Origin of the sequence: Erythrobacter longus (genome assembly GCF_000715015.1) — a bacterium.
Lineage (GTDB): Bacteria > Pseudomonadota > Alphaproteobacteria > Sphingomonadales > Sphingomonadaceae > Erythrobacter > Erythrobacter longus.
On sequence record NZ_JMIW01000009.1, the window covers coordinates 56,838 to 166,395 of the forward strand.

Annotated in this window: 112 protein-coding genes and 2 pseudogenes; 58 read left to right on the plus strand and 56 right to left on the minus strand. The window is 56.8% G+C overall.

What is annotated here, in order from left to right; translation table 11 throughout:
• Positions 1-162: 162 nt before the first annotated feature.
• The 4 genes from trpS (at position 163) to EH31_RS15550 (ending at position 4,389) form a co-directional block, all read left to right on the plus strand.
• Entirely contained in the window at positions 163-1,197 is a 1,035-nt protein-coding gene (gene trpS, locus EH31_RS15535; RefSeq protein ID WP_034962087.1) for a tryptophan--tRNA ligase, read from the plus strand.
• Positions 1,198-1,731: 534 nt separating this feature from the next.
• Positions 1,732-2,355, plus strand: coding sequence for a DUF4136 domain-containing protein (locus tag EH31_RS15540; protein ID WP_152553615.1), 624 nt, complete (start codon positions 1,732-1,734; stop codon positions 2,353-2,355).
• A 100-nt stretch (positions 2,356-2,455) separates the two neighbouring features.
• On the plus strand, positions 2,456-3,460 hold the full coding sequence (locus EH31_RS15545) for a TonB family protein (RefSeq protein WP_034962089.1): 1,005 nt from the start codon (positions 2,456-2,458) through the stop codon (positions 3,458-3,460).
• A gap of 50 nt (positions 3,461-3,510) precedes the next feature.
• On the plus strand, positions 3,511-4,389 hold the full coding sequence (locus tag EH31_RS15550; protein ID WP_206742046.1) for an energy transducer TonB: 879 nt from the start codon (positions 3,511-3,513) through the stop codon (positions 4,387-4,389).
• A gap of 28 nt (positions 4,390-4,417) precedes the next feature.
• Here EH31_RS15550 and dut read toward each other — a convergent pair whose 3' ends face one another.
• Together dut and EH31_RS15560 are read right to left on the minus strand one after the other, a co-directional pair.
• Positions 4,418-4,873 carry a dUTP diphosphatase gene (dut, locus tag EH31_RS15555; RefSeq protein WP_034962093.1) on the minus strand — a complete coding sequence of 152 codons (456 nt, stop codon included), beginning with the start codon at positions 4,871-4,873 and terminating at the stop codon, positions 4,418-4,420.
• Positions 4,873-6,624, minus strand: a complete 1,752-nt coding sequence (locus EH31_RS15560) for a bifunctional phosphopantothenoylcysteine decarboxylase/phosphopantothenate synthase (protein ID WP_034962094.1) — start codon at positions 6,622-6,624, stop codon at positions 4,873-4,875. The genes dut and EH31_RS15560 overlap by 1 nt, the downstream gene beginning before the upstream one ends.
• Before the next feature lie 183 nt (positions 6,625-6,807).
• On the opposite strand from EH31_RS15560, the gene EH31_RS15565 reads away from it, so the two are divergent.
• Positions 6,808-7,197 (plus strand): hypothetical protein, encoded by a 390-nt coding sequence (locus EH31_RS15565; protein ID WP_034962096.1) that lies wholly within the window; start codon positions 6,808-6,810, stop codon positions 7,195-7,197.
• Here EH31_RS15565 and ubiB read toward each other — a convergent pair.
• Both ubiB and EH31_RS15575 read right to left on the minus strand, forming a co-directional pair.
• Complete coding sequence (ubiB, locus tag EH31_RS15570) at positions 7,194-8,768, minus strand: 2-polyprenylphenol 6-hydroxylase (protein WP_034962097.1); 1,575 nt, start codon at positions 8,766-8,768, stop codon at positions 7,194-7,196. The two genes, EH31_RS15565 and ubiB, sit on opposite strands and share 4 nt — an antisense overlap.
• A 140-nt stretch (positions 8,769-8,908) precedes the next feature.
• The gene (locus EH31_RS15575) at positions 8,909-9,676 is read right to left on the minus strand and encodes a class I SAM-dependent methyltransferase (RefSeq protein WP_034962099.1); all 768 of its coding nucleotides are present in this window, start codon (positions 9,674-9,676) and stop codon (positions 8,909-8,911) included.
• A gap of 55 nt (positions 9,677-9,731) precedes the next feature.
• Between EH31_RS15575 and mutM the strand changes: the two genes are divergently transcribed.
• The 5 genes from mutM (at position 9,732) to yaaA (ending at position 15,261) form a co-directional block, all read left to right on the plus strand.
• Positions 9,732-10,547: a bifunctional DNA-formamidopyrimidine glycosylase/DNA-(apurinic or apyrimidinic site) lyase gene (gene mutM / locus EH31_RS15580; RefSeq protein WP_034962101.1), complete on the plus strand. Its 816-nt coding sequence runs from the start codon at positions 9,732-9,734 to the stop codon at positions 10,545-10,547.
• A 174-nt stretch (positions 10,548-10,721) separates the two neighbouring features.
• Positions 10,722-10,982 (plus strand): 30S ribosomal protein S20, encoded by a 261-nt coding sequence (rpsT, locus tag EH31_RS15585; protein ID WP_034962102.1) that lies wholly within the window; start codon positions 10,722-10,724, stop codon positions 10,980-10,982.
• Between the two features lie 454 nt (positions 10,983-11,436).
• On the plus strand, positions 11,437-12,897 hold the full coding sequence (gene dnaA / locus EH31_RS15590; RefSeq protein ID WP_034962104.1) for a chromosomal replication initiator protein DnaA: 1,461 nt from the start codon (positions 11,437-11,439) through the stop codon (positions 12,895-12,897).
• A 446-nt stretch (positions 12,898-13,343) separates the two neighbouring features.
• The gene (locus EH31_RS15595; protein ID WP_034962106.1) at positions 13,344-14,129 is read left to right on the plus strand and encodes a HesA/MoeB/ThiF family protein; all 786 of its coding nucleotides are present in this window, start codon (positions 13,344-13,346) and stop codon (positions 14,127-14,129) included.
• 331 nt (positions 14,130-14,460) lie between these two features.
• Positions 14,461-15,261 (plus strand): peroxide stress protein YaaA, encoded by an 801-nt coding sequence (gene yaaA / locus EH31_RS15600; RefSeq protein ID WP_034962108.1) that lies wholly within the window; start codon positions 14,461-14,463, stop codon positions 15,259-15,261.
• Between the two features lie 6 nt (positions 15,262-15,267).
• Here yaaA and EH31_RS15605 read toward each other — a convergent pair whose 3' ends face one another.
• Positions 15,268-15,969 carry an NAD-dependent deacylase gene (locus tag EH31_RS15605; protein ID WP_034962110.1) on the minus strand — a complete coding sequence of 234 codons (702 nt, stop codon included), beginning with the start codon at positions 15,967-15,969 and terminating at the stop codon, positions 15,268-15,270.
• 35 nt (positions 15,970-16,004) lie between these two features.
• On the opposite strand from EH31_RS15605, the gene dapB reads away from it, so the two are divergent.
• The 4 genes from dapB to EH31_RS15625 all read left to right on the plus strand — a co-directional run bounded on the left by dapB (position 16,005) and on the right by EH31_RS15625 (position 18,774).
• Entirely contained in the window at positions 16,005-16,733 is a 729-nt protein-coding gene (dapB, locus tag EH31_RS15610) for a 4-hydroxy-tetrahydrodipicolinate reductase (protein WP_034962112.1), read from the plus strand.
• A 34-nt stretch (positions 16,734-16,767) separates the two neighbouring features.
• Complete coding sequence (locus EH31_RS15615) at positions 16,768-17,631, plus strand: ion transporter (RefSeq protein ID WP_051699354.1); 864 nt, start codon at positions 16,768-16,770, stop codon at positions 17,629-17,631.
• A 13-nt stretch (positions 17,632-17,644) separates the two neighbouring features.
• A complete protein-coding gene (gene nth, locus EH31_RS15620) occupies positions 17,645-18,295 on the plus strand; it encodes an endonuclease III (protein ID WP_034962113.1) in 651 nt (216 codons plus the stop codon).
• Positions 18,296-18,357: 62 nt separating this feature from the next.
• Positions 18,358-18,774, plus strand: coding sequence for a hypothetical protein (locus EH31_RS15625; RefSeq protein WP_034962115.1), 417 nt, complete (start codon positions 18,358-18,360; stop codon positions 18,772-18,774).
• Here EH31_RS15625 and EH31_RS15630 read toward each other — a convergent pair.
• From EH31_RS15630 to dapE, 3 genes are read right to left on the minus strand one after another with little or no spacing between them, the layout of a single operon-like run.
• Positions 18,763-19,191, minus strand: coding sequence for a GNAT family N-acetyltransferase (locus EH31_RS15630; protein WP_034962117.1), 429 nt, complete (start codon positions 19,189-19,191; stop codon positions 18,763-18,765). The genes EH31_RS15625 and EH31_RS15630 overlap by 12 nt on opposite strands.
• Positions 19,191-20,447 carry a dicarboxylate/amino acid:cation symporter gene (locus EH31_RS15635; protein WP_034962119.1) on the minus strand — a complete coding sequence of 419 codons (1,257 nt, stop codon included), beginning with the start codon at positions 20,445-20,447 and terminating at the stop codon, positions 19,191-19,193. Before EH31_RS15635 ends, EH31_RS15630 begins: the two co-directional genes overlap by 1 nt.
• Before the next feature lie 6 nt (positions 20,448-20,453).
• On the minus strand, positions 20,454-21,611 hold the full coding sequence (dapE, locus tag EH31_RS15640; RefSeq protein ID WP_034962121.1) for a succinyl-diaminopimelate desuccinylase: 1,158 nt from the start codon (positions 21,609-21,611) through the stop codon (positions 20,454-20,456).
• Positions 21,612-21,640: 29 nt separating this feature from the next.
• Here dapE and EH31_RS15645 point away from each other — a divergent pair, with 29 nt between their 5' ends.
• Positions 21,641-22,108 carry a cupin domain-containing protein gene (locus tag EH31_RS15645; RefSeq protein ID WP_034962123.1) on the plus strand — a complete coding sequence of 156 codons (468 nt, stop codon included), beginning with the start codon at positions 21,641-21,643 and terminating at the stop codon, positions 22,106-22,108.
• Between the two features lie 5 nt (positions 22,109-22,113).
• Here EH31_RS15645 and EH31_RS15650 read toward each other — a convergent pair whose 3' ends face one another.
• Positions 22,114-22,770, minus strand: coding sequence for a glutathione S-transferase family protein (locus EH31_RS15650; protein WP_034962125.1), 657 nt, complete (start codon positions 22,768-22,770; stop codon positions 22,114-22,116).
• Positions 22,771-22,925: 155 nt separating this feature from the next.
• Between EH31_RS15650 and EH31_RS15655 the strand changes: the two genes are divergently transcribed.
• Both EH31_RS15655 and EH31_RS17595 read left to right on the plus strand, forming a co-directional pair.
• Positions 22,926-23,324, plus strand: a complete 399-nt coding sequence (locus tag EH31_RS15655) for a VOC family protein (protein WP_241765958.1) — start codon at positions 22,926-22,928, stop codon at positions 23,322-23,324.
• Between the two features lie 59 nt (positions 23,325-23,383).
• On the plus strand, positions 23,384-23,725 hold the full coding sequence (locus EH31_RS17595) for a hypothetical protein (protein WP_152553603.1): 342 nt from the start codon (positions 23,384-23,386) through the stop codon (positions 23,723-23,725).
• A 218-nt stretch (positions 23,726-23,943) separates the two neighbouring features.
• Here the strand turns inward: EH31_RS17595 and EH31_RS15660 are convergent, their stop codons facing one another.
• The 7 genes from EH31_RS15660 to EH31_RS15680 all read right to left on the minus strand — a co-directional run bounded on the left by EH31_RS15660 (position 23,944) and on the right by EH31_RS15680 (position 29,908).
• Entirely contained in the window at positions 23,944-24,930 is a 987-nt protein-coding gene (locus EH31_RS15660; protein WP_034962129.1) for a hypothetical protein, read from the minus strand.
• A gap of 259 nt (positions 24,931-25,189) precedes the next feature.
• The gene (yihA, locus tag EH31_RS15665) at positions 25,190-25,864 is read right to left on the minus strand and encodes a ribosome biogenesis GTP-binding protein YihA/YsxC (protein ID WP_034962266.1); all 675 of its coding nucleotides are present in this window, start codon (positions 25,862-25,864) and stop codon (positions 25,190-25,192) included.
• Between the two features lie 55 nt (positions 25,865-25,919).
• On the minus strand, positions 25,920-27,716 hold the full coding sequence (yidC, locus tag EH31_RS15670; protein ID WP_034962130.1) for a membrane protein insertase YidC: 1,797 nt from the start codon (positions 27,714-27,716) through the stop codon (positions 25,920-25,922).
• A 94-nt stretch (positions 27,717-27,810) separates the two neighbouring features.
• The gene (gene yidD, locus EH31_RS17435) at positions 27,811-28,020 is read right to left on the minus strand and encodes a membrane protein insertion efficiency factor YidD (protein ID WP_081853455.1); all 210 of its coding nucleotides are present in this window, start codon (positions 28,018-28,020) and stop codon (positions 27,811-27,813) included.
• Positions 28,017-28,433 (minus strand): ribonuclease P protein component, encoded by a 417-nt coding sequence (gene rnpA / locus EH31_RS15675; protein WP_051699370.1) that lies wholly within the window; start codon positions 28,431-28,433, stop codon positions 28,017-28,019. Before rnpA ends, yidD begins: the two co-directional genes overlap by 4 nt.
• A 143-nt stretch (positions 28,434-28,576) precedes the next feature.
• Positions 28,577-28,711: a 50S ribosomal protein L34 gene (gene rpmH, locus EH31_RS17440; protein WP_081853456.1), complete on the minus strand. Its 135-nt coding sequence runs from the start codon at positions 28,709-28,711 to the stop codon at positions 28,577-28,579.
• Between the two features lie 144 nt (positions 28,712-28,855).
• The gene (locus EH31_RS15680; RefSeq protein WP_152553604.1) at positions 28,856-29,908 is read right to left on the minus strand and encodes an alpha/beta hydrolase; all 1,053 of its coding nucleotides are present in this window, start codon (positions 29,906-29,908) and stop codon (positions 28,856-28,858) included.
• A gap of 163 nt (positions 29,909-30,071) precedes the next feature.
• Between EH31_RS15680 and EH31_RS15685 the strand changes: the two are divergent.
• Positions 30,072-30,986: pseudogene (locus EH31_RS15685) on the plus strand (YifB family Mg chelatase-like AAA ATPase); the annotation flags it as partial.
• Positions 30,987-31,056: 70 nt separating this feature from the next.
• The gene (locus EH31_RS17065) at positions 31,057-31,488 is read left to right on the plus strand and encodes a hypothetical protein (RefSeq protein ID WP_051699356.1); all 432 of its coding nucleotides are present in this window, start codon (positions 31,057-31,059) and stop codon (positions 31,486-31,488) included.
• A gap of 1 nt (position 31,489) precedes the next feature.
• On the opposite strand, the gene EH31_RS15695 is transcribed toward EH31_RS17065, so the two are convergent.
• The 3 genes from EH31_RS15695 to EH31_RS15705 form a co-directional block, all read right to left on the minus strand.
• Complete coding sequence (locus tag EH31_RS15695) at positions 31,490-31,735, minus strand: hypothetical protein (RefSeq protein ID WP_034962132.1); 246 nt, start codon at positions 31,733-31,735, stop codon at positions 31,490-31,492.
• Entirely contained in the window at positions 31,722-31,976 is a 255-nt protein-coding gene (locus EH31_RS15700; protein ID WP_034962134.1) for a hypothetical protein, read from the minus strand. The genes EH31_RS15695 and EH31_RS15700 overlap by 14 nt, the downstream gene beginning before the upstream one ends.
• A 133-nt stretch (positions 31,977-32,109) precedes the next feature.
• A complete protein-coding gene (locus tag EH31_RS15705; RefSeq protein ID WP_034962135.1) occupies positions 32,110-33,069 on the minus strand; it encodes an IS1595 family transposase in 960 nt (319 codons plus the stop codon).
• Between EH31_RS15705 and EH31_RS17825 the strand changes: the two genes are divergently transcribed.
• From EH31_RS17825 to EH31_RS15730, 4 genes and pseudogenes are all read left to right on the plus strand, one after another.
• Positions 33,063-33,479 carry a DUF6471 domain-containing protein gene (locus EH31_RS17825; protein WP_199797050.1) on the plus strand — a complete coding sequence of 139 codons (417 nt, stop codon included), beginning with the start codon at positions 33,063-33,065 and terminating at the stop codon, positions 33,477-33,479. The genes EH31_RS15705 and EH31_RS17825 overlap by 7 nt on opposite strands.
• Before the next feature lie 35 nt (positions 33,480-33,514).
• On the plus strand, positions 33,515-34,342 hold the full coding sequence (locus EH31_RS15720) for a hypothetical protein (protein ID WP_206742047.1): 828 nt from the start codon (positions 33,515-33,517) through the stop codon (positions 34,340-34,342).
• 72 nt (positions 34,343-34,414) lie between these two features.
• Positions 34,415-35,008 (plus strand): annotated as a pseudogene (locus tag EH31_RS15725) (ATP-binding protein); the annotation flags it as partial.
• A 34-nt stretch (positions 35,009-35,042) separates the two neighbouring features.
• Entirely contained in the window at positions 35,043-35,759 is a 717-nt protein-coding gene (locus EH31_RS15730; RefSeq protein ID WP_034962142.1) for a cyclic nucleotide-binding domain-containing protein, read from the plus strand.
• 16 nt (positions 35,760-35,775) lie between these two features.
• On the opposite strand, the gene recQ is transcribed toward EH31_RS15730, so the two are convergent.
• Both recQ and EH31_RS15740 read right to left on the minus strand, forming a co-directional pair.
• Positions 35,776-37,578, minus strand: a complete 1,803-nt coding sequence (recQ, locus tag EH31_RS15735; protein WP_051699371.1) for a DNA helicase RecQ — start codon at positions 37,576-37,578, stop codon at positions 35,776-35,778.
• Between the two features lie 166 nt (positions 37,579-37,744).
• A complete protein-coding gene (locus tag EH31_RS15740) occupies positions 37,745-38,296 on the minus strand; it encodes a winged helix-turn-helix transcriptional regulator (RefSeq protein ID WP_034962145.1) in 552 nt (183 codons plus the stop codon).
• A 226-nt stretch (positions 38,297-38,522) separates the two neighbouring features.
• Between EH31_RS15740 and EH31_RS15745 the strand changes: the two genes are divergently transcribed.
• Positions 38,523-38,864: a CC_3452 family protein gene (locus EH31_RS15745; RefSeq protein ID WP_034962147.1), complete on the plus strand. Its 342-nt coding sequence runs from the start codon at positions 38,523-38,525 to the stop codon at positions 38,862-38,864.
• 206 nt (positions 38,865-39,070) lie between these two features.
• Here the strand turns inward: EH31_RS15745 and EH31_RS15750 are convergent, their stop codons facing one another.
• From EH31_RS15750 to galE, 3 genes are all read right to left on the minus strand, one after another.
• Entirely contained in the window at positions 39,071-39,673 is a 603-nt protein-coding gene (locus tag EH31_RS15750) for an HAD family hydrolase (RefSeq protein ID WP_034962149.1), read from the minus strand.
• A gap of 127 nt (positions 39,674-39,800) precedes the next feature.
• Entirely contained in the window at positions 39,801-39,926 is a 126-nt protein-coding gene (gene ykgO / locus EH31_RS15755; RefSeq protein WP_007165381.1) for a type B 50S ribosomal protein L36, read from the minus strand.
• A gap of 119 nt (positions 39,927-40,045) precedes the next feature.
• Positions 40,046-41,089 (minus strand): UDP-glucose 4-epimerase GalE, encoded by a 1,044-nt coding sequence (galE, locus tag EH31_RS15760; protein WP_051699357.1) that lies wholly within the window; start codon positions 41,087-41,089, stop codon positions 40,046-40,048.
• A gap of 142 nt (positions 41,090-41,231) precedes the next feature.
• On the opposite strand from galE, the gene EH31_RS15765 reads away from it, so the two are divergent.
• The 3 genes from EH31_RS15765 to EH31_RS15775 all read left to right on the plus strand — a co-directional run bounded on the left by EH31_RS15765 (position 41,232) and on the right by EH31_RS15775 (position 43,745).
• Positions 41,232-41,798: a hypothetical protein gene (locus EH31_RS15765; protein WP_241765959.1), complete on the plus strand. Its 567-nt coding sequence runs from the start codon at positions 41,232-41,234 to the stop codon at positions 41,796-41,798.
• Positions 41,795-42,928, plus strand: a complete 1,134-nt coding sequence (locus EH31_RS15770) for a M14 family metallopeptidase (RefSeq protein ID WP_034962151.1) — start codon at positions 41,795-41,797, stop codon at positions 42,926-42,928. Before EH31_RS15765 ends, EH31_RS15770 begins: the two co-directional genes overlap by 4 nt.
• A gap of 103 nt (positions 42,929-43,031) precedes the next feature.
• Positions 43,032-43,745, plus strand: a complete 714-nt coding sequence (locus EH31_RS15775; protein ID WP_034962152.1) for a DUF4197 domain-containing protein — start codon at positions 43,032-43,034, stop codon at positions 43,743-43,745.
• A 64-nt stretch (positions 43,746-43,809) separates the two neighbouring features.
• Here the strand turns inward: EH31_RS15775 and EH31_RS15780 are convergent, their stop codons facing one another.
• From EH31_RS15780 to EH31_RS15790, 3 genes are read right to left on the minus strand one after another with little or no spacing between them, the layout of a single operon-like run.
• Positions 43,810-44,232, minus strand: a complete 423-nt coding sequence (locus EH31_RS15780) for a cytidine deaminase (RefSeq protein ID WP_034962280.1) — start codon at positions 44,230-44,232, stop codon at positions 43,810-43,812.
• Between the two features lie 8 nt (positions 44,233-44,240).
• Positions 44,241-44,954 (minus strand): glycoside hydrolase family 25 protein, encoded by a 714-nt coding sequence (locus EH31_RS15785; RefSeq protein WP_034962154.1) that lies wholly within the window; start codon positions 44,952-44,954, stop codon positions 44,241-44,243.
• A gap of 4 nt (positions 44,955-44,958) precedes the next feature.
• Positions 44,959-45,489 (minus strand): UPF0262 family protein, encoded by a 531-nt coding sequence (locus EH31_RS15790; RefSeq protein ID WP_199797051.1) that lies wholly within the window; start codon positions 45,487-45,489, stop codon positions 44,959-44,961.
• 138 nt (positions 45,490-45,627) lie between these two features.
• Between EH31_RS15790 and EH31_RS15795 the strand changes: the two genes are divergently transcribed.
• The 3 genes from EH31_RS15795 (at position 45,628) to EH31_RS15805 (ending at position 48,904) form a co-directional block, all read left to right on the plus strand.
• Positions 45,628-47,145, plus strand: a complete 1,518-nt coding sequence (locus tag EH31_RS15795; RefSeq protein ID WP_034962284.1) for a replicative DNA helicase — start codon at positions 45,628-45,630, stop codon at positions 47,143-47,145.
• Positions 47,146-47,242: 97 nt separating this feature from the next.
• Positions 47,243-47,587, plus strand: coding sequence for a DNA-directed RNA polymerase subunit omega (gene rpoZ, locus EH31_RS15800; protein ID WP_034962155.1), 345 nt, complete (start codon positions 47,243-47,245; stop codon positions 47,585-47,587).
• A gap of 171 nt (positions 47,588-47,758) precedes the next feature.
• A complete protein-coding gene (locus EH31_RS15805) occupies positions 47,759-48,904 on the plus strand; it encodes a DUF3667 domain-containing protein (RefSeq protein WP_034962157.1) in 1,146 nt (381 codons plus the stop codon).
• Positions 48,905-48,969: 65 nt separating this feature from the next.
• Here EH31_RS15805 and ftsH read toward each other — a convergent pair whose 3' ends face one another.
• Positions 48,970-50,931, minus strand: coding sequence for an ATP-dependent zinc metalloprotease FtsH (gene ftsH / locus EH31_RS15810; RefSeq protein WP_034962159.1), 1,962 nt, complete (start codon positions 50,929-50,931; stop codon positions 48,970-48,972).
• Between the two features lie 113 nt (positions 50,932-51,044).
• Positions 51,045-51,683 (minus strand): TetR/AcrR family transcriptional regulator, encoded by a 639-nt coding sequence (locus EH31_RS15815; protein ID WP_051699372.1) that lies wholly within the window; start codon positions 51,681-51,683, stop codon positions 51,045-51,047.
• Positions 51,684-51,828: 145 nt separating this feature from the next.
• Here EH31_RS15815 and EH31_RS15820 point away from each other — a divergent pair, with 145 nt between their 5' ends.
• From EH31_RS15820 to EH31_RS15835, 4 genes are all read left to right on the plus strand, one after another.
• Positions 51,829-52,965 carry an ABC transporter permease gene (locus EH31_RS15820; protein WP_034962161.1) on the plus strand — a complete coding sequence of 379 codons (1,137 nt, stop codon included), beginning with the start codon at positions 51,829-51,831 and terminating at the stop codon, positions 52,963-52,965.
• A gap of 12 nt (positions 52,966-52,977) precedes the next feature.
• Positions 52,978-53,733: an ABC transporter ATP-binding protein gene (locus tag EH31_RS15825; RefSeq protein ID WP_081853460.1), complete on the plus strand. Its 756-nt coding sequence runs from the start codon at positions 52,978-52,980 to the stop codon at positions 53,731-53,733.
• Positions 53,734-53,798: 65 nt separating this feature from the next.
• On the plus strand, positions 53,799-54,788 hold the full coding sequence (locus EH31_RS15830; RefSeq protein WP_034962166.1) for an efflux RND transporter periplasmic adaptor subunit: 990 nt from the start codon (positions 53,799-53,801) through the stop codon (positions 54,786-54,788).
• A 4-nt stretch (positions 54,789-54,792) separates the two neighbouring features.
• A complete protein-coding gene (locus tag EH31_RS15835) occupies positions 54,793-56,226 on the plus strand; it encodes an efflux transporter outer membrane subunit (RefSeq protein WP_051699359.1) in 1,434 nt (477 codons plus the stop codon).
• On the opposite strand, the gene EH31_RS15840 is transcribed toward EH31_RS15835, so the two are convergent.
• Both EH31_RS15840 and EH31_RS15845 read right to left on the minus strand, forming a co-directional pair.
• Positions 56,223-56,675 (minus strand): MaoC family dehydratase, encoded by a 453-nt coding sequence (locus EH31_RS15840; RefSeq protein ID WP_034962168.1) that lies wholly within the window; start codon positions 56,673-56,675, stop codon positions 56,223-56,225. The genes EH31_RS15835 and EH31_RS15840 overlap by 4 nt on opposite strands.
• Positions 56,676-56,678: 3 nt before the next feature.
• The gene (locus EH31_RS15845; RefSeq protein ID WP_034962170.1) at positions 56,679-57,758 is read right to left on the minus strand and encodes a CaiB/BaiF CoA transferase family protein; all 1,080 of its coding nucleotides are present in this window, start codon (positions 57,756-57,758) and stop codon (positions 56,679-56,681) included.
• 355 nt (positions 57,759-58,113) lie between these two features.
• Here EH31_RS15845 and EH31_RS15850 point away from each other — a divergent pair, with 355 nt between their 5' ends.
• Together EH31_RS15850 and EH31_RS15855 are read left to right on the plus strand one after the other, a co-directional pair.
• The gene (locus tag EH31_RS15850) at positions 58,114-58,572 is read left to right on the plus strand and encodes a glucuronosyltransferase (protein WP_034962290.1); all 459 of its coding nucleotides are present in this window, start codon (positions 58,114-58,116) and stop codon (positions 58,570-58,572) included.
• The gene (locus EH31_RS15855) at positions 58,569-59,051 is read left to right on the plus strand and encodes a glycosyltransferase (protein ID WP_034962173.1); all 483 of its coding nucleotides are present in this window, start codon (positions 58,569-58,571) and stop codon (positions 59,049-59,051) included. The genes EH31_RS15850 and EH31_RS15855 overlap by 4 nt, the downstream gene beginning before the upstream one ends.
• Positions 59,052-59,064: 13 nt before the next feature.
• Here the strand turns inward: EH31_RS15855 and EH31_RS15860 are convergent, their stop codons facing one another.
• On the minus strand, positions 59,065-59,487 hold the full coding sequence (locus EH31_RS15860; RefSeq protein WP_034962174.1) for a hypothetical protein: 423 nt from the start codon (positions 59,485-59,487) through the stop codon (positions 59,065-59,067).
• Positions 59,488-59,897: 410 nt separating this feature from the next.
• Between EH31_RS15860 and EH31_RS15865 the strand changes: the two genes are divergently transcribed.
• From EH31_RS15865 to EH31_RS15875, 3 genes are all read left to right on the plus strand, one after another.
• Complete coding sequence (locus tag EH31_RS15865; protein WP_241765960.1) at positions 59,898-60,620, plus strand: polysaccharide biosynthesis/export family protein; 723 nt, start codon at positions 59,898-59,900, stop codon at positions 60,618-60,620.
• A 6-nt stretch (positions 60,621-60,626) separates the two neighbouring features.
• Positions 60,627-62,828 carry a GumC family protein gene (locus EH31_RS15870; protein WP_034962176.1) on the plus strand — a complete coding sequence of 734 codons (2,202 nt, stop codon included), beginning with the start codon at positions 60,627-60,629 and terminating at the stop codon, positions 62,826-62,828.
• A 79-nt stretch (positions 62,829-62,907) separates the two neighbouring features.
• Positions 62,908-64,080: a glycosyltransferase gene (locus EH31_RS15875; protein ID WP_034962178.1), complete on the plus strand. Its 1,173-nt coding sequence runs from the start codon at positions 62,908-62,910 to the stop codon at positions 64,078-64,080.
• A 13-nt stretch (positions 64,081-64,093) separates the two neighbouring features.
• Here EH31_RS15875 and EH31_RS15880 read toward each other — a convergent pair whose 3' ends face one another.
• Positions 64,094-65,038, minus strand: a complete 945-nt coding sequence (locus tag EH31_RS15880; RefSeq protein WP_034962180.1) for a glycosyltransferase family 2 protein — start codon at positions 65,036-65,038, stop codon at positions 64,094-64,096.
• A gap of 192 nt (positions 65,039-65,230) precedes the next feature.
• Between EH31_RS15880 and EH31_RS15885 the strand changes: the two genes are divergently transcribed.
• Positions 65,231-65,497 carry a spike base protein, RCAP_Rcc01079 family gene (locus EH31_RS15885; protein ID WP_034962182.1) on the plus strand — a complete coding sequence of 89 codons (267 nt, stop codon included), beginning with the start codon at positions 65,231-65,233 and terminating at the stop codon, positions 65,495-65,497.
• The gene (locus EH31_RS17070) at positions 65,497-68,460 is read left to right on the plus strand and encodes a hypothetical protein (RefSeq protein ID WP_051699360.1); all 2,964 of its coding nucleotides are present in this window, start codon (positions 65,497-65,499) and stop codon (positions 68,458-68,460) included. Before EH31_RS15885 ends, EH31_RS17070 begins: the two co-directional genes overlap by 1 nt.
• Before the next feature lie 17 nt (positions 68,461-68,477).
• Here the strand turns inward: EH31_RS17070 and EH31_RS15895 are convergent, their stop codons facing one another.
• The 8 genes from EH31_RS15895 to rfbA form a co-directional block, all read right to left on the minus strand.
• Positions 68,478-69,938, minus strand: coding sequence for an oligosaccharide flippase family protein (locus tag EH31_RS15895; RefSeq protein ID WP_034962183.1), 1,461 nt, complete (start codon positions 69,936-69,938; stop codon positions 68,478-68,480).
• Positions 69,939-69,961: 23 nt separating this feature from the next.
• Positions 69,962-70,735, minus strand: a complete 774-nt coding sequence (locus EH31_RS17675; protein ID WP_161782164.1) for an O-antigen ligase family protein — start codon at positions 70,733-70,735, stop codon at positions 69,962-69,964.
• A 669-nt stretch (positions 70,736-71,404) separates the two neighbouring features.
• Positions 71,405-72,733 (minus strand): polysaccharide pyruvyl transferase family protein, encoded by a 1,329-nt coding sequence (locus EH31_RS15905; protein WP_034962187.1) that lies wholly within the window; start codon positions 72,731-72,733, stop codon positions 71,405-71,407.
• A gap of 56 nt (positions 72,734-72,789) precedes the next feature.
• Entirely contained in the window at positions 72,790-73,941 is a 1,152-nt protein-coding gene (locus EH31_RS17075; protein WP_161782165.1) for a glycosyltransferase, read from the minus strand.
• 10 nt (positions 73,942-73,951) lie between these two features.
• Complete coding sequence (gene rfbB / locus EH31_RS15915) at positions 73,952-75,001, minus strand: dTDP-glucose 4,6-dehydratase (protein WP_034962188.1); 1,050 nt, start codon at positions 74,999-75,001, stop codon at positions 73,952-73,954.
• Positions 74,994-75,851, minus strand: a complete 858-nt coding sequence (gene rfbD, locus EH31_RS15920; RefSeq protein WP_034962189.1) for a dTDP-4-dehydrorhamnose reductase — start codon at positions 75,849-75,851, stop codon at positions 74,994-74,996. The genes rfbB and rfbD overlap by 8 nt, the downstream gene beginning before the upstream one ends.
• A complete protein-coding gene (gene rfbC, locus EH31_RS15925) occupies positions 75,848-76,393 on the minus strand; it encodes a dTDP-4-dehydrorhamnose 3,5-epimerase (RefSeq protein ID WP_034962190.1) in 546 nt (181 codons plus the stop codon). Before rfbC ends, rfbD begins: the two co-directional genes overlap by 4 nt.
• On the minus strand, positions 76,390-77,280 hold the full coding sequence (gene rfbA, locus EH31_RS15930; RefSeq protein WP_422110934.1) for a glucose-1-phosphate thymidylyltransferase RfbA: 891 nt from the start codon (positions 77,278-77,280) through the stop codon (positions 76,390-76,392). Before rfbA ends, rfbC begins: the two co-directional genes overlap by 4 nt.
• Positions 77,281-77,475: 195 nt before the next feature.
• Between rfbA and EH31_RS15935 the strand changes: the two genes are divergently transcribed.
• Both EH31_RS15935 and EH31_RS15940 read left to right on the plus strand, forming a co-directional pair.
• Complete coding sequence (locus EH31_RS15935) at positions 77,476-78,633, plus strand: nucleotidyltransferase family protein (protein ID WP_152553607.1); 1,158 nt, start codon at positions 77,476-77,478, stop codon at positions 78,631-78,633.
• Positions 78,630-80,285 (plus strand): ABC transporter ATP-binding protein, encoded by a 1,656-nt coding sequence (locus tag EH31_RS15940; protein ID WP_241765961.1) that lies wholly within the window; start codon positions 78,630-78,632, stop codon positions 80,283-80,285. The genes EH31_RS15935 and EH31_RS15940 overlap by 4 nt, the downstream gene beginning before the upstream one ends.
• 22 nt (positions 80,286-80,307) lie before the next feature.
• Here the strand turns inward: EH31_RS15940 and EH31_RS15945 are convergent, their stop codons facing one another.
• The 4 genes from EH31_RS15945 to EH31_RS15960 form a co-directional block, all read right to left on the minus strand.
• Positions 80,308-80,589 (minus strand): PqqD family protein, encoded by a 282-nt coding sequence (locus EH31_RS15945; RefSeq protein WP_034962192.1) that lies wholly within the window; start codon positions 80,587-80,589, stop codon positions 80,308-80,310.
• A 30-nt stretch (positions 80,590-80,619) separates the two neighbouring features.
• On the minus strand, positions 80,620-81,483 hold the full coding sequence (locus EH31_RS15950; RefSeq protein WP_206742048.1) for a hypothetical protein: 864 nt from the start codon (positions 81,481-81,483) through the stop codon (positions 80,620-80,622).
• Between the two features lie 545 nt (positions 81,484-82,028).
• Complete coding sequence (locus EH31_RS17600) at positions 82,029-82,157, minus strand: lasso RiPP family leader peptide-containing protein (protein WP_152553608.1); 129 nt, start codon at positions 82,155-82,157, stop codon at positions 82,029-82,031.
• 41 nt (positions 82,158-82,198) lie between these two features.
• Positions 82,199-84,070 carry an asparagine synthetase B family protein gene (locus tag EH31_RS15960; protein WP_034962195.1) on the minus strand — a complete coding sequence of 624 codons (1,872 nt, stop codon included), beginning with the start codon at positions 84,068-84,070 and terminating at the stop codon, positions 82,199-82,201.
• A gap of 17 nt (positions 84,071-84,087) precedes the next feature.
• On the opposite strand from EH31_RS15960, the gene EH31_RS15965 reads away from it, so the two are divergent.
• From EH31_RS15965 to EH31_RS15985, 5 genes are all read left to right on the plus strand, one after another.
• Positions 84,088-84,630, plus strand: coding sequence for a lasso peptide biosynthesis B2 protein (locus EH31_RS15965; protein WP_206742049.1), 543 nt, complete (start codon positions 84,088-84,090; stop codon positions 84,628-84,630).
• Positions 84,631-84,804: 174 nt separating this feature from the next.
• Positions 84,805-85,092, plus strand: coding sequence for a hypothetical protein (locus EH31_RS15970; protein WP_034962199.1), 288 nt, complete (start codon positions 84,805-84,807; stop codon positions 85,090-85,092).
• 245 nt (positions 85,093-85,337) lie between these two features.
• Entirely contained in the window at positions 85,338-86,582 is a 1,245-nt protein-coding gene (locus EH31_RS15975) for an O-antigen ligase family protein (protein ID WP_161782167.1), read from the plus strand.
• The gene (locus EH31_RS15980; RefSeq protein WP_051699362.1) at positions 86,579-87,298 is read left to right on the plus strand and encodes a hypothetical protein; all 720 of its coding nucleotides are present in this window, start codon (positions 86,579-86,581) and stop codon (positions 87,296-87,298) included. Before EH31_RS15975 ends, EH31_RS15980 begins: the two co-directional genes overlap by 4 nt.
• Positions 87,299-87,765: 467 nt before the next feature.
• Positions 87,766-88,053: a hypothetical protein gene (locus EH31_RS15985; RefSeq protein WP_034962203.1), complete on the plus strand. Its 288-nt coding sequence runs from the start codon at positions 87,766-87,768 to the stop codon at positions 88,051-88,053.
• 256 nt (positions 88,054-88,309) lie between these two features.
• Here the strand turns inward: EH31_RS15985 and EH31_RS15990 are convergent, their stop codons facing one another.
• The 6 genes from EH31_RS15990 to EH31_RS16020 all read right to left on the minus strand — a co-directional run bounded on the left by EH31_RS15990 (position 88,310) and on the right by EH31_RS16020 (position 98,158).
• Positions 88,310-91,258 (minus strand): DUF6493 family protein, encoded by a 2,949-nt coding sequence (locus tag EH31_RS15990; protein WP_034962205.1) that lies wholly within the window; start codon positions 91,256-91,258, stop codon positions 88,310-88,312.
• Positions 91,255-92,619 (minus strand): SWIM zinc finger family protein, encoded by a 1,365-nt coding sequence (locus EH31_RS15995; protein WP_051699363.1) that lies wholly within the window; start codon positions 92,617-92,619, stop codon positions 91,255-91,257. The genes EH31_RS15990 and EH31_RS15995 overlap by 4 nt, the downstream gene beginning before the upstream one ends.
• Before the next feature lie 446 nt (positions 92,620-93,065).
• On the minus strand, positions 93,066-95,981 hold the full coding sequence (locus tag EH31_RS16005) for a CHAT domain-containing tetratricopeptide repeat protein (protein ID WP_034962209.1): 2,916 nt from the start codon (positions 95,979-95,981) through the stop codon (positions 93,066-93,068).
• Positions 95,982-95,988: 7 nt separating this feature from the next.
• Entirely contained in the window at positions 95,989-96,468 is a 480-nt protein-coding gene (locus EH31_RS16010; RefSeq protein WP_152553609.1) for a hypothetical protein, read from the minus strand.
• 134 nt (positions 96,469-96,602) lie between these two features.
• Positions 96,603-96,944 (minus strand): sensor histidine kinase, encoded by a 342-nt coding sequence (locus EH31_RS18020; protein ID WP_241765962.1) that lies wholly within the window; start codon positions 96,942-96,944, stop codon positions 96,603-96,605.
• Positions 96,945-97,474: 530 nt separating this feature from the next.
• Positions 97,475-98,158: a response regulator transcription factor gene (locus EH31_RS16020; protein WP_034962212.1), complete on the minus strand. Its 684-nt coding sequence runs from the start codon at positions 98,156-98,158 to the stop codon at positions 97,475-97,477.
• A gap of 304 nt (positions 98,159-98,462) precedes the next feature.
• On the opposite strand from EH31_RS16020, the gene EH31_RS16025 reads away from it, so the two are divergent.
• From EH31_RS16025 to EH31_RS18180, 9 genes are all read left to right on the plus strand, one after another.
• Entirely contained in the window at positions 98,463-98,822 is a 360-nt protein-coding gene (locus EH31_RS16025; protein WP_241765963.1) for a hypothetical protein, read from the plus strand.
• The gene (locus EH31_RS16030; protein ID WP_241765964.1) at positions 98,819-99,724 is read left to right on the plus strand and encodes a hypothetical protein; all 906 of its coding nucleotides are present in this window, start codon (positions 98,819-98,821) and stop codon (positions 99,722-99,724) included. The genes EH31_RS16025 and EH31_RS16030 overlap by 4 nt, the downstream gene beginning before the upstream one ends.
• On the plus strand, positions 99,724-100,896 hold the full coding sequence (locus EH31_RS16035) for a sel1 repeat family protein (RefSeq protein WP_241765965.1): 1,173 nt from the start codon (positions 99,724-99,726) through the stop codon (positions 100,894-100,896). Before EH31_RS16030 ends, EH31_RS16035 begins: the two co-directional genes overlap by 1 nt.
• 14 nt (positions 100,897-100,910) lie before the next feature.
• A complete protein-coding gene (locus EH31_RS16040) occupies positions 100,911-101,834 on the plus strand; it encodes a tetratricopeptide repeat protein (protein ID WP_241765966.1) in 924 nt (307 codons plus the stop codon).
• Positions 101,831-102,295, plus strand: coding sequence for a hypothetical protein (locus tag EH31_RS16045; RefSeq protein ID WP_152553610.1), 465 nt, complete (start codon positions 101,831-101,833; stop codon positions 102,293-102,295). The genes EH31_RS16040 and EH31_RS16045 overlap by 4 nt, the downstream gene beginning before the upstream one ends.
• A gap of 65 nt (positions 102,296-102,360) precedes the next feature.
• On the plus strand, positions 102,361-103,164 hold the full coding sequence (locus EH31_RS16050) for a hypothetical protein (protein WP_206742050.1): 804 nt from the start codon (positions 102,361-102,363) through the stop codon (positions 103,162-103,164).
• Positions 103,164-104,264 (plus strand): hypothetical protein, encoded by a 1,101-nt coding sequence (locus EH31_RS16055; RefSeq protein ID WP_034962214.1) that lies wholly within the window; start codon positions 103,164-103,166, stop codon positions 104,262-104,264. Before EH31_RS16050 ends, EH31_RS16055 begins: the two co-directional genes overlap by 1 nt.
• A gap of 17 nt (positions 104,265-104,281) precedes the next feature.
• On the plus strand, positions 104,282-105,454 hold the full coding sequence (locus EH31_RS16060) for a tetratricopeptide repeat protein (RefSeq protein WP_034962215.1): 1,173 nt from the start codon (positions 104,282-104,284) through the stop codon (positions 105,452-105,454).
• 209 nt (positions 105,455-105,663) lie between these two features.
• Positions 105,664-105,801 carry a metallophosphoesterase gene (locus tag EH31_RS18180; RefSeq protein ID WP_422110936.1) on the plus strand — a complete coding sequence of 46 codons (138 nt, stop codon included), beginning with the start codon at positions 105,664-105,666 and terminating at the stop codon, positions 105,799-105,801.
• Positions 105,802-106,142: 341 nt separating this feature from the next.
• On the opposite strand, the gene EH31_RS16070 is transcribed toward EH31_RS18180, so the two are convergent.
• The 5 genes from EH31_RS16070 to EH31_RS18025 all read right to left on the minus strand — a co-directional run bounded on the left by EH31_RS16070 (position 106,143) and on the right by EH31_RS18025 (position 109,185).
• Positions 106,143-107,381: a S41 family peptidase gene (locus EH31_RS16070; RefSeq protein WP_034962219.1), complete on the minus strand. Its 1,239-nt coding sequence runs from the start codon at positions 107,379-107,381 to the stop codon at positions 106,143-106,145.
• A gap of 74 nt (positions 107,382-107,455) precedes the next feature.
• Positions 107,456-108,082: an ATP-binding cassette domain-containing protein gene (locus EH31_RS16075; protein WP_051699366.1), complete on the minus strand. Its 627-nt coding sequence runs from the start codon at positions 108,080-108,082 to the stop codon at positions 107,456-107,458.
• A gap of 126 nt (positions 108,083-108,208) precedes the next feature.
• Positions 108,209-108,406, minus strand: a complete 198-nt coding sequence (locus EH31_RS16080) for an anthrone oxygenase family protein (protein ID WP_034962220.1) — start codon at positions 108,404-108,406, stop codon at positions 108,209-108,211.
• Positions 108,384-108,767 carry a hypothetical protein gene (locus tag EH31_RS16085; RefSeq protein WP_034962222.1) on the minus strand — a complete coding sequence of 128 codons (384 nt, stop codon included), beginning with the start codon at positions 108,765-108,767 and terminating at the stop codon, positions 108,384-108,386. The genes EH31_RS16080 and EH31_RS16085 overlap by 23 nt, the downstream gene beginning before the upstream one ends.
• 241 nt (positions 108,768-109,008) lie before the next feature.
• Positions 109,009-109,185: a helix-turn-helix transcriptional regulator gene (locus tag EH31_RS18025; RefSeq protein WP_241765967.1), complete on the minus strand. Its 177-nt coding sequence runs from the start codon at positions 109,183-109,185 to the stop codon at positions 109,009-109,011.
• Here EH31_RS18025 and EH31_RS18030 point away from each other — a divergent pair.
• Positions 109,185-109,361, plus strand: coding sequence for a hypothetical protein (locus EH31_RS18030; protein ID WP_241765968.1), 177 nt, complete (start codon positions 109,185-109,187; stop codon positions 109,359-109,361). The genes EH31_RS18025 and EH31_RS18030 overlap by 1 nt on opposite strands.
• Positions 109,362-109,558: the final 197 nt, after the last annotated feature.

The following is a 109,558-nucleotide window of genomic DNA, read 5'->3' on the forward strand; positions in this document are numbered from 1 at the left end:
CTATTGGCAATCCTCATGACCAACACATTCTTCTCGGCCAGTTCAGCCCCACTGCGTTTCGCAGTGCTCGGGCGGGCGGCCCATAATTGGCCGATTGGGCGATGGCTCGGAAGCTTCTAAAGCTCTAACCTGCCAATCAATTTAGAAGAAAGAGTACCCACAATGAGAGTCGTCTCAGGCATCCAGCCCACCGGAAAGCCGCACCTTGGCAATTACCTTGGCGCGATCGTCAACTATGTGAAGTTGCAAGACGAAGCACAGGCCGCAGGCGGCGAATGTTTCATTTTTCTCGCTGACCTGCACGCCATATCGCAGCCGCATGACCCCGCCGAGCTGACCCAGAACACCCGTGAAATGGTGGCAACGCTTGTGGCTTGCGGAGTGGACCCTTCCAAGACGATCCTGTTCAATCAGGCACAGGTGCCAGCCCACGCAGAGATGCAATGGCTGCTAAACGGCACCGCGCGCATGGGGTGGCTAAACCGGATGACGCAGTGGAAGGACAAGGCGGGCAAAAACCGCGAGGGGCAATCGGTTGCGCTCTTCACTTACCCTGTGTTGCAGGCCGCCGACGTGCTGCTTTATCAGGCGACCCATGTGCCCGTTGGCGAAGACCAGAAACAGCATCTGGAGCTTGCCCGCGACATTGCGCAGAAATTCAACACGGATTTTTGTCCCCCAAATGAAGATGGCTCAGATGCACCGCTGTTTACCTTGCCCGAGCCTTACATCCCGCCTGCTGCTGCGCGGATCATGTCCTTGCGCGATGGCACGTCCAAGATGAGCAAATCCGACCCATCAGAGATGAGCCGGATCAGCCTTACCGATGACGCCGATACGGTGATGAAAAAGGTCAAGAAGGCCAAGACCGATCCCGAACCACTTCCAAGCGAAGAAGCGGGTCTTGAGGGGCGCGCCGAGGCGAAAAACCTTGTTGGTATCTACAGCGCTCTGACCGGCCAAAGCGTGGGCCAGGTGCTTGCCGAACATGGCGGCCAGGGGTTTGGCGCGTTCAAACCGGCGCTTGGCGAGGTTCTGGTGGAAACGCTGCGCCCCATCAACGAACGCTTCATGGAACTCAAAGACGACTTGGAAGCATTGGATGCGATCCTTGCCCGAGGCGCGGCACAAGCGCGCGAGCACGGCCTTCCGACCCTTGATGCAACTTATAAAGCGTTGGGACTGGTGCGCGGTTAGAGCACGGCGCAGAGGGCGCCTGGGGTCAGGACCCTAGGCTCAGGACCTATTAAACCCGCCTTCGAGGTTTGAAGCAAAATGGCCTTGTGCAAGGAGTAAAGGTGCAGGAATACCGGCGGTCTTTCAGCGCACTTTCGCCCGATATGTTCGTCATTCCGGCGCCTCGAAGGCGGGTTTAATAGGTCCTGAGCCTAGGCCGCTTGGCTTACTTCCAAGGGGCGTATACCAATTGGGCGACCCCATGTTCAAATGGGGTTCAGCGTACTAAGTTATGCTTGTGCGCGGGTGATGACCCAGGGCAAAAAGGTGACGCCGCCGCGAATGAGATCGCGACGGATGCGCGAGGGCAATGCTGGTTTGGGCCGATTTGGAAAAGCACCCGTAAAGAACAACGCTAGCGGTCCCCTGTTGCAAGGGTCTCACTGGCGATTTTGTGAAGGATATGGCATGAACTCCAACATTATGACCCTCGAAACTGAAAATTCGCGCTCATCACTCACTCGTACCCTTGTGCGGGTGGGACTGATTGCAAGCATGGCAGTCGGCCTTTCGGCCTGCGCCTCTTCCTTCAAAGCGGATGTCTCGCGCTTTCAAGCGCAATTGCCCGCACCCCAGGGACAATCCTTTGCCGTGGTTGCCGATGATCCGGCGCTTGCAGGAGGCCTTGAATTTGCGACCTATGCAAATCTGGTCGCCGCCGAAATGGCAGAGCTTGGCTATACCCCTGCGGCCTCCCCTGAAAGCGCCACCTTGCTCGTTCGCTTTGACTATGATGTCGATAACGGCCGTGAGCGGGTCCGCACCACCAATGTGGGCGCTGGCTTTGGCCGGTTTGGTCCGTGGGGCCCATGGGGCGGGTTTGGTGGATTTGGTTTCCAACGTAATTTCGCCTTTGGTTTTTATGACCCATGGCTTGCCGGGCCAGAAGTGCGCAGCTTCACCGTCTACACCAGCGAAGTCGATGTGAAGATCGACAACAATGCAACCGGTGAGCGCCTTTTCGAAGGACAAGCGCAAGCCGCATCACGATCTAACCGCCTGCAAAGCCTGGTTCCCAACCTTGTCGATGCAATTTTTACCGATTTTCCGGGAAACTCTGGCGAAGTTCTGCGTATTACTATTCGTGAAGATGGCAAAAGCGTAAAGCCAGTCAACTGACACACACCCTGACACAGCCCGTGGATGGGACGGAAAGGCGGCGGAAGGGATCAGCGCCGCCTTTTTGTGTCAGGCTCCAAAAACTTGAACATCTTTGCCAATGATCGATCACCGTTCGAACCCCAATCAGTCTTTAAAACTTTGCCTTAAAGCATTTGGCATGGCCGCCTTGGCCTGCGCATCTGCGCCTGTCGTTGCCATGCAACAATCGGGCGAGGAGACATTTGTCGATCTGGGGCGTTGGGTGGTCGTGCAAAATGAAAATGCGCGCACTTGCGAATTGCGGCTGACCAATCACCCTCAAGTCGTGCTGCGCTACAGCATGGCCGATGGGCGCGCAGGCGTTCTGGCGCTTCAACGCAAATCCGGCAGCTTTTTCACCGGCATGGTGGGCGATGTGACATGGGCCTTTGATGAAGCACGTTTTGGCGGATACCAATCGGGCAATGGCTATTCATTATCGGCCAGCACAAGCGATGTCGAAGTGGCCTTTCGTTCGGCGAGAACCCTGTATGTCGATCACGGCGGAAATCAGCTTGCGCGCATTGACCTAACGACGAGCTCAGCGGGTTTTCGCCTGCTCAAGCAATGTGCAGAACAATGGCGCTATATCCCGTGGTATCGCAGGCTGGCGGGCGCCAATACCCGCGATTTGGATGCGCCCAGCAGCAGGTCCAGCAGCAGGTCCAGCACCGGCACCGGCACCGTTCCTTCTGCGCCCTCACGCTCTCAGCCTTCACGCCAGCCCTCAAGCCAGCCCTCACGGCGGGGCGGCGTCGCTCCTCCTTTGGACCGGCCAACCCTCTTAGCGCCAGTGAGCGCTCGTCCGATCAACCCTGCTGGCTGGATTGGCAGCGATGACACCCTGCCCTGGCCCTCGCGCGGGTTCAAAAGCGGGCAAGGCGTTTTGCGCTACACGCTGCTGGTCAATGAAGAGGGACGCGCGGAAGAATGCGAAGTCGATCGCAGCACAGGCTCGCGCCGGTTTGATCGTGAGGCCTGCCGGATATTGATGGACCGCGCACGGTTTGAACCTGCCCGCGGGAGCGATGGTTCAGTCGCCAAGGCGCGTTACACCGCAAGCGTGCGGTTTGCGGGCGAGTAAGGCTGAAATCAGCCCAGGATCAGGACCCCTTGGGGTTTTGCCATTTGCATTTGGCCCGCTCATCATGTTTTGATCCGTCCATGATAAACCCGGTATCCAAAGCCATTGCGGTGGCGGCATCAACCCTTGCCTGTCTCACGCCCTTGTCGCCCGTCAGCGCTCAAAACGAGGTTGAAGAATATGGCAAGGTGGGCGGTTGGACAGTGTCCGAAACCATCATTGAAACCTGTCGTCTTACGTGGTCCGAACGCGATGATGTGAAGCTCACCATCACCAGAGGCGGCGGGGAAGTCGGTTATCTGGGGCTCAGGGTAACAGGCTCTTCGCGCCCGCAAAGGCCCGGCGTTGTTACATTCGCGTTCGATGATGAAATCGTGCGCGGAGCGCTTTTGGGCGGGAATTACTACACCCCCTCAGCGCCAGACGAACAGGTGATCGCATTCTTCCGGTCGGCAAACACAATGCAACTGCGGGTCGATGGCGAGGCTCGCTTTTCCTTTTCGCTCAAAGGCAGCAATGCCGCCTACGCAATGCTTTCTGAATGCGCCAGCCGGTGGCCTGAAAGCAGAGTTCCCTTGGTGCCGCCCCCACCGCCAAGCAATTATCTGCAAAGGGAAATTCCCGATCCCAATCTGGCAGGCCCCTTTGCTGCCAATCGCGAGGTTGCGCCAATCCGGTCCGACCTGTGGTTTCCCAAAGGGCAAATCCCGATTTACGCGGATGACACAGGCTCCACCACGATTGGCGTCGTTATCGCGGTAAGCGGATCCGGTAAGCCCACCCAATGCGAGGTGAGCGAGCCCAGTGATGTTAAAGCAATCAACGAGCGCGCTTGCGGTATCATTATGGAGCGCGCCAAATTCAACCCGGCAACGGACGCACAGGGCACTGCGATTGCCTCGCGCTACACCACCCAAATAACGTTCTAGGCGCCTGAGGGTCCTGACCCTAGGCGCATCAGAGCTTGGCGTGCCCGCCGGTTGAGCCAAAGCCACCTTCGCCGCGCTGTGTCGCGTCCAGTTCGGCCACCTCTTGCCACAGCCCTTGCGTGACGGGGGCCACCACAAGCTGCGCCACGCGGTCGCCGCGCGCAATCGCGAAATCTTCGGTCCCGTGGTTGATGAGCAGGACTTTCAATTCGCCGCGATAATCAGAATCGATCGTGCCCGGCGTATTGGGCACAGTAATGCCATGTTTGAACGCGAGGCCTGAACGCGGGCGGACCTGGATCTCGTAGCCTTGCGGGATCGCCACAGAAAGTCCGGTTGCCACTGGATGGCGCGCGCCCGGCGCAATCGTGACATCTTCGGCCGCCACAACATCCATGCCCGCTGCGCCATCCGTGGCATAGGCTGGAAGCGGAAGCCCCTCGCCATGGGAAAGGCGCTTTACCTCAATCTGGACCGTGTTCATTATTCAGCCGCTTTCGCTTGGAAGGTGTCGGCCACACGGGTCATAATCGCCATGGCAACCTCGGCTTTGGGCATTTCTTTCAGGTTTTCGACGCCATCGGTGGTGATGATGTGAACCGTGTTTTCATCGCCGCCCATCACATCGCCTGACACGTCATTGGCGATGATCCAATCGGCCGCCTTGCGCTTGCGCTTTTGCTTGGCGTGGTCGATCACCCTTTCCGTTTCAGCAGCAAAACCAACGACGAGCGCAGGACGATCCTTGCCAGCTGCAAGATTGGTCAGAATGTCGGGGTTTTCGGTCAGCATCAAGGCAGGCGGGGCAGAGCCGCGTTTCTTGATCTTCTCATCGCGGTATTCCTTGGGCCGCCAATCCGAAACGGCAGCAACCATAACCGCGACATCGCATGGCAGGGCGCGCTTGACCGCGCTGGCCATTTCTTCGGCGCTTTCCACGTCCACGCGTTTCACACCCGCTGGCGTTTTCAGATAAACCGGACCTGCCACAAGGGTCACTTCTGCGCCCAGTGCCGCTGCCGCAGCCGCTATGGCAAAGCCTTGTTTGCCGCTGGAACGGTTGGCGATGTAACGCACCGGATCGATCGATTCCCACGTTGGCCCCGCTGTCACCAGCACATGGCGACCCTCAAGCGGTTGGTAGGATGCATCCGCAGTGATCCCGGCGATTTCTTCCTCATCGGCCTCAATGCTTTCCACCTTCGCAGGGCCAGCGGATTTTGCCGCAACCTTCGTTCTGGCCGCTTGCTCTGGTTCCAGATCGCTCGCCTTGTCTGACAGCCCCTCTTCGGATGCATCGGGCGCAAGGCGGCGGTCGTCCACCTCGTGGTTGATCGCGTCCTGATCGACGGGCGGTGCGGCCTTACCAGAGCCCTTCTTGGCAAGCGGAGAGCCGTCAAGCTCGGGATTAAACTCAATATCTTCTTCAGGCAGCTCTTCGAGGAATTCCTCGGGCACGTCTTCTTCCCCAAGCGCATCAAGTTCGGCCTCGATGTCTTCGGCGGTGCGCTTTTCGGTGGAGCGCGGAATGATGCGCGAGAGCAAGCCGCCAAGGCCGCCGGAAAAGGCGGATTCGCTTTCGTCTTCGGGCTCAAGCGCTTCAACCTCGCTTGCATCCACCGCAGGCGCTGGAACTGCAGGCGCTGGAGCGGCAGGCGCAGCTACTGGCACTTCCTCTTCCTCAACCTCAATCCCAAAGTGACCCGCAATCGCGCGCCAGATCGCCGGGGGTTCAGGAAGCCGGCCATAACCAAATTCGCCGCAAGCCATCGCCCCTTCATCAGGGTGAAGCACGGTGATGCCCTGATCGCGCAAGGTGGCCACATTGCGCGTCGTGGAGGCGTGCTCCCACATTTTCACATTCATCGCGGGCACAGCCATCACCGGCTTGTTCGTGGCAAGCAGCAAGGTCGTCGCCAGATCATCGGCAACCCCTGCCGCCATTTTGGCCATAAGGTCCGCTGTTGCCGGGCAAACAACCAGAAGATCCGCCTCTCGCGAAAGCTCGATATGCCCCATCTCGACCTCGTTCTTGAGATCGAACAGCGAAGTATAAACCTGATTTTCGGAAAGAGCGGCCAAAGACATAGGCGTCACAAACTGCTGCCCCCCTTTGGTGACCACGCAAGTGACATCGCCGCCTGCCTTGCGGATAAGGCGCACAAGCTCGAGCGATTTGAAAGCAGCAATGCCGCCGCCCACAACCAGCAGAATTTTTGGTCCCTTACCGCTCACTGCCTGTCACACTCCCTTACAAAAGCAGCCCGAGCCCAATCATGGCCCGCGTGCACCCGTCTAACCGCCTTAGCCCCCCTCGCCAAGCTTTCAGAAGCCTTGCGCTGAGATGGTTAAGATTGCACTTATGCAGGCAGCCTTGGGGCTTAGCGGCTCTTGGGGGGACAATGAAGGGGATCATTTGTGGCTATTATCTTGCGCGTATCGCTGTTTTTGCTGGGTGTGCTTTACATCTTTATCGGGTTTGGGTTTGCCACCGATCCGGTTGGTTCGGGCGCGAATTTTGGAATTGCGGCGTTGGATGGCACAGGCGCGCAAGGGCTGTCTTCGATAAGGGCCGACTTTACGTCATTCTTCTGGGTCACGGCAGGCTGTCTTATCATCGGGTCATGGAAAGCCAACGCGGCGCTGCTCAATACAGGAGCCGCGCTTATGGGGGTGGTGTTTCTGGTGCGAGGGGCGAGCCTGTATCTGGATGGGACCTATGAGGGCTGGATGACGCCGATGGCGGTCGAATTGCTGACAGCTATCGTTGCGCTTGCGGCGGCGCGGATTTTGCCAAACGCCGACTAAATCAGCCCAAGAAGGCTTGCCCCCAACACTCCGCCTGCTCCCAACAGGCCTGCGACAATATAGCCGATCCAGCCGCCGCCATTCTTTGGGGCTGCGTCATTCTGACCAAAGTCGGTGATGAGCTTGATGTCTGGCAAAGGCGCTTGTTCAGGCGCGCCGCCCTTTGCGGGGAAGCGGTCTTCGATCCGGCGGATAAGGTCGGGCAGGCGCATCAAAGTCTGCGCGTCTTCCTTAAGCCGCTCTGCCACCGCTGCCTCTGGTCCCAGCTCATCGCGGATCCAATCGCGCACATAGGGCGCGGCGGTGTCCCACATATTGATGTCGGGATTAAGCTGCGTCGCGATCCCTTCGACCATAACCATGGTTTTCTGCAAAAGCAGCAGGTGCGGCTGTGTCTGCATGTCAAAGTCGCGGGTGATCGCAAACAATCCGTCGAGCATTTGGCCCACGGAAAGCTCTTTCACAGGCTTGCCGCGCATCGGTTCACCCACCGCGCGAAGAGCCGTCGCAAATTCATGCACCGAATGGTAGCTTGGCACATATTGCGCCTCGAAATGAATTTCGGCGACGCGTTTGTAATTGCCCGTGGTCAGGCCATAGAGGATTTCTGCCAGCCATTGGCGCGCGCGCCGATCAATGCGGCCCATGATCCCGAAATCAATCGCAACGATGGTGCCGTCGGCCTGCACAAACAGGTTCCCCTGGTGCATATCGGCATGGAAGAAACCGGCGCTGATCGCTTGCGTCAAGAAGCTGATGACAAGGTGCTGTGACAGGGCGTCAAGGTCATGGCCTGCCGCCAAGAGCTCGTCACGCTTGGAGATTTTGATGCCGTCGACCCACTCGATCGTGAGCACGCGGCCATTGGTGCGGTCCCAGTCAATCGCCGGAATACGGTAACCACCAACGCCCGCCATATCCTCGGCAAGTTCAGACGCAGAAGCCGCTTCGCGCCGCAGGTCGAGTTCGGAATATGACCAGCGTTTGAAATTGGCGATGGTCGCGCGCGGACGCAGACGGCCCGCCTCTCCGCCCATTGCCTCTACGTGAGCGGCCGCCCATTCGTATGTGGCAATGTCTTGCGCAAACTTTTCTTTGATACCGGGGCGAAGCACCTTGATCGCGACTTTGCGCCCGTCGGCGGTCACGCCCTTGTGGACCTGCGCAATGGAGGCCGCGCCCACAGGCTGCGGGTCCACTTCGGAAAAGAGCGCGTCCAATGGCTGGTCAAAGCTCGTCTCGATCGACTGTTTGATCAGCTCAAAATCGACCGGCGGCAGATTGTCCTGAAGCTGCAAGAGATTGTGCGCCGCTTCCTCACCCACAAGATCGGGGCGGGTGGCAAGGGACTGCCCAAGCTTGATAGCAGCAGGGCCAATCGCACGAAAAGCGCCAGCATAATCACGCTCCCCCTTCTTGCTCGTAAAGGTCGCAAGGCGCGCCAGCTTGGCCAGCCGCTTTACCGGTGGCGGCGCATTGGGGTCGTCTTCGATCCCCACAAGCGCGCGGCGACGCGCAAGGGTGATACCCCATCTGGCAAGACGGAAAAGATGCGTGGCAGGAGAGGTCATCGCTTAACTCCCCTCCCGCTTGCGGGAGGGGTTGGGGGTGGGCATGGGCCTGAGAAGGCCCACCCCGCTGCGACTAGAGAACAAGTTCTCAAGTCTCGCTGCCCCTCCCGCAGGCGGGAGGGGTGAACCGTCGAATGCCATCAGACTTTCCACCCCGAGTGAATGGCAACCGCACCGCCAAGAATGATCTCGGCCTTGGTGTTCACAAAACCGGCATCGCGGATCATCGCCTCGAATTGGGGCGCGCGGGGGAATTTGCGGATCGATTCGGCGAGATAGCGATAGCTTTCGGTATCGCCCGCAATCACCTGACCCATGCGCGGCATGATGTGCATTGAATAAAGGTCGTAAATCTCGCGAAAGCCCGACCAATCGGTGACCGAGAATTCCATGCAGTAAAAACGGCCACCGGGGCGAAGGACACGCAGCGCTTCTTTCAGCGCCTTTTCCTTATGCGTCACATTGCGGATGCCGAAAACGATCGTGTAGGCATCAAAGCTGTTCGAGGCGAAGGAGACTTCCTCGGCGTTCTGCTGTGAGAAGACGAGGCTGCCCGCGCCTTCTGCCTCGTCACGCTCAATCGCGCGCTCAGCACCCACATCGAGCATTTCCTGATTGATATCGGCAACGGTGATATTCGCGCCCCGGTCCGCCATGCGAAACGCAATGTCGCCTGTGCCGCCCGCCATATCGAGGATGTTTTCACCCGCTTGCGGTTTCACACGCTTAACAAAGCGATCCTTCCAGCCCCGGTGCATGCCAAAGGACATCGCATCGTTCATGATGTCGTATTTCTTGGCAACGCTGCTGAAGACCTCACCCACGCGGCGGGTCTTTTCCTCTGGGCTTACGTTTTCATAGCCAAACGAGACAGTGTTGGAGGCGGTGTCTGATGTGCTTTCACTCATGAGGGGTGCCTTAGAGGGAATTGCGGCAGGCGCAAAGGGTGATAAGGGGTGATGAATGCCTGAATTACCAGAAGTTGAAACAACGGTCCGTGGTCTTGCAAAGTTCCTCGATGGTGCGCGGATCGAGCGGGTGACATTGAACCGCCCGGATTTGCGCCGCCCGTTCCCGCAAGATCTGGTGCAGGTGATGACGGGCGCGACTATCACGAGCCTCTCTCGCCGCGCGAAATATGGGCTCTTCCATCTCGACCGGGATCAGTCAGTGATCTTTCACCTTGGCATGAGCGGGCGCTGGCGGATTGACCCTGAAGAACCCGATAAACACGACCATATGGTGGTGGAGACGGCGCACAACCGTTTTGCGCTGTGCGACCCGAGGCGATTCGGTTCGGTCGATATGGTCGCGACGGCTGAGCTGGATGCGTGGGGACCTTTTGCAAGCCTTGGGCCTGAGCCGCTGGGCCCTGACCTTACGCCCGCCTATTTGAGGGCCGCGCTCAAAGGCAAGGTTCAGAACATCAAGCTGTGCCTGCTCGATCAACGGATCATCGCAGGGCTTGGGAATATATATGTGTGCGAGGCACTGTGGCGCTCTGGCATTAGGCCAACCAAGCAAGGGGGCAAGGTGACGCGCCCTCAATTGGAGCGGTTGGTGCCTGCGATCAAAGAGGTGCTCGCGGCGTCCATCCGCGATGGAGGCTCTTCTTTGCGCGACTATGCGGCACCTGATGGGGAGCTTGGCTATTTCGCAACCCGCTTTGATGTGTATGGTCGGACAGGTGAGCCGTGCCACCATAACGATGGCGGTATGATCAAACGGATCGCCCAAGGCGGGCGCAGCACTTGGTATTGTCCGGTGTGCCAGAAGTGATAGCCAGAAGTGATTGCCAGAAGTGACTACAGGCAAAGTTTCCTTGCCTTTCGCGCCGTTTCACACTAGGTGCGCCGCTTTCCAGCGGTGAATCGCCGCTTTTTCGTATACCCGATTGAAGATTTTCCGGGCTTAACCAAGCAGCCCTTACAGAACGCGAGACAGAACAGACCTATGGCCAACACGCCTCAAGCCCGTAAGCGCATCCGTCGCAATGACCGCCGCGCAGAAGTAAACACCGCGCGCATGAGCCGCATCCGCAGCTTCGTCAAAAAAGTCGAAAGCGCTTGTGAAGCTGGCAATAAGGACGAAGCGGCCGCCGCTCTTAAAGCTGCTCAGCCAGAAATGGCTCGCGGTGTTGCACGCGGCGTGATGCACAAGAACACTGTGGCGCGCAAAATGTCGCGCCTGACCAAGCGAGTCGCTGCGCTCTGATTCGCTGCTAAAGCCAGTTTGGGGCGTTCACGTTGCGTATTTTTACCTGACGTTACCCCACGTATAACATCTAAGGGCCGTGTCTGATGACGCGGCCCTTTTGTTTTGATTGCGACAAGCCGGGCTGCTCGCCGCAGAATGCGCAGAAACCCTACGATTCGCGGCCCAAATTATTCGAAATTCAATAGAAACAGGCGCTTAAACGAAGCTCTGCGGGGTAGCGCCGAGTCAACACAAATATTTAAGATTTGTTGCAATTGATCGCTTGCGCTTAACTGCCAAATTGCGCTTATTAGGGCTCTACCCGGCGCGGGACAGTCCGGGTTCATACATTTTGATCGACAGGTTAGCCTGTGAGGGGTGCTTCACGGGGGGGGAATCCTTTATCAGTCGAATGGTCACAGGTTTTACCTTGGAGAGTTGCTTTCCAAGGATCGTGAATATTGGGGAAGTCATGGGTTATAATACAGATAAGGCGCGGACAACGCGGCGGAAAGCTGATGACGATTTGATGGAAGATGCAGAAGCAGTAAATCTGGCCGCAGATTGGGCCGATATCAGCCAGGGTCTCAAAAAGGATCTTGGCCACCAATTGCACAGTCAATGGATCAAACCGATCCAGGTTGGCGGCATCACCAAAGAGACCGGCACGCTCGACCTTTTCCTTCCTACAGAGTTTTCGGCCAATTGGGTCAAAGATCGGTTCCACGACCGTCTGCAACTCGCTTGGAAAATCATGCGCAGCGATGTTCGCACGGTTAACATCCAAGTCCATCCCGGCCGCCGCCAGCTTCCAGAACTGCGCCTTGATGATGGCCGCCGCCCCGCCAATGATGGCGCAAGCGCGATTGCCGTTGCCGCTGGTTCAATCAACGATTCGGGCTTCACCTCAAGCGTGGGTCTTGACCCGTCGCTAACCTTTCAGGCGTTCATTACCGGCGAGGCGAACGTGCTTGCCTGCAATGCAGCGCAGCGCATGGCCGCAACCGAACAGCCGCAATTCTCGCCGCTCTATCTGAAAGCGGCGACCGGTCAGGGCAAAACCCACCTGCTCCACGCGATCGGCCACGGTTTCCTCGCATCGCATCCGCGTGCCCGCATTTTCTACTGCTCGGCAGAGCGGTTTATGGTGGAATTCGTTCAGGCTCTCAAAGCCAACCAGATGATCGAGTTCAAGGCGCGCCTTCGCAGCTTTGACCTTCTTCTGGTGGACGATATTCAATTCATCATCGGCAAGGCATCGGCTCAAGAAGAGCTGCTTTACACGATTGATGCGCTGCTTGCCGAAGGCAAACGCCTTGTGTTTGCCGCCGACCGCGCACCGCAAGCCCTGGACGGGGTTGAGCCGCGTTTGCTGAGCCGCCTTTCGATGGGTCTTGTCGCCGATATTCAAGCCGCTGACATTGAACTTCGCAAGAAGGTGCTCGTCTCCAAGCTGGCGCGTTTTGCGCCGCTTAGTGTGCCAGAAGACGTCATCGACTTTCTTGCACGCACCATCACGCGCAATGTTCGCGAGCTTATCGGCGGTCTTAACAAGTTGATCGCCTACGCGCAGCTGACCGGCCAAGAGGTTTCGCTGCAGTTGGCTGAAGAACAACTCACCGATATCCTTTCTGCCAACCGCCGCCGCATCACGATTGACGAAATTCAGCGCACGGTTTGCCAGTTCTACCGGATCGACCGGTCGGAAATGTCCTCCAAGCGCCGCGCGCGTGCGGTGGTGCGGCCTCGCCAGGTGGCGATGTATTTGTCAAAGGTTCTGACGCCTCGGTCCTACCCAGAGATTGGCCGTAAATTCGGTGGCCGCGATCACTCGACGGTTATCCACGCCGTGCGCCTGATCGAAGACCTGCGCACACGCGATGCCGATATGGACGGCGATGTGCGGAGCCTGCTGCGGCAGCTTGAGAGCTGACAGTGATAAGTGTTGTTCTCAGGTCCGGCGCATTTGGCGAGTTATCTGGACCGTTTTTCTTCTCTTAATTGCCGGCAATCGGAGATGAAATTGCGGTCCCAGTCGACGACGAGAATTATGGATCACGTAGCTTTCGAGTTGCAGAAAGGTGTCACATGGCCAAAGGCGTGCCAATGTTTGGCAAGACTGACATCGCTCCCACTGTCATTTTGACTTGTGTCGAGACCACGCAATCGGATTTGTAGTCACACGTTTCAACAGCGTATACACAGGCCCACCCCCAGCCCCTCCCGCTTGCGGGAGGGGAGCGAGACTTAGCTGCGAAGCAGCGCTAGTCGCAGCGGGGTGGGTTTACCCCAGCGAACCAACAATCCGCCAACAGCTAATCGACAGGCCTATGAACAGCCCTGTCGACAGGCCACGCACAGGCTGTAAACAGCTTATCCATGAGTTTGTCGCCACCCCTATCCCCTGCCCGCCTCGACCGCTTTGCCCGCCACATCGTGCTGCCCGAAATCGGCGGCGCGGGTCAGGTTGCGCTTGCCGGTAAGCATATTGCGGTCATCGGGCTTGGCGGCATTGGCTCGCCGGCTTTGCAATATCTGGCTGGTGCCGGGATCGGGCGTTTTACCCTCGTTGATGACGATGTGGTGGATGCCAGCAATCTGCAACGCCAGACCATCTTTACCTCGCGCGATATCGGCCACGGCAAAGCGACAAGCGCGCGGCGCTGGCTCGCCAATTTCGACGACGCGCTCGAAGTGAATATCTCTGACAGCCGCATCACCGCTGAAAACGTCGGCGATCTAATCGCAGGCGCGGACCTTGTGCTTGATGGAACCGACAATTTTGCAACCCGCCTTGCCGTGTCGGACGCCTGCGTGGCAGAGCGCGTGCCGCTCTTGTCCGCCGCTGTTGGCCGGTTTCAGGGCCAGGTCGGCGCGTTTGCCGGGCACTTGGTGGCAAGCCCATGCTACCGCTGTTTTGTCGGCGATGCTTTTGATGCAGAAGACTGCGACACCTGCGCCGAGGACGGAATGCTGGGCGCAATGGCCGGATGGACCGGCAGCTTTGCCGCGATGCAGGCGGTGCGAGTGCTCTTGTCTGGCGTCAGCCGTTTTGGCCAGCCCATGTGGGGCAAGCTTCATATCCTAGACGGAATGACGCCGGGAATGCGCACCCTTACCATTGCCAAAGACCCCGCGTGTAAGGGGTGTGGGCAAGCGGCCTAAATCCCCTTCCCTTTTTCCTACACGCCGGCATTCTGGCACGGGATTTTCTTGGATGCAGTTATCGGAAAATTCGTATGGCTAAAAATTTATGAGCAAAGTGTCTCATAGGATAAATCGCCAAGGGATTGAAAATTATCGCTATTTAGGATTTCTTTTCCTACGCTATGAGACACATGTGTCTCATAGGGCGGTTTGGCAGCCATCCAATGGCACGGCGCATTGTGATTGAAGGGGTGATTGAAGGGACCCTGCAAACAAGCCGGGCGTTTACAACACAGCGCCAGAGCAACTAACCCATATTCAGACATTTCAAACTCAGGATCGACCGCAAATGATCACCCTCCTCTCGCCCGCCAAAAAGCTCAATTTTGATGAGCCGCAAACCTCGCTTGAGATCACTCGGCCGCGCCTTGAGGACGACACGCGCGAGATTGCTGGCGTTGCGAAAAAGCAATCGGCGAAGGCGCTCGCGAAACTGATGCACATCTCGGACAATCTGGCTGAGCTTAATGCCGAGCGGTTCAAGGCGTTTGATCTGGACGGTCGGAGCAATTCGGCAAAGCCTGCGGGGCTCACCTTTGATGGCGACGTTTATTGGGGCTTGGAGGCGAAGTCCTTGGGTGATGAGACGCTTGCCTATGCGCAGGGCCATTTGCGCATTTTATCAGGGCTTTACGGCGTGCTGCGCCCGATGGATGCGATCCAGCCTTATCGGCTAGAGATGGGCACCAAGATGAAAAACCCGCGCGGAAAATCGCTCTATGATTTCTGGGGCAGCCGGATTGGTGAGCAGCTTGCAGGCGACCTTGAAGGCCACGGCGATCCTACGGTCGTGAACTTGGCGAGCAATGAATATTTCAAAGCGGTCGATACCTCCGCACTTCCGGGCAAAGTGATCGAGGCAACCTTCCTCAATGTCAAAGACGGCGAGGCGCGGCGGCTGATGTATCACGTCAAGTTTGGCCGCGGCCTGATGGCGCGCTGGATCATGGAGAACCGGATCGAGAAAGCCGACGACCTCAAGGGCTTTGATGCGGAAGGGTATTCGCTGGACGCAAGCGCCTCGAGCGAGACGCAGTTGGTGTTCACAAGGCCGCAGCCCGCTCTCAAAAAGCCAGCAGCGAAGAAGTAGGAGGTGCTACCCCCCGAGCACCTCATCTACCCACGCAGGCACCACTTGCGTCGCGGGGCCATGGCGGGCTTCGTGGAAAATCGCGGTGCCTTCGCTTGGCTCAAGATTAAGTTCCAAGGTGCGTGCACCAAGGCGTTTGGCCTGCTGGACAAAGCCAGCTGCCGGGTAAACCGCGCCGCTGGTGCCAATGGAAACGAACAGGTCGCATTGCAGCATCGCCTCTTCGATCCGGCGCATCTGGTACGGGATTTCGCCAAACCACACGACGTCGGGGCGCAGTGTTGGCGCTTGGCAAACGGGACACGGCGGGCGCTCTAACATGGGTCCTTCCCAGCGGGACCGGGTTTCGCAAGCATTGCACAGGGCCGACTTCAACTCGCCGTGCATATGGCAAACATTGGTTGATCCGCCGCGTTCGTGGAGGTCATCAACATTCTGAGTAACAAGGAGAAATTGACCTCGAAACTCGCGCTCCAACCGGGCAAGCGCCACGTGGGCCGCATTGGGCTCCACATCCGCCAAAGCCGCCCTTCGCGCATCGTAAAAGCCAAGCACAAGATCAGGATCGCGGGCAAAGCCTTGCGGCGTTGCCACATCCTCGATGGAGTGTTTTTCCCACAAACCGCCATGATCGCGAAACGTGTCAATCCCGCTTTCTGCGGAAATCCCGGCTCCTGTTAGGATGACGATGCGTGAAACCTGTGTCATGGACAGATTGAAACACGGCATATTGAGGTAAAGCAATGGCGAGGTTCGGAATTATCGGCAGCAAAGGGCGTATGGGGCAGGCGCTGGCCGCAGCGATTGCAGAGGCTGGGCACACGCTGGCAGGGGGCGTGGATGCAGGCGAATTACCGGGGCCGTTGGCGCTTGAATGCGATGTGTTGATCGACTTTTCCGCACCCACTGCGCTTGATGCGAACCTTAAGGCGGCGCGAGTTGCGGGCATTCCCATCCTGATCGGTACAACGGGCCTTGAAGAGGCAAACTTTGCAAGCGTCGAGGATGCGGCCAAGGCCATCCCCGTCCTGCAAACGGGCAACACCTCGCTTGGCGTGACATTGCTATCTGCGCTGGTGCGCCAAGCGGCGCAAAGGTTGGGTGATGACTGGGACATCGAAGTCCTTGAAATGCACCACCGCATGAAGGTCGATGCCCCGTCTGGCACGGCCAAGCTTCTGGGCGAGGCAGCAGCGAGCGCGCGCGGGGTGGACCTGGCGCAGGCAATGGACAGCGGGCGGCACGGACAAACAGGGGCAAGAAAGCCGGGCGACATCGGCTTTGCAACCTTGCGCGGCGGGACGGTTGCAGGCGATCACTCTGTAATCTTTGCAGGGAACGAAGAACGCCTCACACTCTCTCATTCCGCCGAAAACCGCATGATTTTTGCACGCGGCGCTGTGCGGGGGGCAGAGTGGTTGATCGGCAAGCCCCAAGGGCGCTACACGATGGAACACGTACTGGATCTTTGAGGTCGGTAAGTTTGGCAAGGTCGGGGGGACCAAAATGGCAGGATTGAGGGCTAAGCTTTACGAACAGCTCTTTGTCGGCGCGCATCCTGACGGGCGGCTCACCGTCCTCAACCGGCTACTGATCGTGACGATTATCCTCGCCGTTCTGGGGGCAGCTTTGGGGACAGAGCCAGAGCTTTCCGATGGCACGCATCGCGCCTTGCTCATCGCCGAACTCGTTTTTGGCACCATCTTCCTGGGTGAATATGTAGCGCGGGTTTACGCCGCAGCCGAAGCGCCGGGAGAGGGGTCGGCCTGGTCAAAGCGCTGGGCATTCATGCGCAGTTGGCTTGGCATTGTTGACCTGATCGTGGTGGTCGCAACGCTTGCGCCTCTTATCGCAGGCGATGCAGCGGTCTTGCGGGTTATCAGGCTTTTCCGCGTGATCGCGGTGATGAAATTTGGCCGCTTCAACCAAGCCATCCAATCGGTGTGGAGGGCGATTGCCGACCGCGGCGATGATTTGATCGTAACCGCGGCGCTGGCGTTTGTCTTTGTCCTGACAGGGGCCACTTTGCTCCACGTCGTGGAGGGCCACATTCAGCCCGAGCCCTTTGGCTCGATCCCGCGCGCGCTTTGGTGGGCGGTTATCACGCTGACCACGGTGGGATATGGCGATGCCTATCCGATTACGATCGTGGGCAAGATTATCGGAGGGCTTCTGGCGATGTCAGGGGTTGCGTTTGTCGCCATGCCCACCGGCATTATCGCAGCCGCCTTCTCCGATGCGATGCAAGAGCGCCGCGACCAGAAAATCCAGGAAATGCGCGAGCATCTGGAGCGCTTGGATGAGATCGACGAAAATGTCGTCGCCAAGCTTGAGCAGTTGGAGCGGGCAAGCCACAAGCCGCCTGAATGAAACAGATAGCACCATGACCAAAGACCAGATTTTCGAGTTCTTCCGGCGCTTGGCCGAAGACAATCCCGAGCCTGAAACCGAGCTTGAATATGGCAATGCCTATCAGCTGGTGGTGGCAGTGGCTTTGTCGGCGCAGGCGACCGATGTGGGGGTAAACAAGGCGACGCGGGCGCTGTTTGCGCAGGTCAAAACGCCGCAACAGATGCTGGAGTTGGGGCTTGAGGGGTTGATCGGGCATATCAAGACGATTGGCCTGTTCAACTCCAAAGCGAAGAATGTGATCGCTTTGTCGCAGCTTCTGATCGACGAATATGGGGGCGAGGTTCCCGACACGCGCGATGATCTGGTGCGATTGCCCGGAGTGGGGCGCAAGACCGCCAATGTCGTGCTCAACTGCTGGTTCAAACAAGAAACCTTTGCGGTCGATACGCATATCCTGCGGGTGGGCAATCGCACGGGGCTGGCCAAAGGCAAGATGCCCGAAAGCGTGGAGGCGAAGCTTGAGAAACGCGTGCCCCAGCCTTTCCGCCTTCACGCGCATCACTGGCTGATCCTGCATGGCCGATATGTGTGCAAGGCAAGGACGCCGGAGTGCTGGCGCTGTGGTCAGGTGGACTTGTGCAGCTTCCGCAAGAAGGTGTTGGAGAAGCCGAAGGGGCGGTGACTCATACAGCGTTCACAACTGCGCGCGCATTCTCACCTTGAGGGCCAAACAGGAGAGATCGTATGAACCGTTCACCGCTTTTCGCTGCCCCAGCCATCGCCACTCTAATCGCTGTTGGAGCCTGCGCTCCGGTTGAGGGCTCAAGCCGCGCTGACCCAGCTTTGGCGGGGCCCGCGGTTAAAGTCGTGGGTGAGGCGAAGAATTGCATCCGCACACAGGCCATCCGCCAATCTCGTGTGCGAAGCGACCAAGTGATCGACTTTGAGATGATCGGCGGCCAAGTCTATCGCTCGACCCTGCCCAACCGGTGTCCAAGACTGGGATTTGAGCGTGGGTTTTCCTACGCCACATCAATCAACCAATTGTGCAAGCAGGATATTATCCGGGTGATCTCACCGGTTGCCGGCCAGCTTGATCTGGGCGCAGGCTGCGGCCTTGGTGAGTTTGTACCGGTCGAATACATCACATCAGACGAGTGACTTGCTCAAATAATGCGACGCATACCCCTTCGGACGACCGGGCAGCGTTGCCATAAGCGCATAGCCGAGCTTCTCGTAGAACGGTTTTGCCTGCCAGCTTGTGGTCTCGACCAAGGCTTTCTCGCAATTGTGCCCGCGCGCAAAATCCTCTGCCTCGCTCATCAGCTCTGCGCCGATCCCTGACCCGCGCGCAGCTTCGTCCAGCCACACAAGCTCGATGTGCAGCGTGTTCCAGTAGCAAGTGGCTCTGATGCCGCCTTGGAGCGTGCCAGCGTCATCTTTGGCGAGCACGAAGAAGCGCACCTCATCGGCGATCTCTTCAAGATCGGGCACGTGGCGCTTGTTAAAGTCGATAATGCCTTGGCTGAGCGCTCCGGCGTCCTTTTCGGACGGATCACGCTCAACGCTGATCGGCATTACACATCGTCAGCCGAGATCAACTCAGCCCGGTCAAGTTCGCCGGTTAGCGCCGCAACTGTCACCGCCACCGCCGCGTCGCCGCTGACGTTGGTGGTTGTGCGCATCATATCCATGATCCGGTCGATGCCAGCCACCAGAGCAATGGTTTCCAGCGGCACGCCGACCGCGCCGAACACCAGCACCATCATGATCAGGCCAGAGCCCGGAATGCCTGCCGCTCCGATAGCGCCAAGCGTGCCGAGAACCGAGATCAGGACATAGTCGCCCCAGCTCAAATCCACCCCGAACACCTGCGCCCCGAACAATGTCGCGAGGCCCAGATACATAGCGGTGCCGTTCATATTGATCGTCGCACCAAGGCTGATGACGAAGCTTGCAACCGAGTTCGACACGCCAAGGTTCCTGCGGGCACAGCGCAAGGTGACGGGCAATGTCGCATTGGAGCTGGCCGTGGAATAGCTCACCGCCATGGCGTCGATGATGCCGCGGAAGAAGTCAATCACCGGTAGTTTGGCGATGAATTTGATCATCCCACCATAGATGAGCCCGATGATGAGGAAGCATCCAAGATAGTTCAGTACCACCACAATGCCGAGCGCCTGAAGCGCATCAACGCCCAGCGTGCCCGCAACCCAGGCCATCAGCGCAAAGACGCCGAACGGGGTCAGCTCCATCACCACCATAGTGACTTTCTGCATCACGACGCTGCCGGATTCGAAGATTTTGAGCACGGGCTCGCCTTCTTCCTTGGCCATCAAAATGCCGATACCGATCAGAAGCGAGAAGATGATGAGCGGAAGCACGTTCACATCCGCCATGACCTGAACCGGGCTCGAGGGGACCATTTCGAGGATCATCTGCTGGACGGTAACTCCGTCTTCTTGCCGCGCCTGAGCGCGTTCGAGAGCGGCCGCGTCCAAATTCATCGCGCTTGCATCAAGGCCAGCGCCCGGCTGCACCAGAGTGCCAATCCCAAGGCCCAGCCACACCGCCATTTGCCCGGTCACAACAAAGAGAAGAAGCGCGCGCCAACCGACGCTGCCAAGCTTGCGCAAGTCCCCGATACTGGCGACCCCTGCCACAAGACTGAAGAAGATCAGCGGCACGACCAGCATCTTGATAAAGGCGATGAAGATATCGCCCACGATTTTGATGGACGCAGCCCCCGGCCCCCAGAAATAACCGACGATAATGCCAAGAATAAGAGCGCCAATCACCCGCTGCCACAGCGGAATTGCGAACCACGTTTTCATGCGTTCTTACGCCTCTTCTTGGGTTGTTTTGAGCGTGAATGCGCCCAGAGCAGCTTTTGTGTAAATCCGTGCTAGCGCATCCAGATCAGGAATGGCCACCGCTTCGTTGCGCTTGTGCATAGTTGCATTGCACAGGCCAAATTCAATGACGGGGCAAACGCTGCGAAGGAACCGCGCATCGGACGTGCCGCCGGTGGTGGAGGCTTCCGGGGTGACGCCTGTCTCTTCCTCCACCGCCTTTGCCAGCATGTTGGAAAATGCGCCGGGAGCGGTCAGGAACGGCTCGCCCGAGATGATCGGCAAAGCGCGCCCACCATGATTTTCGGCAATCGCTGCGACACGTTCAGACAGGCTGTGGCCGGAATGAAGGTCGTTGAAGCGGATCGAAATCCGCGCACGCGCCTCAGCCGGGATTACATTGTGCGCCTTGTTTCCCACCTCGATATCGGTGACCTCAAGGTTGGAGGGCTGGAACCAGTCGGTGCCTGTATCGAGCATCAATTCGTCCAGTTCCTTTAGCATCGCGACAAGCTTGGGAATGGGGTTATCCGCAAGGTGCGGGTAGGCGACGTGGCCTTGCGTACCCTCAACCGTAAGCCAGATATTGACCGAGCCACGGCGGCCAATTTTCATCATATCGCCGAGGCGATTGACGGATGTAGGCTCGCCCACAAGGCACAGGTCCGGCTGAATACCTTGCCCGCGCATATAGTCGATCAGCGCGCGCGTTCCGTGGAGTGCCGGACCCTCTTCATCGCCTGTGATGATGAAGCTGATCGTGCCTGCGTCCGCTGGAATATCGTGCGACGCTGCGACCATGCAGGCAATCGCGCTTTTCATATCGACCGCGCCCCGGCCATATAGGAGCTCGCCTTGTGTCGTGGGCTCGAACGGATCGCTTTCCCACCCATCTCCCGGTGGCACCACATCAAGGTGGCCTGCAAAGGCAAAATGTCTGGAGCCTTCTGGCCCTTTGCGGATGGCAAAGAGGTTTTCAACCGGCGCCTCATCGCTGCCTTCTTCGCCATCCCCGCGCGTAAAGCGGTGGATGTCAAAGCCCAGCGGTTTCAGCATCGCTTCCATCACATCGAACACTTCGCCGGTCGCAGGCGTTACGGAAGGCGCTGAAATTAGGCGCTTAGCGTAGTCTAAAGCTATACTCATAACGCAACAGCTAGCAGGAGATGCGCCCAATGCCCAAGCTTGATTTGAATGCCATCGCGCAAACCAATGCGACTGGATACCCTGCGCCTTTCAATGAGCCGGTCAGGGGCCGCCATTATCGCCGATTGGCACCGGCTGCGGGCATGGAGAAACTGCGCGCAAGCCATGTCGTGCTGGAGCCGGGCGCATGGTCATCACAGCGCCATTGGCACCGTAGCATTGACGAGCTTCTGGTGATGATTTCGGGCGAGGCCGTCTTGGTCGAGGACGCGGGCGAAACCGTCATTCGCGCAGGCGATGTGGTGGCATGGCCAGCAGGCGAGAAAAACGGCCACCATTTGCAAAACCGGGGTGATGCGCAATGCGTGTTCCTGGTTGCCGCTGCGGGTGACCACGAAACTGACGGCGGCGAATATCCAGATATCGACATGGTGTTTGAGCCCGGCGGATATTTCCGACGCGACGGGACACGGTACGAAACGGATCGCATCCCGTAACCGCCTCAGGCCGTTTCAAACTGTTCGATCACCCATTCTTCGTCTTCTGCTGCCGCAATCCACTGCGCCATCCAGTCGTGCTCCCAAATCGCCTGCATATAGCTTTGCGCAAAGCCGGGTACGCCAATGCCATAGGTGATAAAACGCGAGACGATCGGCGCATAGAAAATGTCCGCTGCGCCAAATGTGCCGAACAGGAATGGGCCAGATGACCCATGGCGCGCACGCGCCTCGGCCCAGAGTTGAAGGATCCGCACCACTTCGGACTGGGCTTTTTCGGAAAGGTTTTCCAGCGGCACTCGGCTGCGCACATTCATCGGCATTTCGCTGCGCAATTCGCCGTAGGATGAGTGCATTTCCGCAACCATCGCCCGCGCCATGCCGCGCGCCGCCTCATCCTTTGGCCAATATCTGTCGCGCCCAACCTTGTCGGCAAGGTATTCCATGATCGCAAGACTGTCCCAGATGACATTGTCGCCATCCCACAAGATTGGCACCTTGCCCGAGGAAGGCTGAAACTCTTCGCCCTGCTTTTGCGTCTCCCAATGCTCACCCATAAGCGGCACGGTGATCTCTTCGAAATGCAGGCCCGATTGTTTCGCCGCAAGCCAGCCCCGCAGCGACCAGCTTGAATAATTCTTATTGCCGATAATCAGTTTCATATGTCTGCCTGCTTCCACCTGACGGGCTGCGAATTCGGGGCCAACCTAGATATTCAGGCTTTCGCTGTCGAGCCTGAACGGGTTACAATAGTGCATCTAAACCTCCTGGAGCTTGCCTCGTGTCCCATTCCCATTCTCGACTGGCCCCATTCCATTTGGCCTTTCCCGTCGACAACCTTGAAGAAGCGCGCCGTTTTTACGGGCAATTGATGGGCTGTGAGGAAGGGCGATCTTCGGATGAATGGATCGACTTCAACTTTTACGGTCACCAGATCGTCGCTCACCTTGCCCCCGCCAATAGCCGCGATGCCGCAACCAACCATGTCGATGGACACGGCGTACCGGTGCCCCACTTTGGGCTCGTTCTGGAGATGGATGCGTGGGAGGCGCTCGCACAGAAATTGCGCGATGCAGGAACGCAATTCGTGATGGAGCCGACCGTGCGCTTCAAAGGCAAACCGGGTGAGCAAGCCACGATGTTCCTGCGCGATCCAGCGGGCAATGCTCTGGAGTTCAAGGCGTTCGCTGACCGGGGGCAGCTGTTCGCCCGGTAAGGCGAAATTAACGCTATTCCCAAGCAACCTCTTAGCAAGCATCCGTTATTTCATGAAGGATGTTGGAAGCTCTAACAGCCATCGTATTCGTAATCGCGTCAGGCAATGTCGCGGCAACGGCGGTATCTGACACACAGGCAGATAACCCGGCTTCGGTGCAGGCTGATAGGGCGGCTGATACGGCACAAGACAGCAGAACTGCACGGATTGCTCGAATGCGCGCCAAGATGCGTTCATCAGGGCCAAGAGCATCGCGCGTTCGGTGTGCCCATGAGGCGTGCGACCCGTGCGAGGCAGGCGGCTCAAACACGCCGCAAAATGCACAGGCATCGCGTTCCCAAGTGGCAGTGAGCAATCGTGCCAGCACGCAGCCGACTTCATGCGATACGCCCACGGCCTAAACTTTCAGGCCTGAACTATCGGGCCTAGACTATCGGGCCTAGACGATAGGGCAGCGCCCTTCTTCCACAATTGAAAACCGGCCACAGGTGAGCGCACCGTGCGCCCGCATCGCCGCAGCTGACAAATCAATCGCACATACGAAATCGCCGGGCACCCATCAGGGCACCCGGCGATCACAGGCCTCCAGCAAGTGGACAGACTTGCTGGTGTCTTTGAATTACTGGCTTACGCTGGCTGAGTTGCCATTGCCGGACTGAACAACATCAGAGAAGTTGCCGTTCGTTGCTTGATCGACATCTGCGTCGTTGAAATCGCCGTTCTGCGAAACAAAGCTGGTGTTGTCATCGCCCGACTGGAGCACGTCGGCCAGGTTGTTGCTGCTCACAGAGCTTGCGCCCTGCTCGATGCCGCTGAAGTTGCCGGTTCCGGACTGGTTGACCAGAGCAACGTTGAACGACCCGCCGCTAAAGCCCTGGTCGACGAAGCTCTCGTTATTGTCAGCCAGTTGGTTGACGGTTGCTGTGTTGTTGTCGCCATCCTGAAAGATGGTCGAGGTTGTGCCGGTGACCGCTGCGCCGACCAAGCCTTGGTTGACGTCAGCAAAGTTCGTGTCGCCGCCCTGGATCGTCAGGTCGGTATTGCCATCACCAATCTGGTCGACAAACACGACGCCGGAGATGCCGGTTTGTGTGACGTCGGACAGGTTGGATGAACCTTCCTGAATGGTTTCTGCGACATTGGTCAAACCGCTTTGCGTGATGCTTGCAGTGCTGCCTGAGCCGTTGTCCTGATCGATCAAGGCGATGTTTGAGCTTGAACCGCCACCGTTTCCGGTTTGCGTGATTGTAGCGGTTGCATCGTCTGACAAAACGTCTTGGACAACGATTGCCACATCATCGGATGCATCACCGCTTTGTGTGACCGTTGACGTGCTGTTCAGGCCGTTTTGGAAAACGCCTGCTTCGTTTGCGCCAGTTGCGGTCTGTGTGATGGTCGATGTGTTGCCCGTGCCGATCGTTTGATCAACCCCGGCCACATTGTTGTCGCCCGACTGCGTCACGCTCGACGTGTTCGAGTTTTCCTGAGAGACATCGGCGCTGTTGCCATTGCCGGTCTGGTTGACGCTTGACGTGCTCTGCGCAGCTGCTGGAGCCGCCATGGCAAGAGCGGCGATTGATGCGCCTGCAAGGATGATCTTTTTCATTGGGTGTGGTCCTCTGGTCGTTATTGCGCATTTGCCAGTGGCTCGTGCGCGTTTGCCTGGGACCGGTTTTTACGGCGAACAGTTTCAGCAAAGTTAACAGAGAGGAAATGGCAACCTACGCGAAAATGCGAGGTTGGTTTTCTATGGTGAACCAAAGCCTTGGTTGAGCATCGCCAATCATGGACAAAGGCGTGAAGGTGTTAACAAGCGGCACGCTCTCGCCCCCGGCTCGCGGGAAAACACACGGATTTTGCGTTAACTAATTATCGAAGTAACTTGCGCCCAAGGCATCTTCGACAACGGCGGCACGAAGTGCTTCGATCCCCATGCCTTTTTCGCTGCTCGTTAGGTGGAGCGTGGGAAAAGCAGCCGGGTGTTTGCGCGATTCGTCAGCGATTCGGTTTGCCACACGCTCAAGCTCGCTCGCCTTGATCTTGTCGGTTTTGGTAAGAACGATGCGATAGCCAACAGCCGCCTCATCAAGCATCTTCATCATCTCGCGGTCGACCTCTTTAAGGCCATGACGGCTGTCGACCAGCACGAGGTTGCGCGCAAGAACCTGGCGGCCGCGCAGATAGGTGCGCACCAGCTTCTTCCAGCGCTCGACCACTTTTACAGGCGCCTTGGCAAAGCCATAACCCGGCATATCGACAAGGCGAAACAGGGATTTGCCGTCCGGCACATTGGGATCAGCCATGCCGATTTCAAAGTAGTTGAGTTCCTGTGTGCGCCCCGGCGTGACCGAAGCGCGCGCAATCGACTTGCGGCCCGTGAGCGCGTTCAAAAGCGAGCTTTTGCCAACATTACTTCGCCCGCAAAAGGCGATCTCAGGCACGGTGGGTTCGGGCAGAAACTTAAGCTGCGGTGCAGACAGAAGAAAGTCCACGCGGCCTGAAAACAGGCGCGAGGCCTTTCGCTCGCGAAGCTCTTGCACCTTGAGTTCAAGGGCGCGCTGTTCCAGCTCTTCTTCAGTTGGGCCAGTCACGCAGTTACGCCCCGCCCTTTTCAGCTTTTTCGCGCTCTTTTGCCTGCGCTTTTTCCGCTTTCTCTTTTTCCGCAGCAGCACGCAATTGCGGGTGCTTGGAATAGAGATAGCTTTGCTGTGCCACGGTCAGAATGTTTGAGGTTACCCAGTACAAGAGGAGCCCGGCTGCAAATGGTGCCATGACGAACATCAGCACCCACGGCATCAGATTGAATATCTGCTGCTGCATCGGGTCCATCGCGCTTGGGTTCAGGCGGAAGGTGAGCCACATGGTGAAGCCCATCAGAACCGCAAGAACGCCGATGCCAAGAAATCCCGGCACGTCGTATGGCAAAAGGCCAAAGGCGTTGAGGATCGTTGCAGGATCAGGGCCGGAGAGATCCTTGATATAAAGGAACGGTTCGTGCCGCATCTCAATCGCGAGATAGAGCACTTTATAAAGGGCAAAGAAGATCGGGATCTGAATGATCAGCGGCAAACAGCCAGCGAGCGGATTGACCTTCTCTTCCTTGAACAGCTCAGCAATTTTCGCCTGCTGGGTTTGTTTGTCGTCCTTGTAGCGCTCTTGCAGCGCCTTCATCTTGGGCTGGATCGCCTTCATCGCTGCCATTGAACCAAATTGCTTTTGCGCAATCGGGAACATCAGCCCGCGGATAAGGACGGTGAGCAAGATGATGGCGACGCCAAAGTTGCCAACAAGGCCATTGAGCGTGCGCAAGAGCCACAAAAGGGGCTTTTCAAACCATTCGAACCAGCCCCAGCTGATCGCTTTGCCGAAATAGGTGATGCCGGTATCCTCGTAAGCATCGAGGATTTCGCTGACCTTGGCGCCTGCGAAAAGCTGCGTGCTTTGCGTCAATGTGCCGCCAGCGGGCACAGTCTTGGCATCATAGATAAGGTCAGTGCGGAACAGATTATCGCCCAGCGAACGCCAGCCAGCGGTGTCCGTCTCGCCCTCACCCGGGATCAGCAGGCTTGCCCAGTGGGTATCGGTAAATCCGAGCCACGATGCAGCGCCAGCGGGCGTATCTCGGCCAAGTTCAGCAAGCTCTTCGTAGGAGTTGGGATCATAAAGCGAGCCGCCAAACACCCCGGTGGGCCCTGCGTGCGCAATGAATTGATCGGGCGACGCGTTGGTGCTGGTGCGTTTGATATAGGCGAAGGGCTGGATGATTGTCGCGGCCTGTGAACCATTTTCGACCGATTGGTCGACGGCAATCATATAGGTGTCATCAATCGCGAACTTGATCTTGTAAGTGATGCCGTTTTCATCGGTGCGCGACAGGGTGACCGGCGAATTGACCCCAAGAGTTTCGCCGTCTGCTTCCCAGACTGCGCGGCTCGACACACGTTGGCCTGCGACCACGAAACCAAATTCGGCGAAATGCTCAATATCGGTATTGCCCGGTGCCAGGAAACGCACAGCGCCGCTGTCCTTGTCAGTGGTCGCGTTGTAATTCTTGAGCACAAGGTCATCGATCCGCGCGCCCACCAGATTGATGGAGCCTGCAACGCTGGGCGCATCGATCTTTACACGGGCTTGCGCCGCCAAGGCTGTCTTGAGATCAACCGGACCAGATTGCGGCTCCGCTTCACCCGATACGGCGTTGCTCGCAGTGGAAGCGCCAGCGGTGGCTGCGCCAGCAGGCTCAGCGGTTGAAGACGCCTGCGCGTCCAAATTGGCCTCAGCCACATCCGCCTCAGGAGGGGCCGGGTAAAAATACCGCATCCCCACGTCCCAGCCAAGAATAAGCAAGCCTGATAGCAAAACGGCGAGCAGAAGATTACGCTGATTGTCCAAGATGAAAGCCTTAAAGTGATCGCTATTCGAAGTGTGTTATATGGGTAAGACGCTGACGATTCCAATATCCATCACGGTACCGGTCCCAATGCCATTATGGCACCGGGTCATGGCCATGCCCTCCCCAAGGATGGCAGCGCCCTATACGCTTTAGCCCCAACCATCCACCCTTAAGGGCACCATGCTTTTGGACTGCCTCAATCATGTACTGGCTGCAAGAGGGGGAATAACGGCAGGTCGGCGGTAAAATGACCGATGGACCATATTGCCATGCCTTGGCGATGAAGATGAGGACGTGCTTCATTTGGGCTTCACATCCCGCCTTCCTCGCCGCGGTCGTCGCCCTCTGGCGCTGTCGCCTTTGCCCGCTTTTGCGCGTTCCAGCGCCGCCCCAAGCTCTTCGCCCATTTCGGCAAAACCGCGTTCCACCCCGCCTGATCGACCGATCAATACATGATCGTGATCAGCCAATCCATGGGTCGGCAGCGCATCTCGAAGAAGCTCGCGAAAACGCCGCTTCATCCGGTTGCGCACCACCGCATTGCCGATTTTCTTGGTAACAGTGATCCCGTACCGCATCCCCTCGCCCCCGTTGGGACGGGTCAGCAGGACAAACCCCACTTTCGCATTGCGAAGGCCCTTATTGGCGGCCAGAAAATCTGAGCGCCTTCTCAACACCTTGGGGGTCAGAGCCTTAGGCGCTGTGAGGGTGAGCATGGCAGGGGTAAGCATAATCACAACAATAACGCATACGGGCCCCCATTGGGAGCCCGCAAGTTCACATCACATCGGGCCAAACGGCCAATGGCCATTTGCCCAATTGTTATGTGCAACGCGCCGGAAAGGCACGCGCTTATACTTTATGCAGAAAGCTTGTTACGGCCGCGCTTACGGCGGGCACGCAGCACTTTACGACCACCAGGGGTCGCTTTGCGTGCGAAGAAGCCATGCCGACGGGCACGCACAAGATTGCTAGGCTGGAAAGTCCGCTTCATTGTATCCTCGAAAAATCTCTTGGCTCTAATATGTGCCTGGCTGCCGCCGCGTGGCTCAAAACAGAGCGATGCGACTGCAACCGGGTTGGGCCGCGTGCAAAACAAGCGGACCACGTCAAGGGCGCGCCACTATGGAAAAGCGTATTATGAGTCAAGCAAAGACGTATCTGTAAATGCAATCTTCACACCGGTGACGTCGCTGTAATCAATCACAGGCTGCGCGTTAACGAATGTCAATTGACCAAAATCCATGGCGGCAATCTGCGCATCTGTGGCGGAAAGGTTATCGCGCACCCGCTCACAAAAATCGCAGACGGCCTCACCCTCATCCGCTTCAAGAACGCGCGCTGCGTAGCGTTGCGGCGATTGCAGCTCGGGCTTGATCCAGCCGCGCATCTCATCAGCCTTAAGCCAGCGCGCGCTTGCATGGGGCACCGAATTGGTCATCGCGTAAAATTCACGCGCCTGGCGGCTGCTCATACCCATTTCGACATAGTAATCGAGATAAAGCCGGTGCGCGGGGTGATCGGCGGCAAAATCATCCGCCTCGCGCCCGTGATTGTCGAGCCATGAGTGAACGGCGAATGTCGCGCCTTCGTCGATGGAGCGGGTGTGCCCGGCCAGGAACAGTTCAACCGCGCCCGAACGCACAGAGCCACCGCGCGGCACATGGGTGGAAATTCCCGCCTCGCGGATTTTGCGTCCCACAGCGAGATTGGCGATATCATTGCTGGTGCCCGGCGCCTCGACCATTTCGAGCGTCTTGATACCGGGAAAATCGCGCAGCATGGCGTCGAAATGTTGCGGGCTGAGGCCATTGGTGGACCCAACCATGCGCGCGACATCGGGGCTGGTCACAAGAAAAGGTCCGTATTGCGCAAGCGCCATTTCCGGGCGCTTTGCAGGAACAGGTTGCGCATAGCGCGCGGCGCTGCGTGTCTGAGAGACCGCCCTGCCATTCACAATCGTGGTCACAACCGTCGGCAATGCATCGGCTTGGTCGCCCGCTGCATCATCGGCGACCTTGACCCAGCGACCTTGCACCGGATCCCATTCTTCGATCCAGCTTTGCGTTTCGACGGTGCGCGCACCGGTGTGGCTCACATCAAAGGTCTGCGCCATAAGAGCGCCGGAGCCCAAAGTGCCAAGGCCCAAGGCCATTTGGGCAGCGATTAGTGTTGCGGCAATTCTTTTCATGCCGGCAATTTTATGCCGCACCCCGTTCACGAACTGCCAAGGTTTATACTTACAAAGTCCTTGAGTAGTCGCACCAAGCGCCTCGACAATAACGCATTTACTCTTACAAGTGGCGGCTCGGAAAGACGTGCCGGGTGCAAAAACACGTAAGGGGGGCTGCGGCATGGTCGCACTCATTCGTACAGTCGCGTATCTGGGGCTTGAGGCGCGAGGGGTCGAAGTTCAATGTCAGGTTGCACCGGGGCTACCGCGTTTTTCTATCGTGGGGCTTCCCGATAAAGCGGTAAGCGAAAGCCGCGAGAGGGTGCAGGCAGCGCTCTCTGCCATGGGCCTTGCGATGCCGCCAAAGCGGATCACCGTTAACTTATCACCCGCTGACCTTCCCAAAGATGGCTCGCATTACGACTTGCCGATCGCGCTTGCGCTGCTTGCCGCGATGGGTGTGACCGATGCCGAACAGTTGAACGATTGGATCGCGGTGGGGGAGTTATCGCTCGACGGGCGCATAGTGGCATCGCCCGGCGTTTTGATCGCAGCGCTGTATGCAAGCGGGGAGGAGACGGGGCTGATCTGTCCTGCAACCCAAGGGTCCGAGGCGCGTTGGGCAAGCGGTGTGCCGGTTCTGGCCCCGCGCGATTTGGGGAGCCTGCTGGACCATCTTAAAGGGGACGCTGTTCTCGACGAACCACCTCGGGGAGAGGTGGATGATCCCGTTGCCTCCACCGATCTCAAGCAGGTGAAGGGGCAGGAAACGGCCAAGCGTGCTTTGGAAATCGCGGCGGCTGGTGGGCATAATCTCCTGATGTCTGGGCCGCCGGGATCGGGCAAAAGCATGCTTGCGTCCTGTCTTCCCGGCATTTTGCCAGAACTCACACCGAGCGAGGCGTTGGAAGTGTCCATGGTGCAATCGGTCGCTGGCACTTTGGAAGCAGGCCGGATCAGCCGCGCAAGACCATTTCGCGCGCCGCATCATTCGGCCAGCATGGCGGCATTGACCGGCGGCGGGCTAAAGGTGCGCCCCGGCGAAATCAGCCTCGCGCACCTTGGCGTCCTTTTCCTCGACGAACTTCCTGAATTTCACGGCATTAGGTAGCAAGCGCACCAATAGCATTATGGTTGTCACCGCACAAGATTGCTAATGCCACCATATGGCAGACACACATGTAGTAAGCGCGCTCAAAAACAAGCGCGGAGAGTTAGCGGGCACAATTGACGCGCTGCAAGATCAGTTGCGCCAAGCCTTTATCGACATGGACCACATAGACGCATCGCTGCGTATGTTCGTGCCGGACATAGAGCTAGAGGAGATAAAGCCTAAGCCGCTTCCACCAAGGCACAGAGCCTTCAAAGGGCAGGTGACACGCGCAATCCTCGCTATGCTGCGTAAGGAAGGCCCTATGGACGCTAGAGCCATTACATTGCGGCTTATGGCCGAACGGGAACTGAACCTAAACGATGCGGGGCTTCAAAAGGCCATGCACAAGCGGATTGGGGCGGCGTTGCGGAATTTGCGGGAGCGGACGCTGGTGGTGTCTGAGGCGGGTAAAAGCGGGCTGCTTAGGTGGAGTGTGGTTGTATAGGCTAATGAATGTTGCCGTTGTCGGGTGCAGCCACCATCATTGAGCCCTTCATTTGCACGGCATCATTCCAGTCATCAACTAAGAGGAATTTTTTGCCGCCCTTGTCTACAATTTGCTGATCTGCCCCGTAAGGGCGCGAGTATACGATAAATTCGTTGCCCTCGCGCACCTTGTACCAACCGAAGATTTCAAGTTGGTCGTCCGTTAAATGGTCGATGCAAACATAAAATCTTTCACGCCGCTTCAAGTGATGCCTCAATACGACGTTGAGGCACAAAACTCAAAACTGACTTTGTTGGCGATTTAGGCAAGGCAAAGTGCTCACCTTCATCGCCAGCAAAAAAAGCAAACGCCCTTTTCGCCTTCTCAATTACGGATTCTTCCGATTCTCCGTAAAAAAAGAACGCGGGCGTAGCAACGGAAGCTGCGACATACGCGCCATCTTCAGTTTGGCCCACAAAAAAACCGGGCTTTAGGTTGTTGCTCATGATAGGCTCCACATTCAAGAAACGACATCTAACCGTCTAATCGCACAAAGCTGATTAACGACAGGTTGAGGTGTCTTGCGAAACTAAATGGCACGCCACTTACCAATCGGCAAGATTTTTTGTCAATCAGAGCTTACGCCGCCCGCTGCCAATAGCCTGTCCAGTTGCGGCTCTGACGCGAACTCATAGCGCCAAACACAAGCTTCATAGCCTGCCCGCCATTATCGACACGGCGGTTGTCCTCGCGCCACGCAGCTTCGCCAGCGTAGGACTTGAGATAAGGCCCTGCGATATGGTGGTGCGTCCCAACTTCCATCCGGCGAAGGCGCGAGAAATAGCTTTCCGCTTGGTTAGTGCAGGCACCGTCCTCTGAATAAGCAAGCGAGTGATTGATGCGCCAAGTCTGCCAACCAGCGTGCAGATCATCCCAGCTTGAAGCTTCATCGGCGTGGATGGTGGAAAGTGTCGAAACGTGGTCGCGAACCATAGGCACCGCATCGCCTTCACGGCGCACCACAAACGGAAGGGTGCGACCGCCCCGCTCACGCATTACGACAACGCACTGGCGCTTGCCTGTTTGGTGCTGAGCCAAGCGGCGGTCCTTGCGGTCTTCCTTGCGGTTCTCAGGGCGGATATGGCCACCAAAATAAGCGCCATCCATTTCGACTACGCCATCGAGCTTGACGCCCTCTAGTTCGCGCTCCATCGCTTCGCGCAGCTTATGGAAGAGGACAAAGGCGGTCTTGTATTGAACATCCAGATCGCGGCTTGCTTGCAGCGCTGACATACCTTTAGCGCCGTTCACAAAGAGAACGATTGCAGCAAGCAGATCGGTGAATGAAAGTTTGCGCGAGGCAAAGATAGTGCCGCTGGTGACGCTGAACTGGTGGTGACAGCCCACGCACTTGAACTTGCGACGAGTGCTGATGTGATAGGCTTCTGCACAGCCGCAACGCGGGCAAATAGGCTCACCGTCATTGTCATGCCAGCGCATATCGCAGAAGACACCGTATGCAGCATCCTCACCCATGCGAAAGACTTTCGCCAGTGAGAGGGTGCGAGCTTTAGCTGAGAGAAGAAAGTGCTGTGCCATTTGTCATCGTTTCCAGTGCTTATGCACCTTATATGATGATACTATGCACTATTGTCAACGATAAACGTATCGCGTATGATGATATTCATGACGCAAGACATTCAAATGATGATCGGCAAGGTGGTGGGCTTAGTTGTCCTTCCCGTCCTGGTGTTTGGCTCTCTGCTTTGGTTGGTGCTGTCATGAGCGCCGTTGCAGAGAAAGAGTGGGAGGACCGCGTTAAGGGCCTGCTGAAAGCCGAATTGAAGCGCAAGGGCGTGACCTATGCGGAGCTTGTTGGAAAGCTTGCAGACATAGGGGTTATGGACTCTGAGCCCAATGTAAGGAACAAGATCAGCCGGGGTAAATTTACAGCGGTGTTTTTGGTCCAATGCATGACAGCAATAGGGGTTACAGACTTGCGATTATAGCCGCATTAGTCGCACTAACTATTACATCTCTTGGAGTGGGTGCCTTTTTCGGCGCTCTAAGTGCTCCCCATTATGGCTATCAACCCGCAAGCGCCGCCAATGAAAGAGCCGAAGGCGAACAAGGCCATCAATCCCAAATTGACCGCGACAGAGCTGGATTGCCCTATTTTGCAGAGCGCATAACTTCCGGCCCCGATCCCGATGATGGAAGTGAGCGCGAAAAGCGCGATCTCGCTGCCCAAGAGTCCATGTCGGTCTGGGCGTTTTGGCTTTTGATAGCATCCATAGCGGGCACTGCGGCTACGATTATCGGGACCGCCCTGCTCGTATGGACGCTGCATGAGACAAGGCAAACCTCCCGAAGGCAGCTTAGAGCTTACTTGTCTTTTGGGCAGCTCGACATTTCTGTAAATCCATCCTCTGGGGCTAAAGGGGGACTGAAGCTTACTGTAGAAACCACTGTCATAAATGGAGGCTCCACCCCTGCCTATGATTGTTTGCATATGGGCAACATTGTCGCCTTCACAGAGCAAGAGGCAAGGCGATATTTTTCCAAAACTGAGATAATCCCTCGCATTGGCGTTGAAGCTCCATACACTGTGCATAATGGGAGAGACGCCCCGGCGATCTTCTACGCGAATGAAGACCTTAGAGATAATGAAGTCAAAGACATAGAAAGCGGGGCCAAGCACCTCTATGCTTTTGGCTCGGTTGTTTATCGAGACACTTTCGACAATGAGAGGCGAACCAGATTCTGCTTCTTTCTTGCAAGCCCGTTGCTCCCCAAGAACCCAGACCCAAGCGGGCGAACAATTACACGAATGTTGTGGGGGTTGGCTCCATTTCACAATGACGCCAGCTAACACCCCACAAACGATGACAGCCGCCACTAGCAGCGCAGACAAACGCCTACGCATTGGTGCGTTTCCTACATAATGCCGGAATTTCAGCGCCCGGTTCTTGAGTCGCTGCGCCAGCCGCTGGAGACGGGCCGGGTCGATGTGGCGCGGGCCAATGCGCATGTGACCTTCCCCGCGCGCGTGCAGCTGATTGCGGCGATGAACCCGTGCAGGTGTGGCTATGCAGGCGATCCGATGCAGAACTGCAATCGCTACCCGCGGTGTATGGGCGATTATCAGGCGCGGTTGTCAGGCCCCCTGCTCGACCGGATTGACCTGCATGTTGATGTCGCAGCGGTCAGCGCGGTGGACCTCACCCTCCCCCCGCCCGCCGAAGGAAGCGCCGAAGTCGCCGCCCGTGTTGCCGCCGCCAGAACCCGGGCGGGCACTCGCGGGGTGCGTTCAAACGCAGAACTCGAAGGGGACGCATTGGAAACCCATGCAAGCCCCGATGAAGAAGGCCGTGCATTATTGATGAGAGCGGCGGAAAAACTGCGCCTGTCCGCACGCAGCTACACCCGCGTCCTGCGCGTTGCGCGCACGATTGCGGACCTGTCCGGCGCAGATACAGTGGGCCGTCCGCATATCGCAGAAGCCTTATCCTACCGCCAAAAGATGCGAGCCCCTTGATAAGACTGAAATTTCGCGCCTACACGCATATGCTATGAGCGCTTTTGATCCCGAATGGCTGATTTACCCAGGAGCAGCCATGCTTCTGATTGGCTATGCCATCCGTGATGAGCTTCGCCTGCGCTTGCTTATCGTGATCTCGACCCTGATTTATATCGCCTATTACTTCGCCATCCCCGCAGGACCTTTGTGGGAAGCGATCATCACAAGCGCATTGATGCTTGGCGTCAATTTCTGGGTTCTGGGACAGATCATCCTTGAACGCACAACCCTGCGCATGACCGATGACGAAAAACGCCTGTTCGAGGCTTTCGATACGCTCACCCCCGGACAGTTTCGGCGCATTGCAGCGATCGCCAACTGGCAACAGGCGGTTGATCCTTCGGGCACATTGTTGACGCAGGAAGACGAGCCTTCCGATGCGCTGTTCTATGTTTATGAAGGGGTCATCTCAGTCGAAAAACGCGAGCGCCAATTCCGCCTGCCCCAAGGCAATTTTGTGGGCGAGGTGGCGTTTGTCCTCAACCGGCGCACCACCGCAACCACGGTTGCGCCGCTCGGTGTGCGATACGTGGAGTGGGACTGTGAGGAGTTGCGGCGTTTGGGGCGAAAATACGAAGCCTTGCGCATTTCTTTGAACGCACTGCTCACCCGCGATCTGGCAAAGAAACTCAGCAGCAGCTATCAACCCGACGACGCAATGCCTGCGACCGCGGCGAGCATCGAATTGTTGGAAGAAGTGCAGGCTTAGCCAGAGCTATTGGGCGTTATCGAGCGCCAAATTCGCGCAAGACGGTCAGGAATTCATGGCCCCACGTGTCGAGCTTCTTCTCGCCCACACCCTGTAGCTCACCGATTTCGCGCAAGGTTTGCGGGACGAAGGCGGCCATGGCGCGAAGGACGCTGTCATGAAAGATGATGTAGGCGGGTACGCCGTGCTCTTTGGCAAGCTCGCTGCGACGCGCGCGCAGGGCATCAAACAAGGGATCGCCCACCGGATTGGGAATAGCGCCGCTGCTTTTCTCACCGCGTCCGCCCTTGGCTTTGGGAGGTTCTGCAATCATCACGGCCCGCTCGCCTTTCAGGACATCGCGCGCCTCTGGCCCAAGCGCGAGCCCACCATGCTCCGTCGTCGCCAGCATTTCGTGGGCGGTGAGAAACCGCATGACCGGCTTTAGCAAAGGAGCCTCCGACGTGCCCACAATCCCGAATACGGAAAGCTTGTCATGACGCCGCTCGATCACGCGCGGGTCATCACGGCCAAGCAAAACCCGCTCAATATGGCCCATGCCAAAGCTTTGCCCGGTTCGGTAAACGGCAGACAGGAGCTTTTGCGCAAGCTCGGTTACATCGCGAACCTTGGGCGGGTTCAAACACCGATCACAATTGCCGCAAGGTTCGGGCAAGTCATCGCCAAAGTGTTTGAGCAGCAATTTGCGGCGACACCCGGCGCTCTCGACCAGTCCAGCAAGCGCATTCAGCCGCGCGCGCTCGCTCGGCATACGCGCTTCATCGACATCGCTAAGCCATTGGCGCGCCTTGGCAAAATCGCTTGGCGCCCAGAACATATGCGCTGCTGCCGGGTCGCCATCACGTCCGGCGCGCCCTGTTTCCTGATAATAGGCCTCAATCGACTTGGGCAGCCCGGCATGGATGACAAAGCGCACATCGGGTTTGTCGATCCCCATGCCAAAGGCGATTGTTGCGACCATCACCATGTCTTCAGAAGCCACAAATTCCGCCTGCGTTGCGGCGCGTTGTTCCGGCGGCAACCCTGCATGATAGGCACGAACTTGCCTTCCGGTTGAGGCCAGCTTGGCTGCCAAATCCTCTGTGCCCTTGCGGCTGTTGGCATAGACGATACCAGCGCCGGGCGTCCTCGTGATTACATCGGCGATCTGTTTTGCCTGATTGGCACGCGGGGCAATGGCGTATCGGATATTGGGCCGGTCAAACCCGGCTTTGATCAAACCCGCTGGCTCAATGCCCAATTGCTTGAGAATATCCTCGCGCGTTACCTCATCAGCCGTCGCCGTAAGAGCGAGCCGGGGCACATCCCCAAACCGGTCGAGCATGTCGCGAAGCCCGCGATAATCTGGCCGGAAATCGTGCCCCCACTCAGAAACACAGTGCGCCTCATCAATGGCAAACAGCCCAATCTGGGCTTGCGATAAAAGCGCCTGAAACCCCGAAGTGTTCGCCCGTTCTGGCGCAACGTAGAGGAGGTCCAGCTCGCCAGAGCGCAGGGCCTGAACCGTTTCTGCCTGATCCACGTCTACCGACGTCAAAGAGGCAGCGCGAATGCCGACCGCGCGCGCGGCGCGGATTTGATCGTGCATCAGAGCAATCAGCGGCGAGATCACAATCGCGGTTCCATCGCGGACGAGTGCGGGGATTTGATAGCAAAGCGATTTGCCCGCCCCCGTAGGCATGAGGGCAAGCGTGTGTTCCCCGCCCAAAATGCGCGCAATCACCCGTTCCTGCATCCCCCGAAAGCCGTCAAAGCCAAAGGTCCGGCGCAAGGTTGCATACGCGGCCTCAGGAAGAGACGCGTTTGCATTGCCGGGAATTGAGGAAGCAGAGGGCGGGGTCAAAGGGGGTGTCCGAAAGGAGCGGGTGAAAGAGCCCCCTCGCTAGATCACCCAAGGGTAAGCCGCCAGCCGCACCGGCTGCTAAGTCCGCAGATTTCTGATGTCGCCCAAGGCTTACGGCCACAAAGTGGCAAGTTTGCGTGTTTTAGCGAAGGGCTCTTTTGACCAAGGACAGATCAACAACGTCGCCTTCGCCGATTTCGCCCGCAGGTGTTGCGATTGTTCCGTCGGCGCGCTTTCCAATATCTGCGCGGCGAATCATATTGAGGCCAAGGTGATCGAGCACCCGGCCGTCATGCGACAACATCGAAACAGGGCCAATCGGCAGTCGATCTTGCTCATCGACCAAGACCGGATCTTCGAGAACCGGCTCGTGCGCATATTTCTGGCCCCACTGGCGCAGAGCAATCATCGCAGGCAGCAGATCAAAGCCTTTTTCGGTCAGGCGATATTCGATCTTGCGGCGGTCATCCGCGCACGGTTCGCGCTTTAGAATGCCATGCTCAACCAGTTTTGCGAGGCGATTTGAGAGAATATTGCGGGCAATTCCAAGCTCGCTCAGAAATTCTTCAAAATGGTGCAGGCCGTTAAAGCTCGCCCTAAGAATCATAAACGCCCAGCGTTCGCCCATCACTTCTAACGCTTGCGGCAGGCCGCATTCGATCAATTCGCGAAGTGGTTCTCTAATCTCGCCCATATTCAGTCCTTATGCTGCAACCTTTCTAACCGAGCTTGGCAAAATCGCCAAATCGGCTGCGGAAAATGCCTTCTGAAAAAGCCCTCCAAGGGGGAGCGAAAGAAATTTCAGTTTTTAGTTGCAACCTAAAATCTAATCACATAAGTAGTGATTCGCAACTGGTTTCAAATAGAAACTGTGCATCGCAACATGATGACCAATTAGGCACCATCAAAAGGAATACAAGATGACCCTCTCCCTCCCCCGCGCTGAACGCATCGCAGTTCTTGCTTCTGCTCTCGTTTACACCGCCCTTACCTTTGGCGCTGTTACTTCACCTGCCCCGGCTTTGGCTGACAATGGCCCGTACTACACCGCACAGCTGGCGCAGCCTGCTGAAGACAGCCGCGTGGTTGCAGGCGGCGTTGCCTGGGCATGTCAGGGCACGACCTGCGTTGCGAACAAAGGTCCGTCGCGTGCATCGCGCATCTGTCGCGGTCTCAACCGCGAGATCGGCGAAATCGCCAGCTTCACCGCAAATGGCGAAGAGATGACCGAAGAAAAGCTCGACCGCTGCAACGGTAAGTAAAGCGGCAAGCCTCTCTTTTCCAAGGGTCACACCCGATCCCCCAGAACGTGGATTCACTCCATCTCGTGTCCCCAGGTGTGACCCCACTGGCGCAACGCCAACTTGGAAAGGGCCCGTATCTCCACACGGGCCAAACTAGGCTCAGGACCTAAAGTCCCCGGCAGCGCGCATCCCCAACCGCGCGCCGGGGCTTTTTTGTGGGCGCGTTAAAGGAAGCCTGAGTTTTTCAGCTGCTTTTTAAGGGAGCCCGCATCGGTAAACAGATGCGCATCCCAGCCGCGCGTCCTTGCCGCTTCGATATTGGCGGGATTATCATCGGTGAAGAAAAGGTCGCCGCCTTCGCGCCCCGCTCGCTCTTCGACGATTTGGTAAATACGCGCGCTGGGCTTGGCGACTTTCTCTGTGCCGGAAACGATGATGTCCGCAAACAGGTCAAAGATCGGCTGTGTTGCGCGAAACTGAGTGAAAAGCTCATCCCCGTAATTGGTGAGGCAATAAAGCGGCGTGCCGCCCGCATGAAGATCGCGCACCAATTCATGGACGCCTTCGACCGGGATATCGCACGTCTCGCTAAAGCGTGCGGCATAGGCTGCGATTCGCAACGCATGGTCTGGAAATTGCGATATGCGTGCAGGCAACATTTCGGCAAGGCTCATGCCTTGATCGTGTTGAAAGTGCCATTCTTCGGTCACGACATGGGCAAGGAACCAATCCAGTTCCGCCTCATCGTGGATGATCTTTTCAAACAGATTGCGCATTTGCCAGTGGAACAAGACACGCCCCACATCGAACACCACCGCTTTGTTCATTTGAGAACCCTCTTGTCCAACTCTCGCGCACTAGAAACAGAGACGGCCCGCTCTCCAGACAAGGAGGCGGGCCGCGTGTTTCTCTTCGTCACAAGAACGCGCAAGGTCGCCCCCGCGCGTGAGGCCATTAGCCTTGGCGTGCTTTGAAACGACGGTTTGTTTTGTTGATCACATATGTGCGACCGCGGCGGCGAATAACGCGGCAATCGCGGTGACGATTTTTCAGCGACTTAAGGCTGTTGCGGATCTTCATGACATATTTCCAAATAATAAAGCGCGCTCGGCATTGATCCGGCGCGCGGCAATTTCGTCAGGCGCACATATGGGGGGGTATGAGATTCGTCAACCAGAAACCTGTCGCTTCGCCGCTATTTAAGGCCGCAATTGTGCCAATTTGCGCTCCCAGGCCAGCGCATGGGTGATGATCGTATCCAGATCATCGTGGCGAGGCTGCCATGGAAGGGTTGAGCGAATCAGCGCCGGGTCCGAAATGAGCTGCGCCGGGTCGCCCGCCCTGCGCCCTTCGAAGCGGCGCTTGATCGAGGTGCCCGCCATCCGGTCCACGGTATCCAGAACCTCGAGCACAGAAAACCCGCGCCCATATCCGCAATTCATGGTGAGCGAGCGGGTCGGCTCAGCCATTAACGCTTCGAGCGCGTGAACATGGGCAGACGCAAGATCGCTCACATGAATATAATCGCGAACGCCTGTGCCATCGGGCGTGTCAAAATCCGTCCCAAAAACGCCGACATGATCGCGCTTGCCAAGGGCAGCTTCCAAGGCGACCTTGATAAGGTGCGTTGCGCCTGCGGTTGATTGCCCGGTGCGCGCCTCAGGGTCGGCGCCTGCCACATTGAAATAGCGCAGCGCACAAAAGTTGAGTGTCTCCGCCGCCGCAATATCGCTCAGCATTTGCTCGGTCATGAGCTTGGACCAGCCATAGGGGTTGATCGGCAATTGCGGCGTATCTTCGCGCACCGCCTCTACCTCTGGAACGCCATACGTCGCTGCGGTCGATGAGAAGATGAAATGCGGCACGCCCGCCTTGACCGCGGCTTCCAGAAGAACGCGGCTTTTTGCAGTGTTGTTGTGATAATATTTGAGCGGGTTCTCCACGCTTTCCGGCACCACGATCGAGCCTGCAAAGTGCATGATCGCGCCCACACCCTGCTCTTCGAAAATTCGCGCCAAAAGCGCCGCATCCTCGATATCGCCTTCGTAAAAAGCGACGCCTTCCGGGATTGCAAAGCGGAAGCCCGTCGTCAGATTGTCGATCACCGCCACGGGCCAACCATCGTCTAGCAAGGCCAAAACCGCGTGGCTTCCGATATATCCCGCCCCGCCAGTGACGAGGACAGCCTGTTTTTCTGACGCGGCTTTCGCTAGAGTGGGGTTTGAAGTTGGGGTCGTGTTCATGCTGGCGCGATTAGCATCAAGACACTTTCAAGTCGTGAAAGAAAACGTGAGGGACGCAATGAAAGCCAAGATTTTACAGACCCGAAAGGCTCTACCAGCCCTTTTGCTGGGCCTATCGCTCCCCCTTACCCTAGGCGCTTGCGTGGGTACGGCCTACTCCGGCCCTGTCGAAGTCACCCGCTTCATCAGCGATAACCGCGCCAGTATCGGCCAAGGCCCCATCGCCATCACCTTCCCCGAAGAGATGAACAATCTGCGCGCCAAAGAAGCGTTCTATGATGCGGTGGCCGCCCAGCTTGTCGGGCTTGGTTATGCCATCGCTTTGGATGAGGCACCCGGCATGCAAACCGCGCGCGTCACCACCAAACGCAGCCCGCTTGCCCCTGCCTCCTCGCGCGGGCCGGTAAGCGTCGGCGTTGGCGGGCAGACCGGCGGTTTTGGCAGCGGGGTCGGCGTTGGCATCGGCATCGATCTTGGCGGCAATTCCAGCCGCCCCAACGCGCTTTCCGAACTTTCAGTGCGTATTTCTGACGCAAACGGCAACAGCTTGTGGGAAGGGCGCGCACAGCAGGCGATCTCGATCAATTCACCTTACGCCGAAGTGGAAGCGAGCGCGGCAGCCTTAGCAGCAGCCTTGTTCAAGGACTTCCCCGGTGGCAATGGCGAAACTGTATCCATTGATGTGGATGAACTTCAGGAACAAGAATGACCCAAATCGCCATTGATGCCGTTTTTGACAGCGGCAATATCGAAGTGCTTTCCATTGACGGCACAAACGCACGACTCGCTATCAAAAAAGACCATATGTCAGACTTCAAGCAGTGGTTTCACTTCCGGGTGAGCGGCTCTGAAGGCGAAGAGATTACCCTCAAGATCACCGGCCTCAATGAAAGCGCCTATCCCGGCGGTTGGCCAGGATATGATGCCTGCGTTTCGGAAGACCGCGAATATTGGGCGCGCACGCCAAGCCATTTTGACAAGGATGAAGAGGGCGGCACGCTCACGATTTCTTACACGCCTGCCTCTGGCGTCTCCTATTTCGCCTATTTCGCCCCCTATTCGATGGAGCGGCACCATGATCTCATCGCAGAAGCCGCCTCTTGCGAGGGGGTGGACCTGATCCGCCTCACCACCACGCTTGACGGGCAGCCATTGGATATGCTGCAAATGGGCGAAGGGGACAAACAGGTCTGGCTTTATGCCCGCCAGCATCCGGGCGAAACACAGGCCGAATGGTGGATGGAAGGGGCATTGGAATGCCTTACCGATCCGTCCGATCCCGTGGCGCGCAGCCTTTTGAAGCGGTGCCGTTTCCACATTGTGCCCAATTGCAATCCTGACGGTTCACGCAGAGGCCATTTGCGCACCAACGCGGTTGGCACGAACCTCAACCGCGAATGGGAAACGCCAACAGCTGAAAAATCGCCCGAAGTCCTCGCGATCCGCAACACAATGGACGAAACCGGCGTCGATTTTGCCATAGACGTCCACGGCGATGAGGCGATCCCGGCGGTGTTCCTTGCCGGTTTTGAAGGCATTCCTTCGTGGACCGAAGAGCTTGGCGAGCGATTCTATCGATACGAGCGTATTCTTGATCGGCGCACGCCTGATTTCCAGACCGAACTTGGCTATCCCAAGGCATGGGCAGGCAAAGCCAATCTCACCATCTCCACCAATCAGGTGGCGGAGCGGTTTGGCGCCTGCGCCATGACGCTGGAAATGCCGTATAAGGATCTGGCCGATTTTCCAGAGCCGGAACAAGGCTGGTCGCCCGAACGCTGCAAAATGCTGGGGCGTGATTGCTTGGCAGCGCTGCTGGAATGGCTTGAGACTGAGTAACGCATTTTGGGCTGACATGATTTTACATGCACGAAAGCGCCTGTTCAGCGCGTTTTTGTGATAAAACCTCTCAGAGCACGGGTTTCGTTCGGGAGGGAATATCATGTCAGTTTCAGCAAATCGCCGCAGTTTTATCCTTGGGGCAGGTACGCTTGGCGCTGCCACTCTGATCTCTTTGCCCCTCCATGCACCACTTCACGCACAAGGCCTCGGCGACCTGCTCGGGCGCGGCGGTGGCGGCGGGCTTGGCCTTTCTTCCCTCCTTGGAAAAGCCACCGATAGCGCGCTTGATAAGCTGGCTGTGCCCGGCGCGTTTTATGGCGACGAAGACGTGCGCATCGGCCTTCCCGGCCTTGGTGGCGGAGGTGGCGGTGGCATCTTTGGCTCTATCCTTGGCGGAGCGAGCCGTTTGGGCATTCTCGATGGCATCACCCGCGAGATCAACGATGCCGCAGGCGTCGCAGCGGGCGAGGCCAAACCCATTTTCCGCGATGCGATTGACGATCTTTCCTTTGGTGATGCACCCGGCATTATCCGCGAGAACGATGGCGGCACGCAGTATCTTCGCAGTTCAGCCAACGACCGGCTGCATTCGCGCCTTGAACCCCTGGTCGACAGCGCCTTGGACCGAGCCGGAGTGTACAAGACCTTTGACGGGCTTGCTGAAAAGCACTCCTTTATACGGCGCGTTGGCCTTAACCGTGAAAGCATCAACCGCTCTGTCACCGATCAGGGGCTGGATGGCATCTTCTCCTACATCGGTTCAGAAGAGCGTGCCTTCCGCAAGAACCCACTTGGAGGATTGCTGGGAAACTAGGGTCAGGACCCGCAAAGGCCGCTCAGGCCCAGTCACTCAGGCCCAGTCACTCAGGCCCAGTCGTTCAGGCCAGATGATCGGGCCCGAATGCATGGGGCAAAAGCTTTGAGAGCGTAACCTCGCGCACCTCGTCATTGCCAACGCAATAAATGACCGGATCGGTTCCCCCCAGCCCTGCAATCTCGTTGAGGGTCTGGCGACAGCGGCCACAAGGGGTAATCGGCGCGCCGTCGCCTTTGTCCTTGGGCCCCACAACCGCGACCGCTGTCAAACCGCCGCGCCGCCCTTCGCCAAAGGCCCGCGCCACGGCGACAGTTTCTGCGCACAGGGTCAGGCCATAGCTCGCGTTTTCGACATTGGTGCCAGTGATGATCGCGCCATCGTCAAAAAAAAGCGCTGCCCCGACCTGATAGTTGGAATAGGGCGCATAGGCCTCTTTGGCCGCCGCATGAGCCGCCTCGATCAGGCTTTCTTTGATATCGCTCATCCCAGTATTCATCGCTGTACCACCATCCATTCAATCGGCGCTTCGGACGCTTCGCTCACATATTGGCTGTTCGCGCTCCACAAAAGCCAGGGCCGTCCGGCATAATCAGGCCGCGCCCGGTCACGTTCCAGCCACAGGTCGCGCTCAATCATCCGGGCGATGTTGTGCCGCTGTTCAAAATCACGACCAAGTTTCAGGATTACCTTTTTGCCCGAATGCATCTCGATCTGGTTGATAAGTGTCATAAGCTCGCTCTCGACGGCTGCATCGCTTACAGGGGTCGCGCAATTATCGGCTAGCATTTCGAGTTCAACCGCCGGGTTCATCAGATCCGGATTGCGCGGCACCATTTGAACGAACAGCGCGCTCTGCGTGTCCGCTTTGTAACACGGGTTGAAGGGCAGCAGGACACCAACTTCGAGCCCAGCCTCGAATGCGCGGGCATAGCGGCTGGCAAAATCATCGTCTGGCGAACGTGGATCAGGCTGGAGGCGAAGATAGGCAAACTGCGCACCAATAGCTTTGAGCGTCACCAGATTTGTACGCTGAGGTTGAACCGGGATCACTGCGCCTTGTTCCGGGTACAGTTCACCATCAGGTCGCCACCCGCGCATATCCCACCAAAACCACGCAGCAAAGCTGATCGCGATCAGCACCAGAAGAGCTGCACCGCGAAAGGCCCAAATGCCAAGCCCTGCCTTTTTCTTGCGTCCGCGTGCCACTCACTCAACCCTTGATATGGAGCACACAGATCAGCGTGAACAAACGCCGCGCGGTGGCAAAATCGGTTTCGACCTTGCCCTCAAGCCGCTCGACCAGAAGTTCAGCCGCATTGTTGTGAAGCCCGCGCCGCGCCATATCAATCGTCTCAATCTCAGCAGGCGTCGCTTTGCGAATCGCTTGATAATAGCTGTCGCAAATGGCGAAATACTCGCGGATCGGACGGCGAAACCGCGCAAGCCCGATAAGCAGGCTCTCCAGCGCATTTTCGTCCTTATCCGCAATGTCCATCGCCAAGCGTCCATCGCGCACTGCAAGCTTTAAACGGTAGGGCCCTTTTGCCCCGCGTTCCGCGCTGCGGACGGGCTTGAAGGTGTTTTCCTCGATCAGATCGTAAATCGCCACCCGCCGTTCCTGTTCGACATCGGCATTGCGCCACAAAATCGTCTCTTCATCCAGAGAGATGTGGGCAATGCGATGTGTGCCGGGACCTTGGCCCGGCGGCATACTCGCTGAATCGGATGGCATATCGGACATAGCAATCCCGCCTTCGCAGATGCGAGGGGGCAACTTCAAGCATAACAATCGCCAATCCCCGCTATCCACAACCAAGGGAGACAATTTTGACGCATCCCGGCCTTGCCCTATCCCCGCCTCGCGCCCATTGATGCGGGCATGGCTGAACCCACCCCTCTTTCACTCGTTGACAATGATATCGCCGGCGCTCGCAAGCTGCCCTCTAACCTCGAGGCAGAGGCCGCTTTTCTGGGCGCGGTGTTGATCGACAACCGGGTGATCGAGGAATTGCAGACACCCATTCGGCCCGACCATTTTTTCGAGCCCCTGCATGAACGCATTTATGGGCGTATTCTGGCGCTGATTGAACGCAATGCGACCGCGTCCCCGGTGACTTTGCGCCCGCATTTTGAAGCGGATGAGGCGTTAAAAGAGCTGGGCGGGCCAAAATATCTGGCACAGCTTACCGCCAATGGCGCTGGCCTTCTGGCGCCGCGCGAACTGGCTCAGCAAATCTATGATCTTGCGCTGCTGCGCGAACTTGTCAGCGTTGGCCGGGGCCTCGTCGAAGGCGCGCTGGATACGTCGGAAGACACCAGCCCGGTTGACCGGATCGCCCAGGCAGAAGCCGACCTTTACCGCGTGGCAGAGGGCGCTGCGACCGGCAAAGAAGCCGAATCGTTCCGCGATGCCGCCTTGACCGCGATCAAAATGGTCGAAGCCGCCATGAATTCAGGCGGCGGTTTGTCGGGCAAGACCTCCGGGCTTGTAACGCTCGACCAGAAAACCGCTGGCCTGCATGATTCTGACCTTATCATCCTTGCCGGGCGTCCGGGCATGGGCAAAACCTCGCTTGCGACCAACATCGCCTTCAACTGCGCCGAAGAATACCTCAAATGGCAAAGCGAGGGCGGCGAACATTGTTACGGTGCGCCCACGGCCTTTTTCAGCCTGGAGATGAGCGCTGACCAGCTGGCGACGCGTATTCTGGCCGAACAATCAGAAGTGTCCTCCGAGGCGCTTCGTTCAGGTACGCTGACCCGCGATGACTTTCAAAAACTGAGCTTTGCGAGCCAGCGTTTGGCGGAACTCCCGCTGTTCATCGACGATACGCCCGGCCTTACCATTGGCGCGCTGCGGACACGGGCGCGCAGGCTTAAGCGGCGGCACAACATTGGCCTTATCGTCATCGATTATCTGCAACTTCTTCAAGGGTCTGGCCGCGCAAACGATAACCGTGTGAATGAAATCTCGGAGATCAGCCGGGGCCTCAAAACGCTCGCAAAGGAACTCAGCGTACCCGTGATTGCGCTCTCACAGCTTAGCCGTGCGGTGGAGCAACGCGAGGACAAACGGCCAATGCTCTCTGACCTCAGGGAATCGGGCTCGATCGAGCAGGACGCCGATATGGTCTGGTTCATTTACCGCGAAGACTATTACCTCGAAGCGGTCCGTCCAGATATGCCCAATCCCGACGGATCAAGCTCACCTGATGTGCAAGACAAATACAGCCAGTGGGAGGCCAATTACCTCGAGAAAAAGAACAAGGCGACCCTGATCGTATCAAAGCAGCGTCACGGTTCGACCGGCAATGTCGCGCTCCATTTCCAAAGCGAGATCACCAAATTTACCTCGCCCAATACGCGGGATTATTCGAGCTGGGGGATGGAGGAATAGAGCCGCCTCCCCGGCGCAATTTCCTTGACTCTGAGCCCGCCAAACACTAGCTTGACAGCTCTTTCCAAAAAGACTTTTGATTTTATGAGGCTCGCCCATGGCACGCGTTACCGTTGAAGATTGCGTCGATAAGGTTCCAAACCGCTTCGACCTCGTCCTGCTCGCAGCACAGCGCGCCCGTGAAATCTCAGGCGGCAGCGAACTGACGCTTGACCGCGATCGTGACAAGAACCCGGTTGTGGCACTGCGCGAAATCGCTGAACAAACGATCAAGCCCAAGGAGCTTAAAGAAGCTCTGATAACCAGCCTTCAGAAGATCCTTCCCGATGACGAAGATGATGCCGATGAAATCGGTTCGCTCAGCCAATCGGCAGAGGCTCTGCGCATCACCGCGTCCGCGCCAACCCGGTCGACTTCGATCGGGGCAGATTACGACGGGTAAGCCGGGCGGTAACAAACCGAACTCAAAAGGCCGCGCTTATCGCGGCCTTTTTTGTGCGCGCGAGGGATGTGGGATCGGTAAAGACGCAAGCTCAAACGCAAGACATCTCCCTTTGGCATTCGGGGCGCATTGGCTATAGTGCAGTGCAGCACGGACGGGGGGCAGCTGGACATGAGCGATATTGCCGAGGGGATTGGCACAGTGATCGAAGGCGGCGTTGCTGGCCGCGCGGTCGAGCCTGAGCGCAGCGGCGATGGCGCGGCCAAAACTTACGGCCCAGACACCTGCCTCAACTGCGGCGCCCATGCTCCGGATAAATTCTGCCCCAATTGCGGCCAGAAAACTCAAGTTCACCGCTCCCTCGCCGCGATTGGCCATGATCTGATGCACGGCGTTTTGCACCTGGACGGCAAGCTTTGGCGCACCCTGCCTGTGCTCGTCTTCAAACCGGGAAAGCTCACGCGCCGTTACATTGATGGCGAACGCGCAAAATTCGTCAGTCCGATGGCGATGTTCCTGTTCAGCATCTTTGCGATGTTTGCCGTTTTCCAGATGGTCGGGCTCACCACTCCGACCGAGGTCAACGTCCCTGACCCCGCGCAAATCGTGCGCGAACAGGGCGAGGCAGAGGCCGCGCGGCTGCGAGAGGAGATCGCAGCCCTTCCCGCAGACAGCCAAGAGCGCGCCAACCTCGCCGCGGAGCTCGCCACGATCGAAGGCTATCTCGAAAGAGAGGCGAACGGCGAATTGACAACGCAGGAGATCGTCCAGGACATGCAGGCAGAAGCCGCAGAAGATGGCTCTGAAACATCCGCCGATCTGCTCGACAATATCAACGAGGCGCTGTTTTCAGAAGACTCCAATGCCGAGATGAACCTCACTGGTTTTGAGGCAATCGACAAGGGGCTTTTGAAAAAGTGGCGCGATAATCCAGGGCTGATGCTCTACAAATTGCAGGCCAATGGTTACAAATTCAGCTGGCTTCTGATCCCGATTTCTCTGCCGTTTGTGTGGCTTGTCTTTGCATGGAAACGGCGGTTCAAAGCCTATGATCACGCGATATTCGTGACCTATTCGCTTTCCTTCATGTCGCTATTGTTCATCGCCTTATCGGTGTTGGGAACGCTCGGCATCGGTGCGCAATTCGTGGTCATGGCGCTCTTTATCATCCCCCCGATTCACATCTATAAACAGTTGCGCTGGACCTATGATCTCTCGCGCTTTTCGGCCCTCTGGCGGCTTATCATGCTGAGCGTATTTATCTGGATCATCGCGCTTGTGTTCCTTCAGGCATTGCTGCTCTTGGGCGCGTTTTAAGAAAAAAGGGCGCTTGCGATCTGGTCGCAAGCGCCCTTTTCTGATTTTGTGTGATGGCGAAAGCCTTACGCGCCTTGCGGTGCTTCCCCGCCAGAGCCGCCGAAACGCTTGCCCGCTTTGGGAACAGCAGAGCCTTGAACCGGCTTTACAACGCTGGGGCCCTTGGGCTCATCAGGGCGATCAATCTTGCCGTCTTTCATCAGCTGGTCGATCTCGTCACCGGTAAGCGTCTCATACTCAAGCAAGGCTTGCGCGAGCAGGTGGAGCTTGTCCTCCTGCTCTTTGAGGATGTCTTCAGCGCGCTTCAGCCCGCCTTCGACAAGGCTCTTGATCTCGGCATCGATCAGCTTGTTCGTTTCTGCCCCGCCCATCGTGCGCGCGGTTTGACCCATGCCAAGATAGCCTTCCTGGCTTTGCTCGTACTGGAGCGGGCCAAGCTTCTCGCTCATGCCCCATTTGGTGACCATGTTGCGCGCCAGATCGGTTGCGTACTGGATATCACCAGACGCACCAGAGGACACTTTGTCGTGGCCAAAGATGATGTCTTCAGCAACCCGCCCACCCATCGCAACCGCTAGGTTCGCGTGCATTTTGTCGCGGTGATAGGAATAGCTGTCCCGTTCTGGCAGGCGCATCACCATGCCCAGCGCACGGCCGCGCGGGATGATGGTTGCCTTGTGGATCGGATCAGACGCCGGCTCATTGATCGAAACAAGCGCGTGGCCTGCCTCGTGGTAAGCGGTCATCTTCTTTTCGTCCTCGGTCATGACCATAGAGCGGCGTTCCGCGCCCATCATGACCTTGTCTTTGGCGTCCTCAAATTCCTGCATCGCAACCAGACGCTTGTTCCGGCGCGCTGCCAAAAGAGCGGCCTCGTTCACGAGGTTTGCAAGGTCCGCGCCTGAGAAGCCCGGAGTACCACGCGCAATCGTGCGCGGGTTTACGTCAGGAGCCAGCGGCACTTTCTTCATGTGCACGCCGAGGATTTTCTCGCGTCCGTCAATATCAGGGATCGGTACAACAACCTGACGGTCAAAGCGGCCCGGACGCAGCAGCGCGGGGTCAAGCACGTCAGGACGGTTGGTCGCCGCGATGATGATGATGCCTTCATTGGCTTCAAAGCCATCCATCTCAACCAGAAGCTGGTTCAGCGTTTGCTCGCGCTCGTCGTTTGAGTTGCCAAGGCCATGGCCACGTGAACGGCCAACCGCGTCGATCTCATCGATGAACACGATGCAAGGGCTGCTCTTTTTCGCTTGCTCAAACATGTCGCGCACACGGCTTGCGCCGACGCCCACGAACATTTCAACAAAGTCGGAACCCGAAATCGTGAAGAAGGGAACACCCGCCTCGCCTGCAATGGCACGGGCAAGAAGCGTTTTACCGGTACCGGGCGATCCGACCAGCAACGCGCCTTTGGGGATTTGTCCGCCCAGTTTGGAGAAGCGTGTCGGGTCTTTCAAAAACTCGACGATCTCCTCAAGCTCCTCGCGCGCTTCATCGATACCAGCGACATCGTCAAAGGTAACGCGCCCCTGGCGTTCGGTCAGCATCTTGGCTTTGGACTTGCCAAAACCCATCGCCCCGCCGCCGCCGCCTTTTTGCACTTGGCGAAGGGCGAAGAAGGCGATCCCGAGGATGAGAATGAATGGAAGCGCCTGAACCAGAATGACGAGCAGCAGGCTGGTTTGCTCTGGCGCTTTACCAGTGAAGCGCACTTCGTTCTCTTCGAGCAAAGTGGTGATCTGCGTATCGCTCGCGACCGGGACTGTGCTGAATGCCTCACCGCTCTTGAGCGTGCCTGTGATCAAGTCTTCGCCAAGAGCCACATCTTTGACAGAGCCAGCCGCCACCTGATCACGGAATTCTGAATAGGCCATCTGCTCACCGGCTGGCTGTCCGCCGCCGTTGAACATCGAAACCACGAGAAGAAGCGCCATAAAAATGCCGCCCCAGATCATCAGCTGTTTCACCCAGGGGTTTTGACCTTCGGGTGGCCCATCGTTTGGATCGTTTTGGTCGTTCATTCGCGTCGATTCCTTAATTGAGCTTCCAATGTAGGACGGGCGGGATGAATCGCAAGCAAATGCGTATCTGCGCCAAGCCCGCTATTTTCGCACACTCACATCAAGAAATACGATTAATCCGCCCGGTAGGCTGCAAGAAAGACGCGAACGGCTCCCGCTATCCGCTCGTTGTTTTCAATTTCTGACGGCTTTGCGCCAAATCGCCGCTCCAGATCGCCCATGCCCTTGGCCATCGAAACAAATTGCTCCGCCGCCAGATCAGGGTCCGCAATGGAAAGCTCACCGCGTGCGCAAGCATGCGCAAGCCATGCGCTAAAACCAGCCTTCATGCGCCACGGTCCAGCTTCGAGAAATGCCTGACCCACAGCCGGGTCGCGTTCGGTTTCCGCCGCAATTCTGCGTTCAAACTGCATCATTTCAGGCCGCGACAAGAACGCAAATATCGCCTCTCCAAACGTTGTGAGGCGCTCTTCGATCGTGCCACTGGGGATCTCTTCGATCGTGAAATACCCGCGCATTTTCTCGCATTCCCGTTCTACTGCAGCGGTGAAAAGGCCACGCTTGTCCCCGAAGTGGTTGTAGATCGTGACCTTTGATACCCCCGCATCAGCCGCAACCTGTTCAATCGAAGTCGCGGCAAAACCATCGTGCATGAACCGATCAGACGCTGCAGCAATAATCGCCTCGCGCTTGACCGCATCAGACGGCCTGCCGGCTTTTCTTTTTTCAGGTTTGGGAACGGCGATATTCAATTTTTTATGGAACCTGCCCGGAATTGCTGAGTTGACAAAATGAACGACGGCGTTCAATTAAACGGTGTCGTTCATTATTGTCGATTCCTTCTCTCCCCGCAACCCTTGTTTTTCGGGCTGCCCTCGACGAAAGTGTAAGCTACGCATGCTCTGGATAGCGATCCGAATGCTCACTGGGGACAGTCAGAAGTTCTACGGGCTTTTGTTTGGCATCGCCTTTTCAACCCTCCTGAATACCCAGCAGCTGACCATCTTTGTGAATTTGATCGAGCGCGGTGCGAGCGGCGTTTACAACGCGCCAGAGGCCGAGATTTGGGTCATGGACCCGGTCAGCCGGACTACGGAAGTCAATTACGCCATGCCCTCGACCGCGCTTGATGAAGTGCGCTCGGTTGAAGGGGTTGAATGGGCCGTCCCTCACCTGCGCGCACCTGCATCGGTACGGTCGAGCACGGGTGACCTGGAAGGGGTGCAGATTGTCGGGGTTGATGATGCAACCTTGATTGGCCTGCCGGAACGGTTGCTGGCGACGAACAAATCCATCCTCTCTCAACCCGACACTGTTTTGATCGATGACGTTGGCATCATCAATTTGTTTGAAAGCGGCGAGGACCCGATTGGGCAGCGACTTGAGCTAAACGATCAGCGCGCAATCATTCGCGGGGTAGCCGACGCCATTCCCAGCTTTACCAGCCAGGTGACGCTCTACACCAAATATTCGCAGGCGCTCAATTACGTACCCGGAACGCGCAACCGTTTGACATTTGTGCTTGCTGGCGTTGCCGATGGCGAAACCGCCGAGGCTGTGGCGCAAAGAATCGAAGAGCAAACGGGGCTGAAGGCTGAAACGCGCGAGGAATTTGCCCAGGCAGGCGTCGATTTCATCATCCAGAACACAGGCATTCCGACCAATTTCGGGATCACCGTTGTTCTTGGATTTGTTGTCGGCGTAGCGATTGTCGGGCTCACATTCAGCCTGTTCATCCGCGACAACATCAAACAGTTTGGCGCTCTCAAAGCGATCGGGGTGACCAATCTCAAGATCATGCGGATGGTCGCCGCGCAAGCCGGGCTGGTTGGCGCAATCGGTTATGCCTTTGGGATTGTTGGAACCGTGGCATTCTTGTGGGGATTTAGCGGCAATCCCTTTTTCAAAGGCTTTTATATCCCCTGGCAGATACCACTCATCAGCCTTGGAGCGGTCATCATCATTCTCGCAATAACCGGCTGGCTCGCGCTGCGCAGCGTCCTTTCAACGGAACCCGCTGCGGTGTTCAGGTAGGCGGTAAAGACAATGAACGAAACGACCCCCACAGTCATGGACACCAAAGCAATCGGTGGACGCTCTGCAGAAGCGGCCATTTGCGCGCGCGGCATCACGCGAGATTTCAAGGCCGGACAGTCAACCATCCGGGTGCTTCACGGCATCGACACCGATATCAAACCGGGTGAAATGACCTTCGTGGTCGGAGAGAGCGGGTCAGGCAAAACCACGCTGATCTCGATCATGTGCGGTATTCTTTGGCCTACAGACGGCGAGGTAAAGGTTTTTGGGACCGACATTTACAAGCTGTCTGATGCCGAGCTTGTGAACTTTCGCCTCGAAAACATCGGTTTTATCTTTCAGCAATATAACCTCATCCCCTCGATTGACGCAGCGGCGAATGCAGCGGTCCCCTTGATTGCCCAGGGGATGCGCGTTGGTGAGGCGCGCGAAAAAGCCAAAGCCCTTCTGGAAAAGCTCAATATCGGCGATCAGGCAGATAAGCTTCCCAATCAGCTTTCCGGTGGTCAGCAGCAGCGCGTCGCGATTGCGCGCGCTCTGGTGCATGAACCGCGCCTTGTGGTGTGTGATGAACCGACCGCGGCACTTGATACAAGTTCAGGGCGGCGGGTGATGGACCTGCTTCGCGAAGTCGCTGTGGCCGAAGACCGCGCCTGCATCATCGTCACCCACGACAACCGCATTTTCGACCTCGCAGACCGCATCCTTGTTCTGGAAGACGGCCTTGTCACACACGACGGGACCGACATGCCGGACGGACATTAGCGCGAGGAAATCAAAGCGCCGCTTCGCAATTCCTTTAAGCCTCTCCTACTCTCAAGAGACACATCATGGCCCTTCTTCCCTCAAACGTCAGCTTCTCACGGCAAATCCTGCCGGTTCTTGCGCTCATCGGGATTGCCTGCGCGGTGCTTTACATCGCGGTTGGCCTTCCGGACCGCTCGACCGCAGAGCCTACCACTGAACCGCCAAAGGCAACCGGTGAGCTGGCGAATAGTGCGCGGGTCGCAGGCGCTGGGATCGTTGAACCGGCCAGCGAAGTGATCGACATTGGTTCTGCGCTATCGGGCCTTGTCACCGATGTCCGGGTGGCTCCGGGCGACCGCGTCGAAAAAGGCCAACCCTTGTTCCTCGTCGATGCGCGCTCTGCCCGGGCACAATTGTCAGAAGCCAACGCCGCCATCAACGAAGCACGCGCAGCGATTGCAGAGGCGCAAACCGCTCGAAAAACAGCCGCTGATCAACTGGCGCTGTATGCCAGCCTATCCGATCCAGCCGCCGTCAGCCGTTCGGAAGTCATCCGGGTAGAGGGCGAAGCGCAAGCTGCAAAAAGCCGCCTCGCTGTGGCCCGTGCGCGCTTGAATGCAGCCCAAGCGAGGGCAAGCAGCGTTCGAACCGAGATCGAGCGGCTTGTCATTCGCGCGCCGATCTCTGGCGAAATTCTCGCCGTGAATGTGCGCCCGGGCGAATTTGTTGCAACGCAAGGCGGCGGCAACGCTCAACCCTTCATGCAGATGGGCGAAACCAATCCCTTGCACATCCGCGTCGACATTGACGAAAACGAAGCGGCGCGCGTTAAGGTCGGCGCCCCTGCCATCGTCTCGCCGCGCGGCGATGCTGACACCCGTGTCGAGGCGGCCTTTGTGAGAGTGGAGCCGCAAGTGGTGCCCAAACGCTCGCTCACCAACAGCGCGGCTGAGCGGGTTGATGTGCGTGTGCTCCAGATCATCTACGCCCTGCCCCAGAACGAAGCGAGTGATGCCTTCCGTGTCGGCCAACAAATCGACGCCTTCATTCCCGCCAAAGAGAAGGGGGAATAGACACATGCCATCCCTCACCTCCCGCTTGATACTCGCAAGCGCGGTTGTAAGCCTTTCGGCCTGTGTCGCAGGTCCGCCGCCCGAGATTGCGACGCCGACCCCTGAACTGCCCGGGACATTTGCGCTTGCCGCTGGTCCGGCGGCGAACGCGAGCCTCGCTGCGATGTTGCCGCAAGACGATCCGGCATTTGCATCCCTTAAACAAACCGCTTTGGAACGCTCGCCAAGCCTTGCAGAAGCGATAGCGCGAGTGGACGCAGCACGCGCCGGTGCAAGGCGAGCGGGCGCAGAGCGTCTTCCCAATGTTGGCGTCGATGGCAATGTCACGAACAACCGCATCAACCCCAGTCAATTCGGTTCAGACAACCCGTTTGCGCAGGCGATTGACCCCACCCAAACCTCCTATGGCGCAAACCTGACGGCGAGCTGGGATGTGGACCTTTTCGGGCGGTTGCGGGCACAAGAACGCGCAGCGATTGCGCGCATCGACGGGGCAAGCGCGTCCGCTGCTGCGGTACGGCTGGCGATCGTCTCCGAAATTGCAGCAAGCGTAGTCGATTGGCGAACGCTAGAGGCGCGAACAACAGCGATTGAAAGCGATGTTGCCGCCGCGACCCGCCTTGCTGACCTTGCCAAGGTTCGCGAAGACGCTGGGATCGCGCCGGGTTTCGACCGGGTTCGCGCCCAAGCGCAGGCGAGCGCGTCGCGCTCTCGGCTGGCAGCGCTCGACAGCGAGAGAGCGCGCCTCATCGGCAGACTAGTCACATTGACAGGCTCGAACGCCGCCGATGTGCTCGCCGCGCTGTCCGCGCCAGCACCAAGGTTTAGCCAATCTTCCGCCCCTGCCGCGCTGCCTTCCCAATTGCTCACCAACCGGCCCGACATTGTCGCAGCCGCTGCCGAACTGGCAGCAACCGATGCCGATCTCGCCGCCACCGCCCGGGCCCGCTTCCCCCGCCTGACCCTATCGGGTGTCATTGGATTGTTGTCCTTCAGCCCCGGCGATTTCTTTGACGAAGACTCGATTGTGCGCACCCTCACCGCCGGTGTCGCAGCACCGCTGCTCGATTTCGGGCGTATCTCGGCGGAAATCGACGGAGCGGCAGCAAACAAGAAAATCGCGTTTCAGGCCTATCGCGGCGCGGTTTATCAGGCATTGGGCGATGCAGAAGCGGCCTATGGACTTGTCTCGGCTGCTGATGAGCAAGCCGCATTGGCAGCGCAAGAACGAAGCGAGCTTGAGCGCGCTGCAAAGCTTGCCGATGAACGTTATCGCGCAGGGCTTTCAAGCTTCCTCGAAGTGCTTGAAGCGCGGCGCGCAGCCGACACCAGCGGCGAACGCGAAGCGGCCGCGATTGGCGCAGCGCAGCGTGCACGCATCGTACTGTGGCAGGCATTGGGCGGCGATGCGTCTAACGCAGGTGACGAAACCGCCTAGGCGTCGCTTCGCTTCAGCAAGGCAGATCGCTCGCAGCGGCACACCACTTCATCGCGCTGATTGATCAGCTCGTGAATGAATGTGACCACCCCTGCCTCAGGGCGTGATTTGCTGGGGCGCAGCTCTTTGATCTCGCTCTGCGCGCGCAAGGTGTCGCCGATAAACACCGGCTTTGGCGTCACCACTTTATCAAAGCCCAGATTGGCGACCAACGTGCCAAGTGTCGTGTCACCCACGGACAGCCCGACCAGAAGCGAAAAGGTGAAAGTCGAATTCACCAGAATCTGCCCGAACCCGCTTGCCTTGGCCGCCTCCACATCAAGGTGCAGCGGTTGAGGATTGTGGGTCATGGTTGAGAACAGGAGATTGTCCGTCTCTGTCACCGTGCGCCGGATTTCGTGGGTGATCCGCTCACCCACTTGCCATTCGTCAAAGAATTTGCCTGCCATGGATTACCCCTCCCCAAGCCAGCTTTTGACGACGCTTGCGCCATTGTCATCGCTGGACCGGACGGCTCCGGGAGTACGGCTAAAGCGCGGTGCCGGCGCGGGATGGGTTTGACCCTCATGCTCGACATAGGTTCCACGCGCTTTCATGTGCGGATGGTTTGGCGCATCATCAAGGCCGACGACCGGACCATAGCAAACGTCGGTGCCTTCAAGGATTTCATTCCATTCAGCCTGCGTCTTCGTCTTGAACAAAGCGGTGAGCTTTTCGGCATAATCGACCCAGTTTGCGGGGTTCATCTGGCCGTCTGCGAGGTCGGTCGCGCCTGTGCGCTGGAGCAGTTCTGCATAAAACTGCGGCTCAATTGATCCCAATGAGATTTCTTTCCCGTCTGCGCATTCATAGCATTGATAGAAATGCGCGCCCCCGCCCAGCATTCCTGTGCCGCGCTCATTCGTGCGGATCATGCCGTGTTTCTGGCCGAAGAAAAAGCTCATCAGGCTGGTGACGCCATCGACAATCGCCGCGTCAACGACCTGCCCCTTGCCGGAGCGTTCCCGCTCGTAAAGCGCGGCCATAATGCCAAAGGCACAATACATGGAGCCCCCGCCAAAATCACCGATCAGGTTTTGCGGTGGAATGGGCAGATCGCCTTTTTTGCCAACCGCATCCAATGCGCCGGTGATCGCGATGTAATTGATGTCGTGCCCTGCTGCTTTGGCAAGCGGGCCATCCTGCCCCCAGCCTGTCATGCGCGCATAAACAAGGCGCGGGTTTGCTTCGAGCAATTCATCAGGACCAAGGCCCAGCCGCTCCATCACGCCGGGGCGCAGACCTTCGATAAGGACATCTGCTTTGCTGGCGGCATTGCGACAAAAGGCAAGGCCTTCCTCGCTCTTCAAATCGACCATCACACGGTGGCGCGCGCGTTCAACCACGGGGTTCATCACCGCGCCGCCGGGCCGGTCAATGCGCACCACTTCTGCCCCAAGGTCAGCCAGCAGCATTCCCACGTGCGGGCCCGGGCCAATCCCGGCAAATTCCATCACTTTCAAACCAGCGAGCGGGCCTTGAGGTGTAGCCATTGTCAGTGTCTCTTCCCTATCTGTTTTCGTTTGTGAGCGTGTGTGCCGATATGCGGCGTCCAGAGCAAGCTTTCCTACTGAAAGGGCGTTTGGCATGTTGCCTTTGGAAGGTTTGGCCACAAGAGATTTTCGCGTTCTCCTTGCAAAGTGTCTCATAGGGTTTGGCACACAAGTTATTGAAAACATGCGCATGTTGGAATTGAATGTTGGATGCTATGAGACACATGTGTCTCATAGGGTTAATTTTGGAGGCACTATCCTCGCGCAAAATCTTGGAAGTTGTGAAGCGCGGATGAGACGGTTAGGGCGATTGGTAAAAAGCGAAACATCACTTCAAATGAACGGCAAAACTCACATGACAAATACCAGCCGCAAGGTGCTAGCGGTTGCCTCTGGCGGCGGGCATTGGGAACAGCTCATGCTGCTTCGCGATACGCTCGATAATTATGACGTGCGCTTTGCAACGACCGATCCACTGATCGCAAAGCAGCGCGGCATCGCGGACGCCGAGACTTTGCCCGATTGCAACCAGAATACGCCTGTGAAAGCCCTCTTTTGCGCGGTGGCCGCACTTCGGATCGTGCTCAAACATCGACCCGATGTCATTTTGTCGACGGGTGCTGCGCCGGGTTACTTCTGCCTCCTTGCAGGCCGCCTGGTTGGTGCACGCACTCTGTGGATCGATAGCGTTGCCAATGGCGAACAGCTTTCGATGTGCGGCAAACTATCGCGGCGTACAGCGCATGAATGCCTGACCCAGTGGGAGCATCTGGCGGATGGCGATGCGGTGAAATATCGCGGAGCGGTTCTGTGATCCTGGTGACGGTTGGCATGCAGCTGGGCTTTGACCGGCTGATCGAGGCGATGGACAAGCTTGCGCCTGAATTGGGCGTGGAAGTCATCGCGCAAACAGGAGTGGGCACGTATCGTCCCAAGAACATGCAAGCGCGCAAAAGCATCGCGCCAGCCGAGTTTGAAAGCCTCGTCCAGCAAAGCCAGTTGATCGTTGCTCATGCGGGTATCGGAACGGTCCTCACCGCTCAGCGCCTGTCAAAGCCAATCCTGCTGTTCCCAAGGCGGTTCGATCACGGCGAACATCGCAACGATCACCAGGTGGCAACAGTGCGCAATCTTCAGGGGCGCCCCGGACTGCTGATCGCGATGGATGAAACGGAGCTTAAATCGAAGATTGCCAAGGGCTTGGCATTGACGTCTACAAAGGCGCAGATGTCACCGACCGCGAGGCAGCTTCGCAGCGCGATTGCGGGATTTATTGAAACAGGCAAGCTTTAGCGGGCAGTATCACTCAACCGCGTTGCTTGAGACTTCCTCTGACGACACTGACATAGAATAAAGCAGCGCCCAGGACGACCAGACTTGATCCGATATCGCCGACCCAATTGAGCTTGAGCGGCCCGTTCAACAGGCGGTCGAGCGCATGAAGGGAAACGGTTCGCATGACCATCGTTGCCAGCATCACCCCGCAGGCTCCAATCGCGACCGCAACGGCAATATTACGGCGACCCGAAACGCGCTGCGACGTCCAATAGGCCGCCAGCATGGCACAGCTTGCAAACAGAATGAGAGAAACCGCAACGACTGGCCCTTGCAATGAACGACGCTCAGCCAGCAGTTCTTGTGCCTCAAGCAATTCGCGCATGCTTTCGCGAATACCCTCTTCAAGGTTTAGCAACCGCAACACGATAAGGACCACGAAATAGAGCGCCATCAACGACCACGCCTTAACATGCCAGGGTTGTTGACGACTGCGCCGCGCCTCACGACCCGCCCGCACAGCAGCGCCAGCGACCACGGCATAAAATACGCAAGCAACAAGACTTAAAATGGAAAGTTGGGCCAGCACCGGCAATACCCCGAGATTTCGCAGTGGCCTGCGTTTAGCGAAGACCAGTGCAGATAGGCAATGTCAGGTTCATCGTTAGCCACGATCATGCAAGGTTAAAGTTGCAATGAGTAGTTCGCACGAGGATGTGCAAAAGAGATTTGTAGATCGTAAGAAGTGTACGTCCCGAAATAGGACGAGGGATCTCTGAATGCCCCTCGGGCCCCACGCAAAGCAGTTGCGCTGGGGTCACACGCTCTCTAAGAGAGGGTCCAAAATGGGGTAAAAGGTAGGGTATGAATATCTCAAGACATTTTGGTGCAGCAATCGCAATGGCCGCCTTTGGTCTAACCGCATGTGCGTCGTCGCCTGCGCCCATCGTCGGCGCGGCCGTTTCACAACCGCGTGCTGATCTTGGCCAAGGGCTCTATTCGCAAGCGCGCCCCGCAACCTATGCCTTGCGCCCTTCTGATCAGATTTCGATCAACGTCTTTCGCGAACCAGACTTGTCCGTGGGAGAAGTCATGGTCGGCGTTGATGGCTCGGTTTCACTCCCGCTTCTTGGTACTATTCCAGCAGCAGGGATGACCACGCGCGAACTGGAACAAGACGTTGCAAAACGCCTTCTTGCAGCTGGCCTTCGCACTCCGATGGTAAGCGTCAACATCGCGAACTATGCATCGCACCTTGTCACGGTTGAGGGTTCTGTCGAAGATCCCGGCGTATACGCCTTCCAACCCGGTTCGCGCCTTTCCTCTGCAATTGCCATGGGCGGCGGTCCAACCCGCACCGCCAATACTCAACAAGTCGCAGTCTTTCGTGAAAGCCCGGACGGCGTCATGATTGCTCTGTTCGACTATTCTCAGATGCGCCAAGGCACGATGCTTGACCCGGTTCTTGCCCCAGGCGACCGGGTTGTCATGGGGACCGATGGCCTGCCTGTGTTCTATCAAGACGTCCTGAAAACACTCCCGGCTCTTGGCGTATTCGCCACTGTCGCGGTCCAAAGCGGCAACTAAACAACCATGAACGACCGTTCGCTAATGCAGGCCCCTGGCCAAGATCCACGGCAGGGGTGGGTTGATGCCTATATGCCCGATGGCCAAGTCGGTCACTTTGAGCCCCCTCGCCCACTGCTGGACCTCTCTACCATCAGAGGGATGCTCTACCGGCAGCGCTGGTTGCTTGCAGGCGTCGTTGTGGCTTCGCTTATTGCAGGGTTGATCATCACTCTGTTGTCGACCCCGATGTATGAGGCCCGCTCGACGGTTCGTGTCGAGCCTTACGGTCAGTTTATTGTCGAGGGACAAGACGTTGAAGCTGGCATTGCCAGCAACCAGGTGTTCGATTTCCTGCAGACGCAGCTTGCCGTCATCAAATCGCGCAATCTTGCCACGACCGTCGCGCAGAACCTTAATCTAGGCGAGCGTTCAGCCTTGCTTGGCGCAGATTTTGACGAATCTCGCCCGCCAAACATGACCGACGAACAATGGCTCCAAGCCAAGAACGAAGCCGCCGCAGGCCAGCTTCAATCGCAGGTCGCAGCCGCAATCCCTGATGATAACTGGATCATCACGATCAGCTACCGCTCATCAGATCCGGTTCTCGCAGCGGAACTCGCCAATGCGTATGCAGATGCCTTTGCAGAATCCGATACCCGCAGTTCGATTGAAACAAACGAATACGCGCAAGAATACCTGCTGGATCAGATCAATCTGATCCGTGTGCGTTTGCAAGAGGCCGAAGAGGCCACGAACAACTACGCTCGCGGTGCTCAGATCATTCTTCAACCGGGCGAAGGCGAAGACGCTGCTCCGACAACGCTGACCAGCACCAACCTTTCATCTGCCAACGCCCGTTTTTCAGCAGCGCGGGCAGATCGTATTGCAGCGGAACAAAAATGGCGGGCGATCCAGAATGCCCCCGCCGACCAGCTGCCCGCAGTGCAAACAAATTCGGTTTTGCAGGGTCTTGTTTCGGATAAGATATCCAAGGAAGGTGAGCTCATCGAACTGCGCCAGCGCTACAATGATGAATTCCCGCAAATCCAGAACCTGTTGCAACAAATCGCAGTCCTCGATCGCCAGATCGCTGACCGTGGCAATGCCATCAAGGCGTCGATCCGCAACGACTACATCGTCGCACGCAACCAGGAGCAGGCACTTCAGGCAGAACTCAACAGCCTGACTGGCGAGACATTGAGCGAGCAGGATGATCAGGTTCAACTGAGCGTTCTTGAACGCGAGGCAGAAGCGCTCAGAGGCCAGCTCGAATCGCTTTTGACGCGCTACAACCAGGTAACCTCTGCTGCCAATGTTGATGCGGGCGCCTTCAACAAGCTTGATAGCGCAGTGGTGCCTTCAACGCCTTACGCGCCGAGCCTTTCGGTCAATTTGACCATGGCTTTGGTCGCCGGGATTGCGCTGGCTGGTGGTCTTGCACTGCTGCGAGAAACCTTTGACGATCGCATTCGGTCGCTCGAGGAAGTCGAAGACAAGCTGGGTCTGCCGCTGTTCGGCCAAACGCCGTATGTCGACGAGCGCGATATCGAGGTTTTTGGCAACGACTTCAGCACACTTATGGAATCCTACGCCTCGATCCGGTCGAGCATAGACTTCTCGCTTTCCCGAGAGCGCAACGTGCTGCAATTTACCAGCACCGAGGCGTCTGAAGGTAAATCGACAACCGCGGTTATCCTTGCCGAATTGTTTGCGCGCATGGGCCGCAAGACCTTGCTGATCGACGCCGATTTGCGCCGTCCAACGATTGCCAAACTGCTTGATATCGAAAAACCCAAAGTGGGCCTCGTCGAGGTTCTCCTTGGCCACGTCAAACTTGAAGACGCGATAATCAAAGGGGTTCACGACAACCTCGACATCCTCGCAATTGCTGAGATTCCAGCGAGCCCAACCGAGCTTTTGGCAGAATCTTATGTAGGCGAGTTGATTGCCAAGCACCGCAACGATTATTCGCTGATTATCTTCGATTCCAGCCCTGTCATGGGCCTCGCCGATGCGCCGATGCTGTCACGCGTTGTCGATGGTACGATTTTCGTCATGGAAGCGAACCGTATTTCGTTCGGCAAAGCCAAAACAGCCAAACGTCGTTTGCAAGCAAGCGGCGCGAAGATGCTGGGCGTTATTCTGACCAAATACCGCGCGCTCGAAGCGGGTCAGGACTACAGCTATCAGTATAGCTATTACCAGTACGGCGGCACCAAAGAATAAGGCGAGGGGATTGGCATAGCCGTCCCTTGCTCTATTGCTGCCGCGCTGACCTGATAATCAGCCACGAACAGGCCGAGAGATGACCAGCCGAATTCTTCACGTCAGTGGCGATTTTCCTGATCCCATCGAGCCGTTCAAGACCCCCGTCATCCAAAGCTTTCTGGAGCTTACCTCGGAGAGTTTCGAACACGAGGTGGTGTCAATTAACAGGGTAGGCCCCGGAGCGTTTGGCCTTGTTCGGACACTCTTGACCCCGGACGCCCATGTGACTGACCAACAGGCATTCGATGCCGGCACAGCCCTTCGATATTCAGCTCCCGGCCGCGGCATTTTCCATCAGACGATGCTAGAGCGCCTGGGAAAGCACATCGCCGATATGATCGCAGCATCAGGCAAACCCGTGCCGCTCTTGGTGGGGCACAAGCTCACAATTGAAGGAATTGCCGTTGCCAAAGCATCAAAGATCACTGGCATTCCATACGCGCTCACGATCCAAGGCAACACCGACCGCAGGATTTTGAAAGCAAGGCCGGACCTTCGCAGGCTTTTCCGAAAAATCCATCAGAATGCCAGCGCGGTTTGCACATTCACGCCCATTGCCAAGGATGCGATTGAGAGCGCGCTGGGGAAACGCGAAGATGGTATCGCTCTCATCCCTTGCCCAACAGAGCTCGATACTATCGCAGCACCGAGGGTCACAAATGGCGATGTGATTTCAGTCTTCCATCTGAAAAACCACGCTGTGAAAAATCTTGATGGCCTGGTGAATGCAGCCAGCCAACTCAGGGGAGAGGAGCGCGGTCGAAAGATCTCAATCCTGGGCGGTGGGAGCGATGCAGAAATCGCACATTGCAAACAGTTGATCGCAAGCGCGCCTCAAATCCAGTTGGAAGGGCCGGTCGAACGCTCCTCCATGCAAGCGAGGATGAACGAGGCTTGCGTGTTGGTTGTGCCTTCGCGGGCGGAATCGTTTGGCCTTGTTTTTGTTGAGGCTCTCTTCGCAGGGCTGCCCATCATCTATCCCAAGGGGACCGCCATTGATGGGTACTTTGACGGCTTGCCGTTTGCGCAAGGGGTCGATGCCCGCTCACCTCATTCAATCGCTAAAGCGATAGAGCGGGCCATCAAAGAAGAGAGTGAGATGAAGGGGGCGCTGGCCAAGTGGCAAAAGTCCGGCGCTGCCAGTTTCTTTGCCCGCAGCGCAATTGCCAGCAGCTACAAATCAGTCCTTGAGAGCGCTTTACGCAGGTAAGCGTGTTGTAGGCCTAATAGCCTTTCAGCCACTCCTTACGCGCATCCCAAATCTTCGCCCATTCGGTTGCGGTTTCTGAATTACCGGAAAGACGCGATTGGACGATCGATCCAAGCCTCCGGTTCGCAATCCAGAACCACATCAGCATACGCCCTATTGGCGCAAGTGCGCTAGGCCAGTGATCGTCGATCAAGCTCACTTTGGCACGCATGAGCTTGATCTGCTTTTGACTGCGCAGCGTCGTCGAGGCCCCAACCAGATGCATGATCTGCGCATCGGGCGTTATCATGGGAGAATAGCCAAGCCTGGCTGCACGAAGGCACATATCGGCTTCTTCGCCATACATGAAATACTTGCTGTCAAAGCCGCCAAGCTCGTTCCACAAAGAGCGCTTCAACAAGAAGAAACAGCCCACCACGATATCGACTTCGCGCACGCTATCGCGTTTCCAGCCACCGATAGCCTCTGGATTGAAGAAACGTGAGTTCGGGAATGCGCGGCTAAGGCCGAAAGCACTGCAAAACAGGCTCCAAGGCGAGGATTTCTTCCAGCATGATGCCGGGTTTAGTGAGCCATCAGGATAGACTGTGCGTCCCCCCACAATACCAGCTTGAGGGTTTTCTTTTCCAAAGTTGAGCAAGTTCACAACAGCGTCTGGATGGGTTTCAGTGTCAGGGTTGAGCAGCAGGAGCCAATCGGTCTTAGCTTTCGCTGCCACCCGGTTGTTCGCCTCTGCAAAGCCCAGGTTCTCATCATGCGCGATCAATTCAACCTGAGGGAATTTTTCAGCGATCGCCTCGGCAGAGCCATCCGCTGATGCGTTGTCCCAGACAACGACATGCATCTGAACATCGCCTGCGTTTTCAAGCAGGGTTTCGATCGCTTTCAACGTCAGTTCGCGCGTGTTCCAGCTGACGATGATGATCGTTACTTCGGCGCTTTGAGGTGGGGCAAGCATGATGAGAAAAAGGGCCTGTTTGCAGCAAGTGTATGTTCTTTAGCCCCACCCATTACGCAATGGAGCGCGAACAGTCACGGACAAACAAAGCTGACGACTGAGGTTTTCTTGCCATCACCAAGACGGAAAACAATAACTTTCCTACATCAATTGTTCTTCTTATGTTCTTTTCGAATCCAAGGAGAATAGAAAATGCCCCAAGACCCTTTTTCAAGCACTGACAGTGTCACCTCCCCTGCGCGCGAATGGTTCGATATTGTGCCCAACGACAATTCAGACCTCAGTTTTGTCCCAAAAGCCATCTTTGTCGGAACAGGCGGGGATTTGGTCGTTTCCAGCGCCAGCACAAACACTGAAGTCATCTTCCGCAATGTGCCAAGCGGTTCGGTCTTAGACATTCGCCCTGCAGCGGTTCGCGAAACAGGCACCACAGCTACGGACCTGGTGGGGCTGATCTGATGGTAGGGTTCGGTTTTGGAACCGGCTTTGGCAATGAGTTTTCACGGTTTGCGCATTTTTCGGATGGGCAGCCGGCAAACCAGGGTTTGAAGCCAGGTAGCAATTGGGACGGCGCGCCCTCCAGCGGCTTTGCAAGTGTTCCGACCGATCCGGCGCGCACCACTGCAAAGCCGGTTTGTCGCTTGCTCACCCCGCCACGGCAAACCGTGCGGATTGCGAATGTGATCGGCGTGTTTGCAGCGGCCAACAATGACGGATCGTTGATCCCCAATCTCGGGCTCTCGCATGTGGATTTTCATTGCGAAGGCAACGTACTTCGCGTCGAAAGTCCGACATTCCGCACTTTTGAGCGCGCGGATGGTTCGACCTATGAAATACTGGGTTGGTGGGTCACATTGAGCAAGCCATCGGGCAAAGAAGGCATCGCACACGTCTATGCCGAAGCCGTGCCCAGCGATGGATCGATGCAGTCACGGATTTCAGGGCCTTTCAGCTATCTCATGGCATCGAAGACCTTCGATTATGATGTGACCGTGGCGGCGAGTGGCGGCGCAGACTTCCTTAGCATGGAAGATGCCTTCACCCACCTCAGAGCCCAAAATGCTCAGCACCCACGGGTCCGTGTTCTTGAGAGCGGTGAATATGATTTGGGTAATGCCAATCGTCATTCACCGGCAGGTTGGTGCAGGATTGAGGCGGATGCGCCGGTGACGTTTCTTCAAGCACCCCCGGCGCTGGAAGGGGATTTCACCCGCATGCGGCCAGGCATGGAAAGCCTGCACTTCAAAGGCCCTGAGATCACAATCGACTTTGTCGAAACCTTGGAGTTTTACACCGAACTTGAAGATGGTGAGCATTGGCTTGATGGGATACACATCGTCCAAAGTCGGGGGCGCGAAAACCTTTGGCGTTCAGTTCCGCGAAACATCATCCCCGCCTTATTTCGCAACGGCGCTTGGTTCACTGATTGCGTTGTGACCGATGTGAATGATGTGTTCGACAAGGCTCCGCTGGTGCGTGGATGCAGAACTTCGGCAACATGGGCAGATTTGGCGCAAGACGCCTTGTGCTTTGTTGCGAACGAAGTCGAAGACCACTCAAGCGCATTCTATTACACAAATGTCGACGCCATGGGCCTCACCTATTCCGGGACTGGAACAGCGACAGTCTCGATCCGCAATTCGCCGCGAAGCCTTGTCCTGAGAGTGGATGGCGTTGACGTGGCCAGCTTTGCATTTGATGGCAGTGAGCAGGCTTTTAGGGATGATACGAACTACCGCGTTGCAAGCGCCGTAGATTGGGTCAATTCTCAGACGGGTTGGTCCGCGGCGCTTCTGGATGATACACGAGCCGGCGTTTCTTTATCTCCTCCCGGGACCACCAATGGAGGAGCGCAAGAAGATATCGCAGTGCCAGCCACGCTGCCTACCCACTTCGACATCCACTCAGACATTTACCAGCTGCCGATCTTGCCTGAATTTCGGGAGAATATGGTCTTTGCGTTTAATCGCCTGTGGCAAATTGACGCACAGAACATCTTTATCCAGGACCGGCCCGGGGTGCTCGATAGCGTTGTTATCGGCAATGCGCTGTACAACAACCTTGGTACGCCGGACGAAGGGCTGCAATCTGACCTTGGCGGGATGATCAGTCACGGGGTGTTTGCGCATAACACCATGGCAACGCAGCGCGCTTTGATTTCATCTGATGGTCAAGGCGGCGATATCTACTCCCTGATTGCCAACAATGTGATCCTGCGTATGACCGTGCGAAACGGCGACCCGATCCCACCTGCCTTAACGGTGAGAGACAATCACGTTGTGCAGGAGGTAGGACTTCCCGCAGGGCTGGAAGGGACATCAAGCGGAGGGGATAGCACAACGCTCTTCAACGATGCCATCAACGGCGACTTTACCCCCACTGGAGACTTGCTCATCAACGGGGCGTCACCATCTGTTGCGAATGATCTCGTCGCAGGATCATTCCCTGAGATTGCCAGCAAAGGGGCACTCGCCGCCGTTGCCACAATCAACACAGGTGATCCATTGCCGTCATGGAGCATCGCGCCCTCTATTACCGGCATAGCCGAGGTCGGGGAAACCTTGACGGGTGATGATGGCGTTATCGAAAATGGGGCAGTGAACGATCGGCAATGGTTGCGAGGCGGGCTTGCGATCCCGGGCGCGATCAACACCAGTTACACTCTGGTTGCTGACGATGAGGCCACGCTCATCGCATACGCGGTCGAGGCAACTGGCCCGGGAGGCGTCAATTTTGCCGTCAGCGCAGACGTTGGGCCTATCGCAGCAGCGACTGGGCCAGGAGATGATCTGGTGCTTGTCGATAGCGTTCAGGGCGGCGGCTCTGCAGGCTCGGCATCGGCAACAGGCCTTATCGCGTCCGGCGCCAACAGACAGGTGTTTGCCATGGTTGGTGCAGGCACAAGCGATGCGGTCAGCAACATCGGCTGCGTCATCACCGGTACCAGCGGCACAGTCGCCATGACCCGGGTCTTCTTCAGCGGCACACAAAGCGCCAACCCAGCAAGCTCTCTGGAGGCATTTGCCGGGTTTGTGATTGATGAAGCGAACCTGCCGGGTGATGGGCCTTATGACCTTGTCGCAAGTGCAACTGGAGCAAATGTTCCAGACAAAGTTGGCATTGTTGCAAGCTCTGTCGCCAACGCGCCCATTTCGCCCACTATCGCGTTTGAGCGCTCTGCCAGCATTACGGCCAGTGCTAGCGCAGATGGCACTCTTGTATTGGCGGGGCTTGGTTCAAGCACTGCTACGAGCGGAGCGGCGATGACCGGTGCGACCCAAGTGGAAAACCTGTTTTCCTACGGAGACGGCATCCAGCTTGGTTGGGCCATGGCGGACACAGGACCACTCACAGTTACAAACTCCGTTAATGGTCGTAACGTAAGCGCGCTTGTCCTGTTCGAGCCTGCCCCCGTGACTTAGTCACCGCTTTCGTGAGGTCACGCACTATGATCATTGGGCCTTAGCCGTTTGCGGCTTTGCTCAATGATCATGGTGCGCAACTCAGCAGGAACGACAAGCACCGCACCAAGCAGTGTGAGAGATCCGACAATCACCCCGGCCAGCAGCTTGTATTCAGGTGCTGGCAGCATCTCCACTGTCATTATCGCAACCAACAGGCCTAGTGTGGCTGGGATCTGGGTAAACCAGAACCGCCAACTTCCGAAGCCTGAACTGGCGACGAGGAAGAGCGCCTCGAACGTGCGCCTGAAGAGAAAGGCGCCCACAACTCCCATCAACCCGTATGTGTTAGCGCAGTATAAGAGCAAGGCGAGGTAGGGCACGATCATGCTGAGCTGAAACTTGGCAACAAAGGCCCCGCGCTCCTGCGATTGCAAGAACACAGCCATCGTTTGAACGATTGCCGTCACGTAGAAAGCGCACAAGAGCCAAGTGCCTACTTCGACAGATTGCGGGTCCAAATTATTGCCGAGCCAAACGACCAAAAGCGGTTCAATCAGATAGATCAGACCCACGATCATCGGCGCAAAACACGCCGACATTACAATCGAATAATACAGCGCCATTTTCTGCGCTTTTACGCCCGCGGAGACTGAGAGGCGGGGAAAGAGCACTTTGATGAGCGACTGTGGGATCAATTGGAGACGGCTGACGATCTGAAACGGGATTGTGTAGGCGGCGACGGCAATTGCGCCCAATTGCGCACCAATGACCATCCGATCCAAGGTTAAGAGCAACGGCGCAACAATCGCGGTTGCCATGATCCAGAACCCAAATTTCAACAGAGCCTGGGACCGATGCCAGCTCACGCGAGCCTGCTTTCCGCGCAGCTGTGAGCGCCAAAGATCAAGCAGCAGAAACAACAACCCGAGGCAATAGGCGGTAAGGCTGGCCCACAAGAGGACAACCATATTGGCCCCAAACATTTGCGCAAACAGCAATGCCAGAAGTGGAAGGCCCCCATTGCACACCATCATCGCCAGCGAGGCAGTGGGAAAGCGCTCTTTGCCGATCAAAGCTCCAAACACCGCGCGCGAAACACCGCTGACAAAGCTGGATACGCCAATAAGCCAAATGGATGCGACAAGCTCGTGCTTTACTGCTTCGCTCACTTCAAAAAACTGACTGAAAAACACAAACGCGACAACGCTCGCCAGAACGGCTGTGGCAGGGCTGACGACTAAGGCGGTTACAAGGCCCGTTACCATCGTATCGCGGGCCGTTTGCTCATCATCCTCTGCGCGCGCAACAGCATGCGTAATGGCTGTTCCCACTCCTTCAAGAATGTGCGCCGAATAAATCAGGAAAAGCCAACATAATGCCAGCGCACCATAACGCTCGGCCCCAATTGTACCGAGCAGGAACGGCAAGGTGATGACCGTGATAAAGACAGGCACAACGCTGCCTGCGATGGAAAAGAGGCTGTTCCTGGCTAGCATAACTCTTGGCCGGACCCAGGGTCTTAGCGCGGGTTTGGCGTCTGAGGCGCGATTTGAGGGTTTGCCCCGCGCACCATCTGTTTTGGCATCATCTGCCCCGGCATCATCGGCTGTCCAACCCGCGCTCTGCTGATCGCAATCATGCACGACGTTGCAATCCCAAGCGCGATCATAAAGAAGACATTGGCTTCCGAGAAAAACGTCACTGTCATCGAGATGAAGATCAAAACAGTCAGCATAATGTTCAATCCAACGACCAAGTTCCGGTCTGCGCGCGCAAGGAACGTTGCGTTTCGACCAAGCGAGAACATCACTATGAGTAGTGCAATCGCGAACAAAGCGGGTGTCACCAATCCGTGCCGAAGAGCCATCGCGAGAAAATGAGCATCGATCGCGTCTGTCAGCCATGCCGGCTTTTCGTATACGGCAAACCCGATACCAAATAGCGGGTTATCCATCACCGTCTCGCTCCCGTATCTCCATTGCAATCGACGAATATAAGCAGTCGCAGGATTGAGAGTGAAACGGCTGATAACGCCAACTATACCGCCTTGAAGGGCAATCTCCGCAAGAACACCGTAAAACGCGATCACAGCGGCCAAAAGCGGCCAACGCAAAGGGCGAAGGACTGGCAAAAGCCGGTCAAAAAGAACCATCCCTGCACCCAATGCCAAAACGAGAAAAGTGGCAGAGGAAAGCGAGAAGAATGCCGCAGAACATGCAAATACGCCCGCCAAAAGGGCTCGGCGTTTGAGGCCACTCATAAGATAAACGGGAAGCAAGCCTCCGAGGATCACTCCTCCGAGAATTGGAAATGAGAAAACACTGTAGGCTCTCCGAAGCCCCAATCGGATTTCATAAAGGAGATTAAGAGAGCCCTTTGCGACGCCGCCTTCATAATTCACAGCGCTGCCAAAAATTGATGTGTAGAAAGGCCTAATAAATAGCTGTCTCGACATGCTCTCTACCACAAAGAAAAAGGCAGCAAACACAATACCGGGCAGAATTAGAATTAGAACTCGGCGCAAATCGTTAAGATTGGAAATTGACCCACGCGCGATCAAGTAAGCTCCGAAAGTATCGAGAACAATCGCAAGTGAACGGACACCGCCTTGCGCGATCCCATACAGGCTCATGAAAGACAACACCATCCATACGCAACCGATGGCGACTAGCATATCGACCGAAGCGGCGCGGCCTGTTGTCTTAGGAGCCAAGTACACGAGAAATGGCAGCCCGATAATTATTGCGATGCGGAATGCGTAAAGGTTTAGCCCGCCAACAACGACTTTGACCTCAATTGGAAAAAGCAGGAAAGAGTAGAATAAAAGGACAATCGGCAGCACCCTTAGATTAGGGTTCAAGCATTTCTGACGAAATGGCTGCGGCAGCCGAACCGGTCTCGGGTCAGGTATTCGCCTCAAGTCGCTTTCAGAGTTCATAGCTTGTCAACCAACCGCTGAGAATTAGAGGATAGAACGTCGGACGCGCGCTTGAACGCGGGCATTCAAAATCTTTGCGCAGACGTCCGATTTTTTCGCCCACCGTAAGATCGTTCGCTTGAGTTCAGCCCTCCAGTTTTTCGTAGGGACCAAGTCAAGAAGCAGCAGTTTCTCGACAGTATCTTGCGACAAGCTCTTCGTCGGCCCTTTTTGCCTTTCCAAGCTTTGTGCGAGACTGTCAAAGGCCTTCAGCGCGGTGGTGATCGCCGCTTTTCGATTGTTTTCGCGATCCTGACCGACACTTTCAACGAATATATCGCATATCGCTGGAATAGTCATCGCCATACCGAAATCGACACCGGCAGCCATAAGCGTTTGGCGATGCTTACCTTCAGCCTTTCCCTTACCGACATAGCCCGCAAAGGGCAGACCGAAAGAAACCGCGGTGACACAGGCATGCAGCGAACTGGTAATGACCCCCGCACTCATCCCAAGTATTGCTGCTGTAGAAATGATGTCCTTGCTTTCCAACGGGGCAAGCTGAATTTGGCTTTCATCCAAACCTTTATGAATCAACAATTCGCGCGCGGTCTGAAGAGTGCGCCGGTCATCCATGAAATGACAAACCGGAACCAGTAGCACCGGCACGTCCATTTGCTTGGCGGCTCGCGCGACTTGATCACACCATTCCCCGAGGTCATTGGTGAGGTAAGGCGCTGAGATGTGAGCAACCATGTAACGGCCGATCTCATAATTGTCGGGCAACCATTTGAGTGCCTCCGACGCCCATTCCGGCGAGGTCTTTAACGTCGATAGCGCGAAAACAGGATCAACCTCGACTGGAAATCGGCCCCCCAATCGTGCTGCTGTAACAGCATCACGCACGCTTACTGCGGTCGCATAAGACAGCGCATCGCCGATCTCGTCTGGCGCGTCCTGGTGCACATTTGGCATCCCAACACTGTGAACATAAAAATCAGTAATCCCTTGAGAAGCAGCTAATGTGGGCGCCAGCCACAGGCGCGCATAAGCACTCAAAGTTGCAGCCGGAAAATTGAAGGTCCCAGCGCTATGTCCAAGCCAAATCGTTTCACCGCCGCATAAAATGAGCGCATCCTCAGGAAAATCGACATTGGTGAGCTTACTCGGAAGAGGCCTGATTGGACCATAATCCATGATGCCCGCCGACTGCGCCATCGGCGAGTAAAAGCTGAAATCAACCCCCGGTATGCGCTCTTGCAACAGATGCATGTAGACATATGGAAACAAACAGTCTCCGTAATTGGCGACATCAAAGGTGCCAACCAAGCCGATCCTTTTTGCCGGCTGGGATGTGTTGTTTTGATCTTGCATCAAGGTGGAACCTCAGATTTCGTTCGATATCGATTTAAAAGAAGAATTGTTGGGTTCTAAGGCCTGAGTAGCCTAGCAACATTGAGCAACAATTGCGCGCGCTCTGTCCCGACTGCCCTATATTCAAACTGATCTACTTTTTCGCGAGCCTTAATTGAGAGCGAACGCCGAAGCGGTTTGTCCATTGCTAGCTTACGCAACGCTTCCGCAAGCGCATGGGTGTCACCCGCGGCCACAATCATTCCAGTAACATCATGCTCGATGAGGCGAGCAGCCCCCATTGGGGTCGTGATGACAGGTATTCCGCAAGCCGCCGCTTCGTATGTCACTTGCGGTCCACCTTCCTCGAAAGTCGGAAAGACAAAAACGTCGCAAGAGCGGTACAGCGACGCAACGTCGCTGACAAAACCAAGGTGGCGTACTCCGGGTTTCGAACAAGCATCATCGATCATCGGCTGGAGGCACGGCTCGGGCGCGCCTGCCATTATAAGTTCGCCATCGACTGCTGCCATCTCCCATGCCTCCAGCAGCGTGGATATTCCCTTTCGCACATTCATCAGCCCAACAAAAACAGCGCGAAACCGCGTGGTGTCATCCGACATGGTGGGCGCGGTATTCGGCGCAAAGCGCGATGCAGTCCAACCGAATGTCGATGAAAGAATGCGATCCCTTGCAACACCCAAAGCAAGCAAGGCAGCATCAACTTCAGCATTGGAGGAGAAAATGAAATCGTGCAGCGCCAGCTCTGCGTTCTCGCGATCAACCATAGCTTGTGTCAATCCGTGCGTTGGCTGGACACCGGCCGCCCGATAGGCCTCATCAAGGACGGGTTTAGCGTGCGCGAGCGGGCTGTTGATCATTTCGCGCACACAGACCATGCCTTTTGCTTTGGCATAGCTTACCAGATCGGCGGGTGTGTTGGGCCAGAAATAGGCGATGGTCCCGGGCTCGGCCGAATCGACCGCAGCGCGGAAAGCCCTTCTTAGCAATCGCTTCGTGAAGGGAGACACCAGCTTGAATGGCAATTTGCGAAGCAACCGTCCCCCCGAATCAACCGCCGCGACGCTCTGCGGAAGCTGCGCGCGCGCGCGCTGGACGAAAACAGTTGTTTCGATGCCCTGACTGGCAAAATGCTCGATAATCCGCACACAGCTTTCCGCCGGTCCCCTGCCGGTATAGGAATGTGGTAGATAGACTAAGCAGTTCATAATTGGCCTTTTAGGCTGCGAGCGGCCGCCACCACTGTTCATTTTCGAGATACCAGCGCAGCGTTTGGCGCAGGCCCTCGTCAAAGCTGCGGGTCGCTGCATATCCAAGCTCGCCGCGCGCTTTGGTTTCATCAATCGCATAACGGCGATCATGGCCTGCACGGTCAGTCACAAAGGTCTTGAGCGTTTCGCTCTTCTGACCCTTGGCAGCGGGCGCGTCCGGGTAACGCTCACCAAGGCCCTCGACCTCTTCAAATGCCAGATCCACCTCGCGGCATATCGCGGCGATGACTTCGAGATTGGGCAGTTCTGCCCCGCCCCCGATATTGTAAGTTTCACCCGGCACGCCTTTTTCAAGGCAAGCCTCGATCCCGCGGCAATGGTCTTCGACATGCAACCAGTCGCGCACATTCATGCCATCGCCATATATAGGCAGGTTCTTGCCCGACAACGCGTTGAGGAAAAACAGCGGGATCAGCTTTTCAGGGTATTGGTAAGGACCGTAATTGTTCGAACAATTGCTGGTCGTTACATTCAGGCCATAGGTGTGGTGATAGGCGCGGACCAGATGGTCAGACGCGGCTTTTGACGCGGAATAGGGCGAGTTTGGCGCATAGGGCGTCGTCTCGCTGAACGCGGGATCATCATTCCCAAGAGAGCCATATACCTCGTCGGTGGAGATGTGGTGAAAACGGTGATCTTTGCCATCGCCATCAAGCCAAACCGCCCGCGCTGCCTTCAAAAGTGAATTAGTGCCAAGGATGTTGGTGTCGATGAAAGCGTCGGGGCCCGTGATCGAGCGGTCGACATGGCTTTCCGCGGCAAAGTGCACAAGCGTGCTGATATCGCGTTCACGCAGCAGCTTTTCGACCAATTCCTGATCTCGAATATCACCTACGACAAGCTCTGCAAACGGCGCGTGCTCAATCGTTGAGCGATTGCCGGCATAGGTTAGTGCATCCAGCACGATCACATGGTCATCTGGATGATGCGCATTCCAATAATGCACAAAATTACCGCCGATAAATCCAGCACCGCCGGTTACGAGCAAATTAGCCAAGAGCTTTTTCCTCTTTCAACATAGCGCGCAGATTCTCGCGCCAGGGAGTGTGCGTATCGCCCAAAACCGTGCGCGTGGTGCTGCTGTCGAGCACAGAGAATGCGGGGCGGGTCGCAGGAGTTGGATAGTCAGAAGTGGTAATCGGCTTGATCGTTGGAATGCGCTCAATAAGGCCGATTTGCTGCGCTTCTTCTGCGATAGCGACGGCAAAGTCATACCAGCTGATTTCACCTGCATCGCTGTGATGGAAAGTCCCGGCAGCCCCTTTTTCGATCAAGCCCCAAATCGTGGTCGCAAGCCCGGTTGCCCAAGTCGGCGCGCCAATCTGGTCAGCCACAACGCCAAGCTCATCACGCTCTTTCATCAGGCGGATCATTGTGCGCACGAAATTTGCGCCGCCTGCCGCATAAACCCAGGCCGTTCGCACAAGGATGTCCTGGTCACGCAAATGGTCCTCGCCCGCTGCCTTGGTCCGGCCATAGGCGCTGATCGGGGCGCGCGCGTCGTCTGGCTGATACGCCTGTGATGAGGTGCCATCAAAGACAAAATCAGTCGACACATGGACAAGCTTGCCCCCCGACTGCTCCATCGCTTCGACCATAATCGCCACCGCATCAGAGTTTATCGCAAGGGCTAGGTCTTCTTCCTCTTCGGCCCGGTCAACCGCAGTGTAAGCCGCGGCGTTGATGATGATCTCAGGCGCCTCAACCGCGAGCCGTGCAGTCAGCATCGCGGCATCTGTGAGATCCACGTCATCCACGTCGATCGCGCTTATTTCAACTGTGCCGGGCGCTGTTGCCTGGAGCGCCCTGCCCAATTGTCCACCTGCTCCTGTGATCAAAACCCTCATGGAAAGACCTTCACATCAGCCAGCGCCAACCCTTTGGCATCCTTTGCCGAAATGATCGGATCAAGGTTTTGGACAGGCCAATCAATCCCAACGGCTGGATCATCCCATGCCAGAGTATGCTCTGATTGAGGGGCATAGGGCGCGGTGCATTTGTAGAGGAAATCGGTGTCGTCGCTAAGCGTTAAAAACCCATGCGCGAAACCTTCCGGCACCCAGAACATTCGCTTGTTTTCAGCGGAAAGCTCTACGCCGACCCATTTGCCAAAGGTGCTAGAACTTTCGCGAAGGTCGACCGCCACATCAAAAACTGCGCCATTGGTAACTCTGACAAGCTTTCCTTGAGGGCCCGGATTCTGGAAGTGCAGCCCTCTTAGAACGCCCTTTTGCGAGCGGCTGTGATTGTCCTGTACAAAAGCAGTGTCGATGCCAGCGTCTTGAAAGGCAATCTCGTTCCATGTCTCCATGAAAAATCCGCGTTCGTCCCCAAAGACGCGCGGTTCGATGATGAGTACGCCATTGATAGCGGTTTCGATGATGTTCACGGCAACACCGGCTTTTCAAGCAGCGCAAGCAGATACTCGCCATAACCCGACTTGCGCAGCGGCTCTGCAATCTGGGCCAACTGCGCATCAGAGATAAAGCCCTGACGCCAGGCGATTTCTTCAGGACAGGCAATTTTCAGGCCCTGGCGTTCCTCGGTAATGCGAACATATGTCGCCGCATCGAGGAGCGAGGCATGGGTTCCGGTATCGAGCCATGCAAAACCGCGCCCCATGATCTCAACCGACATCGAGCCTTCATCAAGATAGAGGCGGTTGAGATCGGTGATTTCAAGCTCGCCGCGCGGCGATGGTTTCAGGTCCCGGGCCCGGTCCACAACGGTTTCATCGTAGAAGTAAAGGCCCGTCACCGCGTAATTGGATTTGGGGTGGGCGGGCTTTTCCTCGATCGATATCGCACGGCCTTCACCGTCAAATTCAACCACGCCAAAGGCTTGCGGGTCCGTCACACGGTAGGCGAATACGCTCGCACCTGTGTCCCGTGCGTTAGCGCTCCGCAAAATATCTGGCAGGCCGTGACCATAAAAAATGTTGTCGCCCAGGATCAGTGCACTGGGGCCGCCGGCAACGAAATCGGAGCCAATGTGAAATGCCTGCGCCAGACCTTCTGGCCGCGGCTGCTGCGCGTAGGAAAGGTTGACGCCAAAGTCGGACCCATCGCCAAGCACGCGCTGAAACTGCTCTGCATCTTCGGGCGTCGTGATGATCAAGATGTCTTGAATGCCCGCCAGCATCAACGTGCTGAGCGGATAGTAGATCATCGGCTTGTCGAAAATCGGCATCAACTGCTTCGACACGCCTTTGGTCAGCGGGTACAGCCGCGTGCCTGATCCCCCTGCGAGGATAATTCCCTTGCGCGGTTTTGTCACGATTTTCGCCTTGATTAACCCTACACCCTGAAAGCGCATTGTGCTTTGCAGCATGCCCTATAGGGGTCAAGGCTTAATGTGTCCTTGTGGAGCGGGCTTGTTGCTATCGCTGGTAAATGCGTGGCATTTGTCGCATGGCACGGGGAAATTTACGGTGTTGGGATAACCCAACTTGGGATCGAATTCGCTTATCCAATGAACGACATTGCATCCATTGATGACTTTCTTGCCAAGTCCTTGCGCACGGTTCGGGCCGGGAACCTTGCGCCTTGGAAAATGGATGGGTCGGTCAACTGGGAAACCGTTTGGAACCGCATCGAATACCACGGTATCGCCTTTCTCCTGAACGCACAGGCAAATCGTCTTACCACATGGCCGGAAGGCTTAATGGAACGCATGGCGGAAGAAGCGCGGCTCATCGCGCTTTGGGAAACCACCCATCATCATTGCGTCTCCAAAGTGCTCGATGGTCTTAGCAAAACCGGGGTTGAAGCCACGGTGATGAAAGGCACAGCGCTTGCCTATTCGCTGCATGAAGAGCCCGCCACGCGACGGCGCGGTGACACCGATTTGCTCGTGCAGCCCAAAGATCAGGAGCGCACCCGCGCGGTTCTTCAAAAGCTCGGCTGGTATCGCAAAGATGATCCGCATGGCCTCTATTATCAGGAAGGCTGGCTGCACGATGCAGCGGGATTTTTCGTGCATTCGATTGACCTGCATTGGGAGCCATCGGACAGGCCGGTGCTCCAGAGTATTTTGCCGCTCAGCGAATTTTTTGACGACAGGCGCCCTGTCCCAAAGCTCCATCCCGCAGCGTATCGACCTCACCCTGCGTTGATGATCCTCCATGCAACGATCAATCAGAAATGGCACGCCTTGCATGGCTATCATTCAGAAAGTGGCCGGTTGACCAGTCCGCGTCGCCTGATCTGGTCGGTTGATCTGGATCTCCTTTGCCAAAGCATGGCGGATACAGATTGGCAAAAGCTCGAAGCGCACTGTGATGCTCATGGCGTTGGCGCTCTGGTTGCTGAGGCCTTGCGCGGCATGCAGATCGACCTTGGAAACAGAGTTCCAGAGGCAAGCTTGGCCAAGTTTGAAGAGCGCCCACTTGATCCGACAATCGCCGCCTATTTCGCCAATCCGGACAGCCTGAGCCAGTTCTGGATCGACGTAAAGAAGGCCAGATCGCTCAGGCAAAAAGCATCGCTTGTGATCACACGCGCCTTTCCGCCTCGGGCGCATTTGGTTGAGAAGTATCCCGCATCTGCCAAATGGCCCACGGCATTCTTGCAAGGACGCCTGCTGATCGAAACCGCCGGAAGAGTGGTGCGGAAGGTAGGGTCACGGTGAGCGCCTCGTTTTGGATTGAATGGGCCCGGCGATTTCGGTGGCAATTGGCTGGCATCAGCACGCTGACACTCTTGAGCTCGATCGCGACATTGGCTGTGCCGTGGCTTGCGGCAAACGCATTGGGAGCGATCGTTTCATCGCCGGGTGAAGCACCAGATCTTAGTCAAACGCTGATCATTTTGGTGATTGTTCTGGCGCTTCTCACGGGGCTGAATATCGCCGCTGCGATCCAATCTGAGCATGCCTCCACTCGTATACTCACCGATCTTCGCAAGCGGATTTATGAGCATGTCCAGATCATGCCGCTGAGTTTCCATGATGAGCAGCGCTCGGGCGATGTTCTCGCACTCACCTCCTACGAAGTGGGTAACTTGAGCGATTTTCTCGCCAGCACCCTTGCCAATGCACCGGCGATCTTGCTGACCACTCTTGGGGCAATCGCGATCCTTTATTGGATCGACCCAGTCATGGCTTTGATCGTGCCGCTTCTGGTTCCAGCTTTTGCGATTATGATCCGCCTCACAGGGCGGCAATTGCGCGGCCTTTCCGGAAAAGTGCGCGCTGCCGAAGTCGAACTTGTCGCAATTGCAGAACGCGACCTTGAGATTTTGCCAGCGATCAAGGCGTTCGCCACCGAAGATCACCACACCTCACATTTTGCAAAAGCGGCGGAAAACGCGCGGGTCTACGCGCTCAAGCAGGCTCAGCTTAAGGCCTTTATTGGCCCTGTCATGGCCTTTATCGCAGCGCTTGCTGCAATCGGAGTTCTCATGATCGGAAGCGGCGCGCTCACCGGCGAGGCCTCTTCGCCCTCAGAGGTGTTCGCCTTCTTGCTTTACGCCGCTTTGCTGACACGGCCCGCTGGCGCTCTCGCCACGATGTACTCGTCCTATCAAATGGCTCGTGGGACGCTTGCGCGGCTGGAGACAGTGCTCGCATTCGATCCAGAACCCGGACACAATGATGGTCTTGGTATCACGCGAGCGAAAGGTGCGATCAGCTTTGAAAACCTCAGCTTCTCATACCCTAATCGCGCACCCGTTCTGTCCAATCTCAACCTCAAGATTGAGCCGGGTGAAACCATCGCGGTTACCGGTGAGAACGGCGTGGGCAAATCGACATTGGTGCGGTTGCTCCTGCGGTTTTACGAGGCTGGGTCTGGCCGGATCACGCTGGATGGGACCGACATATCTGAGTTTCAGATACGCGAATTCAGGCGCCAGTTTGGATATGTTCCCCAACGCGCTTTGCTTTTCAACGGGTCGATTGCAGACAATATCGTGTTTGGCCAACCTTCCGAAGACCAGCAACAACAGATCAAAACGGCCGCACGAATGGCGCAAGTCGACCGGTTTTTGGCAGATCTGCCCGATGGACTGAACACGCAAATCGGCGATCACGGCGTAAAACTTTCAGGCGGACAGCGACAGCGCATTGCCCTTGCAAGAGCGCTCTTTGCGAATCCCCCAATTATGATTTTGGACGAAGCGACCAGCATGTATGATCTGGAAAGCGAGGCTGCTTTCGTTGAGGAATGTGTTGAGGTTTTGAAGGACAGAACAGTTATTCTGATCACGCACCGACCAGCCAGCCTGAAACTTGCTGACCGCGTCATTAAACTTGGCACCGAAGGGGTGCGCGAACTCAGCTGATTAGGGTCAGGACCCTAGGTGATCAGGCGGCCTTGGCAGCAATCAATGCCTGTTCTTGCAATTGTGTAGCAAGGGCGATGAGATCGGCTTCTATACGTTCACGCGGGGCATCAAATTCGTTTTCAATCTGATCGCAAATCGCGTTCAAATCTCGCAAGCCATCCGCCAGCAATTCCCAAATGCGTGCACCCACCGCATCAAGTCCAAAATACTGCCCGGAATTCAAATCAAGCAGCACAAGCTCGCCGCTGACTTCGCGTACAACCACATCTTCGGACACTGTAAATTGATCAGTGAGTTGCATGAAAAAGCCCCAAAATCGCTCAATATTTCATCACCGTAAGCTGGAAAAAGCCTCCAGCACGGCGCTGCGTACTCGCGGCAGTTCTGCGTAGTCGCGGGTAAAGTCAAGAGCATAGCACGCGATGTCCTGAGACAGGTCAGCCATGCGAGTGAAATGCCCCTTCAGCCTCGCCTTGTCCGTTACATCAAGAATAAAAGCGTGCGGCATCAGCGCACCGAGAGCCTCCTGGCTTGAGAGCTGGCGGATCGAAAGCGGCGCGGCGTGATCGGTGCCTAGCAGGAATATTTGGCGCAACGGCGCTTGGGCCTGTGCAAATGGCAGCGCTTTGCCCGCTTCAACGTCTTGTTTGAGATCATCGTTTTCGAATTCAGTGTCATCACCGAGCAAGAACCGGGCGCTGTCTGCAAATAGCCTCAGCTTTGAGCGTTTAGGCTTCAACCAATATGTGCCATCTTCAAGTCTCAGATCAATCACATCTTCAGTGAGAAACGGAAAACCGGCACGGGCAAACGACCCGGCAAGCGTCGTCTTTCCGCCCCTTGAAAGACCAAGAAATGCGATGACACCGTCTTCGGCTGTTCCCGACTTGCTGGCCGGAGCGACTACTGCGCTACCGTGCAGGTAGAGACCTCCGTGATGGTTGCCCAAAATTGGCTCAATCGCATTATGGTAGAGATTGGTGAGCGTTTGCCCGTCACAGTCCGGGGTGGGCCAACCCGTAATAGCGAAGGTCTCGCCCTCGCGCTGTAGACTAAAATCGGCCTGGCCCGGAAACCTAATCAAGAAACCAGATCCCTCACGGCGAAACTCCGCCATACACACACCGCCGGGCGCAACCCACCGATCGTAGGGTTCGTTTATCAGCGCCGATTGTTCCCGCGGTGTCTCTTGCATCCAAGTCATAGCGCCTGCCTCTAACCGCAAGTCATCCCATGTTCCAAGGCCGAGTTTGAATAGTTACGCCAACGCAATTTGTCATTCTCGAATGCTCGCACCCAAAAAAAATCGAAAAAAGTGTAAAATTGCAGCAATTTGGCCGATCTGCGCTGCAGTGCAGCATCGCTGAGCTCTCCGAAAATCGCGAGCCTTGTGCGAATCACTTACCAACAAATGCAGAGCGTGGTTCAATCCAAGCGAGCAAAGATTTCGATCAGCAGCAAGATCGGCGCTCATTTTTGTTGAAGAGTAAGCGCGCGATCCAGCGCGCAGCTTCATCGAGTAAGCAGACGCGGCTCGTTAGCGTGCGCCGGTCAGCCGATAAACAAACGTCGCCAAAAAGTCAGCAGCGCATGTCAACTCTCTATGCCAGGGTAAAGCAAAAGTGAAAAACCAATTAAAATCAGCTGCTTACGCCCCAAAACAAAAAGGCACCCCCAGTGGGGGTGCCTTGAAGTTTCAGTCTGCATCAACGCCTTAAAGCGTCGGTAAGACCGATGAATTTAGAAGCGTGAGTTAGACGCCGCACCATCACGGAAACGGGTCTGGCTTCCGCCGGTGAGGTTACGAACCGAACCAAATACGGTCAGCTTCGGAGCCTCATACTTCGCTTTTTCAAAAGTCTTAATCATTGATTCTTCCTGTCCAATTGCACCCCAGTGGCAGGGTTAATTTAGCCTGTGTGGTTAGCTTGATACAAAAATGCTGCGGAAGCGTAAAGGCCCCAAATCTCCCAAGCCCAATAATCTCCCTCTGGCCCGCGGAAATCTATGTCCAAAATCTGTGGAAGCCCCTGCGAATCGCACAATTCCTGCAGCACTTGAGATGCGTGTGCCCTCACATATTGCGCGAACTGATGATCGATCTTCGTGTTAGTGAAGTTAGCCTTTGTTGTGCGATTAAGCACCTTTTCAGGCAGATAAGACGCCATTGCTTGGCGATGGATGACTTTGGTGACCGCGCCGCGCCGCTTGATGTGAGCAGGCGTGGCCAGAGAGAACTCGATAAAGGACCGATAAAGCATGGGGTGCCGAGATTCGAGGCCGATCTTGTTCCTTTGGCGACGCATCATCGAATGAGTGAGGTCGCCGCGCGGCGTCGTGGCAAGGTTAACCTTTGACCATTCAATCGGGTTTGCTGGTAATGAGGCTTCGAACTCTTCCTCCGCCTCTTTAAGGGCCTCTCGCAATTCCGGGGCGAGCCACCGCAGCGCCACATCATCTTGCCGACGTTTAGCTCTCATCTTGCGGCGCACAGCTTCACGAAAGCCGTTCGGTGCCAGCCAAACCGCTGTCTGCCTCGAACACTGTTTCAGAGCCGAAAAGAAACCTTGATCCGAAGCTTCGGTGTTTAACATCCGCCAGAATCCGGCCAGATCTTTGTCGTCCAGAAACTCAAGGTAGCTGTGAGCGTGCCCTTGAAGCCACTCATCGCCGCCAATTCCATTGAGCATGACCCGCGATCCGTCACCCACGACTTGCTGTTCCATCGTCAGCATCATTGCGCCATTGGATGGGCTGGGAATATCGCAGTGCCAATGGGCGTCTTCGGAATAATAGTCGATATCTGGATCGAAGAGCGGCAGCTCCCTTAATTCGCGGCCCAGATGCGCAGCAGCAGCGCGGGCATAGGGCAGTTCATACGCATTGCTGCCGTCAGGTGCGGCAAGAGAATAGCCCTGCATCTCCGGCGCCAACCATTGCCCCCTTTTTATCAGGTCATCGGCAACGGAGAAAATGGCAGATGAATCGAGCCCGCCGCTAACCGCGACACCTACCTTATGATGCGCACGCGACGAGCGCCGGACGCAATCGAAAAGGACCTCTTTGTAGTGCTCTGCATATTCCGCATCGCTATTGTAACGGATAGTGACATCGGTTGGGGGCGACCAATACTTCTCTTCGCGAAGAACGCGCCCATCAAAGCTCATGAAATGCGCGCGTTTAAGGCGCTTGATCTGCTTCCAAGGCGTCTCTTCGCGCAGATACCAGCGATTGGTGAGCGTTTGCGCGAGATACCGCAGGTTTGGCTCAAGCGCTGCGGGCTTCAACGCTGCAATCGTCCGGAAATCAGACGATATTATGAGGCGGCCATCCTCTTGCAGATAGTACAGCGGGACAAAGCCAAGGTGATCACGTGTGGCAAACAGCCGGCCACGCCTTTGGTCCGCTATAATAAGCGCAAACTCACCTTGAAGGCGCTGCGCACAATCATCGCCCCAGATTTCGTAGGCTCGCAACGCAACCTCAGCATCGGAGCGATTGCGCAAAGATGCGCCGCGCGCTTCTAAGTCGCAGGCCAATTCCTCATGATTTATCAGATAGCCGTCAAAGGCACAGGCAATTTTCCCGTTTTGGGTCGTGGCTGGTTGGGGTTGCGCGCAAGATTCGCTGGTCGTGTGCAACGTACATGCAGCCAGTGCGAGGTTGCCCGATACCCAGTTGCCTTCCGCATCATGCGGATACTCACGCAGCGAGCTGAGCATAGTTTGCACATCGTTGCTCGGCACACCTTCAGCCGAATAGATGGCGCATATAACGGACAAAGTGCAAAATCCCGGATGTGACGATACGATGTGACGATGCAAGGCTTGGCATAGCGCAGCGCACTGTGCCATGGCGGCGGGGTAATAGGCAGATGATGAACTTGGCGCAATCTCCACACATCCCGGAAACTGGAAAGCTGCCTGGCGTGCGCGATATTCCATGGCTTTCGGTCTATGCCGTCAGGGGATTTTGGGAATTGGTTCGAGCAAGGCTCATATTTGAAAGGCTTGAGGCCAAGGCGATCCCGGCCCGCAACAAGAAGGCCAAAGCGGCCGCTGCGATAGAGCAGCCGATCTCACCGGCTAGGCTTGCCCGGATTAGCTATGTAATTCCGCGCCTTTCCGATCGCCTACCATGGCGCAGTGATTGTGTGATCCAAGCCATCGCTGCACAAAATTGGCTATCATCGTTGGGCGCGGCAAGCGAAATTCAGATCGGGGTCGAAAATCCCAAGGATGGTGAGTTTGGCGCGCATGCGTGGCTTCTCTATCGCGAATCGGTCATCACTGGTGGCGACATTGCGCAGTATCACGTGATTCTCACCGAATCGGATGGCTAGACCGTCTGCCTTTAAAGCGTGCACTAGACCCTAATCTATCCGCTTTTCCTCTGAACAACCGCCTTGTAAGCCGTGGTTAGCACTTCATTTACCTTTTTTTCGAGTTGTAGTTGTCAAACGTGCTGCGCTGCACTAACAAGCTACGTGAAACCACTCATCAAGAGGGCAGGATTGATGTTCAAATCAACGTCTAAGTTTATTACTACCGCCGCTGCAGCTGGCTTGGCATTTGCACCAATCGCTGTTCAAGCAAACACTCGCGCTGCTGACAGCGCCCCAGTTTACACCAGCGCTTCTGCTGCCCAGCCCGGCCTCGGCCGCTCGGCTGAAGGCGAAGATGTTGTTGGCGTACCTGGTGTCATCATCGGCATCTTCGCTGCTGCTGCTGTGATCGGTGCGATCACCATCGCTGCTAGCGAAGACGACGAAGACACAGACCCAACACAGTCGCCTGGCACCTGATCGCTTAACAGCTTTCATATGCGGTGACGCAAAGAATAAGCGCGCGGGTTTCCCGGGCGCTTTTTCTTTGTCCTGGCTGCATGAAAAAGCCGATACGCAAAGCTGTGCCAAACACGCAAACCAACAATGCCACGAGCAATGGGCCCACGAGCAAGAGGCGCAGTCACCTCTGGGCTCTGTGCGCTTTGCTCGTTTGCGCCGCTGTCTTTGGCGGGGGAGGGTCAAGGTATGGGCTTGCGAACCTTGTGGTTCAGCTCACCGCTATCGGCGCGCTCGCATTTCACAGAGATGCCTTTCTGAAGTTCTGGCTTGAAGCGCCCTTTGCCCTAAAGCTTCTTGCATCTGCATCAGTGCTCTTGCCTGCGCTTTTCCTCATACCGCTCCCCCCACAAGTTTGGACGGCACTGCCAGGCCGCGAACTGGTTGCTCAATCGTTGGAGCTTGCAGGCGGTATTGGCTGGACCACGGCAAGCGTCGATCCAGTCCGCACCCTCCTTGCGATCACCGCCTTGATAACTCCGCTTGCTGTCCTGTTCATAGGGTGGAAGGCTCCACGCGCGCATTTGATTACGCTAGGCTGGGTTGTCGTAATCCTCGGCCTTGCGAATGTGGCTGTTGGTATCTTTCAAGTGCTTTCGAACGGGGCAACGGGCCTATTCTATCCTGAAATTCCCATGCCCGGCATTTTGTTTGGAGCATTCGCCAACCGAAATACCGCTGGCCTATTCTTGGTCGCGTGCCTGACTTTCGCGGCGCTTTTGCCCGCACCGCCGCAAGCTGGACAAGCCGCACTACCGGCGCGCATCATTATCTGCCTCTTGCTGCTGGTCGCCATCCTTTTGACCCGGTCACGCACGTCCTTGGTCATCGCATTTTTACCGATCGCAGCACTTTGTTTGCGGGTTCTGCGTCAAAAGATATCAACGCCGCGCAAAGGGCAGCGGGGAAACGAAACCCGAAAGTGGGCGACTTTGGCAGCGGTCGTTCTGACCCTTGGCGCTGTGGCTAGCGTTGGTGTAATGGTACCGGGCAGACTTGGCGATGTAATAGAGCGCTTCCAAAGCGACCGGACCGACGCGCGGACCTACATTTGGGAAGATGCCAGCTACTCCGCCAGCCGATATTGGCCCGTTGGATCGGGAATGGGCACGTTTGACGATGTGTTTCAAACAGACGAATCACTTGAAAACATCACGCAGCGCCGCGCAGGCCGCGCGCACAATGACTATTTGGAAGTCGCAATCGAAGCCGGTGCCCCCGGACTGCTGCTCATTACCGGCTGGCTTGCACTTTTAGCATGGCTCAGCTGGCAGGCGCGGGGCCGAGAGGACAGATGGATCGCCTGGAGCGGCAGCATCACTCTTGTGGCGTTAGCATTGCAATCCGTCACAGATTACCCTCTTCGAAATCAAACGATGCTTGCAATTGCCGGCTTTGCATTGGTTGTGCTTGTGCGCTTTTCCGCTCCAAGGCGGGGGGCCAAGATATGATCGCACGCATTATCTGGGTCGCAGCCTTGCTTGGCATCGCAATCGTCTCAACAGCGGTTCATCTGGATCGCGAGGCCCGAAGAACAGCGTCGCTTGCGCTTTATGTACCGGAAATCTTCCGGTCAGGGGCGCAACCCCGGATAACCGCATTGGCGATTGATTCCGGCATTCCTGAAATTGGCGTTGCGCAGGCGCAGAAACTTGTCAGGCGTCGTCCCCTGCCTGCCCGGCATCTGCGTTTGCTTGCACAAGCGCAATTTGCAGCGGGCAACAATGAGGCCAGCGCGCTCGCGATCCAATATGCAGCCCAGCGCGGCTGGCGCGATGCATTGGCCCAAGAAGCGATGATGCAAATTGCGCTCGCTGCGGGCAACCGGCCAGAGGCAGCTCGCAGATATGCTGCTCTGTTCTTGATGAGAGGAACCGAGCGCGCTCTGCTTGAAGAGACGGGTGATGCCGTCTTCCCAGAGCCAGGCGGCGAAGAAAGAATGGTGTTTGCGCAAATCGTTTCCGGCGGTGAAAGGTGGCACAATGCTTTCCTGACACGCGGGGCAAGGGTCATGCCGCCCGATGCGTTTGTCGAGATTATTGAGATAAGCGCCAAGGACGGCACTCAGTTCCGCTGCGCAGCGCTGCGCCAAGCCCAAAAGGCGATTGAGGGCGAGGACCAAACACTAGGCAAGCGACTTTCATCGGTCCTTCAATCGCAGTGCTAACCTGTAACGGCATAAAGGAATGCTGCTTGGCACTGCTTGATCCGATTAGCGCCGTTTGGCGATTGTCCGCTCACAACGCTTTTAAAGACAATCTCGAGCCTTGCCTTTATCTCACGAAACCGATCGATCGCGCCGTTTCAGAAGAGTACTCGCACTAAGGGCCCTAGGCGTCTGATTTCATGCAGTAGTTCAGGATTGCCCTTACGCGAATCCCGCAAATCGGCCCGCAGCGTCAAGCAACTCTCTGATATACAGAAGTATTATTGAGGGGCAGATTGAAGAGGCGCTTTCGGCGCACTTAGCACAAAGATCGCTCTGCGCCCCAAAGTCGGACGTTCGAACTCGACACTGAAATGCCTGAGAACCAAATGACTGTTTCCAGGAAATCGTCAGATTGGCTCTGGCGTCCGCTACCGCGGTGGAAAGCGGACTTTCCCATTCGTTGGCTGTGCAGCTATGGAAGAGTGATGGAAATTCAGAGCGAGCAGCGGTTGATAGAGTGGATACCCCTCGAAGAGGCGAGCGGGAACACCCCCTCATTTGGCGACATCGCCATGCAAAGCGGTAACTACCAAGCACTGGTCGTTACACTGCCTTATGAAGAAGGAAGTCTGACGGTTGAGTTTAAGGATGTTCGAGCATTTATGACCTCGTGGGATGGTGATCCGAACCCGGTCCTTACATTTGAGGAGGCTGCCTCTCGGCCCGCCGACCTTATCAAGATAGAGGCATCACGCTGGCTTTCTGATGCCTAATTCTTCTTCGGTTCCGAAAGCTCCGTTCAGACCAGCGATCAACCTTGGCAGCACTTTTGCATCATGTCTGGCGAACGCTCTCTCCACGTGGCTGCTCGCGACGTTTTTAAAGCATCTTGGGTCGCAAAATAGCTGATCAAAATTGTGCGCAAATGGGTCGTTAGCAGAATGGCGGCTTTGCGCCGTTCGTTCGACAGAAGCGGACTGTCGGCAACCGGCCCCGAGATAGGCCTAAGATCTGAGACTGCCCCCATCCTTACGAGAGTATCTGCAGCGCGAGTTTCGCCGTCTTAGTTTTCCCTTTCAGCTTTGCAAGAGCCGCGCGCACCTCTTTGCTCAAAGGGTGCGGGGCTATTGCCTGCGCTTCGACCAATGCCTCCAGAACATGAAAAGCATTTCGCTGGCCAAGATCGAATTTTGGCAACCATTCCTGTAGCGCAGCGCCGGTCGCACTCGCATGAACTGGCGAGACCTGCACCACTTGTTTGAGGCTTTCGCCAAGGCGGTTGTATTTGAGCCATCCCCCTGCCGACACGCGTGCGATGACGTCTGCAAAACAGGCAGGATTGAATTGCCGCGTTTCAATTCCCTCGACCATAGCATCGACTGCAAGGCCTTTGGCATCGGCATCCCTGCCGACGAGCCCCAGCGAAAGCAGCAGATGCTCGGCCTCGCCCCAAGGCCTCCCGCGAACGAACAATGCCTTGAAAAAACCGTGAGTAGGGGTCCAATTGCTGGCGCTGTCATCGACCCGCTGCATCAATTGTCTGGCTCCGCGATAAAGGGCGTAGTCCGGGTGCTGCGGCCAGATATAGGCAAGCCATTGCGCGACCCATGTCGTGTTCAGATCGCCAAACCATTGATATTTGGCCTTCGACTTATGCTGATAGACGGCCGCTGTGGGAATAGTTTCCCATTCGACACTTTCCTTGCGGCCAAGCAAACGGGACATATTGAAGAAGGTGCCCTTGGAGCTCATGGGAGCTGTGGACTTGCCATCGGCCCGTTCAACCTTGATTTCGAATATCGGAGCCTTCCACCGCATATCGCCGTATTGCTCTGCCTTGCTCGCGCTATGCCATCGGTGGACCGCCGGAACCATGCCGCCGGGCCACGGATCATCGATATCGAGCGATTGGAACGCTTCGCTCCAGTCGGCAAAGGGATCGCGCGCACGCGCGGCCGTCAGCCAGGAAGCGTAATGCTTGCCGTCGTCGCTCTTTGGAGCTTCATCTCCGCCCAGAGCAAACCGTGCCAGCCGTCCCGCATCGCCAGATAGCGTTTCTGCCTTTTGAAGTGCCTCGGAGCGGTTGTCGGGAGCGAGCCGTAGCAGTGAAAGGCGAAAGTCCGTCGAATCCTCGATCCCGCCTCTTTGTGCTGCCGTTTGCAGTCGCTCGGCCCAGATCAGTGGATCAATCCAGCCACCCGGGTGCGTAATGGTTGAGAGCAACTGGCGGGGCTCGCGCCGATGAACGTGTCTTGATACCCCGTGCAGAAATGCGACCATCGGTACAAACGCGTCTTCCCGAACATAATAGGCGAGTTCCTGCTTGTGAGAGCCGCGCAGTTCACCCATGGCCCAGGTTAGCACGAGAGCTCGCATGGTCTCGGCAACACCTGGATACGCTGTCGCCAGCCCGTTATAGCTTGTGCCGCCTTTTTGCATTCGGTGAATCAACGGGGCAACGCGGTCCTGAAAGTCGGCGGGCCGCTGATCGGCAAGACGACTGATCCCGTCCAGCAACCGCTCTACTTCATCGACGTCCTCGACAATTTCCGCACAATGAAAAGCAAGGTCGATCAGTTCCTGCAGGTCTTCGACCGGCTCAATCCTGTTTGAGCCGTCAAGAACCGAGCATTGCGCGAACTCCCGCGTATCGGGAACGTAGGGCTGCAACTGCTCGATGGCAGGCTGGACCACAGCGATACTTTCTGGTTCGACCGCATCGCCGGCATGACCGAGAAGGTCGGTCATTGCTGCGCGGTTGCTGGCAGCAACAAACGAGCCGAAGCTTTCAACATCCTGCCACTGTGCCCGATCGAGTGAGTTGGCATAAGCACTCAACAAGGCAATCGCATTGGCCTGAACATCGGCATGGGCGTGGCGCAATCCTTCGATCGTGGCCCCGAGCGCGTTCGCATTCGGCTGTCCTTTGGCCTTTGTCGCCGTGCGTTTGAGCACCTTGTCGAGCAGCCGCAGGGCGGCGATGCCATTGCCCTTACCTTCCCCCGAGAAGACGCTAGGCAATTCTCGCAGCACCCGATCATCGTCGAGCTGTTTCGCCTTTTCCAGCTGCGCGAGCATATCGATAGCGAATTTGGCCACATGCCCCACGGGATGGCACAATAGCGCAATCAGCGCGGATTGACGGGCCGCGATCTCCGACCCGCTTGGCTCCATCAGCTTGAAAAACTTGTGGTACCCGGAAAGCTGATTTTGCTTGATGTCCGCCTGCAGTCCGGACAGCGCCAGATCAAGCAGTTTGCCGCGATCATAATGTCCGCCTTGCGCCAGTTTCACGAGCGCCTGAGGCCACGTTTCGTAATGATCGGGCGCCCCCTTTACGAGCCAGCTGTTCGTGTTGAACGCAGTCGTCTCGACCCGAAAAAGGCCCTCAACATCGTCGAGAAGGACGGAGTCTTCCAGCAATTGCTTGCTGAGAGGAGGCACGTATGTCTTGTTTTGCCCGTAGAAGCCTGTCCGCATCAAATGTGAGGCGAACAAGCGGTAATAGCCGTCGCTCACCGGTTTGGAGATCAGCCCATCGCGGATCCATGCCCGAATGGTGGGGAATTCAAGTTGTGTCCATTCCTGCTCGAATTCGTGTTCGATCCAATCTTGCAGCCATTCGGGTCGCCGGTCAGCGATCAGCTCGCGAAAGACTTCCTTGTCTTCGTAGCTCGCACGGGTCTGCCATTTCTTGACTGCGGAAAGTGGCCCCAGAGCGAACACAGCCAGTGCCGCATTGCTGTTGGCGCGAGAGTTCCAATATTGGTAGCTGCCATCCTTGCGCGTCTTGAGAAACTTCTTCAGCCGATCCGACGCTGAGGCATTCGCCTTGCCGTCCCACAGTTGACGATGCACCTTACTTGCGGTTGTCGAGAGCTTCTTGCGTGCTTTCTCGTCCATTCCTTTGAAGATCAGCCGGAATGTCTCCGCGTCCTTCGTTTCAAGGATCAGGTGTTCAAGCTCATCGGGTGTCATGTACTGGGTTTACCTTCGTCGTCCCCCGCCATGATTGAGGCTGCGAGGATGTGTTTGCATGGGCCGCGCTGGCCCTGGTATTTGCTGAACCACGGGCACGTACAGGCCGGGCCCTGCTCTTCCAACCGGACACGGTGCGTTGTGCCGGTTCCGGCGACTTCGTAGATAGCGGCAGCATCGCCGCTGGCCGGGGTCACAAGGGCAATCTTGCCTGCCTCGATGAGCTTGCGCGCATTACCCAGCCGGGGCTGCATGTCCTCGACCTTGTCGAGATCGAACGGCAGTTCGCGATGAAAGTAATTGCCGCTATCGCTATCGAACCCCGCAAGCCCGCGACTGCCGAGGACCGCAAGCGCGCCAACGACTTCGGCGCTTTGCAAACCCAGTTGATCGGCCAGCGCCTGCGCGTTCAATTCCGATTGCCATTTCAAGCTTGCACGAACCTTTGCAATCGCCTCGTCGCCAGGCGGATTGGCAAGCGCTGAAAGCACCTGTCCCTCGCCGGAAAAGCCACGATACAGCTCTGGACTGATAAGCAAGAAGAACGATCCTTGCTCGAACCGGACTTCCCACCCGCTCGCCCCGCTATCGCGATCAACCCAAACTCGCAGCGATTTGGCCCGCAACAGCAAGGGTTCGAGCACCTTGACGCGGTGTGTGCCGTGGATCGGCACAGCTCCAGCCACTTCGCGCTGGCTTGCACGGATGGAGCGGGCAGCAGAGATGGCGAAGGTGGGTCGTTTGGGCACGCTGGATTTTGGCAGCGAGCGCAAGAACCGCAATGCATCAGGAGCGGACACCTCCATCGCCACTTCCAATTGCGGCAGATAAGCTTGCACCTCACTGAAACCCTTGATCCAGCGCAGCGGCAGCTGCACTTTCTTTTCAACCGTGCGTTCGTTGCCGCGGCTGAGGACAACCTCGTCTGCACCGACGGCAAATTCCACTTGCTCGTCATCCCTGAGCCTCAACAGCGCATTGCGCATGTCCGTGTTGAAATCGACATTGGTCGTTCCGCGCCCGTGGCAATCGCCCTCGAACACGCCCTCGGGCAGATCGACCCGCGCATAAACGCCGCAGCATCCGCTGAACCCTTCCAAGCGCAAGAGGCTCTCATTGCTGGTTAGAACCGGGTCGAGCAGCGCGGGCCGTGGCAGGAAGAAATGCGTGCGCACAACGTCGCTGAGGACGTAAAGCATTTCTCCGGTTTGCCGGGGCTTGCGCAGCTTTCCATCGAAGAAATAGGGCTTTACCAGGTCCGCATCGCATGTTGCGAGCGAAAGCTGAGGTCCGCTATCATCGTTGACGACGACACCTGATGGGAATGCGTACTGGTAAGTGAAATCAAGTGCCGCCGCCATGGCCTCTCCAATTACGTTTGCATCCAGAGCTGGATGATTGGCATGAATCCAGTGTTATCATGGAGAACTTCAGCTGCCAGCGTTATCGTCAAATTGTTAATCGCGGATTTCTGACAGGCGGCTTCGAGGGATACGGACCTTGCAAGCGGACGCCGTCACCGCAGTTCAGCAAGAATCGTCGAACAACGGTGATGTATGCCATGACCGCGGTCTGGTAAGGTTGCAGGGTGACCGATGGAGGATACGCGAAACCATGCCGTAACGCTCAGCCTCGTTGTTTGCTGGAATATCAAGGTAGGCAGCTCTTTGAAACTGCAACGCAGAGGCCCGCGCCGCAATTGCGCCCAGGACAAGGGCAAGCCCTGCTTGCGCCCAAAGCAGCGTGGGCTTGGCTGAATTCATGGGGTTTGGTTGGGCTTGGGATTTCCAAGAATACCGCTACGAGTTCAGCCCTCGATAAGAACGAACGGGGCCCAAGCGAACGGGCTGTTCGCGCCCTCGATGCCGCTGTCGCTGCGCAGTTCGCGTATTGCCCCGCGCAAGGCATCGGCTTTGCTCATCCCGCTTAGATGATTTATCACGGTTCGCGAACTCACGAAGGCGGCTATGTCGTCACGCACTTTCCAGTGAGACACGAGCAAATCCTTCGCTCCGGCTTTTCGAAATGCCTGCGTAAGACCAGAGAAAGCTGGCAGTCCACCTTCCATCCCCGCTGCACTGTCGCAGGACGAAAGGATGACCCACTCTGCGTGCATTTCGAGGATCGCGATCTCACTGGCTGTCAGCAGGCCGTCATTACCTATTTCAACACCGGGCGAAAGAACCAGCGCTGGCTCTGCAATCCCTTCTATTTCGCCCGCGACGATGCCGTGAGTAGCGACCACGATTATATCTGCACGGCTCGTTTCAGCCATTCGGATCGAAGCCTCGTTTGCCTCTGCTCCGATAAAAAGACGCTGGCTGCGCCACGGTATAGCAGCTGCAATTGTCCTGACTTCCTCGGCGGTTCCGGGGAGAGGCGGTAAACTTGCGAGCGCTTCCGTGTCGATTGAACTGCGCGAAAAATAATCGGCCATGCGCGATGGCGCCGATGCTGCCGGGATATCGCCTCGAGTTGTGCTTTCAAACGGGGCAGGCGCGGCAAATGCAACCAGATCCAGCGCATCGCTACGGTCGCCGCGCTCGGCAGGTTCCTCTTCCCAAGCCGACAGATCGGCGAGGTAGCTGAGAGAAAAGCGGTCGACCAGCCAAGCCTCGTCGCCGCCCGTTCCTCCGGCCTTCAGCAATGAGAAGGGAAGAGAAGCGAGCGGCCCATTTGTGTAAATCCGTAGCGCCTGCGTATGAGCAAGCTGCTCCATAATCTCGGACGTGAACAGCATTTGGCCAAGCCTGCGTGAAGTCGTCTCGTCGAATGATCCAACCCTCACGCTGCTCCCGAGTGCGTTGGAGAGATCAACGATTGTCTTCCTGTTTGCCTGCAGCGCGATTGGCTTTGCTTCCGACGGCGTAATCAGCAGCGCATAGGTGCCGTAATAGACCGGAGTTACGGCCAGAACCGCCTCATCCTCTGCCAGCGCATCCTGTAGAGCGGAGATCGAAGTTTCAGGAGGCAGACTTGCCTCGGCCCACTGGGGGAACCCACGCTGCAAGTTTTCCTCGATAGCTGCAATCGCGACCCGCATCCGTTCCAGTTCATCACGCAAACCTTCGGTCACTTCGCCTCGCGCCATTGCAAGAAGCATCGCGCGGTCGGCCTGTTTCATTCTATCAGATGCCTCGGCGCGTTCGCGCAAAAGAGCGGCAAGGCCCGGATCTCCGGCGCGCAATTGTTCTGCCCTGCGGCTGCTGGCCCTGGCAAGCTGCGAGCGGCTGATCAGCGACATGGCCGACAGCATGAGTTCCGCATCGCTGTGCTGCGCCGCAATTTCCATGGCAAGATCCACCGCTGCAAGATGTCGCACCGTCAATGCAGAACTCTGTTCGTCTCCTAGAGAGCGCTGGATAGTGCCGAGCAAACTATACGCCTGGTCTGTATAGCCATCGCCCAAATCACCCGGTTGGGCATAGCTGAGCAGCAAGGACGCGAGCGCGATTTCAAGCCCATCGGTCTTGTCGCTGGCAAGGACGCGGCTTTCAAATGTTTGTGCATGGCGAAGCGCTTCGGCATTTTGGCCTGTCAGCATCAAGGATCGCACGAGATCGGGCACGATGCGTCCCAAAGCCTCGACATCCTGCGTATCCTCGCCCAGCCGCTGAAGTCCGTCATCCAAAAGCGTGATAGCCTCGCCCGGATTGCCCAGCGCTAGCGATGCCTGGCCATTATAAGCAAGCGCGAGGATCGGAAAGGCGCTGTTCGGCCCTTGATATCGCGTCATGATCGCTTCCGCCTCGGCAAACAGCGGTTGCACCTCTTCATACTTTTCACGCTGGAGCAGGATGCTGCCGAGATTGTGTATGCCGTAACCAAAGATCAGCGTATCTGCGCCTTCGTATTCGCGCTTGAGCTCCAGCGCGGTCGTCAGGAAATCTGTCGCCTCGATCGGCCTGCCGGAATTGGCAAGTATGATCCCCAGCATCTCGAAAGACCGGGCGTAGCTGGGATGTGACGGATCGACATGCGCGCTTGCCCGTTCGACAGCAGTCCGGGCATAGGCCTCGGCCTCTTCCATCCTATCAGCCCGGCGAAGCGTCTGGGCATAGCTGTAATAGGCCGCGATTGTATCGGGATTGTTTGGGCCCAGGCGTCCCTCGCGCGTATCAAGGCTTGCCTTTTGATAATCGAGAGCCTCCTGCGTACGACCCATGCGCAAGGCAGTTTGAGACAGCGAAAATTCGAGGTTGGATTTCGCCATTGTAAAGCCCGGGCCGCGCGCACCATCACCAAGCTTGGTGAATTCCGCATAGGTTTCCTGTGTCATCGAAAAGCCGCGTTCGGGCTCACCCTTCTGGGTCAGTAGCAAACCGATCAGCGCAGCCCCGTCCGCCATGGCCGCAGGGTAGCTTTCGAGATAGGGTCGACCGCCCTCAATCCCGCTTTGCGCCAATTCCAGCGCCTCGTCGATCGCCCCATTGCGATACAGCTGGGACGCAATCTTGAGCTTGGTCATATGGAAAAGCGGGTGCGGCGAACCGTCCGCTAGCAACGTTTGCGCGGCGGCATCCTGCAACGCTTGCCAAGCGGCAATGGACTGTATCCGGCCGGCCTCATCCTGCGCTCCGTTTTCCTGAAGATCGATGGCCCGGTCTTCCAATGTCTGCAAATGGGCATATTGCTGCAGGCTTGTTGAGTAAGTGTTTTGCGCTTCCTGGGCGTTAGCTGGCGGCGCGAACCAAAGCGCAAACGCACCCAGCGAAGCCAGCATCGCAGCTTTACTCCAAAACAATGTGATAGCGCGCATTCCCCGTCCCCGAGTTGAACAATTCTATTCGATACCGCTGTGTATAGGCGGGAACGAAGCGGCATTCGCGCGCATGAGCGGGCGATCGTTCGCAAACCGCCTTGCCGTCTCCTCTTGAAACGCGCAGGCGCAGTCCGCCCTGCGGCGTTGTGCCAGCCGCGATGCCAACCGATTTCCCGCCCAGCAGAACCTGTTCAGTGTCGAGCGTAGCGCCCGGGGCAAGAGTACCGCTGATGTAAGCCGGGCCGAGGGCTCTCCCGCGCATAGGCAAGGCGTCTTTCGAGACAACGCTGCGCCATTCCAGCATAGTCTCCTCACTATGCCGGTCCGATGGACTTGCGCCTGCAAGCTCGATCGCCCTTAAATGAGTCTCCAAGGTGGCCAGATCGCTGCGCTCAAAGGCGGTGCCCGCAGCAGAAAGATCATTTGCCAGTCGTTCCGTGCTCGTCATTGCTGCGGCCTCGGGACTGGCCAGGGCGGTTACATCATTACCGGGTCCCCGCATGCCTGCGCATGCCGATAGTCCCATGGTGAAAGCGAGCAAAAGCCCTAGTCGCGCGGGACAAGGTTGATTTGGCGAAGCGATCATTGACCTTGCACGCTCCCCCTGCGCTGAAGCACAAAACTTGCACCTTCGGCTTTGTCCATAAGGCTGAGCGAGAAGCCGTGGCATTCGGCAATTGCACGAGCGAGCGCAAGACCCATCCCGTTGCCCTGAATGTCAGAAGCTGTCGCCTCGCCTCTGTAAAAACGCTGGAACACTCGTTCCCGTTCTTCCGCGGGAACACCGGGGCCATCATCAGCTACGGTCAGAACAGGCCCGTGATGAAGGGTCACCCGGATTGCGTCGCCCGGATGATTATACTTGAATGCATTGTCGAGAAGGTTCGTCAGGACCCTGCTAAGCTGCGCCTCATCCCCCTGCAAGACTACCTCCTGTTCGATATCCCGCTAAAGACCATAGCCCTCCGCTTCAGCGGTGTCTTGATATAATTCGCAAATCCGATTCACCATCACGCTGAGATCGGAGCGATCAGGCCGCTCGTGCGCGACCAGCAGCCACAAATCCTCTGGAATCAGCGTGGCTCTGCCGAGGGCCTCGGTACGGTTCCCGATGCGAATTGATCCCCGTTCTGAAATCGCCGGATCGAGGTCTGGCCACAGGGACAGATCACCGGCAACGTGCGACCGGCACTATCTGCAAGAAGGGAGTGCGGGCGCACGCCATAGCTTGGAATAGCGTCAAGACGGTTCTCGATACGCGCCTCAAGTTCTTCCTGCTCGCTGCTGATAAATATCGACCAAACCGGCAAGGTCCAGATCCACGCTCTCCCGCATGGACGCAGTAAAAGTATCGCGGATCGTCTGGTCGGTCATCCACCAGAGGCAATGCAGCAATATGGCGGATAAGCCTGCGGATAGCAGGACAATTCGCGTAAATATGGAACGCGGAGCAATTATGATACGGTTCCACGCAACAGGCGGTAACCCGCGCCCCAAACGGTTTCCAATGCCGGACTGGTGAAACCTTCTTCCAATTTGCGGCGCAGCCGGCCGACATTGACATCGACAACATTGGTTTGCGGATCGAATGACATGTTCCAAACGTCGCGCAGCAACATCTCGCGGGTCACGACTTCTCCGGCATTTTCCATGAAGTAACGGAACAATTCGAACTCGCGCGGGCTAAGTGCCAAGTGCTGATTGTCGCGAAAGGCCGTGCGAGCCTTCACGTGACACTCAAATGCGCCGAAGAGGATGACCGCGCTATGCTCGCGGCCCGAGGCCCGGCGATGCAGCGCACGAACACGCGCTAGCAATTCCATCGTCTCGAACGGTTTGGCAAGATAGTCATCTGCGCCCGCTTCAAGGCCTTCTGCCCGGTCGCTGGTTCTGCCCAGCGCGCTTAGCATCAAGATCGGCGTGCTGACACTACCATCGCGGAGCCGTCGGATCAGGTCCAAGCCATCAGCATCACCCAACATCCGGTCCATGATGATGACGTCAAACGCTTCCATCCCTGCTCGCTTGAGCCCCTCGACCCCGGTCATTTCGACGGCGAGGGTATCACCCTCTTCCACAGCAAGGTTCCTCATTTCGTCAGCAGCGCGCGCGTCGTCCTCAATGTAGAGTATCTTCATAGCTTAAGCCTACTCTTGCCCTTTTGTTTGGCCCAGTTTTTGCGGGTTAGGTGTAAGACGGCAAAGCGCATACTGCCTTTTTGTTGAGTCCAAATAGCAAAGGAACGCAATCCAATAGCGTGACAAGTGCTGTTAGCTTCGCATCAAGCCCAAAATCTCAGCGCCTCTAGACCTCAAGCAATGATCTCAACGCCCTTGTACTGCAATCAGGTAACAGCAATTGTCACCTCTATGACAGCATTCGTAGCTGCCCCCTTATCCCGCTAACGCGTATTGCCATACCCCTGACTTAAGGGGACAAATCATGGTAACAAAGACATCAATTTCGCTGCTGGGCTTGGCCGCTGGTCTGCTGGTTCTTGCAGCGCCTGGATCCGCAAAGGATCCTAGCCCGAAGAAGCTCATGGAAATGAGTGCAAGCTGCGCATATGTCGTCAGCGTTGCCGAGGGTAGCAATGCCAATCTCAACTATGGATCGGCCGATTGGTTGAACATTGTTCGCATCCTTGAACAAAGGACCGGATTGGATGGCGAGCAAGCGATTGAACTTGCCAAGGCCAAATATAATCGGCGCGCACGTGTGATGGGCGCAGATGAAGCCTATCGATACATGCTCAACCGTGCTCAGGAATGCGACCGTGAAATGGCCGTTATCCAATCATGATGACCAGCGCACTCTCCTCCACTTCGCGCCCGGCTCCAACGGGCAAGCCCATTGCTCTGGCGCTGGGATTGGGGCTCGCTTTGCTGGCGCCAAGCACGCCCGTTTCCGCTCAGGCGGAGGATTCAGAGCTAATCTATGAATGCGCGTTAGTGCTCGAATTTGCGGCAAAGAACCGGATGAACCTGTCCACCCCTGCCAGCCGTGTCATGGCGCATTATGGTGAGGTGACCGGCAATGATGCGCAGATCCGCCAGCAAGATGCGCAAACGATAGAGGCAACCTGGGCCGAGTATCGGGGCCAAAACGGTCGCAAGGCGCTCGACCGATACAAGCTGTCCGTCGCGCAAGATTGCTCCGATGCTTATGACGAGCTGGCGCAGCGTGAGGCAGCCGAGGTGGAAGGTGAGCTTAACTCGCTTGGAACCTTGTCAGCTGCGGCATTGCGATCATTTGCCACGCGCACGGGCGATTTTGGCGAAGTCGCTAATTACCTTGTCTATTATTACCCTTACGGCAAAAACCTGTTTCAGCCGAATGAAGATGGCGACCTTCTGGGGCAACTTGTTGTCGAAGCGGGTGCGGCAGGTTTGAGGCGGTGGAGCGACGAAGCAATCTACGCCATCGCAAACAAGTCTTATTGGCAATACAACCCGCCCGCCACGCGCCTTGTTTTCGCCGAATATCAGCGGCGAATGCGGATGATGCGCCAGACCGAATCCGAGGCACAGCGCTGGGCTCAGCGCGCCGCTGATGATCGTGCAGAGCAAGCCCGCCGGGCCGACGCACCATACGTCGGCTCGCTTGGAACCGGAAAGCCGTACAAACCAAAATCTGGAAGCGGCGTCTATGTATGCACGACATACCAAGGGACCGGGGGTGGCCGGGTGTGCAAGGAAGAATGATGCGCGCCGCCAAGATAGGGGTGCATTGCCCCCTCGCCTCTGCGTTGGCGGCGTTCATGCTGGCGTTGCTTGCCCTTATTTCGGTCACTTTTGTGTCGCCTCCCAGTGCATTGGCCCAAGGTGTCAGCCCGCTGCCTGCAACCATATCTGCGTGTGATGCAGGGGACCGGGCAGCCTGTCTCTCCGCTGGCCTCGCCTTGTCCGATGTCGAGAACCCATCTTACGACGCCTTTCTCAGCCTGCGCTTTTTACAACAGGCCTGCGCCGCCAATGAAGCGGCGGCCTGCGGGCGGTTAGCGCTGATATTCTATGCGGGCGAAGGCGACGTCGAACGCGACTTGCCCAGTTCTGGCAATTTCGCGCAGCGTGCATGTGCAGGACAAGACCGCGATGGATGCGAAGTCGCTGAGGCCGTGTTTGCTGAGCCGGGATCGCCGCAATTCGATGCGGAAAAGGCGCTGCGGTATCGCAGGATCAATTGTACGCAAGGCAATCGACGTTCCTGCATCGATCTTGCGCGGATCCTTTATTCGATGGACGATCGTCTGCCGGCCGAACAAATCGCACTGAATGCCTGCATCCCGGGCGATCCATCCAGTGCCCAAGTGTGCGATTTTGGCAACCGTTTGCAATCCTTGCGCCGCAAGGCCGAGGCAGAGCGCGAAGCGGCGATACAGGCGGCGCGCAATGCGCAGGCGCGTGAACAATCTGTCTTCGATCAATATATGGGCAAGCGCGATTATGACGGCGCGCTGTATTATTCGCTCTACCACTTGCGGTCCAAACGCCACGCCGAAGAGGCCGTTATGGCCGCCTCGCGCGCGGGTGCTCTCGCCTCGATATTCGAGGATCATTTCTACGTTCTCGAATACTGGTTCGCGACCGGCCCGGTGGCTCAGATTGCCGCCTCACAAATCGCGAAGAAACGCCAGTCGAACGACTGCGGCATATGGAACTGCACCAATATGCCGGGCGCAAGCTCGCGGCGGTGGCAAGCCCAGCGCGGATCGAGCGGATCAACCTATCGCGCGCCCGGCTCATCTTATTCACCGCCTCCCTCTTCATCAGGGACCAGCAGTGCTGAGATCGCAAAACAGACCCGCGACAAATACCGCACCTACAACTGCACCGGCTCAAGGCGGCTCTCGAGCAGCCACCCGGTTTGCCAATAGAAAGGAACGCAACGATGAAGATTTCAAAATTACCGCTCGCGCTGATCGCATGCGCAGCGGCCTTCGGAACCGCATTTGGACCTGCACCAGCCAATGCTCAGGCGACCTCTGCTGCATCAGCGACGCAAGCCGCGGCAAAGATCGAGGCAGGTGGCAGTAGCAATGCACTGGCTGGACAAGCAGCCTACAATTCCGGCGATTTCGCCACCGCCCGCGCGAAATATCAGATCGGCTGCCTCACGGATGGCAATGCCGCTGCCTGCACCAATCTGGGTGCGATGGCCACGAAAGGTGAAGGCGGCGCGGCCGACCTGCCGCTTGCCCGCCAGGCCTATCAGAAAGGCTGCACCAGCGGCGTGGGCGAGGCCTGCGAAAACTACGGCTCCATGCTGATAAACGGGCGCGGCGGAGAAAAGGACTACGCAAACGCCATCGCGCCGCTGTCCACCGCCTGCAATGCCAGCTTTGCAACGTCCTGCTACGATCTGGGGGCCACCTATTTCTTTGGCCGTATCGGCAGTGGGCCTGACTATGCGAAGGCCCGTCAGTACTTCGCCAAGGCCTGCCCCGGCTATGATGCCGATGGTTGCTATGCCTTGGCCATTCTCCAACGTGACGGCGGCGGCGGTCCGGTTGATGCAGCGGGCGCGGCCCAATCATTCAAACTATCATGCGAAGCGGGCAAGTCGGACGGCTGCCTCGAATATGGCGTTGCGCAATATAGCGGCGCAGGATTGGCACAGGATTATTCCGGCGCGCGCAGCAGCTTTGGCCAAGCCTGCAATACCGGCAATGCGGGGGCCTGCATGAATGCAGGGATTATGGCTCGTGACGGTCAAGGGGGCGCGGCTGACCCGACCGCCGCCAAGCGTTTCTTTGGCCTTGGGTGCAAGCTTGGCATTCAGGATGGCTGTACCTTCGCGGAGCAAATCAAATGAACGGTGCAAGTAAAAACCTGCTGGCTGGCTTTGCAATGCTCGCAATTGGAACCTCTGCTTTAGCTCAGGAAACTGCTGCTTCGACAGCCGCAAACGATGCTGAGGCGCACAATGCGATATTCGAAAAAGCGGCCACCTCAGGCCTGTCGCCCCTAAGCGTGGGAGAAATGCTGTCTTGCTCGGCCAATTGGGACCGGTGGGCCTTCATCGTCGAAAGCGCTGCTGACCGTGCGTTTACAATGGGTTTGCGCAGCGAACTGTCCGCCAGAAACGCGAGGAACCGAAAGGTCTATTGGCAGCGGCTGGCTCGCCGCGAGATGCGCGAAGATGACAATCCCTCCTATTTTGAACGCATGCGTGCAGACGCTGCAAGCCGGGCCGACAAGCAATATGCCAACTATGCCTCCGGCTCCGAACGCGGGATCTCGGTGATGATGCAAAGTCTCGGCTTCTGTAAATGACCATCTTTGGAAGCGCCCGTCGTTGCTGCTTTGCTGCACTTGCACTGATTGGAGCTGCTGGTTCTGTGCAAGCGCAAACGGGCAGTATCGACGGCGAAGAGCCCGATATGTTCGACGACTTTTACACCTTCGTCTGCCCGGACGGAGGGTATGAAAGCGGCTGTGAGCGCGAGGACATTACGCTGTCCGTGTCACTGGATGATTTCGACCCCGCCACAATGGCACAAAGCTGCGCATACCGCACTTCTGCGGAGTGCCGGGTCACAGCCAGCGGCGAGATTTTTGCGGCCAGCCGTTCCTCCACCATGCACTGGCAATTGCTTGCGCTGCAACCGGCAGATGGCCCGTTGGTGCAGATGATCGTGTTGGTTGAAATGGACGGCGCGGTGCCCGTATTGTTGCTGTCGCATCAAAGCGAGGGATATATCGACCCGCCTGTCTTGGCCCGGGATGACACGCAATCGGGGATTCTGGTGCATGTCCCGGCGCGAAACCGAGGTCTGGGCAGCGCAGACCTGGTGCTATTCAGCCGGACAAATGGCTGGAACTGGACTAGCGCAGATGGGCTGATCGCTCAGATGGACAAGCTGTTGCCGGCTGGCTTTTCTGTTTCCCCGCCTGTCAGCTTCGATTTTCGTGAGGGCAGCGCCTTTGCACTTGTCCGGCGGGAAAGCGACCCGGGATGCTGCGCTACTGGTGGTATTGCCTTTGTCGATTTCGAGCAGTCCGATTTCGACCTCTCCGTAAGCCGCGTGACCTTCAATGAGACCCTGCCGGTTGGCGATGCCAGCCAGCCGACCCTTGATCCTTATTCCAAGACTGAAACAACGGAACACGGTTCTGCAAATGATGAAGGAACACACCGATAATGATGCGCGCGGCCAAACGCTGGACCATGATGTGTGCGGCCGCGCTGGGCCTCGTCTGCAGCTCAAGCGCATCTGCGCAAGCCGCTTGGCAGCAAGTGCAGACTATCACTTGGGTCGCGCAGGCAGAGCAGGTCGAGCGCAAATGCGACGCTTTCACGCATGAAGGGCGGTTTCTTTATCGCGAGGTGAAATCGCGCATGGTCACCTTTGAAAACGTCTCGCTTTACGAAAGGATTTCGCAAACGCAGGCGGATCGCCTTGCGGGCCAATGCCGTGATCTCAAGAATAACCCGGACGCGAAATACGTCGTCAACTACTTCAACAATGAAGGCGCACGCATGTTGGCGCTGCATCATTTCTTGCCTGCAGCCTCGCCATGCCGTTTTGCCAATGAACCCGCGTTTAGACAAAGGGCGAGCGCGGCATGGGCTGCCATCTCGAACAGCAGCGATCCACGGCACCAGCCCTCTGCGATGCAGCGCGAGGCAGATATCATAGCATCGCAGTGCCAGATCACCGATATCGCTGGCCGAAAATCGGCACACCCAGCCGCCTTTATGGCCGAAACCCTTTTGCCCATTTTTCAGAAGCCCGCTCGCTATGGCGGGGAAATGCTCGTCTCTGGCACCCGCGTGCAAGATCGGACCTGGCTGGAAGGACGGCGCAATCCGGACGCAGAGATTGTGAAAGGTGGCAGCATTGCCGGGCTGACTGTGGGCACGAGAGACCTGTTTCGAGCAGGGATTTTGACAGATGGACGTGTGATCCTGGTCGAGAAAGATCAGAGCAACAGCCTGTTTGGCGTGGCGAGCGTGGATTTCCATGCGGGCACCAAGACATATCAGGCCAGTAGTGGGCGCTCGCTCGACCCGCAATTTCGCAGGGTTTTCATCCTTGATGGCAAAGCAAGCGCAGAGCTTCTTCAGCAGCCCGATTTCAGGGTGAGCCTCACCCAGTCAAGCGGCATCATCTCGAACTGGGGGGAGACGAATGATTTTTCGGGCCGCAAACGTGCCGGTACTTCCGAAAAGCCCATCCAGTTCGATGTCACCGCCTTCAAAGCCGCGCTGGAATACAGCAACGCTCCGAAATATCAGTAGTTTGGGAAAGCCCTACCATGATCCATTTTACTCTGTTTGTTCGCACATTGATCGTGGGGATTGGACTGATCGGTTTTTCGCCTGTCGCCTTGGCAGCGCAGCCCTCAACGTCGGAAACGGGGCAAATGACCGAAAGCCCGCTGGTTAGGGAATGCGAGATCGATAAGGATGCCGAATCCTGCATGGCAATGGCCATCCGCACATTTGAAGGGAGAGAAACCCCGCAAAACAATGAATTGGCGCGCTTGTTCGCAGCCAAGGCTTGCGAAGGCGAATTGATGTCGGGCTGCAGCTTTCTTGGCGCGTTTCTGCAAGACGGGCTTGGCGGGCCGCAGGACGTGAAAGGGGCTGCCGCGCTCTATCGCAGAGCCTGCTACAATGACTACAAAGGCGCCTGCTACAATCTTGGCCAGCTGCTTTACAACAACCAGTCTGACGATCCCGAGGATCTTGCCGAAGCGCGCAAGATGTTTGCGATGGGCTGCGAAGCGGGCATTCCAGATTCGTGCAACAATCAGGCCGTGATGCTCAAATTCGGTGAAGGGGGCGAAAGCGATCTGGCAACTGCGCGTTCGTTGTTCGCTCAGGCGTGTGATGCAAAGCGGGTCGATGCATGCGCCAACTCTGGATACATGATGATGATCGGCGAAGGCGGGCCAAAACAGGTCGAGATGGCATCGCAGCATTTGCAGACAGCTTGCGATCTGGGGTCGATGACCGGCTGTGATAATCTTGGTGTAGTGCTGCTCAATGGCCTCGCCGGTGCCAAAGATCCGCTTGAGGCAGAGCGTCTTTTTACAAAAGCCTGTGACGGGGGCGAAGCCAATGCCTGCCTCAATCTCGGCGGAATGCTGTACAATGGTGTCACGGCGGATGCTGATCCATCTGCTGCGCGCAAACGCTTTTTAACCGGATGCGAGAGGGGTAGTTTGGAAGCTTGCGGGTTTCTGGCCAAAATGGCGTTTGACGGCGAAGGCGGTGATACCGACAGGGTTATGGCTCGCCAGATTTACGCCGATCTGTGTCACAAATTTAGTGTCAGCGAATCCTGCGTATTGCTCAGCGTAATAATTGAAAACGGACAAGGCGGTCCGAAGGACCCAGCAGCCTCAATGCGCGCACTCGAAAATGGGTGCGAGCTCGGAGACAAAAACGCCTGCCTGTTCCGCGACCATCGCAAAGCCAACTAACGAGGCTTCCAAGCTTACACTCCGACCTTTCCGTGCCAAAGACTGCTGCCGGCATCCATGAACACGTCCGACTTGAAGCTAGGTTCAGACAAAAGCCATCAGATGATGTGTCCCGATGCAATCTAGGATCATCGTGTTCTCGCGCCTAAGATGTTCTGATACGCATCTGGACTCTTTCTGACCTTCTTATCGAGCAATGCTGCTGGAATCTGCCGAACCCGGCGCCAGACTTCGATGTGCTCGTCGCGGCCGGAGACATTCATGACCCTTTGAGCGACGGTGTTCGCTGGCTTGCCGAAAGAGCAAATGGCCGACAGGTGATATACGTTCCGGGCAACCATGAATGATACGCTCACCGGCATCGCTTCACGATCGACAAGGAAACCGTGCGAGCATCAGCGCTCGCAAATGAGCTCGGTATTCACCTCCGGCAGGACACTGAGGTCGAGATCGATGGGGTGCGGTTTCTGGGCAGTACGCTTTGGACTGACTACCAGATATTCGGCGGCGGCTCGCTTTACATGCGCCATGCAAAAAGGTGAATGAATGACTATCGGGTTATCTTCTCCACCGAGATTGGAGAACCGCTCGATCCTGCGGAAGCCTTGGAATGGCATCTGCAATCTAAAGCCTGGTTGCATGAGCACTTCAAATCCGAATTCGATGGCATGGCGGTGGTGGTCAATCGCTACTCTGATGCGCCAACTTCACGTCGTCTGATGTCTTCGATCACCCATGTAAGCACAGGATCAATCCCGTCGACGTAATTTTGTCGAGAAGTTCTTACAGTAACATCAGGTGCAACCGCATCATTCACCGGGTCGCTAAAGCAAAACCGCCGCTTGGAATATGTCACCAAATGTCCGGAATTCGGAAGGGTGAATTGGCCCATATCTTGGTATCCGCAGGGGTTGGCTCCGGTCGGTTCGCCTATGATGCGGGCAATGAGTATGTCTGCGAACTGCGCAGAGTTGCTCATCGCAGCAGAGAAGGTCCTTCCACTGGTGAGCACATAGACGCCGTCTTTCCAGTCAAGCTTGTCGAGAACCACGAGATTAGCCACAAACGCCAAGCCGATGAAGAAATCGCCACCGAAGTTTTCTCGAAAGTCGATCACGAGATTCTGGGTGCCGGCTTCATCAAGCGCACGAGCAGCCTTATCAGCGAACTCACTCATCTCTTCAAACGAAGGGTAGCGGTCAAATTGGATGTATGCGACGGATGCATTACGCAGAAGCGCAAGCCGAATGCCTTCAATAGCGATCACTGTGGGATTGTCTGACAAATCCTTGCGATATGTAAGACGCTCTGTGATCGCGGCTCGGAAGGCTGTCGGCTCTATCGCTTTCACCTCGATAGCCCTCATCTTGCCCTTATATGAGATTTCGATGAGCAAGGTTTCCGCGTTCTCACTCAGCCCAACCGCTTGGCTTAGTGCTGCGTAGCTGAGATACTGGGCAACTCGGACCGCCTCGGATCCCTTGTTTTCAACGAAGGGAACGTAAGTGGCGAGCTGGTGATAGACCTCTTCCATCGGGCGGCCATTCCACCGATGAACGACTGCACCCAGCATATCAGCATGTTCCTTTGATGCGCCGACAACTACCGCTTCGCCATCAATCCATCGGAATTCGAGCGGGAAGCGTGGTTGAGGCGTGTTCCAAAGAGGCATCGACGTGTGGCCGTCGCCCACTAGCCGCGTGAGCCGCATCAATTCCGCCAGAATTTCGGCATCGGATCGGTTGGGCAGGTCCGCTCGCAGCCGGACGAGTTGGCGCTCGAACTCCTCCCGCGAGATTGTGTGAAACAGGTCAATGTGGTTGGCCTCAAGCTGCGCCTGATAGATCGCGATATCCTCAGTCCACTTGGCGACAGTCATCGCTTCGCGTGCATGAAGCTGCACAGCACTCGCGAGCGCTGCGACCATAAAGAGGCATATCCTGAACAGACTCATTAACCCTCCACAGTCCCATCTCTCCGCGCACTCGCCGCTCTCACGTATCACGGTCTTTTGAGGTTGATCGTTCGATCAGGTGCCATTCGTTTCCTAAACCGAGCATCGTGCGTTGATAGGATGATCGCGCCATCATATCCGGCCAAGGCCTCCTCAAGCATCTCAATGGATTCTATGTCGAGATGGTTGGTCGGCTCATCCAAAATCAGCAACCTTGGCACCACATCGCTAGAGAAGAGACACGCGAGCGCTAATCGGACCCTTTCGCCGCCTGATAGCATCGCCACAGAGCGCTCTGCCGCCGTTGAGCGAAAACCGAATGTTGCCAAAGCCGCATGGGCATCTTGAGCGCTCAAAGCGGGATTGTGCCGTTGCATGGCTCCAAGCGCAGTCTCGCTCGGTTGAAGCAATCTCAGGTGCTGATCCAGAAAGCCGATGGCAACAGTTTCCCTTGTCACCAAACCGGTGCCTGGCTCAGCCTCCCCAGCCAGTATCTGCGCCAGCGAACTCTTTCCGCTCCCATTGGGCCCAGCGATCAAAATCCGCTCTGGTCCAGCAATCGTAAGATCAATCGGCTCAAACAGAGCCCTGCCAGCAATTTCGCACGACACACCCTCTGCCTTCAGCGTAACTTGCCCCTGAACGAAGCCGCTAGCGGGCAAAGCAATTTCCATGGGAACTAGACGCGCGACGTCAGATCTTGCCCTAATCGCAGCGATGATGTAAATTCCGAAGCTAAGAGTGCGTCCGAATGATCGTGCATGGTTAAGCAGCGTCCATGTCCGAGTGTACTTCTCCCATTAGATCCGGGCATCGAGCCTGTCGTGATCGAGACGAGCGAGCGCGTCGTTCATTGGAACATTGCCAAACATAGTCACCAGAAAGACGCTGGCCAGATAAACCAAGGACGCGATGATGAGCATCACCAGCGCCGTGCCTTCGAACACAAAAAGGCTGTAAACTGCAAAGATAAAGCTAAGTGTTGCCTGCTTCGTCACCAAAGCGATTCTGAGCACCAGAATTGTCTGGCTTCATGAACTTCGGGCCAAGCGATTCGCCGGCAAGGCTAAGAGCAGAGGCGGATGCCAAGATAGCAATGAACGCAAGTACTTCCTGGAATGGAAGCAGTCCGAAGCCTTTGCGCGACTTGATCTTGACCAAACCTATCCATGACCAGCTTTTTCCCATGATCCTCAAATAGAAGAAGATAACCGACAACATGATGCCAACCCAAACCGATCCGCTGTAACGCCACATGAATTGGTCGAGAACGACCTTCAGCAGATAACAAAGCGCAACAATTGCGCAGAAATCGATCAGCGGCCGAAAGCGCGACATGGTGTCGAATAGAGTGATCATTCAACTGAGTTAGATGCCTCAGGTCTAAGGCTCTTGCCGGATCACGCCAATTTATTGCCCATACACGCCAACTCAGCGCTAGAAGGGCTGCCGCGTATCCAGCGCGATATCGTCTCCGCAAAAAGTTGACCATCTCGAGCGGATAGTCCGCTTCCGCCCAGCTTCGGTCTTGATCGAGATGTCCGTCTAAGAATTTGCGAAGCCTCAAAAGCAGGGCCTAAGAGATCAAGGATGAATGACGTCAAGCGGTCTCGGCAAACTTCCCGACTTTGATCTCGTCCTCATGCGCCCGCGCTCGAGCTAGCGAATAGGCTTTCTGCATGCGCCGCAAGTTATCGGCCCTGACACCGAAAGCCTTCTCGAAGCGGATCGCCATATCGGCAGAGAGGCTAACATTACCTTTGAGCAGCGTGCTCAATGCCTGCGGGAGACACCGAAATGTCCAGCGAGATCGGTCACGCTGACCCCAGCAGGCTCGACAATCTCGCTTTTGAGCCAGTCTCCGCAAGCCTGTGCCAAGACTACCGACGACGGACAGGCTTCATTTTCGTTTCCTACAGTCACTGCAACGGTCCCAACACGCTCACCTATTGAAACATCCAATCTGTCTGTTGAACGCCGACAGGGCCACGCAAGCTCGCGGGTTATTTGTGTCGCTGCTTTTGGTGGCACAGAAGATTCGAAAAAACTGTCCCGCTCACATTCCATCCGCAATCGCGTCCGAGGCCGTGTTGACATAAGACGTCAGCCACAGGCGTGTGGCGGCGAGGTTGAGGAAGCTCTCGAAGGAT

What these genes read in the sequence shown, in the direction of transcription:
- EH31_RS15995 (WP_051699363.1), bottom strand. Translation starts at nt 92,619, where the DNA reads ATGGCGGCGGCACTTGATTTCACTTACCAGTACGCATTCCCATCAGGT.
- EH31_RS16040 (WP_241765966.1), top strand. Translation starts at nt 100,911, where the DNA reads ATGAAGATTTCAAAATTACCGCTCGCGCTGATCGCATGCGCAGCGGCC.
- EH31_RS16060 (WP_034962215.1), top strand. Translation starts at nt 104,282, where the DNA reads ATGATCCATTTTACTCTGTTTGTTCGCACATTGATCGTGGGGATTGGA.
- EH31_RS17075 (WP_161782165.1), bottom strand. Translation starts at nt 73,941, where the DNA reads ATGAACTGCTTAGTCTATCTACCACATTCCTATACCGGCAGGGGACCG.
- EH31_RS17595 (WP_152553603.1), top strand. Translation starts at nt 23,384, where the DNA reads ATGTTGGAAGCTCTAACAGCCATCGTATTCGTAATCGCGTCAGGCAAT.
- EH31_RS15740 (WP_034962145.1), bottom strand. Translation starts at nt 38,296, where the DNA reads ATGGGCGAGATTAGAGAACCACTTCGCGAATTGATCGAATGCGGCCTG.
- EH31_RS15835 (WP_051699359.1), top strand. Translation starts at nt 54,793, where the DNA reads ATGCCATCCCTCACCTCCCGCTTGATACTCGCAAGCGCGGTTGTAAGC.
- EH31_RS15770 (WP_034962151.1), top strand. Translation starts at nt 41,795, where the DNA reads ATGACCCAAATCGCCATTGATGCCGTTTTTGACAGCGGCAATATCGAA.
- EH31_RS16075 (WP_051699366.1), bottom strand. Translation starts at nt 108,082, where the DNA reads ATGGAAATTGCTTTGCCCGCTAGCGGCTTCGTTCAGGGGCAAGTTACG.
- EH31_RS16055 (WP_034962214.1), top strand. Translation starts at nt 103,164, where the DNA reads ATGATGCGCGCGGCCAAACGCTGGACCATGATGTGTGCGGCCGCGCTG.
- EH31_RS15945 (WP_034962192.1), bottom strand. Translation starts at nt 80,589, where the DNA reads ATGCAACTCACTGATCAATTTACAGTGTCCGAAGATGTGGTTGTACGC.
- yaaA (WP_034962108.1), top strand. Translation starts at nt 14,461, where the DNA reads ATGATCACCCTCCTCTCGCCCGCCAAAAAGCTCAATTTTGATGAGCCG.
- EH31_RS15795 (WP_034962284.1), top strand. Translation starts at nt 45,628, where the DNA reads ATGGCTGAACCCACCCCTCTTTCACTCGTTGACAATGATATCGCCGGC.
- yidD (WP_081853455.1), bottom strand. Translation starts at nt 28,020, where the DNA reads ATGAAGCACGTCCTCATCTTCATCGCCAAGGCATGGCAATATGGTCCA.
- EH31_RS15680 (WP_152553604.1), bottom strand. Translation starts at nt 29,908, where the DNA reads ATGAAAAGAATTGCCGCAACACTAATCGCTGCCCAAATGGCCTTGGGC.
- EH31_RS15885 (WP_034962182.1), top strand. Translation starts at nt 65,231, where the DNA reads ATGCCCCAAGACCCTTTTTCAAGCACTGACAGTGTCACCTCCCCTGCG.
- EH31_RS15635 (WP_034962119.1), bottom strand. Translation starts at nt 20,447, where the DNA reads ATGAAAACGTGGTTCGCAATTCCGCTGTGGCAGCGGGTGATTGGCGCT.
- EH31_RS16085 (WP_034962222.1), bottom strand. Translation starts at nt 108,767, where the DNA reads ATGATCACTCTATTCGACACCATGTCGCGCTTTCGGCCGCTGATCGAT.
- dnaA (WP_034962104.1), top strand. Translation starts at nt 11,437, where the DNA reads ATGGGTTATAATACAGATAAGGCGCGGACAACGCGGCGGAAAGCTGAT.
- EH31_RS15705 (WP_034962135.1), bottom strand. Translation starts at nt 33,069, where the DNA reads ATGGCACAGCACTTTCTTCTCTCAGCTAAAGCTCGCACCCTCTCACTG.
- EH31_RS16035 (WP_241765965.1), top strand. Translation starts at nt 99,724, where the DNA reads ATGCGCGCCGCCAAGATAGGGGTGCATTGCCCCCTCGCCTCTGCGTTG.
- EH31_RS16010 (WP_152553609.1), bottom strand. Translation starts at nt 96,468, where the DNA reads ATGACGAGCACGGAACGACTGGCAAATGATCTTTCTGCTGCGGGCACC.
- ykgO (WP_007165381.1), bottom strand. Translation starts at nt 39,926, where the DNA reads ATGAAGATCCGCAACAGCCTTAAGTCGCTGAAAAATCGTCACCGCGAT.
- EH31_RS15805 (WP_034962157.1), top strand. Translation starts at nt 47,759, where the DNA reads ATGAGCGATATTGCCGAGGGGATTGGCACAGTGATCGAAGGCGGCGTT.
- EH31_RS15625 (WP_034962115.1), top strand. Translation starts at nt 18,358, where the DNA reads ATGAACCGTTCACCGCTTTTCGCTGCCCCAGCCATCGCCACTCTAATC.
- EH31_RS17600 (WP_152553608.1), bottom strand. Translation starts at nt 82,157, where the DNA reads ATGATTAAGACTTTTGAAAAAGCGAAGTATGAGGCTCCGAAGCTGACC.
- EH31_RS15630 (WP_034962117.1), bottom strand. Translation starts at nt 19,191, where the DNA reads ATGCCGATCAGCGTTGAGCGTGATCCGTCCGAAAAGGACGCCGGAGCG.
- EH31_RS15745 (WP_034962147.1), top strand. Translation starts at nt 38,523, where the DNA reads ATGACCCTCTCCCTCCCCCGCGCTGAACGCATCGCAGTTCTTGCTTCT.
- EH31_RS16045 (WP_152553610.1), top strand. Translation starts at nt 101,831, where the DNA reads ATGAACGGTGCAAGTAAAAACCTGCTGGCTGGCTTTGCAATGCTCGCA.
- EH31_RS15895 (WP_034962183.1), bottom strand. Translation starts at nt 69,938, where the DNA reads ATGCTAGCCAGGAACAGCCTCTTTTCCATCGCAGGCAGCGTTGTGCCT.
- ubiB (WP_034962097.1), bottom strand. Translation starts at nt 8,768, where the DNA reads ATGACCTCTCCTGCCACGCATCTTTTCCGTCTTGCCAGATGGGGTATC.
- EH31_RS15870 (WP_034962176.1), top strand. Translation starts at nt 60,627, where the DNA reads ATGAACGACCGTTCGCTAATGCAGGCCCCTGGCCAAGATCCACGGCAG.
- ftsH (WP_034962159.1), bottom strand. Translation starts at nt 50,931, where the DNA reads ATGAACGACCAAAACGATCCAAACGATGGGCCACCCGAAGGTCAAAAC.
- EH31_RS15700 (WP_034962134.1), bottom strand. Translation starts at nt 31,976, where the DNA reads ATGAGCAACAACCTAAAGCCCGGTTTTTTTGTGGGCCAAACTGAAGAT.
- EH31_RS15750 (WP_034962149.1), bottom strand. Translation starts at nt 39,673, where the DNA reads ATGAACAAAGCGGTGGTGTTCGATGTGGGGCGTGTCTTGTTCCACTGG.
- EH31_RS15985 (WP_034962203.1), top strand. Translation starts at nt 87,766, where the DNA reads ATGGAAATTCAGAGCGAGCAGCGGTTGATAGAGTGGATACCCCTCGAA.
- dapE (WP_034962121.1), bottom strand. Translation starts at nt 21,611, where the DNA reads ATGAGTATAGCTTTAGACTACGCTAAGCGCCTAATTTCAGCGCCTTCC.
- dapB (WP_034962112.1), top strand. Translation starts at nt 16,005, where the DNA reads ATGGCGAGGTTCGGAATTATCGGCAGCAAAGGGCGTATGGGGCAGGCG.
- EH31_RS17070 (WP_051699360.1), top strand. Translation starts at nt 65,497, where the DNA reads ATGGTAGGGTTCGGTTTTGGAACCGGCTTTGGCAATGAGTTTTCACGG.
- EH31_RS15860 (WP_034962174.1), bottom strand. Translation starts at nt 59,487, where the DNA reads ATGGCGCTCTATTTCGTGGTCCTTATCGTGTTGCGGTTGCTAAACCTT.
- EH31_RS18030 (WP_241765968.1), top strand. Translation starts at nt 109,185, where the DNA reads ATGCCTGCGGGAGACACCGAAATGTCCAGCGAGATCGGTCACGCTGAC.
- EH31_RS16030 (WP_241765964.1), top strand. Translation starts at nt 98,819, where the DNA reads ATGATGACCAGCGCACTCTCCTCCACTTCGCGCCCGGCTCCAACGGGC.
- EH31_RS16020 (WP_034962212.1), bottom strand. Translation starts at nt 98,158, where the DNA reads ATGAAGATACTCTACATTGAGGACGACGCGCGCGCTGCTGACGAAATG.
- EH31_RS15865 (WP_241765960.1), top strand. Translation starts at nt 59,898, where the DNA reads ATGAATATCTCAAGACATTTTGGTGCAGCAATCGCAATGGCCGCCTTT.
- EH31_RS15730 (WP_034962142.1), top strand. Translation starts at nt 35,043, where the DNA reads ATGAGCGCTTTTGATCCCGAATGGCTGATTTACCCAGGAGCAGCCATG.
- EH31_RS15845 (WP_034962170.1), bottom strand. Translation starts at nt 57,758, where the DNA reads ATGGCTACACCTCAAGGCCCGCTCGCTGGTTTGAAAGTGATGGAATTT.
- EH31_RS15950 (WP_206742048.1), bottom strand. Translation starts at nt 81,483, where the DNA reads ATGCAAGAGACACCGCGGGAACAATCGGCGCTGATAAACGAACCCTAC.
- rpsT (WP_034962102.1), top strand. Translation starts at nt 10,722, where the DNA reads ATGGCCAACACGCCTCAAGCCCGTAAGCGCATCCGTCGCAATGACCGC.
- EH31_RS15540 (WP_152553615.1), top strand. Translation starts at nt 1,732, where the DNA reads ATGGCAGTCGGCCTTTCGGCCTGCGCCTCTTCCTTCAAAGCGGATGTC.
- EH31_RS15875 (WP_034962178.1), top strand. Translation starts at nt 62,908, where the DNA reads ATGACCAGCCGAATTCTTCACGTCAGTGGCGATTTTCCTGATCCCATC.
- rfbD (WP_034962189.1), bottom strand. Translation starts at nt 75,851, where the DNA reads ATGAGGGTTTTGATCACAGGAGCAGGTGGACAATTGGGCAGGGCGCTC.
- EH31_RS15980 (WP_051699362.1), top strand. Translation starts at nt 86,579, where the DNA reads ATGATCGCACGCATTATCTGGGTCGCAGCCTTGCTTGGCATCGCAATC.
- EH31_RS15790 (WP_199797051.1), bottom strand. Translation starts at nt 45,489, where the DNA reads ATGTCCGATATGCCATCCGATTCAGCGAGTATGCCGCCGGGCCAAGGT.
- EH31_RS15970 (WP_034962199.1), top strand. Translation starts at nt 84,805, where the DNA reads ATGTTCAAATCAACGTCTAAGTTTATTACTACCGCCGCTGCAGCTGGC.
- rnpA (WP_051699370.1), bottom strand. Translation starts at nt 28,433, where the DNA reads ATGCTCACCCTCACAGCGCCTAAGGCTCTGACCCCCAAGGTGTTGAGA.
- nth (WP_034962113.1), top strand. Translation starts at nt 17,645, where the DNA reads ATGACCAAAGACCAGATTTTCGAGTTCTTCCGGCGCTTGGCCGAAGAC.
- EH31_RS15595 (WP_034962106.1), top strand. Translation starts at nt 13,344, where the DNA reads ATGAGTTTGTCGCCACCCCTATCCCCTGCCCGCCTCGACCGCTTTGCC.
- EH31_RS15905 (WP_034962187.1), bottom strand. Translation starts at nt 72,733, where the DNA reads ATGCAAGATCAAAACAACACATCCCAGCCGGCAAAAAGGATCGGCTTG.
- dut (WP_034962093.1), bottom strand. Translation starts at nt 4,873, where the DNA reads ATGAACACGGTCCAGATTGAGGTAAAGCGCCTTTCCCATGGCGAGGGG.
- EH31_RS15990 (WP_034962205.1), bottom strand. Translation starts at nt 91,258, where the DNA reads ATGACACCCGATGAGCTTGAACACCTGATCCTTGAAACGAAGGACGCG.
- EH31_RS15605 (WP_034962110.1), bottom strand. Translation starts at nt 15,969, where the DNA reads ATGACACAGGTTTCACGCATCGTCATCCTAACAGGAGCCGGGATTTCC.
- EH31_RS15880 (WP_034962180.1), bottom strand. Translation starts at nt 65,038, where the DNA reads ATGCTTGCCCCACCTCAAAGCGCCGAAGTAACGATCATCATCGTCAGC.
- galE (WP_051699357.1), bottom strand. Translation starts at nt 41,089, where the DNA reads ATGAACACGACCCCAACTTCAAACCCCACTCTAGCGAAAGCCGCGTCA.
- EH31_RS15780 (WP_034962280.1), bottom strand. Translation starts at nt 44,232, where the DNA reads ATGAGCGATATCAAAGAAAGCCTGATCGAGGCGGCTCATGCGGCGGCC.
- EH31_RS15830 (WP_034962166.1), top strand. Translation starts at nt 53,799, where the DNA reads ATGGCCCTTCTTCCCTCAAACGTCAGCTTCTCACGGCAAATCCTGCCG.
- EH31_RS15575 (WP_034962099.1), bottom strand. Translation starts at nt 9,676, where the DNA reads ATGAGTGAAAGCACATCAGACACCGCCTCCAACACTGTCTCGTTTGGC.
- EH31_RS15645 (WP_034962123.1), top strand. Translation starts at nt 21,641, where the DNA reads ATGCCCAAGCTTGATTTGAATGCCATCGCGCAAACCAATGCGACTGGA.
- EH31_RS15660 (WP_034962129.1), bottom strand. Translation starts at nt 24,930, where the DNA reads ATGAAAAAGATCATCCTTGCAGGCGCATCAATCGCCGCTCTTGCCATG.
- EH31_RS15935 (WP_152553607.1), top strand. Translation starts at nt 77,476, where the DNA reads ATGAACGACATTGCATCCATTGATGACTTTCTTGCCAAGTCCTTGCGC.
- EH31_RS17065 (WP_051699356.1), top strand. Translation starts at nt 31,057, where the DNA reads ATGGCAGACACACATGTAGTAAGCGCGCTCAAAAACAAGCGCGGAGAG.
- EH31_RS15545 (WP_034962089.1), top strand. Translation starts at nt 2,456, where the DNA reads ATGATCGATCACCGTTCGAACCCCAATCAGTCTTTAAAACTTTGCCTT.
- EH31_RS15775 (WP_034962152.1), top strand. Translation starts at nt 43,032, where the DNA reads ATGTCAGTTTCAGCAAATCGCCGCAGTTTTATCCTTGGGGCAGGTACG.
- EH31_RS15650 (WP_034962125.1), bottom strand. Translation starts at nt 22,770, where the DNA reads ATGAAACTGATTATCGGCAATAAGAATTATTCAAGCTGGTCGCTGCGG.
- mutM (WP_034962101.1), top strand. Translation starts at nt 9,732, where the DNA reads ATGCCTGAATTACCAGAAGTTGAAACAACGGTCCGTGGTCTTGCAAAG.
- EH31_RS16005 (WP_034962209.1), bottom strand. Translation starts at nt 95,981, where the DNA reads ATGCTGGCTTCGCTGGGTGCGTTTGCGCTTTGGTTCGCGCCGCCAGCT.
- EH31_RS15820 (WP_034962161.1), top strand. Translation starts at nt 51,829, where the DNA reads ATGCTCTGGATAGCGATCCGAATGCTCACTGGGGACAGTCAGAAGTTC.
- EH31_RS16025 (WP_241765963.1), top strand. Translation starts at nt 98,463, where the DNA reads ATGGTAACAAAGACATCAATTTCGCTGCTGGGCTTGGCCGCTGGTCTG.
- EH31_RS15840 (WP_034962168.1), bottom strand. Translation starts at nt 56,675, where the DNA reads ATGGCAGGCAAATTCTTTGACGAATGGCAAGTGGGTGAGCGGATCACC.
- trpS (WP_034962087.1), top strand. Translation starts at nt 163, where the DNA reads ATGAGAGTCGTCTCAGGCATCCAGCCCACCGGAAAGCCGCACCTTGGC.
- EH31_RS15825 (WP_081853460.1), top strand. Translation starts at nt 52,978, where the DNA reads ATGAACGAAACGACCCCCACAGTCATGGACACCAAAGCAATCGGTGGA.
- EH31_RS16070 (WP_034962219.1), bottom strand. Translation starts at nt 107,381, where the DNA reads ATGGTCGCAGCGCTCGCGAGTGCTGTGCAGCTTCATGCACGCGAAGCG.
- rpoZ (WP_034962155.1), top strand. Translation starts at nt 47,243, where the DNA reads ATGGCACGCGTTACCGTTGAAGATTGCGTCGATAAGGTTCCAAACCGC.
- rpmH (WP_081853456.1), bottom strand. Translation starts at nt 28,711, where the DNA reads ATGAAGCGGACTTTCCAGCCTAGCAATCTTGTGCGTGCCCGTCGGCAT.
- EH31_RS15850 (WP_034962290.1), top strand. Translation starts at nt 58,114, where the DNA reads ATGACAAATACCAGCCGCAAGGTGCTAGCGGTTGCCTCTGGCGGCGGG.
- EH31_RS15615 (WP_051699354.1), top strand. Translation starts at nt 16,768, where the DNA reads ATGGCAGGATTGAGGGCTAAGCTTTACGAACAGCTCTTTGTCGGCGCG.